This is a genomic window from Chromohalobacter beijerinckii (assembly GCF_023061185.1).
GTDB lineage: Bacteria > Pseudomonadota > Gammaproteobacteria > Pseudomonadales > Halomonadaceae > Chromohalobacter > Chromohalobacter beijerinckii.
This window is the reverse complement of record NZ_JAKGAK010000004.1, coordinates 1-113,295: the sequence shown is the minus strand read 5'-3', so window position 1 is coordinate 113,295 and position 113,295 is coordinate 1. Positions and strand designations below refer to the sequence as shown.

General features: G+C 60.5%; 116 protein-coding genes, 1 tRNA gene and 1 other RNA gene (1 of these 118 only partly in view). 52 read left to right on the top strand and 66 right to left on the bottom strand.

What is annotated here, in order from left to right:
* On the top strand, nucleotides 1–367 hold the end of the coding sequence (locus L1075_RS05505) for an FUSC family protein (protein ID WP_246940630.1). It extends 806 nt beyond the left edge of the window; only the last 367 of its 1,173 coding nucleotides appear in the window; its start codon lies off the left edge, out of view; it ends in the stop codon at nucleotides 365–367.
* 19 nt (nucleotides 368–386) lie between these two features.
* Here L1075_RS05505 and L1075_RS05500 read toward each other — a convergent pair whose 3' ends face one another.
* Nucleotides 387–707 carry a hypothetical protein gene (locus tag L1075_RS05500; protein WP_246940628.1) on the bottom strand — a complete coding sequence of 107 codons (321 nt, stop codon included), beginning with the start codon at nucleotides 705–707 and terminating at the stop codon, nucleotides 387–389.
* A 46-nt stretch (nucleotides 708–753) separates the two neighbouring features.
* The gene (locus L1075_RS05495; protein WP_246894197.1) at nucleotides 754–1,032 is read right to left on the bottom strand and encodes an FAD assembly factor SdhE; all 279 of its coding nucleotides are present in this window, start codon (nucleotides 1,030–1,032) and stop codon (nucleotides 754–756) included.
* A gap of 224 nt (nucleotides 1,033–1,256) precedes the next feature.
* On the opposite strand from L1075_RS05495, the gene L1075_RS05490 reads away from it, so the two are divergent.
* Genes L1075_RS05490 through lapB form a run of 3 tightly spaced genes read left to right on the top strand, consistent with a single transcriptional unit; the run spans nucleotide 1,257 to nucleotide 3,086 of the window.
* Nucleotides 1,257–1,553 carry an integration host factor subunit beta gene (locus L1075_RS05490; protein ID WP_040241697.1) on the top strand — a complete coding sequence of 99 codons (297 nt, stop codon included), beginning with the start codon at nucleotides 1,257–1,259 and terminating at the stop codon, nucleotides 1,551–1,553.
* Between the two features lie 42 nt (nucleotides 1,554–1,595).
* Nucleotides 1,596–1,901 carry a lipopolysaccharide assembly protein LapA domain-containing protein gene (locus L1075_RS05485; protein ID WP_040241700.1) on the top strand — a complete coding sequence of 102 codons (306 nt, stop codon included), beginning with the start codon at nucleotides 1,596–1,598 and terminating at the stop codon, nucleotides 1,899–1,901.
* Nucleotides 1,902–3,086 carry a lipopolysaccharide assembly protein LapB gene (gene lapB, locus L1075_RS05480; RefSeq protein WP_246940625.1) on the top strand — a complete coding sequence of 395 codons (1,185 nt, stop codon included), beginning with the start codon at nucleotides 1,902–1,904 and terminating at the stop codon, nucleotides 3,084–3,086. It abuts the gene before it with no gap.
* Nucleotides 3,087–3,089: 3 nt separating this feature from the next.
* On the opposite strand, the gene pyrF is transcribed toward lapB, so the two are convergent.
* Nucleotides 3,090–3,791 (bottom strand): orotidine-5'-phosphate decarboxylase, encoded by a 702-nt coding sequence (pyrF, locus tag L1075_RS05475; RefSeq protein WP_040241706.1) that lies wholly within the window; start codon nucleotides 3,789–3,791, stop codon nucleotides 3,090–3,092.
* A 226-nt stretch (nucleotides 3,792–4,017) separates the two neighbouring features.
* Here pyrF and L1075_RS05470 point away from each other — a divergent pair, with 226 nt between their 5' ends.
* Complete coding sequence (locus tag L1075_RS05470; protein ID WP_075369784.1) at nucleotides 4,018–4,290, top strand: ComEA family DNA-binding protein; 273 nt, start codon at nucleotides 4,018–4,020, stop codon at nucleotides 4,288–4,290.
* Between the two features lie 87 nt (nucleotides 4,291–4,377).
* Here L1075_RS05470 and L1075_RS05465 read toward each other — a convergent pair whose 3' ends face one another.
* Nucleotides 4,378–5,139 (bottom strand): SDR family oxidoreductase, encoded by a 762-nt coding sequence (locus L1075_RS05465; RefSeq protein ID WP_246940622.1) that lies wholly within the window; start codon nucleotides 5,137–5,139, stop codon nucleotides 4,378–4,380.
* 196 nt (nucleotides 5,140–5,335) lie between these two features.
* On the opposite strand from L1075_RS05465, the gene L1075_RS05460 reads away from it, so the two are divergent.
* From L1075_RS05460 to L1075_RS05445, 4 genes are all read left to right on the top strand, one after another.
* Entirely contained in the window at nucleotides 5,336–5,851 is a 516-nt protein-coding gene (locus L1075_RS05460; protein WP_040241714.1) for an FxsA family protein, read from the top strand.
* A gap of 179 nt (nucleotides 5,852–6,030) precedes the next feature.
* Entirely contained in the window at nucleotides 6,031–6,321 is a 291-nt protein-coding gene (locus L1075_RS05455) for a co-chaperone GroES (protein ID WP_040241717.1), read from the top strand.
* 76 nt (nucleotides 6,322–6,397) lie between these two features.
* Nucleotides 6,398–8,041 (top strand): chaperonin GroEL, encoded by a 1,644-nt coding sequence (gene groL, locus L1075_RS05450; protein WP_040241719.1) that lies wholly within the window; start codon nucleotides 6,398–6,400, stop codon nucleotides 8,039–8,041.
* A 183-nt stretch (nucleotides 8,042–8,224) separates the two neighbouring features.
* Entirely contained in the window at nucleotides 8,225–8,962 is a 738-nt protein-coding gene (locus L1075_RS05445) for an RNA methyltransferase (RefSeq protein WP_246894203.1), read from the top strand.
* A gap of 132 nt (nucleotides 8,963–9,094) precedes the next feature.
* Here L1075_RS05445 and rpsA read toward each other — a convergent pair whose 3' ends face one another.
* The 6 genes from rpsA to gyrA form a co-directional block, all read right to left on the bottom strand.
* Nucleotides 9,095–10,777 (bottom strand): 30S ribosomal protein S1, encoded by a 1,683-nt coding sequence (rpsA, locus tag L1075_RS05440; protein WP_075369788.1) that lies wholly within the window; start codon nucleotides 10,775–10,777, stop codon nucleotides 9,095–9,097.
* Nucleotides 10,778–10,971: 194 nt separating this feature from the next.
* Nucleotides 10,972–11,670, bottom strand: coding sequence for a (d)CMP kinase (cmk, locus tag L1075_RS05435; RefSeq protein WP_246940619.1), 699 nt, complete (start codon nucleotides 11,668–11,670; stop codon nucleotides 10,972–10,974).
* Nucleotides 11,667–13,919, bottom strand: coding sequence for a bifunctional prephenate dehydrogenase/3-phosphoshikimate 1-carboxyvinyltransferase (locus tag L1075_RS05430; protein WP_246940617.1), 2,253 nt, complete (start codon nucleotides 13,917–13,919; stop codon nucleotides 11,667–11,669). Before L1075_RS05430 ends, cmk begins: the two co-directional genes overlap by 4 nt.
* Entirely contained in the window at nucleotides 13,920–15,041 is a 1,122-nt protein-coding gene (pheA, locus tag L1075_RS05425; RefSeq protein ID WP_371399733.1) for a prephenate dehydratase, read from the bottom strand.
* Nucleotides 15,034–16,119, bottom strand: coding sequence for a 3-phosphoserine/phosphohydroxythreonine transaminase (gene serC / locus L1075_RS05420; protein ID WP_040242145.1), 1,086 nt, complete (start codon nucleotides 16,117–16,119; stop codon nucleotides 15,034–15,036). The genes pheA and serC overlap by 8 nt, the downstream gene beginning before the upstream one ends.
* 55 nt (nucleotides 16,120–16,174) lie before the next feature.
* A complete protein-coding gene (gene gyrA, locus L1075_RS05415) occupies nucleotides 16,175–18,871 on the bottom strand; it encodes a DNA gyrase subunit A (protein ID WP_246894207.1) in 2,697 nt (898 codons plus the stop codon).
* Between the two features lie 355 nt (nucleotides 18,872–19,226).
* On the opposite strand from gyrA, the gene L1075_RS05410 reads away from it, so the two are divergent.
* Entirely contained in the window at nucleotides 19,227–20,153 is a 927-nt protein-coding gene (locus tag L1075_RS05410; protein WP_178997221.1) for a recombination-associated protein RdgC, read from the top strand.
* On the top strand, nucleotides 20,150–21,328 hold the full coding sequence (locus tag L1075_RS05405; RefSeq protein ID WP_178997219.1) for a 1-acyl-sn-glycerol-3-phosphate acyltransferase: 1,179 nt from the start codon (nucleotides 20,150–20,152) through the stop codon (nucleotides 21,326–21,328). Before L1075_RS05410 ends, L1075_RS05405 begins: the two co-directional genes overlap by 4 nt.
* A gap of 4 nt (nucleotides 21,329–21,332) precedes the next feature.
* Here L1075_RS05405 and L1075_RS05400 read toward each other — a convergent pair whose 3' ends face one another.
* Nucleotides 21,333–22,814, bottom strand: a complete 1,482-nt coding sequence (locus L1075_RS05400) for a TrkH family potassium uptake protein (RefSeq protein WP_178997217.1) — start codon at nucleotides 22,812–22,814, stop codon at nucleotides 21,333–21,335.
* A gap of 269 nt (nucleotides 22,815–23,083) precedes the next feature.
* Here L1075_RS05400 and L1075_RS05395 point away from each other — a divergent pair, with 269 nt between their 5' ends.
* Complete coding sequence (locus tag L1075_RS05395; RefSeq protein WP_246940614.1) at nucleotides 23,084–23,371, top strand: hypothetical protein; 288 nt, start codon at nucleotides 23,084–23,086, stop codon at nucleotides 23,369–23,371.
* A 115-nt stretch (nucleotides 23,372–23,486) separates the two neighbouring features.
* Here L1075_RS05395 and L1075_RS05390 read toward each other — a convergent pair whose 3' ends face one another.
* Nucleotides 23,487–23,924, bottom strand: a complete 438-nt coding sequence (locus tag L1075_RS05390; protein ID WP_246940612.1) for a pilin — start codon at nucleotides 23,922–23,924, stop codon at nucleotides 23,487–23,489.
* A 344-nt stretch (nucleotides 23,925–24,268) separates the two neighbouring features.
* Here L1075_RS05390 and pilB point away from each other — a divergent pair, with 344 nt between their 5' ends.
* The 5 genes from pilB to yacG all read left to right on the top strand — a co-directional run bounded on the left by pilB (nucleotide 24,269) and on the right by yacG (nucleotide 29,073).
* Nucleotides 24,269–26,011, top strand: coding sequence for a type IV-A pilus assembly ATPase PilB (gene pilB, locus L1075_RS05385; protein ID WP_246940609.1), 1,743 nt, complete (start codon nucleotides 24,269–24,271; stop codon nucleotides 26,009–26,011).
* Nucleotides 26,012–26,043: 32 nt separating this feature from the next.
* Complete coding sequence (locus L1075_RS05380) at nucleotides 26,044–27,276, top strand: type II secretion system F family protein (protein ID WP_246940606.1); 1,233 nt, start codon at nucleotides 26,044–26,046, stop codon at nucleotides 27,274–27,276.
* Nucleotides 27,277–27,346: 70 nt separating this feature from the next.
* Nucleotides 27,347–28,189 carry a prepilin peptidase gene (locus L1075_RS05375; protein WP_378111451.1) on the top strand — a complete coding sequence of 281 codons (843 nt, stop codon included), beginning with the start codon at nucleotides 27,347–27,349 and terminating at the stop codon, nucleotides 28,187–28,189.
* A gap of 10 nt (nucleotides 28,190–28,199) precedes the next feature.
* Nucleotides 28,200–28,838: a dephospho-CoA kinase gene (coaE, locus tag L1075_RS05370; RefSeq protein WP_178997206.1), complete on the top strand. Its 639-nt coding sequence runs from the start codon at nucleotides 28,200–28,202 to the stop codon at nucleotides 28,836–28,838.
* A gap of 1 nt (nucleotide 28,839) precedes the next feature.
* Nucleotides 28,840–29,073, top strand: coding sequence for a DNA gyrase inhibitor YacG (yacG, locus tag L1075_RS05365; protein WP_178997204.1), 234 nt, complete (start codon nucleotides 28,840–28,842; stop codon nucleotides 29,071–29,073).
* Between the two features lie 72 nt (nucleotides 29,074–29,145).
* Here yacG and L1075_RS05360 read toward each other — a convergent pair whose 3' ends face one another.
* The 4 genes from L1075_RS05360 to L1075_RS05345 all read right to left on the bottom strand — a co-directional run bounded on the left by L1075_RS05360 (nucleotide 29,146) and on the right by L1075_RS05345 (nucleotide 34,625).
* On the bottom strand, nucleotides 29,146–30,090 hold the full coding sequence (locus L1075_RS05360; RefSeq protein ID WP_246940604.1) for a Nudix family hydrolase: 945 nt from the start codon (nucleotides 30,088–30,090) through the stop codon (nucleotides 29,146–29,148).
* Between the two features lie 106 nt (nucleotides 30,091–30,196).
* Nucleotides 30,197–31,405 (bottom strand): bifunctional glutamate N-acetyltransferase/amino-acid acetyltransferase ArgJ, encoded by a 1,209-nt coding sequence (argJ, locus tag L1075_RS05355; RefSeq protein ID WP_246940601.1) that lies wholly within the window; start codon nucleotides 31,403–31,405, stop codon nucleotides 30,197–30,199.
* Between the two features lie 33 nt (nucleotides 31,406–31,438).
* Entirely contained in the window at nucleotides 31,439–34,177 is a 2,739-nt protein-coding gene (gene secA / locus L1075_RS05350; RefSeq protein ID WP_246940598.1) for a preprotein translocase subunit SecA, read from the bottom strand.
* A 73-nt stretch (nucleotides 34,178–34,250) separates the two neighbouring features.
* The gene (locus tag L1075_RS05345; protein ID WP_246940595.1) at nucleotides 34,251–34,625 is read right to left on the bottom strand and encodes a hypothetical protein; all 375 of its coding nucleotides are present in this window, start codon (nucleotides 34,623–34,625) and stop codon (nucleotides 34,251–34,253) included.
* A 68-nt stretch (nucleotides 34,626–34,693) separates the two neighbouring features.
* Between L1075_RS05345 and L1075_RS05340 the strand changes: the two genes are divergently transcribed.
* Entirely contained in the window at nucleotides 34,694–35,155 is a 462-nt protein-coding gene (locus L1075_RS05340; RefSeq protein ID WP_178997194.1) for a DUF721 domain-containing protein, read from the top strand.
* Between the two features lie 98 nt (nucleotides 35,156–35,253).
* Here L1075_RS05340 and lpxC read toward each other — a convergent pair whose 3' ends face one another.
* From lpxC to rsmI, 17 genes are all read right to left on the bottom strand, one after another.
* A complete protein-coding gene (gene lpxC / locus L1075_RS05335) occupies nucleotides 35,254–36,165 on the bottom strand; it encodes a UDP-3-O-acyl-N-acetylglucosamine deacetylase (RefSeq protein WP_178997192.1) in 912 nt (303 codons plus the stop codon).
* A gap of 115 nt (nucleotides 36,166–36,280) precedes the next feature.
* Complete coding sequence (gene ftsZ / locus L1075_RS05330; protein ID WP_178997189.1) at nucleotides 36,281–37,465, bottom strand: cell division protein FtsZ; 1,185 nt, start codon at nucleotides 37,463–37,465, stop codon at nucleotides 36,281–36,283.
* 38 nt (nucleotides 37,466–37,503) lie between these two features.
* Nucleotides 37,504–38,775 (bottom strand): cell division protein FtsA, encoded by a 1,272-nt coding sequence (gene ftsA, locus L1075_RS05325; RefSeq protein WP_246940592.1) that lies wholly within the window; start codon nucleotides 38,773–38,775, stop codon nucleotides 37,504–37,506.
* A gap of 201 nt (nucleotides 38,776–38,976) precedes the next feature.
* Nucleotides 38,977–39,699: a cell division protein FtsQ/DivIB gene (locus L1075_RS05320; RefSeq protein WP_246940589.1), complete on the bottom strand. Its 723-nt coding sequence runs from the start codon at nucleotides 39,697–39,699 to the stop codon at nucleotides 38,977–38,979.
* A 7-nt stretch (nucleotides 39,700–39,706) separates the two neighbouring features.
* Nucleotides 39,707–40,651: a D-alanine--D-alanine ligase gene (locus tag L1075_RS05315; RefSeq protein WP_178997187.1), complete on the bottom strand. Its 945-nt coding sequence runs from the start codon at nucleotides 40,649–40,651 to the stop codon at nucleotides 39,707–39,709.
* The gene (gene murC, locus L1075_RS05310) at nucleotides 40,648–42,117 is read right to left on the bottom strand and encodes a UDP-N-acetylmuramate--L-alanine ligase (protein ID WP_246940586.1); all 1,470 of its coding nucleotides are present in this window, start codon (nucleotides 42,115–42,117) and stop codon (nucleotides 40,648–40,650) included. Before murC ends, L1075_RS05315 begins: the two co-directional genes overlap by 4 nt.
* The gene (murG, locus tag L1075_RS05305; protein ID WP_281504089.1) at nucleotides 42,101–43,162 is read right to left on the bottom strand and encodes an undecaprenyldiphospho-muramoylpentapeptide beta-N-acetylglucosaminyltransferase; all 1,062 of its coding nucleotides are present in this window, start codon (nucleotides 43,160–43,162) and stop codon (nucleotides 42,101–42,103) included. The genes murC and murG overlap by 17 nt, the downstream gene beginning before the upstream one ends.
* Nucleotides 43,163–43,194: 32 nt before the next feature.
* Entirely contained in the window at nucleotides 43,195–44,379 is a 1,185-nt protein-coding gene (gene ftsW / locus L1075_RS05300) for a putative lipid II flippase FtsW (protein WP_246940580.1), read from the bottom strand.
* Complete coding sequence (gene murD / locus L1075_RS05295) at nucleotides 44,373–45,740, bottom strand: UDP-N-acetylmuramoyl-L-alanine--D-glutamate ligase (protein ID WP_246940577.1); 1,368 nt, start codon at nucleotides 45,738–45,740, stop codon at nucleotides 44,373–44,375. Before murD ends, ftsW begins: the two co-directional genes overlap by 7 nt.
* Nucleotide 45,741: 1 nt before the next feature.
* Nucleotides 45,742–46,824, bottom strand: a complete 1,083-nt coding sequence (gene mraY / locus L1075_RS05290) for a phospho-N-acetylmuramoyl-pentapeptide-transferase (protein ID WP_246940574.1) — start codon at nucleotides 46,822–46,824, stop codon at nucleotides 45,742–45,744.
* 9 nt (nucleotides 46,825–46,833) lie between these two features.
* A complete protein-coding gene (locus L1075_RS05285) occupies nucleotides 46,834–48,192 on the bottom strand; it encodes a UDP-N-acetylmuramoyl-tripeptide--D-alanyl-D-alanine ligase (RefSeq protein ID WP_246894221.1) in 1,359 nt (452 codons plus the stop codon).
* Nucleotides 48,189–49,718 carry a UDP-N-acetylmuramoyl-L-alanyl-D-glutamate--2,6-diaminopimelate ligase gene (locus L1075_RS05280; protein ID WP_040241776.1) on the bottom strand — a complete coding sequence of 510 codons (1,530 nt, stop codon included), beginning with the start codon at nucleotides 49,716–49,718 and terminating at the stop codon, nucleotides 48,189–48,191. The genes L1075_RS05285 and L1075_RS05280 overlap by 4 nt, the downstream gene beginning before the upstream one ends.
* Complete coding sequence (locus L1075_RS05275; protein WP_040241777.1) at nucleotides 49,718–51,430, bottom strand: peptidoglycan D,D-transpeptidase FtsI family protein; 1,713 nt, start codon at nucleotides 51,428–51,430, stop codon at nucleotides 49,718–49,720. The genes L1075_RS05280 and L1075_RS05275 overlap by 1 nt, the downstream gene beginning before the upstream one ends.
* Nucleotides 51,427–51,753: a cell division protein FtsL gene (gene ftsL, locus L1075_RS05270; protein WP_040241780.1), complete on the bottom strand. Its 327-nt coding sequence runs from the start codon at nucleotides 51,751–51,753 to the stop codon at nucleotides 51,427–51,429. Before ftsL ends, L1075_RS05275 begins: the two co-directional genes overlap by 4 nt.
* A gap of 8 nt (nucleotides 51,754–51,761) precedes the next feature.
* The gene (gene rsmH / locus L1075_RS05265) at nucleotides 51,762–52,757 is read right to left on the bottom strand and encodes a 16S rRNA (cytosine(1402)-N(4))-methyltransferase RsmH (RefSeq protein WP_040241782.1); all 996 of its coding nucleotides are present in this window, start codon (nucleotides 52,755–52,757) and stop codon (nucleotides 51,762–51,764) included.
* Between the two features lie 97 nt (nucleotides 52,758–52,854).
* An RNA gene (gene rnpB, locus L1075_RS05260) (RNase P RNA component class A) lies at nucleotides 52,855–53,208 on the bottom strand.
* Nucleotides 53,209–53,274: 66 nt separating this feature from the next.
* A complete protein-coding gene (gene rsmI / locus L1075_RS05255; protein WP_040241784.1) occupies nucleotides 53,275–54,135 on the bottom strand; it encodes a 16S rRNA (cytidine(1402)-2'-O)-methyltransferase in 861 nt (286 codons plus the stop codon).
* Nucleotides 54,136–54,300: 165 nt separating this feature from the next.
* Here rsmI and L1075_RS05250 point away from each other — a divergent pair, with 165 nt between their 5' ends.
* From L1075_RS05250 to L1075_RS05235, 4 genes are read left to right on the top strand one after another with little or no spacing between them, the layout of a single operon-like run.
* Nucleotides 54,301–56,106 carry a penicillin-binding protein activator gene (locus tag L1075_RS05250; RefSeq protein WP_246894224.1) on the top strand — a complete coding sequence of 602 codons (1,806 nt, stop codon included), beginning with the start codon at nucleotides 54,301–54,303 and terminating at the stop codon, nucleotides 56,104–56,106.
* The gene (locus tag L1075_RS05245) at nucleotides 56,087–56,458 is read left to right on the top strand and encodes a YraN family protein (protein WP_040241786.1); all 372 of its coding nucleotides are present in this window, start codon (nucleotides 56,087–56,089) and stop codon (nucleotides 56,456–56,458) included. The genes L1075_RS05250 and L1075_RS05245 overlap by 20 nt, the downstream gene beginning before the upstream one ends.
* Nucleotides 56,459–56,478: 20 nt before the next feature.
* Nucleotides 56,479–57,072: a phosphoheptose isomerase gene (locus L1075_RS05240; RefSeq protein WP_040241789.1), complete on the top strand. Its 594-nt coding sequence runs from the start codon at nucleotides 56,479–56,481 to the stop codon at nucleotides 57,070–57,072.
* 10 nt (nucleotides 57,073–57,082) lie between these two features.
* On the top strand, nucleotides 57,083–57,649 hold the full coding sequence (locus tag L1075_RS05235) for a BON domain-containing protein (protein WP_246940570.1): 567 nt from the start codon (nucleotides 57,083–57,085) through the stop codon (nucleotides 57,647–57,649).
* Between the two features lie 28 nt (nucleotides 57,650–57,677).
* On the opposite strand, the gene L1075_RS05230 is transcribed toward L1075_RS05235, so the two are convergent.
* From L1075_RS05230 to zapE, 5 genes are all read right to left on the bottom strand, one after another.
* Nucleotides 57,678–58,163 carry a ClpXP protease specificity-enhancing factor gene (locus L1075_RS05230; RefSeq protein WP_246940567.1) on the bottom strand — a complete coding sequence of 162 codons (486 nt, stop codon included), beginning with the start codon at nucleotides 58,161–58,163 and terminating at the stop codon, nucleotides 57,678–57,680.
* Nucleotides 58,164–58,228: 65 nt separating this feature from the next.
* Nucleotides 58,229–58,855 carry a stringent starvation protein SspA gene (gene sspA / locus L1075_RS05225; protein WP_246940565.1) on the bottom strand — a complete coding sequence of 209 codons (627 nt, stop codon included), beginning with the start codon at nucleotides 58,853–58,855 and terminating at the stop codon, nucleotides 58,229–58,231.
* Nucleotides 58,856–59,069: 214 nt separating this feature from the next.
* On the bottom strand, nucleotides 59,070–59,459 hold the full coding sequence (gene rpsI, locus L1075_RS05220; RefSeq protein ID WP_040241799.1) for a 30S ribosomal protein S9: 390 nt from the start codon (nucleotides 59,457–59,459) through the stop codon (nucleotides 59,070–59,072).
* 13 nt (nucleotides 59,460–59,472) lie between these two features.
* The gene (rplM, locus tag L1075_RS05215) at nucleotides 59,473–59,901 is read right to left on the bottom strand and encodes a 50S ribosomal protein L13 (protein WP_011507504.1); all 429 of its coding nucleotides are present in this window, start codon (nucleotides 59,899–59,901) and stop codon (nucleotides 59,473–59,475) included.
* A 171-nt stretch (nucleotides 59,902–60,072) separates the two neighbouring features.
* Nucleotides 60,073–61,248, bottom strand: a complete 1,176-nt coding sequence (zapE, locus tag L1075_RS05210; RefSeq protein WP_246894226.1) for a cell division protein ZapE — start codon at nucleotides 61,246–61,248, stop codon at nucleotides 60,073–60,075.
* Between the two features lie 193 nt (nucleotides 61,249–61,441).
* On the opposite strand from zapE, the gene L1075_RS05205 reads away from it, so the two are divergent.
* A complete protein-coding gene (locus L1075_RS05205) occupies nucleotides 61,442–61,900 on the top strand; it encodes a Z-ring associated ZapG family protein (RefSeq protein WP_246894227.1) in 459 nt (152 codons plus the stop codon).
* 102 nt (nucleotides 61,901–62,002) lie between these two features.
* Here the strand turns inward: L1075_RS05205 and L1075_RS05200 are convergent, their stop codons facing one another.
* Nucleotides 62,003–62,761 carry a Nif3-like dinuclear metal center hexameric protein gene (locus tag L1075_RS05200; RefSeq protein ID WP_246894228.1) on the bottom strand — a complete coding sequence of 253 codons (759 nt, stop codon included), beginning with the start codon at nucleotides 62,759–62,761 and terminating at the stop codon, nucleotides 62,003–62,005.
* A 102-nt stretch (nucleotides 62,762–62,863) separates the two neighbouring features.
* Between L1075_RS05200 and L1075_RS05195 the strand changes: the two genes are divergently transcribed.
* Nucleotides 62,864–64,081, top strand: coding sequence for a Do family serine endopeptidase (locus L1075_RS05195; RefSeq protein ID WP_246940562.1), 1,218 nt, complete (start codon nucleotides 62,864–62,866; stop codon nucleotides 64,079–64,081).
* Nucleotides 64,082–64,154: 73 nt separating this feature from the next.
* Here the strand turns inward: L1075_RS05195 and hisD are convergent, their stop codons facing one another.
* From hisD to L1075_RS05150, 9 genes are all read right to left on the bottom strand, one after another.
* A complete protein-coding gene (hisD, locus tag L1075_RS05190; protein WP_246940559.1) occupies nucleotides 64,155–65,471 on the bottom strand; it encodes a histidinol dehydrogenase in 1,317 nt (438 codons plus the stop codon).
* A 17-nt stretch (nucleotides 65,472–65,488) separates the two neighbouring features.
* Nucleotides 65,489–66,142, bottom strand: coding sequence for an ATP phosphoribosyltransferase (gene hisG / locus L1075_RS05185; RefSeq protein WP_246894231.1), 654 nt, complete (start codon nucleotides 66,140–66,142; stop codon nucleotides 65,489–65,491).
* 67 nt (nucleotides 66,143–66,209) lie between these two features.
* On the bottom strand, nucleotides 66,210–67,472 hold the full coding sequence (gene murA / locus L1075_RS05180) for a UDP-N-acetylglucosamine 1-carboxyvinyltransferase (protein ID WP_246894232.1): 1,263 nt from the start codon (nucleotides 67,470–67,472) through the stop codon (nucleotides 66,210–66,212).
* 12 nt (nucleotides 67,473–67,484) lie between these two features.
* Nucleotides 67,485–67,739 (bottom strand): BolA family protein, encoded by a 255-nt coding sequence (locus L1075_RS05175; RefSeq protein WP_040241820.1) that lies wholly within the window; start codon nucleotides 67,737–67,739, stop codon nucleotides 67,485–67,487.
* 152 nt (nucleotides 67,740–67,891) lie between these two features.
* A complete protein-coding gene (locus tag L1075_RS05170) occupies nucleotides 67,892–68,245 on the bottom strand; it encodes an STAS domain-containing protein (RefSeq protein ID WP_246940555.1) in 354 nt (117 codons plus the stop codon).
* Nucleotides 68,242–68,907 carry an MlaC/ttg2D family ABC transporter substrate-binding protein gene (locus tag L1075_RS05165; RefSeq protein ID WP_040241824.1) on the bottom strand — a complete coding sequence of 222 codons (666 nt, stop codon included), beginning with the start codon at nucleotides 68,905–68,907 and terminating at the stop codon, nucleotides 68,242–68,244. Before L1075_RS05165 ends, L1075_RS05170 begins: the two co-directional genes overlap by 4 nt.
* Nucleotides 68,908–68,922: 15 nt before the next feature.
* Nucleotides 68,923–69,387 carry an outer membrane lipid asymmetry maintenance protein MlaD gene (gene mlaD / locus L1075_RS05160; RefSeq protein ID WP_246940553.1) on the bottom strand — a complete coding sequence of 155 codons (465 nt, stop codon included), beginning with the start codon at nucleotides 69,385–69,387 and terminating at the stop codon, nucleotides 68,923–68,925.
* Nucleotides 69,384–70,166, bottom strand: coding sequence for a lipid asymmetry maintenance ABC transporter permease subunit MlaE (gene mlaE, locus L1075_RS05155; RefSeq protein ID WP_246940550.1), 783 nt, complete (start codon nucleotides 70,164–70,166; stop codon nucleotides 69,384–69,386). The genes mlaD and mlaE overlap by 4 nt, the downstream gene beginning before the upstream one ends.
* Nucleotides 70,163–71,014 carry an ATP-binding cassette domain-containing protein gene (locus L1075_RS05150; RefSeq protein WP_281504087.1) on the bottom strand — a complete coding sequence of 284 codons (852 nt, stop codon included), beginning with the start codon at nucleotides 71,012–71,014 and terminating at the stop codon, nucleotides 70,163–70,165. Before L1075_RS05150 ends, mlaE begins: the two co-directional genes overlap by 4 nt.
* Nucleotides 71,015–71,158: 144 nt before the next feature.
* Between L1075_RS05150 and L1075_RS05145 the strand changes: the two genes are divergently transcribed.
* The 11 genes from L1075_RS05145 to mgtE all read left to right on the top strand — a co-directional run bounded on the left by L1075_RS05145 (nucleotide 71,159) and on the right by mgtE (nucleotide 79,696).
* The gene (locus tag L1075_RS05145; RefSeq protein ID WP_246940544.1) at nucleotides 71,159–72,139 is read left to right on the top strand and encodes a KpsF/GutQ family sugar-phosphate isomerase; all 981 of its coding nucleotides are present in this window, start codon (nucleotides 71,159–71,161) and stop codon (nucleotides 72,137–72,139) included.
* A gap of 7 nt (nucleotides 72,140–72,146) precedes the next feature.
* On the top strand, nucleotides 72,147–72,689 hold the full coding sequence (locus L1075_RS05140) for a KdsC family phosphatase (protein ID WP_040241832.1): 543 nt from the start codon (nucleotides 72,147–72,149) through the stop codon (nucleotides 72,687–72,689).
* Nucleotides 72,690–72,697: 8 nt separating this feature from the next.
* Nucleotides 72,698–73,285 (top strand): LPS export ABC transporter periplasmic protein LptC, encoded by a 588-nt coding sequence (gene lptC / locus L1075_RS05135; RefSeq protein WP_246940542.1) that lies wholly within the window; start codon nucleotides 72,698–72,700, stop codon nucleotides 73,283–73,285.
* Nucleotides 73,282–73,806, top strand: a complete 525-nt coding sequence (lptA, locus tag L1075_RS05130; RefSeq protein WP_040241835.1) for a lipopolysaccharide transport periplasmic protein LptA — start codon at nucleotides 73,282–73,284, stop codon at nucleotides 73,804–73,806. Before lptC ends, lptA begins: the two co-directional genes overlap by 4 nt.
* 49 nt (nucleotides 73,807–73,855) lie before the next feature.
* Entirely contained in the window at nucleotides 73,856–74,581 is a 726-nt protein-coding gene (gene lptB, locus L1075_RS05125) for an LPS export ABC transporter ATP-binding protein (protein ID WP_040241837.1), read from the top strand.
* A gap of 124 nt (nucleotides 74,582–74,705) precedes the next feature.
* A complete protein-coding gene (locus L1075_RS05120; RefSeq protein ID WP_246940539.1) occupies nucleotides 74,706–76,139 on the top strand; it encodes an RNA polymerase factor sigma-54 in 1,434 nt (477 codons plus the stop codon).
* A 136-nt stretch (nucleotides 76,140–76,275) separates the two neighbouring features.
* Complete coding sequence (gene hpf / locus L1075_RS05115; protein ID WP_040241842.1) at nucleotides 76,276–76,584, top strand: ribosome hibernation-promoting factor, HPF/YfiA family; 309 nt, start codon at nucleotides 76,276–76,278, stop codon at nucleotides 76,582–76,584.
* 6 nt (nucleotides 76,585–76,590) lie between these two features.
* Nucleotides 76,591–77,067 (top strand): PTS IIA-like nitrogen regulatory protein PtsN, encoded by a 477-nt coding sequence (ptsN, locus tag L1075_RS05110; RefSeq protein ID WP_246940536.1) that lies wholly within the window; start codon nucleotides 76,591–76,593, stop codon nucleotides 77,065–77,067.
* Between the two features lie 41 nt (nucleotides 77,068–77,108).
* Nucleotides 77,109–78,005, top strand: a complete 897-nt coding sequence (gene rapZ / locus L1075_RS05105) for an RNase adapter RapZ (protein ID WP_246940532.1) — start codon at nucleotides 77,109–77,111, stop codon at nucleotides 78,003–78,005.
* Nucleotides 77,992–78,261, top strand: coding sequence for an HPr family phosphocarrier protein (locus L1075_RS05100; RefSeq protein ID WP_246940531.1), 270 nt, complete (start codon nucleotides 77,992–77,994; stop codon nucleotides 78,259–78,261). Before rapZ ends, L1075_RS05100 begins: the two co-directional genes overlap by 14 nt.
* 82 nt (nucleotides 78,262–78,343) lie before the next feature.
* On the top strand, nucleotides 78,344–79,696 hold the full coding sequence (gene mgtE, locus L1075_RS05095) for a magnesium transporter (protein WP_040241856.1): 1,353 nt from the start codon (nucleotides 78,344–78,346) through the stop codon (nucleotides 79,694–79,696).
* A gap of 75 nt (nucleotides 79,697–79,771) precedes the next feature.
* Here the strand turns inward: mgtE and pmbA are convergent, their stop codons facing one another.
* Complete coding sequence (pmbA, locus tag L1075_RS05090) at nucleotides 79,772–81,112, bottom strand: metalloprotease PmbA (RefSeq protein WP_246940526.1); 1,341 nt, start codon at nucleotides 81,110–81,112, stop codon at nucleotides 79,772–79,774.
* A 109-nt stretch (nucleotides 81,113–81,221) separates the two neighbouring features.
* Between pmbA and yjgA the strand changes: the two genes are divergently transcribed.
* On the top strand, nucleotides 81,222–81,740 hold the full coding sequence (gene yjgA / locus L1075_RS05085; protein ID WP_246940524.1) for a ribosome biogenesis factor YjgA: 519 nt from the start codon (nucleotides 81,222–81,224) through the stop codon (nucleotides 81,738–81,740).
* Between the two features lie 115 nt (nucleotides 81,741–81,855).
* Here yjgA and tldD read toward each other — a convergent pair whose 3' ends face one another.
* From tldD to L1075_RS05050, 7 genes are all read right to left on the bottom strand, one after another.
* Nucleotides 81,856–83,310, bottom strand: coding sequence for a metalloprotease TldD (tldD, locus tag L1075_RS05080; protein ID WP_246940521.1), 1,455 nt, complete (start codon nucleotides 83,308–83,310; stop codon nucleotides 81,856–81,858).
* The gene (locus L1075_RS05075; RefSeq protein ID WP_246940518.1) at nucleotides 83,307–87,197 is read right to left on the bottom strand and encodes a YhdP family phospholipid transporter; all 3,891 of its coding nucleotides are present in this window, start codon (nucleotides 87,195–87,197) and stop codon (nucleotides 83,307–83,309) included. Before L1075_RS05075 ends, tldD begins: the two co-directional genes overlap by 4 nt.
* A gap of 4 nt (nucleotides 87,198–87,201) precedes the next feature.
* A complete protein-coding gene (gene rng, locus L1075_RS05070) occupies nucleotides 87,202–88,665 on the bottom strand; it encodes a ribonuclease G (protein ID WP_040241870.1) in 1,464 nt (487 codons plus the stop codon).
* Between the two features lie 31 nt (nucleotides 88,666–88,696).
* Complete coding sequence (locus L1075_RS05065; RefSeq protein WP_040241871.1) at nucleotides 88,697–89,299, bottom strand: Maf family protein; 603 nt, start codon at nucleotides 89,297–89,299, stop codon at nucleotides 88,697–88,699.
* Nucleotides 89,300–89,353: 54 nt separating this feature from the next.
* Nucleotides 89,354–89,812 (bottom strand): rod shape-determining protein MreD, encoded by a 459-nt coding sequence (gene mreD, locus L1075_RS05060; RefSeq protein ID WP_378111471.1) that lies wholly within the window; start codon nucleotides 89,810–89,812, stop codon nucleotides 89,354–89,356.
* A 20-nt stretch (nucleotides 89,813–89,832) separates the two neighbouring features.
* Nucleotides 89,833–90,756: a rod shape-determining protein MreC gene (gene mreC / locus L1075_RS05055; RefSeq protein ID WP_040242158.1), complete on the bottom strand. Its 924-nt coding sequence runs from the start codon at nucleotides 90,754–90,756 to the stop codon at nucleotides 89,833–89,835.
* 123 nt (nucleotides 90,757–90,879) lie between these two features.
* On the bottom strand, nucleotides 90,880–91,917 hold the full coding sequence (locus L1075_RS05050; RefSeq protein WP_040241875.1) for a rod shape-determining protein: 1,038 nt from the start codon (nucleotides 91,915–91,917) through the stop codon (nucleotides 90,880–90,882).
* A gap of 190 nt (nucleotides 91,918–92,107) precedes the next feature.
* Between L1075_RS05050 and gatC the strand changes: the two genes are divergently transcribed.
* From gatC to gatB, 3 genes are read left to right on the top strand one after another with little or no spacing between them, the layout of a single operon-like run.
* A complete protein-coding gene (gene gatC, locus L1075_RS05045; protein WP_246894246.1) occupies nucleotides 92,108–92,395 on the top strand; it encodes an Asp-tRNA(Asn)/Glu-tRNA(Gln) amidotransferase subunit GatC in 288 nt (95 codons plus the stop codon).
* Nucleotides 92,396–92,436: 41 nt separating this feature from the next.
* Nucleotides 92,437–93,897 carry an Asp-tRNA(Asn)/Glu-tRNA(Gln) amidotransferase subunit GatA gene (gatA, locus tag L1075_RS05040; protein WP_246894247.1) on the top strand — a complete coding sequence of 487 codons (1,461 nt, stop codon included), beginning with the start codon at nucleotides 92,437–92,439 and terminating at the stop codon, nucleotides 93,895–93,897.
* Nucleotides 93,897–95,348 carry an Asp-tRNA(Asn)/Glu-tRNA(Gln) amidotransferase subunit GatB gene (gatB, locus tag L1075_RS05035; RefSeq protein ID WP_246940707.1) on the top strand — a complete coding sequence of 484 codons (1,452 nt, stop codon included), beginning with the start codon at nucleotides 93,897–93,899 and terminating at the stop codon, nucleotides 95,346–95,348. Before gatA ends, gatB begins: the two co-directional genes overlap by 1 nt.
* Before the next feature lie 30 nt (nucleotides 95,349–95,378).
* Here gatB and L1075_RS05030 read toward each other — a convergent pair whose 3' ends face one another.
* Complete coding sequence (locus L1075_RS05030) at nucleotides 95,379–97,025, bottom strand: bifunctional protein-serine/threonine kinase/phosphatase (RefSeq protein ID WP_378111488.1); 1,647 nt, start codon at nucleotides 97,023–97,025, stop codon at nucleotides 95,379–95,381.
* Between the two features lie 262 nt (nucleotides 97,026–97,287).
* Between L1075_RS05030 and ppa the strand changes: the two genes are divergently transcribed.
* Nucleotides 97,288–97,818, top strand: coding sequence for an inorganic diphosphatase (gene ppa / locus L1075_RS05025; RefSeq protein ID WP_040241885.1), 531 nt, complete (start codon nucleotides 97,288–97,290; stop codon nucleotides 97,816–97,818).
* 65 nt (nucleotides 97,819–97,883) lie between these two features.
* Here the strand turns inward: ppa and L1075_RS05020 are convergent, their stop codons facing one another.
* A complete protein-coding gene (locus L1075_RS05020; RefSeq protein ID WP_040241886.1) occupies nucleotides 97,884–98,894 on the bottom strand; it encodes a DUF2333 family protein in 1,011 nt (336 codons plus the stop codon).
* Nucleotides 98,895–99,109: 215 nt separating this feature from the next.
* On the opposite strand from L1075_RS05020, the gene aroQ reads away from it, so the two are divergent.
* The 7 genes from aroQ to purH all read left to right on the top strand — a co-directional run bounded on the left by aroQ (nucleotide 99,110) and on the right by purH (nucleotide 105,565).
* Nucleotides 99,110–99,547 (top strand): type II 3-dehydroquinate dehydratase, encoded by a 438-nt coding sequence (aroQ, locus tag L1075_RS05015; RefSeq protein WP_075369857.1) that lies wholly within the window; start codon nucleotides 99,110–99,112, stop codon nucleotides 99,545–99,547.
* Between the two features lie 62 nt (nucleotides 99,548–99,609).
* Nucleotides 99,610–100,068: an acetyl-CoA carboxylase biotin carboxyl carrier protein gene (gene accB / locus L1075_RS05010; protein ID WP_075369858.1), complete on the top strand. Its 459-nt coding sequence runs from the start codon at nucleotides 99,610–99,612 to the stop codon at nucleotides 100,066–100,068.
* Between the two features lie 70 nt (nucleotides 100,069–100,138).
* Nucleotides 100,139–101,485 (top strand): acetyl-CoA carboxylase biotin carboxylase subunit, encoded by a 1,347-nt coding sequence (gene accC, locus L1075_RS05005; protein WP_040241890.1) that lies wholly within the window; start codon nucleotides 100,139–100,141, stop codon nucleotides 101,483–101,485.
* Between the two features lie 68 nt (nucleotides 101,486–101,553).
* A complete protein-coding gene (gene prmA / locus L1075_RS05000; RefSeq protein WP_040241891.1) occupies nucleotides 101,554–102,453 on the top strand; it encodes a 50S ribosomal protein L11 methyltransferase in 900 nt (299 codons plus the stop codon).
* Nucleotides 102,454–102,547: 94 nt separating this feature from the next.
* The gene (gene dusB / locus L1075_RS04995; RefSeq protein WP_179861075.1) at nucleotides 102,548–103,579 is read left to right on the top strand and encodes a tRNA dihydrouridine synthase DusB; all 1,032 of its coding nucleotides are present in this window, start codon (nucleotides 102,548–102,550) and stop codon (nucleotides 103,577–103,579) included.
* A complete protein-coding gene (gene fis, locus L1075_RS04990) occupies nucleotides 103,576–103,875 on the top strand; it encodes a DNA-binding transcriptional regulator Fis (protein WP_040241893.1) in 300 nt (99 codons plus the stop codon). The genes dusB and fis overlap by 4 nt, the downstream gene beginning before the upstream one ends.
* A 100-nt stretch (nucleotides 103,876–103,975) precedes the next feature.
* Complete coding sequence (gene purH, locus L1075_RS04985) at nucleotides 103,976–105,565, top strand: bifunctional phosphoribosylaminoimidazolecarboxamide formyltransferase/IMP cyclohydrolase (protein ID WP_040241895.1); 1,590 nt, start codon at nucleotides 103,976–103,978, stop codon at nucleotides 105,563–105,565.
* A 135-nt stretch (nucleotides 105,566–105,700) separates the two neighbouring features.
* On the opposite strand, the gene L1075_RS04980 is transcribed toward purH, so the two are convergent.
* From L1075_RS04980 to L1075_RS04955, 6 genes are all read right to left on the bottom strand, one after another.
* Entirely contained in the window at nucleotides 105,701–107,158 is a 1,458-nt protein-coding gene (locus L1075_RS04980; protein WP_246894252.1) for an NAD-dependent succinate-semialdehyde dehydrogenase, read from the bottom strand.
* Nucleotides 107,159–107,268: 110 nt separating this feature from the next.
* The gene (locus tag L1075_RS04975) at nucleotides 107,269–107,715 is read right to left on the bottom strand and encodes a hypothetical protein (RefSeq protein ID WP_040241899.1); all 447 of its coding nucleotides are present in this window, start codon (nucleotides 107,713–107,715) and stop codon (nucleotides 107,269–107,271) included.
* A gap of 43 nt (nucleotides 107,716–107,758) precedes the next feature.
* Entirely contained in the window at nucleotides 107,759–108,157 is a 399-nt protein-coding gene (gene folX, locus L1075_RS04970; RefSeq protein WP_040241902.1) for a dihydroneopterin triphosphate 2'-epimerase, read from the bottom strand.
* A 59-nt stretch (nucleotides 108,158–108,216) separates the two neighbouring features.
* Nucleotides 108,217–108,771: a GTP cyclohydrolase I FolE gene (folE, locus tag L1075_RS04965; protein ID WP_246894253.1), complete on the bottom strand. Its 555-nt coding sequence runs from the start codon at nucleotides 108,769–108,771 to the stop codon at nucleotides 108,217–108,219.
* Nucleotides 108,772–108,940: 169 nt separating this feature from the next.
* Nucleotides 108,941–109,924: a serine/threonine protein kinase gene (locus L1075_RS04960; protein WP_040241907.1), complete on the bottom strand. Its 984-nt coding sequence runs from the start codon at nucleotides 109,922–109,924 to the stop codon at nucleotides 108,941–108,943.
* 33 nt (nucleotides 109,925–109,957) lie between these two features.
* Nucleotides 109,958–110,680, bottom strand: a complete 723-nt coding sequence (locus L1075_RS04955; RefSeq protein WP_052444978.1) for a ComFC family protein — start codon at nucleotides 110,678–110,680, stop codon at nucleotides 109,958–109,960.
* A gap of 214 nt (nucleotides 110,681–110,894) precedes the next feature.
* Between L1075_RS04955 and L1075_RS04950 the strand changes: the two genes are divergently transcribed.
* A tRNA-Leu gene (locus L1075_RS04950) sits at nucleotides 110,895–110,979 on the top strand.
* Between the two features lie 92 nt (nucleotides 110,980–111,071).
* Here L1075_RS04950 and L1075_RS04945 read toward each other — a convergent pair.
* Nucleotides 111,072–111,308, bottom strand: a complete 237-nt coding sequence (locus tag L1075_RS04945; protein WP_040241912.1) for a hypothetical protein — start codon at nucleotides 111,306–111,308, stop codon at nucleotides 111,072–111,074.
* Nucleotides 111,309–111,541: 233 nt separating this feature from the next.
* Here L1075_RS04945 and L1075_RS15860 point away from each other — a divergent pair, with 233 nt between their 5' ends.
* On the top strand, nucleotides 111,542–111,613 hold the full coding sequence (locus L1075_RS15860) for a DUF4113 domain-containing protein (protein ID WP_082021294.1): 72 nt from the start codon (nucleotides 111,542–111,544) through the stop codon (nucleotides 111,611–111,613).
* A gap of 95 nt (nucleotides 111,614–111,708) precedes the next feature.
* Nucleotides 111,709–112,053, top strand: coding sequence for a hypothetical protein (locus L1075_RS04940; protein WP_246940508.1), 345 nt, complete (start codon nucleotides 111,709–111,711; stop codon nucleotides 112,051–112,053).
* 40 nt (nucleotides 112,054–112,093) lie between these two features.
* On the opposite strand, the gene L1075_RS04935 is transcribed toward L1075_RS04940, so the two are convergent.
* Nucleotides 112,094–112,333 (bottom strand): ComEA family DNA-binding protein, encoded by a 240-nt coding sequence (locus tag L1075_RS04935; RefSeq protein ID WP_246940505.1) that lies wholly within the window; start codon nucleotides 112,331–112,333, stop codon nucleotides 112,094–112,096.
* A 78-nt stretch (nucleotides 112,334–112,411) separates the two neighbouring features.
* On the opposite strand from L1075_RS04935, the gene L1075_RS04930 reads away from it, so the two are divergent.
* The gene (locus L1075_RS04930; RefSeq protein WP_040241914.1) at nucleotides 112,412–112,636 is read left to right on the top strand and encodes a hypothetical protein; all 225 of its coding nucleotides are present in this window, start codon (nucleotides 112,412–112,414) and stop codon (nucleotides 112,634–112,636) included.
* 405 nt (nucleotides 112,637–113,041) lie between these two features.
* Complete coding sequence (locus L1075_RS04925) at nucleotides 113,042–113,194, top strand: hypothetical protein (RefSeq protein WP_179861076.1); 153 nt, start codon at nucleotides 113,042–113,044, stop codon at nucleotides 113,192–113,194.
* The last annotated feature ends 101 nt before the right edge of the window (nucleotides 113,195–113,295 follow it).

Here is a 113,295-nt window from a genome sequence, read left to right as displayed (position 1 = left end):
TGGCTTGCGAGACGAACAACACCGCCTGGCGCGCGCGCTCGGCAGCCTGGCGTTCCAGGTGCGCACGGGGCAGACCATCGACATCACGGTGGTCGCCTTCGACTTGCAACGCCATGCACAAGCCGCCCTGGAGGCACGTGGCGAAAACGACCGCGCCTTGTTCAGCCCGAGCGGCTACCTGTGGCTCAACCGTGAGCTGGCACGTCTTACGCAAGCACTCATCGGCACCTTGCAGACGCTCGACCGACTGCCCAGCGCCCGCTTGCGTCGCCGCGCATCACGCCACACCCTGATTCGCGACCGCCTGGCGATGCCACTGGATACATCCCGGGGCGACCCGGAACGCACCGAGGATGACACACGCTGACGCTCAGTCACGATGAGCGTCAGCGCCGTCCCAACGGCATTGCCTCTAACAGCCGTATACGCAACAGGCGACGCGAAGTGGGCGCCGCGCTATCGGGCCACAGCCAAATAACGCGGCGCCCGATGCGCAACCCGATCAACCACGCGCCGATACGCAGGGGTCTCGGCGCAGCGTTCTGCCACTGTCCCGAGGCCTCACGCCATTGCCATGTGGTGTGCTCCCCATCGAGGCGTTCCCGCAATTCCCAGCGCCGTTGGTCACGCCACCTGTAGCCCACCAGTGCCGCACCGCTAAGCGATACTGCAGACGTCAGCCATCCTGCACTCAGCATGAGCGCCAAGCCACTCACTCCCCCCCAGACGAGGACATGAAGCGCCAAGTCGAGCCTAGAGGGTACGATACTGATTGTTGGAAGTGGTTTCGGCATAATCGACGATCATTTGGACGATTCGCCGCAATTCGGCGTCGGCGGGCCACTCTCGGCGCATCAGCCAGATGAAGAGATCCTGGTCTTCCCGATCGATCAGCGTCTGATAGCGGGCCTTGTCCGCCTCCTCGAGCTGCGGATAGCAATGTTCGAGAAACGGGATCAGGAGTAGATCCAGCTCCCACATGCCACGCCGCGAGTGCCAGTAAAGCCGTTTAATGGTTACATCGTCCTGCATGGAGACTCCCAAGCGATGTCATGACATGAATAGACGACGAGTATACCCGAGGACTTGGCGAGACACATCGTTTCCACTCCTTGCGCAAAACCGGCTAATATTGACTTGCAATGTGCTAGTGCGTTGTTTTATCAAGGTTTGAGCAGTATGCTGAATTCACAACAATACCGTGGTCGCTTTATTGCCATATGCAGCGGAGCGGCAAAGTCGCTTGGAGACATTCGATGACCAAGTCCGAGTTGATTGAACAGATTGCCATTCGGCAGCCCGAGCTGTCGGCCAAAGAGGTCGAGGCAGCAGTCAAGATCATCCTCGAAGACATTACCCACTCGCTTTCCAGCGGTGGACGTGTCGAAATTCGCGGGTTCGGTAGCTTCTCCCTACACTTTCGGGAGCCCCGGACCGGACGCAATCCCAAAACCGGCGACCCCGTCGATCTGCAGGGCAAGTTCGTGCCGCATTTCAAGCCCGGCAAGGAATTGCGCGAACAGGTCAACGCCAGCCGTGCACTCGGCTACTGAAGCCCACAGGGCGCCATATCTCCATGCAAAAGGAACCTGCCCATGCGTTGGTTTAAAGGTGTCGTGCTGGCCATCATCTTGCTGGTCGTCCTGTTGCTCGGCATCCTGTTTGCCGTCAATAACCAACAAGCCATGCCGCTCGACTTGATATGGGTCGAACTGCCTCCCGCCTCGCTGTCTCTCTGGTTGCTGATATCGCTGGCCTGCGGTGTGATTCTCGGCATGCTGGCCATGACCGGTATCTATTTGCGGCTGCGCACGCTTCTGACGCGTGCCCAACGCCACAATCAACAGCAGCGCAAGGAACTGGATCGGCTACGCACCCAGGAGTTCAAGGAAGCGCCCTGAATGCTTGATCCACTGCTGCTTGGCCTATTGGTCGCGGCGATTGCCATCGGCTGGTGGCTCGGACGTCGCGAGCGCCGGCGCGCTCGCGAACGCCTCTCCCCTGAAGTATCGTTGCCCAGAGACTACTTCATTGGCCTCAATCATCTGCTCAACGAGAAGCCGGATCAGGCCATCGAGACGTTTGTGCAAGCACTCGAGGTCAACAGCGACACCATCGAGACGCACATTGCGCTGGGTAACCTGTTCCGTTCACGCGGTGAAGCCGACCGCGCCGTCAAGATCCATCAAAATCTATTGGCGCGTCCGACGCTTACCCCCTATCAAGGCGGTCTCGTGCAACTGGAATTGTCGCGGGATTTCCTGAACCTGGGATTACTCGACCGCGCCGAACGCCTGCTGCAAACACTGGTGAAGGACACCCCCGACGAGGGGCTGCGCGACGCTGCCAAACGCCTGCTGGTCGATTTGCTCCAGCGCGAGAAGGAGTGGCAACAAGCGTTGGATGTCGCCACGCCGCAGCTCATCCGCCAAGATGCCGATATCAAGCGTGCCGCGGCTCACTGGCTTTGCGAGCTCGCCCAGCAGGATCGGCACAATGCGAGCCCCAGCATGGCTCGCAAACGTCTGCGCCAGGCCCTCTCGATCGATGAGCGTTGTGTCCGAGCCACATGGCTACTCGCCGAACTCGAACGAGACACAGGACATTACAAGGCGGTCATTCGTCATCTCACTCGGATCCCCGAGCAGGACCCCGGATTCCTTCCCGTCATACTCGACCCCTTGCACGAGGCGTATCGACGTCTTCAGGACGAAGCGGGCTGGTGTGCCTTCCTGGAAGCGAAACTGCAAGAGACGCACTACACCAGTGTGGTGATCATGCTAGCGGCATCCCGCCTGCGCACGGATAGCCAGGAAGCGGCCATCGAGCTCATCAGTGAGCAGTTGCAAGCGCACCCTAGCTTGCGTGGCGTCGACTATCTCATGGACCTATATCTAATAGGCGAGGAGCATGGCGACCGCGAGCGCTTGCTGCTGCTCAAACAGCATACCCAGAAACTACTCGCGGCACGCCCCCGGCACCGCTGCCATCGCTGCGGTTTCGGCAGCGCTCAATTGCACTGGCAATGCCCGCGCTGCCAAAGCTGGGGTACCACCAAGCCCATCACCGGGCTAGAAGGCGAATAGTCGCTAACGCCCGATCTCATGCTCGATATCGGCCAATGCCGCCATCGGATCCAAGGCTTGCGTCACCGGCCGGCCGATCACCAAGTGCGTGCTCCCCGCCGCCAACGCTCGTGCCGGCGTCAGCGTTCGACGTTGATCGTCGCCATTCGAAGCGCTAGGGCGTATGCCCGGCGTGACCTTCAAGAAAGTATCGCCACATAGAGCGCGCAACGCCGTCGCTTCCTGCGCTGAACACACCACTCCATCCATTCCGCTGCGTTGCGAGAGTGCCGCCAAGCGCTCGACCTGAGACAATGGATCGTCATCGACGCCAACCTCGGCGAGATCCTCACGCGACATACTGGTGAGTACCGTCACCGCTATCAGATGCGTAGTAAGCCGGCGCTTATCGAGTCGTTCTCTGGCCGCTTCCATCATGCGACGCCCGCCACCCGCGTGGACGTTAATCATCCATACGCCATGGTCCGCCGCCGCCTCGACGGCGCCCGCCACCGTGTTGGGAATGTCGTGAAACTTGAGATCCAGAAATACCTCGAAGCCACGAGCATGCAGTGCCTCGAGTATCTGCGGGCCACTGCGCGTGAATAGCTCCTTACCAACCTTGACCCGGCAGCGCGCGGGGTCTAATCGATCGGCCATGACAAGCGCCTGGTCGAGATCAGGGTAGTCGAGAGCAATGATCAACGGCGTGTCGGGACGCGGCATGATGTCTCCTGCAAATAGTAGGGTGGCAGCAACGGCAACATTATACCGCCGCCCAACTTCGCCACATAGCACCTCGCGAGTATTCCACCCAACCGTCTCTTATTAAGAACAATCTCATTTTGTAGTCATTAGCTTACAAATCACGTCATTAAAAGATGACATTTCAATCATGGAAATCTGGGTATGGTGAAGCCGCTCAATAAGATTTTTCTAAAGGAGAGGTTGTATGAAGAAACTGCTGAGCTGTGCCCTACTGACGCTGGCGTTAAGCGTCTCTACCCTCGCGGTCGCCCAGGAAGATGCCTCGGCGCCTATCGACATCAATCAAGCCTCTGCTGAAGCATTGACCCAACTACCAGGTATCGGCGAGGTCAAGGCACAGGCGATCATTGAAGATCGCAATGCGAATGGACCTTTCGCCTCGCTCGACGCCCTGACCCGCGTCAAGGGCATCGGCAAAGGAACGGTGGCGGATCTAGACGACCGTGTCACGTTCTGAAACCACCCTATCGACGCTCGTACGGGAGGCACCCGGCGAGCGTCTTTTCGGCCGGCATCAATAGCCGCCTGAAACGTTGACGAGCCCTTAGATCCTCAAACCACCATCGCATTCCAGCACTCGTCCCGTGAAATAGTCGTTTTCCACGATATAACGCACGCTCGAGGCGATATCAACCGGCTGCCCCAGATGTCCCAAGGGGATGCCCTTGCTGATTTTCTCGAGTACTTCGGCGCGCATGGACGCCGTCATCTCGGTTTCGATGAACCCGGGTGCCACCGCCGCCACTCGGATCCCTTGGCGTGCCAGCTCCTTCGCCCAAGTAACCGTCAGCGCCGCCACCCCCGCCTTAGAGGCACTGTAATTTCCCTGACCCATGTTGCCAGACCGCGAGATACTCGAGACATTGATGATGACACCGCCCTGGCCCGTCTCCACCATCTGCGTCGCGCCTTCACGCCCGCATAGGAAGACCCCCGTAAGATTGACGTCGATGACCTGTCGCCACTGATCTAACGTCATGCGTTTCTCGATATGCCCCGCGCTGCCCTTCACCAACAGCCCATCGTGAGTGACGCCCGCATTATTGACCAACACAGCAAGCGGACCCAGCGACTCACGTTGCCGCGCGAATGCCCGGGTCACGGCCTCTTCATCGGTTACGTCGACCAGGAAGGCGTATGCGGAGATGTGACGCTCCGCCAATGAAGCAACCGCAGCGCTCAACACCTCTTCTTGCCGGTCGAACAATGCAAGACGCGCGCCCAATGCCCCGAGTTCAGCCGCCATCGCCAATCCCAGACCTTGGGCACCTCCCGTTATACCTACCACCGCCCCATCAAGCTGCATGGCGACACCTCCCGCTTTCAAGTAATGAGCCCGGACCTCGTGGCTCTTTTTGTGCACCGCAACATGAAGAGCTTAGCATGCGATGCATAGCGTCTCCACGAAGCAATCACAGCGTGCTTGCATCACCGCGCCGTTTCCCTTGCAATTCACACGCATGCCACCATCTACTGGAAAGTTGAGATCACACGGAGCCGCCATGCCACTGTTACTTTTCATTACGCTTTTCGGGCTACTCGATTTCGTAGTGCTGTTCGCAATCGGAGGGCAGATCGGTCTGCTTCCGACGCTGGCATTGGTACTGCTGTCCGGGGCCCTGGGTCTCCACCTGATTCGCCGCGAAGGGGTGCAGACGCTACAACGCGCCCAGAGCCGTTTTGCTCAGGGAGAACTTCCTTCGGACGAGCTGATTACCGGGGCCGCTCTGATCTTCGGCGGCGCATTACTGGTCGCTCCCGGCTTCCTGTCAGACGGCTTGGGGCTGCTTTGCCTCATCCCGAGTAGCCGTCGTTTGCTGGGCCGAGGGCTTCAACGCGGTGGATGGCGCGGCCGAATTTTTACGATGGGCTCCGGTGGCGCGACTCAGGAGAAAACCACGGGCAATGATTGGCACGAGCACACGCGGCGCTCGGATAAAGCCTCGCAAAACAGCCAAACGAATGACGAGCAACCGATCGAAGGCGACTACATAGGGAAGGACGATTCCCGGCATTGAAAAAATTCATGAAGGGCCCTTGAAAGTGGATACGTCGACCCAATCAAGCCTCTAACAGATGATTCGGCCGTAACGCCTTGATGCGTCGGCCTTATAAACAGAAGGCACTGCCTTCACCCTTGGGCTTGGCTCAACGGGATTATCCTATGATCCATAGAACCATCAGGAGAACGTGAGCAATGAAAATCCGTCCTTTGCACGATCGCGTCGTCGTCCGTCGCATGGAAGAAGAGCAAAAGACCGCTGGCGGCATCGTGCTTCCGGGTAACGCTCAAGAGAAACCGACCCGCGGTGAAGTTCTTGCTGTCGGCAACGGTCGTATTCTCGAAAATGGCGAAGTGCGCCCGCTGGACGTCAAGGTGGGTGACACGGTGATTTTCAAGGATGGCTTTGGCGTCGAGAAAGAAAAAATCGACGGTGAAGAAGTCCTGATCATGAGCGAAAGCGATATTCTGGCCGTTGCCGAGTAATTCACAACGCTCACCAGTCACATTTTCGTTTCACGTTTGCGCGACTTGATCGCGCCATTAATGGGAAGAGCTAGAAATGGCAGCTAAACAGATCAAATTCTCCGATGATGCCCGCAAGCGCATGGCGCGCGGCGTTAATATCCTGGCCGACGCCGTCAAGGTCACCCTCGGGCCCAAAGGCCGTAACGTCGTACTGGAAAAATCCTTCGGCTCACCGACCGTGACCAAAGACGGGGTTTCCGTCGCCAAGGAAATCGAGCTCAAGGACAAGTTCGAGAACATGGGCGCGCAGATGGTCAAGGAAGTTGCTTCCAAGACCTCTGATGTGGCCGGTGATGGCACCACTACCGCAACCGTTCTCGCCCAGTCGATCGTCACTGAAGGCATGAAAGGCGTGACAGCGGGCATGAACCCGATGGATCTCAAGCGTGGTATCGACCAGGCCGTCGATGCTGCCGTCAAGGAAATCCAGTCGCTTTCCGTCCCGTGCACCGACGCCAAGGCCATCGCCCAGGTGGGTACCATTTCTGCGAATGGCGACAAGCGTATCGGTGAGATCATCGCCGACGCTATGCAGAAAGTCGGCAAGGAAGGCGTCATCACCGTCGACGAAGGCCGTGGCTTCGAAGATGAGCTTGAAGTCGTCGAGGGTATGCAGTTCGATCGTGGTTACCTGTCGCCTTACTTCGTGACCAACCAGGACACCATGATGGTGGAACTGGAAGATCCGTACCTGCTGATGGTCGACAAGAAGATTTCCAACATCCGCGAATTGCTGCCGGTGTTGGAAGCGGTTGCCAAGTCCGGCAAGCCGTTGGGCATCATCGCCGAGGACATCGAAGGCGAAGCGCTGGCAACATTGGTGGTCAACACCATGCGCGGCATCGTCAAGGTTGCGGCGACCAAGGCGCCCGGTTTCGGCGACCGTCGCAAGGCCATGCTGCAGGACATCGCCATTCTTACTGGCGGCACCGTGATTTCCGAGGAAGTCGGCCTGACGCTCGAGCAAGCCAACCTGGATCATCTGGGTAGCGCCAAGCGCGTCACCATGTCCAAGGAAAACACCACCATCATCGATGGTTCCGGTGTCGAGTCCGACATCGAAGCGCGTGTCAGCCAGATCCGCGCTCAGATCGAAGACACCAGCTCCGACTACGACCGTGAAAAACTTCAGGAACGTGTCGCCAAGCTGGCCGGCGGTGTTGCCGTCATCCGTGTGGGCGCCGCGACCGAGTTCGAGATGAAGGAGAAGAAGGCCCGCGTCGAAGATGCGCTGCACTCCACACGTGCTGCCGTCGAAGAAGGCGTGGTGCCTGGCGGTGGTACCGCACTGGTACGCATCCTTGGCAATCTCGCCAACCTCAAGGGTGAGAACGAAGACCAGACCCACGGCATTGCCATTGCCCTGCGTGCCATGGAATCGCCGCTGCGTCAGATCGTGACCAACGCGGGTCAGGAAGCGTCCATCATCGTCAATCAGGTCAAGGCCGGTGAAGGTAACTACGGTTACAACGCACAAACCGGTGAGTATGGCGACCTGTTCGAAATGGGCGTTCTCGATCCTGCCAAGGTCACGCGTAGCGCGATGCAGTCTGCAGGCTCCGTGGCTGGCTTGATGATCACCACCGAAGCCATGATCGCCGACGATCCGGACGAGAAGGAAGCCGGCGGTGGCGCACCGGACATGGGCGGCATGGGAGGCATGGGCGGCATGATGTAATCGCCGCCTACCGACTCCCGGGCGCTGTCCCGTGACTCGAACCCCTGCCGGGCAACCGGCGGGGGTTTTTCATGTCAGGACATAGCTCAGCCGTAGCCCGTAGCCCGTAGCCCGTAGCCCGTAGCCCGTAGCCCGTAGCCCAAGTACACTATCGCCCTGCCCTAGACTGCCTCGCGATTTTCTATGCTCTCCAATATACGTATCGTACTCGTTCAGACATTCCATCCCGGCAACATTGGCCAAGCCGCTCGCGCGATGAAAACCATGGGTCTGAGTGACCTAGTGTTGGTCAATCCCCGTTGCTTTCCCGACGAAGAGGCCACTCGGCTGGCCGCTGGCGCCACCGATGTGCTCGACAACGCGCGTGTCGTCGAGCACATTTCACAAGCCGTCGAAGATTGCGTTCAAGTCGTCGGCGCCAGCGCCCGTCTGCGCAGCCTCCCTCTACCCCATTTCGACGATCCCGAGCCCATGGCCGTGCAAATGGTCGAGCATGCGCATGAAGCCCCCGTGGCACTCGTGTTCGGCCGCGAGCGCTTCGGCCTGACTAACGATGAAATTCGGCATTGCACGCATCAGGTCAGCATTCCCGCCAACCCCGATTACGGTGTACTCAATCTGGCACAAGCCGTGCAGATACTCGCCTACGAAGTACGCCGTGCATGGCGCCATCAAACACCGAGCGCCGCTCAGCCCAAGTCCAAGCAGCCCGCCTTGCCGACACGCGAACAAATGGCTCACTTCGAGACGCACCTGCACCAAGCCCTGTCGTCCTCGGGGTTCCTGACTCAGCCTCATGCGCGCACTGAAGACCATCTACGCGCACTTTTCTCCCGTGCTCAACCTACTCGAAAGGAGCTCTCCATCCTGCGCGGCGTCTTGACGACATTGGAGAAAGCCGGCACAAAACGCGATGACTGAGGCAAAAACCAGCCAACCCTTGGTATGAGCCGTTTGGCAGGCACAAAAAACCGCACCTCCAGGAGGTGCGGTTTTTTGTACGGCTCAAATAAAGCGCTCGCCGCCGCGTCGAAGACGCGACGGCGACGTGGCTTATTCGCCGCCCATCTGCTGCTTGATCAAATCACCGATGGTGGTCGGGCCTGTTGACTCCGGCTCAGCTTCCTGATCGCGCAGTTTGCCCATCGCACGGCGTGTATCGACCTGATCCTTCGCCTTCACGGACAGGTTGATCGCACGATTCTTGCGATCGACACCGACGATCTTGGCTTCGACGCTATCGCCTTCGTTGAGCACGTTGCGTGCATCTTCGACGCGATCGGGACTGATCTCGGAAGCCTTGAGTACCGCTACGACATCAGTGGCCAACTCGACGTGCGCTTCCTTCGCATCGACTTCGACAACGCGACCGGTGACGATGGCACCCTTATCGTTGACGGCCAAGTACTCGGAGACCGGATCGGTTTCGAGTTGCTTGATGCCGAGCGAGATACGCTCACGTTCCGGATCGATCGACAGGATGACCGCTTCGGCTTCGTCGCCCTTCTTGAACTTGCGCACGGCTTCTTCGCCGGTTTCGCTCCAAGAAATATCGGACAAGTGGACCAGACCGTCGATGCCACCTTCCAAGCCGATGAAGATACCGAAATCGGTGATCGACTTGATGGTACCCGAAACGCGATCGCCCTTGTTATAGCGCGCGCTGAAGTCTTCCCACGGGTTAGTGGTGCACTGCTTGATGCCCAAGGAGATACGACGACGTTCTTCGTCGATATCCAGCACCATGACTTCCACGTCATCGCCGACCTGGACGACTTTCGAGGGATGGATGTTCTTGTTGGTCCAGTCCATTTCCGAGACGTGGACCAAGCCTTCGACACCTTCCTCGAGCTCGGCAAAGCAGCCGTAGTCGGTCAGGTTGGTGACGCGGGCATTGACGCGGGTGTTTTCCGGATAACGATCCTTGATGTTGACCCACGGATCTTCGCCCAGCTGCTTCAAGCCGAGAGACACACGGTTGCGCTCGCGATCGAACTTGAGCACCTTGACGTTGACCTCATCACCAACAGCCACGATCTCGCTGGGATGCTTGATGCGCTTCCACGCCATGTCGGTGATGTGCAGCAGGCCATCGACGCCGCCCAGGTCGACGAACGCACCGTAGTCGGTGAGGTTCTTGACGATACCGTCGATCTGCTGACCTTCCTGAAGCGTAGACAGAAGCGCTTCACGCTCGGCACTGTTCTCGGCTTCGAGAACGGCACGGCGCGAGACCACGACGTTATTACGCTTGGGATCGAGCTTGATGACCTTGAAGTCCAGCTCTTTGTGCTCGAGGTGAGCAGTATCGCGAACCGGACGGACGTCGACGAGAGAACCGGGCAGGAAAGCGCGGATGGAGGAAACGTCGACCGTGAAGCCGCCCTTGACCTTGCCGTTGATCACGCCCTTGACGATTTCGTCCTTCTCGAAGGCCGCTTCCAGCTCTTTCCAGGCCTCGGCACGCTTGGCCTTTTCGCGAGACAAGCGCGTCTCGCCGAAGCCGTCTTCGACGGCTTCAAGGGCAACCTTGACTTCATCGCCTACGGAGATGGTCAATTCGCCGTTGTCATCACGGAACTGCGCCACGGGGATTTGCCCCTCGGACTTCAGACCCGCGTTGACGGTAATCCAGTCACCTTCGATGTCGACCACGGTTGCCATGACAATGGCACCGGGTTCCATGTTGATGTCCTGGAGAGACTGTTCGAACAGTTCAGCAAAGCTTTCGCTCATGTTGTTCCTACGTGATCAACGTTAATAGCGGCCAGGCCGCTCATTCTCCGCACCACCAGCAAGCGCGGGCCTTTCCTACATACCCCTGGGAACGTTGGCGCTGGTTCGACCTGCGAAGGCTCTCGGTTATCGCCCGCGCACGTCATGACGTCTGACCAGGGTCTCCGGATGGGTGCCCGTTTCACCCCAGCTACTCAGTTCGGGAGGCCGAGCCTACGTGCACTGAGCAGCCTTTCGATACACTCCACCACGTCCGGTATCGCAAGGCTCGTACTATCCAACAAAACGGCATCGTCTGCCGGCTTGAGTGGCGCCACTGCACGTTGCATGTCGCGCTCGTCACGAGCCTTAATTTCCTCTAGAAGACTCGTTAGATTAGCATCCCGACCGGCATTCAGCAACTGTTCATAGCGTCGCCGCGCCCGCTCTTCCGCCGAGGCCGTCAGGTAGACTTTCAGGGGCGCATGGGGGAATACCACCGTGCCCATATCCCGTCCATCCGCCACTAGCCCTGGCAGGTCGCGAAAGTCGCGCTGGCGTGTCAGCAGCGCATCGCGCACTCGAGGTAACGATGCCACCTGTGAGGCAACGTCGCCGACCTTCTCGGTACGAATGTCGCCACTCACGTCACGACCTTCCAGCTCGATACGCGTTTCGCCATCGCACGCCACGAAGCGGACATCCAAGGTTTCGGCACACGTCGCCAGCGCGGCTTCGTCGTCCAGCGCCAAGCCATGCTTGAGTGCCGCCAGCGCCGTGAGACGATACAGTGCGCCGGAGTCCAGCAAGTGCCAGCCCAGGCGCTCGGCGATCAGGCGACTCACGGTCCCCTTGCCTGCGCCGCCGGGTCCGTCGACGGTCAGTACGGGCACGTCGCTGTGCGACAAGCTCATGACGCCTCCTGCTCTTCGAGTGACAGCCCCACGCGACGCGCCAGATCAACGAATCCCGGGAACGACGTGGCGACATTAGCGCAGTCATCGATCACGATCTCGCCCTCAGCACGCAGGGCAGCGATGGCGAAGGCCATGGCGATGCGATGATCGCCCAGGCTATCGACATGCCCGCCGCTATAATGCTCCACATGCGTATCGCTGGCGTCGGCGCGACCGACGATGTCGATGCCATCGGAATGGACGGTATTCTCAACGCCAAGAATCGCCAAACCATCGGCCATCGCCTGAATACGGTCGGATTCCTTGACGCGCAACTCCTCTGCGCCCCGCAAACGGGTCACGCCTTCGGCATTGGCCGCAGCGATGAACAGCACGGGAAACTCATCGATGGCCAGCGGCACCTGATCCACGGGGATATCGATGCCCTTGAGCGGCGCATGGCGAACACGAATGTCGGCCACCGGCTCGCCCCCGACTTCCCGGGGATTGAGAAGTTCGAGGTCGGCACCCATGGCCTTGAGGATATTGATGACCCCGATACGTGTCGGGTTGGTCCCCACATGCTCCAGGAGCAGATCCGAACCCGGCGTAATGGCCGCCGCCACCAGATAGAACGCCGCCGACGAGATATCCGACGGCACGTCGATAGGCGACGCCGTCAAGCGGCCGCCGCCCTGTAGCCAAGCTTCGTCAGCGTCGCGTTGCACCGCATAACCGAAACCGTTGAGCATACGCTCGGTATGATCGCGGGTCGGTGCCGGCTCGCGCACCCGCGTCTCACCCTCGGCATAGAGCCCCGCCAGCAAGAGACAGGATTTCACCTGGGCGCTGGCCATCGGCATGTCATAACGAATGCCGCGGAGTGCCTGGCCACCACGAATCGTCAGCGGCGGCCGGCCGCCTTCAGCCGTTTCGATCACCGCCCCCATCTCGCGCAGCGGATCGGCCACCCGGCCCATCGGCCGCTTGTTGAGCGACACATCGCCGGTCAACTCGGTATCGAAGGCCTGCCCGGCCAGCAAGCCCGCGAACAGGCGCATGGCGGTGCCCGAATTACCCACGTAAAGAGGGCCGGCAGGCGCCTTCAGGCCATGCAGGCCAACGCCATGGATGGTCACGCGCCCTTGGTGCGGGCCCTCAATGGCTACGCCCATTTCACGAAACGCCTGCAGCGTCGCCAGGCTATCCTCGCCCTCGAGGAAGCCATGCACTTCGGTCACGCCCTCGGCAAGCGCGCCGAGCATGATCGAGCGGTGAGAGATCGATTTGTCCCCCGGCACACGGATCCGACCGCGCACATTGCCACCGGGAGTCACGCGGTAACGGATATTGCGTTGTTCCATCGCTTGATAACTCGTCTGGTTCAAAAGCGTATCGAAATACTGCCGCGCATGACTGGCACGATCGAAGATCGCCAGCATGGCATCGCCATCATTGTCGGTCACGGCACGGCGCAAACGGGCGACGCCCGCTTCGAACTCATCCAGTGCGCCAAGCACCGCCTCGCGGTTGGCACTGAAGATATCGCGCCACATGACCGGATCACTACCGGCGATGCGCGTAAAGTCGCGAAAGCCCCCCGCCGCATAGCGAAAGATCTCTAGGCGCTCGTCCTGACGCGCCAGGGTGTCGACTAACGAAAACGCCAACAAATGCGGGAGATGGCTAGTGCGCGCCAAGACTTGGTCGTGGCGCGCCACGTCCATTTCCAGTAGCTCCGCCCCACACGCGGCCCATAGCACTCGTACGCGGGCCAGAGCGTCGGGATCGGTGTCAGCGCGCGGGGTCAGTATCACCTTGTGGCGACGATAAAGCGCGGGATTGGACGCCGCCACGCCGCTTTTTTCGGACCCGGCGATCGGGTGCCCCAGCACGAAGCGCGGCGGAATATCACCGAAGACCCGCTCGACCGACGCCTCGATAGCACCTTTGGTACTGCCGACATCGGTGATCACCTGATCGCCAAGATGCGGCGCTAATTCACGCAGCACGGCCTCTATCGCCAACACCGGCACCGCCAGCACAATCAAGCTGCTTTCGGCTACCCAGGGTGCCAGCTCGGTGCTGCCAGCGTCGACCAGCCCCATATCGATGCCGCTCGTCACTTCATCGGCGTCACGATCACAGGCCAGGATACGCCCTGCAAAACCCGCTTCCTTCAAGGCCGCCGCCAGCGAACCACCAATCAGCCCCAACCCAATGATGAGGATACCGCGCTCAGCCGGCGCACAGGACTGCTCCGACATCTACAAGACACCCACAGGGTAGGACCCCAACACCTTGAGCTCAGCAGCACGCAACGTAATCTCTTCCAGCACCGCCGCGACCTGCGGATCGTCGCGATGCCCCTTGAAGTCGATGAAGAACACGTAGTTCCAGACCCCAGTGCGTGACGGCCGCGTCTCGACGCGCGTCAGGTCGATCTTGTGACGGTGGAACGGCTCGAGCAGGTCGTGCAGCGCCCCGGGCTGATTGCGCATGGCGACGACGATGGACGTCTTGTCATCATCGGAAATCGGCGTGTCCTGATGCCCGATGATCAAAAAGCGTGTCGAATTATCGGGACGATCCTCGATCTTCTCGGCGACCTTATCGAGCTCATAACGCTTCGCGGCCATGTCGCCAGCAATCGCGGCACTGTGCCATTCGCTCTTGATCAGGCGCGCCGCCTCGGCATTGGACGACACCGGCACCCGCTCGGCATTGGGATAATGAGCGTCCAGCCACTTGCGGCACTGCGCCAGGGACTGGGGATGCGAATAAATGCGCGAGATCTTGTCGCGGCGCGTATTGCTGGATACCAGTAGATGGTGGTGAATGCGCAGTACCACCTCGCCACAGATACGCAGACTGGCATCCATGAAGGTATCCAAGGTGCTATTGACGATGCCCTCGGTGGAGTTTTCCACCGGCACCACGCCAAAATGCGCGGCCCCCGCTTCCACCTCGCGAAAGACCTCATCGATGGCCGCCATCGGCAGACTCACCGCGCTGTCGCCGAAATGCTTGAGCGCCGCCTGCTGGGTGAACGTACCCTCGGGGCCGAGATAGGCCACCTTGACCGGCCGCTCCAGCGCCAGGCACGCCGACATGATCTCGCGGAACAAACGGGCCATTTCCTCGTCGTCGAGGGGGCCCTTGTTGAGCGCCATGATGCGACGCAGCACCTGAGCCTCGCGCTCGGGGCGGTAGAACGTCGCCTGCGGATCACTGTCGGTTTTCACCTGCGCTACCTGCTGTGCGCAATGCGCGCGTTCGCTGATCAGCTTGAGGATCTCGCTATCCAGCGTATCGATTCGCTCGCGCAGTGCCGGCAGGTCGGCCGACGTAATAGGGGCATTGTTATCGGACATGTCGTGATCAGCCATGGCGTCGTTCGAACTCCCGCATGAAATCGACCAGCGCGTCCACTGCCGCTTCCGGCACGGCGTTGTACAGGCTGGCACGCATGCCGCCCACGCTGCGGTGGCCCTTGAGATTCAAAAGCCCCGCCGCCTCGGCATCATTCAAGAACGCATCATTGAGCGTCTCATCGGCCAGCACGAACGGCACGTTCATGCGTGAACGATTGGGCATGGCAATGGGGCTGGAATAGAAGTCGCTGGCATCGATGGCCGCATATAACTTTTCGGATTTGCGCGCGTTGAGTCGGTCCATCGCCTCGAGCCCACCCATATCATGGCGCAACCAGTCGAAGACCAGCCCCGCCAGATACCAGGCATATGTCGGCGGCGTATTGAACATCGAGCCATTTTCAGCCATGACCCGATAGTTGAACATGGTCGGCGTGTTCGGCAGGGCGCGCTCGAGCAGGTCGTCACGCACGATGACCAAGGTCAGCCCCGCCGGGCCAATATTCTTCTGCGCCCCGGCATAGATGACGCCGAAACGGGACACATCCAACGGGCCCGAGAGAATCGACGAGGACATATCGCACACCAGCGGCACGTCGCCAATCTCGGGAATATAATCGAATTCCAGGCCACCGATCGTTTCATTGGCCGTGTAATGTAGATAGGCAGCATCCGACGACAAGACGATGTCCTCGGGTCGCGGCACCGCCGTCAACCCATTGGCTTCGCTGGAAGCCGCCACGTGCGCGCCCGCAAGATGACGCGCCTCGGCAATCGCCTTCTTGCCCCAGATACCGGTGTACAGATAGTTCGGCGTACCGCCCGTACCCAGCAGGTTATAAGGCACCATCGCGAACTGACTGGAGGCACCGCCCTGCATGAAGAGGACGCGATAATTGTCGGGCACGGCCAGCAGCGCGCGCAGGTCGCGCTCGGCACGCGCAGCGATCTCCGCAAAGGCATCGCTGCGGTGACTCATTTCCATGACCGACAAACCATGGCCCTGATAGTCGAGCAACTCGTCGCGGGCGCGCTCGAGCACGGGGTCGGGAAGTGCCGCTGGGCCGGCACAGAAGTTGAACTTGCGTGTCATCAGCGTGTTTCCAAACGTAAAGCGACCACTCCCGAAGGAGCGGCCGCATTGAGACTCAATCGCCTTGTGGCGCCTCGTCGTCATCCGGCGCGGGCGTCACCTCGTCGACCACCACCTCTTCTTCATTGGAGGCTGGCTCCTCGACCGGCTCATCGACCCGCACCGTGGCGACCAAATGCTCGCCTTCGCCGGTGCGAATCAGGGTGACTCCTTGGGTATTGCGCGAACTTACCGAGATTTCCTCGACCCGCGTGCGCACCAACGTGCCCTTGTCAGTAATCAGCATCATCTCATCGCTGTCGCGGACCTGAATCGCTGCCACCAAGGCACCGTTGCGCCGCGAGGTCTGCATGGCGATAACCCCTTGGCCACCACGTCCACGCAGCGGAAACTCATCGAGACGTGTGCGCTTGCCATAGCCATTCTCAGAGGCGGTTAGGATATAGACCTGATCTTCACTGATCGTCTGAACCGACGCTTCTTCAGCGACGTTATCGGTGTCGTCAGCCTCGGCATCGATGGTCAACGACTGCGGAATGATCAAGCTGATCACCTCGGCGTCGCCTTGCAGGCGCATGCCACGAACACCACGGGCGGTGCGTCCCATGGCGCGTGCCTTGCCTTCCTCGAAGCGAATGGCTTTGCCGTTGGACGAGAACAGCATCGCATGGTCGTTGCCGGAAGTGATCGCGGCACCGACCAGACGATCGTCCTCTTCGAGGTCGATGGCGATCAGGCCCACGCTGCGCGGCCGCGAGAATTGCTCCAGCGAGGTCCGCTTGACGGTTCCCTTGGCGGTAGCAAAGAAGATGTAGCAGTCGTCGCGGTATTCGCGTACCGGCAGGATGGCGTTGATCGACTCACCATCATCCAGTGGCAACATGTTGACCAGCGGCTTGCCACGCGAACCACGGCTGGCGTTGGGCATCTCGTAGACTTTGAGCCAGTAGACCTTACCGCGGTTGGAGAACAGCAGCATGGTGTCATGCGTCGAGGCCACCAACAGGTGCTCGATGATGTCCTCGTCTTTCATGGTGGTCGCCGACTTGCCACGTCCGCCACGCCGCTGGGCCTGGTAGTCGGAAAGCGGCTGCGTCTTGGCATAGCCGCTGCGCGAAATGGTGACCACCATGTCTTCTTCGTTGATCAGATCCTCGATGGTCAGGTCCAGATGGCTGGCCTGAATCTCGGTCTTACGGTCATCGCCGTACTGATCACGAATCGCCCCAAGCTCCTCGCGAATGACCTCTAGCAGGCGTTCCGGCGAGGCGAGAATCTCGTTGAGCTCGGCGATACGCTTGAGGATCGATAGATACTCGTCGAGCAGCTTCTCGGTTTCGAGCCCGGTCAGGCGATGCAGGCGCAATTCCAGAATGGCCTGCGCCTGGGCCGGCGACAATCGATATTCACGCTCGTTGTCGGCGAGCCCATAGCTTTCGTCGAGATCTTCCGGCTTGCAGGATGTTGCCCCGGCGCGCTCGAGCATGCCGGTCACCTGCCCCGGTTGCCAGGCACGCGCGACCAGTTTTTCCTTGGCCTCGGTCGCCGAAGGCGACGCCTTGATGAGCTCGATCACATCGTCGATGTTGGAGATCGCCACGGCCAAGCCTTCGAGGATATGACCACGGTCGCGCGCCTTCTTAAGCTCGAACAGTGTGCGCCGCGTCACCACCTCGCGACGGTGCCGAATGAATGCTTCGAGAATCTCTTTGAGGTTGAGGATCTTCGGCTGGCCGTTATCCAGCGCCACCATGTTGATGCCGAATACGGTCTGCAACTGGGTATGCGCGAACAGGTTGTTGACGACCACTTCGCCGGACTCGCCGCGCTTGACCTCGATCACCACGCGCAGGCCTTCCTTGTCGGACTCGTCGCGCAGCTCGGCGATGCCGTCGATACGCTTGTCCTTGACCAGCTCGGCGATCTTCTCGATCAAACGCGCCTTGTTCACCTGATACGGCAGTTCGGTGACGATGATGTGATCGCGCCCGGTCTTGTCGTTGTGCTCGATGGTATGACAAGCCCGCACATAGATACGCCCACGCCCAGTACGGTAGGCATCGAGAATCCCCGCGCGCCCGTTGATGATCCCGCCGGTGGGGAAATCGGGAGCTGGAATATACGCCATGAGATCGTCGATGCTGAGCGTGTAATCGTCGATCAGCGCCAGGCAACCATCGATCACCTCGCGCATATTGTGTGGCGGGATGTTGGTCGCCATGCCCACGGCGATGCCCGAGGCCCCGTTGACCAGCAGGTTAGGAACCTTGGTCGGCAGCACCTCGGGAATGCGTTCGGTGCCATCATAGTTATCGACCCAGTCGACGGTATCTTTTTCCAGGTCGGCGAGGAGCTCATGGGCAAGGCGTGCCATGCGCACCTCGGTGTAACGCATGGCCGCCGCGCTGTCGCCGTCGATGGAACCGAAGTTACCCTGGCCATCGACCAGCACATAGCGCATCGAGAATGTCTGCGCCATACGCACGATGGTGTCGTAGACCGCGCTATCCCCGTGCGGGTGATATTTACCGATCACGTCACCCACGACACGGGCCGATTTCTTGTAGGCTTTGTTCCAGTCATTGCTGAGTTCATGCATGGCGAACAATACGCGCCGATGCACGGGCTTAAGGCCATCCCGTACATCCGGCAACGCACGGCCGATGATCACACTCATGGCGTAATCGAGATACGACTGTTTAAGCTCGTCCTCGATATTGACTGGCAGAATTTCTCTGGCGATCTCACCCATGGGTCGTTCAATCCTTTGCACCGCGCCATACCATCGGTCATGGCACTGAATGAAACGAACAGCGACCTCACGAAGCACGAAGCCCCGCAAGCCACTCTTCAGCGCTCGACGCCAATGGCCGTCACAGCAATCATTGAGCTTCGATGGCGGGCCCAGCCTCAACAGGGCCCGAATCACGCCATCATACCATTTCACATGGCGATGCGGCAGGCTTGGTCAATGCAATCGCGTGCGCCGCACCAGCGCAAGAAGAACACGCTTCCTTAGATGCCGCAGAACAAGTGCATCCGCTTGGGGGAGTGGCACCCGCCCTGGCGTTTCGCCATAATGAGCCCCTTTGTGACGGAATAGGCTCATGTGGTTCAAGCACTTGCATCTCTATCGCCTGCACGACACGACACCCATCGCGCTCGAGGCACTCGAATCGGCTCTGGAGGCCTTCGCCTTTCGTCCGGTGTCGCCCAGTGAAGGCAAGCGCCTCGGCTGGCAACGCCCCGCGGGGCGACATGGTCAACAGCTCGCCCATGAGATCCAGGGCCATCGCCTGCTGTCATTGCTGCGCCAGGAGCGCCTACTGCCAGCGTCGGTGGTACGCGAGGAAGTAGAAGAACGCGCCGCCGAGCGCGAGGCTGCCGAAGGCCACCCATTACCACGCCGCGAGCGCCAGGCACTCAAGGAACAGGTCGTAGAGGAATTTCTGCCACGCGCCTTCACGCGTAGCCAGCGCATTGATATATGGTGGGACACACGGCGCGGCCTCATCGCTGTCAATTGCGCCAGCCGTGCCCGGGCCGAGGATGCTCTCGATCTGCTGCGTCAGTCGCTGGGCTCGTTGAAAGTCACGCCGCTGGCCGTGCGCCAGCTACCATCGCGCAGCATGACTGCCTGGCTCGAAGATATCGCCTCGCGCCCCGAGGGGCTGCAACTGGGCGATCAGGTCGAGCTCAAGGATGCCAATGACGATGGTGTATGGCGCGCACGTGGCATCGACCTCGACGGCGAGGAGGTGCAGAGTGTGCTCGCCAGTGGGCGTCAGGCCAGCCGCCTGGGTCTGGATGTCGAGGATCAGCTATCGCTGGTCCTGCACGATGACCTGACGCTCAAATCGCTGCGCTTCGCCGACGCCTTGCTCGACGAAGCCGCTCAACAAGAAGACGATGACGACCCCACGCTACGCCTGGAAACGGACTTCGCCCTCATGGCCCAAGTGCTCTCTGGATTCATCGAACAACTCATCGACTGGCTGGGCGGCGAAGCCGACCCGGCAGCGCCGACATCATGACGCACGCATCGACTCCCCAATCCGCTTCCCACGATTTCGACGCCATTCGTCCTTATCATGACGACGAGGTGGCGACGGTACTCGACCGCCTGGCTCACTGCGACGAATTGCTCGACGCGATCACGCACTTCCGTCTCCCCCGGCTGGCGCGCTACGCGCCGCCCGTGGCGCGTTTCATCGCGCGCCTGGGGCTGCAACACGAAATGCGCAACATCGAGAGCGTCGCCGCCTTTCAGCAACGCATCGCCCGCTACATGGCGCGAATGATCGCCACCACCACGGATGCCTTTGAGATCGAAGGGCTCGAACATCTCGACGCCGACAAGGCCTATCTGTTCATCGGCAATCATCGCGATATCGCCATGGACCCGGCGTTCGTCAATTACGCGCTCTATCAGAAAGGCCGCAATACCGTACGCATCGCGATTGGCGACAACCTGCTGCAAAAGCCGTTCGTCAATGATCTGATGCGCCTCAACAAGAGTTTCATCGTGCCGCGCTCGGCCAAGGGCAAGCGGGCGATGCTGCAGGCCTATCAAACGTTATCGCGTTATATCCGCCATTCGATCACCGCCGATAACCACTCGATCTGGATCGCTGAGCGCGAAGGGCGTGCCAAGGACGGCATCGACCGCGCCGATACCGCCATCGTCAAGATGTTAGGCATGGCCCAGCGCATGGACGGCGACGAGGCCGATATCGGCGCTGCGGTATCCGAACTACGCCTCGTGCCGGTGTCCATCAGCTACGAATACGACCCCTGCGATCTCCAGAAGGCACGCGAGCTATACGCCCGCCACACGGAAGGCCGTTACGACAAGGTCGAATTCGAGGACATTCAGTCCATCGTCGCCGGCATCACGGGCCACAAAGGCCGCATCCGTCTGACCTTCGGTACGCCCTTGGGGAGCGAGTTCGCGACCCCGGAAGCCGTCACCGAGGAAATCGATCGTCAGGTACTGGCGCACTACCATATGTTCCCCAGCCACCAACTCGCGCTTGAGGCAACGGGACTAGCGCCGGCGCTGGTCGATCTAAGCGAAGTCACCGACGCCGACCGGGCACGCTTCGAGGCACGCCTGGCCACGGTGCCGGACCATCTGCGCCATTGGTGGCTGCGCCAGTACGCCAACCCCATTCTCAACCGTGCCGGATATATCGAGGAAGACGCCTGACGCGTCACTTCCGCCAGAACGTGGGCGTCAACAGCACCAGCACGGTGAGGATTTCCAGACGCCCCATCAACATGCCCAGGCTCAGAAGCCACTTGGCGGCATCGGGCAATGACGAGAAATTCCCCGCAGGTCCGATGACCGGCCCCAGCCCGGGGCCGACGTTGGAGACAGCGGTGGCCGCCCCCGATAGCGCAGTCACCAAGTCCAGTCCCAACAGCGCTAGTCCCAACGCCAGACCCGCGATCGTCAGAAAGAAGAAGAAAGAAAAGGCGATGACCCCGCGCACGACCTCGTCGCTCAGCGGATTGTCATTGTAGCGTTGCGCGAAGACCCCTTGAGCATGTACGAGATGGCGCAGCTGGGTGAACAGCATGATGGCACCGATCTGAAAGCGGAATATTTTCATGCCGCCACTCGTGGACCCGCTACAACCGCCGACGAAGGTCAGATAAAAGAATGCGGCGACGACCAACGGCCCCCACTGGGTGTAGTCGTCGGATGCATAGCCGGTGGTGGTCACCACCGAGATGACATTGAAGGCCACCTGGGTCAACGCCTCGAAGAAAGAAGCGCCCCCGGCGACGCGATACACGGTCAACCCTAGGATCACGACGCCCAACAGCCACAGCAATCCACGCACTTGCTGGTCGCGCCACAGGACATGCGGCGTATCGCGCAGCGCGCGAATGAACAGCACGAACGGCAGCGCACCGCACAGCATGAAGAACGAGGCCAACCAAAGAATCATCGGGCGGTCATGATAAGCCCCGAAGGACGCATCCGAGTTGGCAAAGCCCCCAGTGGCCATGGAACTCATGGCATGCACGACGGCGTCCAGCGGTGTCATGCCCGCCAGGTAGTACGTCAGCATCGCCAGCAATGTCCCGCCCAGGTAGATCGCGCCACTCGCCTTGGCAATACCGCCGGCGCGCGGCAGCACCTTGTCGGACCAGTCCGATGACTCGGTCTGGAACAGGCGCATGCCGCCAACCTTGAGAAACGGCAAAATAGCGATCGCCATGACGATGATGCCGATGCCGCCCAGCCACTGCATGAGACCTCGCCATAGCTTCAAGCCATCGGAGAGGCCATCAATGCCCACCAGCACCGTCGAACCGGTGGTGGTGATCGCCGAGATGGACTCGAAGACGGCATCGGTGAAGGAAAGCTGCGGCGCCCCCAGTATCAGCGGCAAACTGGCACAGGCACTCACCAGCACCCAGCTCAGGGTGGTCAGAATGAACATCTGACGGGGCCGCAGCAGGATCTCCACGCCCCGCGTGATCAGCAACATGGTCAAAGCGGCCCCGGCGACGATGGCGATCGACAGCAGGAACGCCATGCGATCGGGATCCCCTTCCAGAGTCAGCACGATCAACGGCACCACCATGAGCATGGCCAGCACAAACAGCAGAACCGCCAGAATCCTGACCACCGGCGCACTCACCGCCAGACTGCGCATGATACGCGGATGAATCGCCGCCATCCCGTTACTCCTCGGCCTCTCGTCGCGTGTTACACGCTCCATGCCTCGCGCCCGTGCGAGACGACAAACGGAGCGACACTATAAGGGGCGGCGGGCACTTTCTCCACCCACGCGCATCATCCTCCCCGCACGCTTTTCAGCCGACGGCACGGCCGGTGCCGTCTTCCGCCACGATGTGCTATCGTCCGCGACATCGTCCTGCGAGTCGATTCGCGCCGTCGTGAACGTACGACACGCGATCCCGCATGAGCCACACGGAGAGAGCCCCCATGAGTTCCGCGTCCGAAATGCAGAAAGTCCGGATCATCAACGAGCTGCGTGAATTCATCAAGAAATTGCTGCAAGATCCGGCGATTCTCGAGCAATCGCTCACCATCGCCCGCGCCCATTACACCGACGACGGCGATAACCGGCAGATGTGGGCCACCATCGCCAACGAAATCTCGGACAATACCAGCGTGCACATCCCCGAAGACCCCAGCGAGCACTCGGAAGCCGACCGGCTGTTTCTGGAAGTGTTGAAGGAAGTCGTCGACGAGGGGAAGGCGTTGTACTGAAGCTCGAAGCTTCAAGAAGGAAGAGGGAAGGAAAAAGAGCGAAGAACGTAGGAGAGAATCTAAAAAGGCCGGCGACTGCCGGCCTTTCTCTTGTCAGGAAGCTCTTGATTATATCTCAGGGAGTGTTGGCTACACAGCTCTCGGGCACGACATCGTCGTCAATACCTTTCGATGCAGCACATTCCCATCCTCCATCATCTTGACGCTCAAGCGTCAAAGTTTCGCTGGAGAAATTACCCTCACTATCAAACGTAAAGGTCAGTGTCGGCTGGGTGGTATCATTGCTGTCATTGAATTGAGAAGCTGCGATTTTCCCGTTCTGAACTGCACTATCCGAAAGCCCAAGATCGGACACATCGCTGACAGTTTCACCCTGCTGTACCGCGAGTTCCGCCGGCGTCTGCAGTGATTTGAGGGTCGCGAGTGCAGAGCTGACTTCCGAGCGGGCGACGTAGTTCTGGTACTGCGGTATGGCGATGGCGGCGAGGATGCCGATGATCGCGACGACGATCATCAGTTCGATTAGCGTGAAACCGCGTTGCTGACGTTCCATTAAACTCTCCTGTGATCCCTTGTTGAATACCCTGCTATTCGCTTTTTGGCGAGCCCGGCGCGGGCGGATGATAACCCGTTGCGGGCGCTCCAGCGAGGCGCCGACACCATGCCGGTTTTCTGTGAGGCAGCCACCTAGGATGTTACGTTAAATTACACTTCTCATGCTGGCAAGATGATCGAGGTTAAAGTTTACCTGATTTCGGCCGATCATATACAAATACGCTAATTGACGAGTTATCTCATGCCAAGGGTCACCATGACGGTCATGCATGGGGTAGGATGCGAGAAGTCACGGGGTAGAGGCCGCCCCACCTGGTCACTCCTTTTGGTGTCGAAACGCTTATGCATTCGTCTTCATCGTCGTCTCCTACCACTCCCGGCGCGCCGCTTTTGAAAGGGCTCGCCGCACGTTTGGTCGCGGAAGGCCTTATCGAGGAATCCAAGGCGCAGCACGCCATGGAGGCCGTGCATGATACGCATCAGTCGGTGCTCGAATACGTCATCGAGCAGCGCTGGGTTTCCGCACGAGAGGCCACCCAGAGTGCCGCATGGGAATATGGCCTACCGTTCGTCGACCTGGAAGCCATCAGTACCGAGCGCCTGCCCATCGGCGAAGGACTGTCCGACACCTTGATCCGCCGTCTCGGGGTACTGCCGCTAGCGCGTGGTGAGCGCCATATCAGTGTGGCGATCCCCTCCCCCTCGACGCTGGCAAAACTCGATGAATTGCAGTTCACTACCGGACTGAGCGCCGAGGGCGTGCTGGTTGCCGCCGACCAGTTGCAGCCGGCCATCGAACGTTATCTCGTCCAGCGCGAGACGCATGGCATGCTCGAAGCCCTCGACGATGCCAGCGAGGCACTCGAGACGCTCGATCTCGATGATGTCACGCCTCTCAACGAAGAGCTCGACACCGATGATGACGACGCACCGGTGGTCCGCTTCGTGCACAAGATGATGCTCGATGCCGCCCGGCGTGGCGCGTCGGATATCCACTTCGAGCCTTATGAGTCGGCCTTCCGCATTCGGTTCCGCATCGATGGCATCCTGGTCGAGGTCGCCCGACCGCCCTTCAATCTGCGCGCCCGTCTTTCGGCACGCCTCAAGGTCATGTCGCGTCTGGATATCTCCGAGCGTCGTTTGCCGCAGGATGGCGCCATCAAGTTGCGTGTCTCAGCCTCGCGCACCATCGACTTCCGCGTCAGCACGCTGCCCACGGTACACGGCGAGAAAATCGTGCTGCGCTTGCTGGACGCCGGTGCCACGCGCCTGGGCATCGATGCACTGGGCTTCAGCGAATCGCAAAAAGCGCTATTCGAACATGCGCTCGCACAGCCGCAGGGGATGATACTCACCACCGGCCCTACCGGCAGCGGCAAAACCGTGACCCTGTATACCGGGCTCAACATCCTCAATACCGACGCGCGCAACATCGCCACCGCCGAGGACCCCGTCGAGCTCAAGCTCGACGGCATCAACCAGGTCAATGTGCTACCCAAAATCGGGCTGGATTTCGCCAGCGCACTGCGTGCTTTCCTGCGTCAGGACCCCGATGTGGTGATGGTCGGTGAGGTCCGCGACCTGGAAACAGCCGAGATCTCCGTCAAGGCCGCGCAGACCGGCCACTTGGTGCTGTCGACGCTGCATACCAACTCGGCGGCTGAAACCCTGACACGTCTGCGTAACATGGGCGTGGCGGCCTACAACATTGCAAGCTCGGTGACATTGATCGTCGCCCAGCGGCTAGTACGCCAACTTTGCCCACACTGCAAAACACCCGTCGAACTGCCTCGGGAGCTCTTCCTCGACGCAGGCTTCACGACACAAGAAATCGAGACCTCGACCTGCTATCGCGCCACGGGCTGTACGCAATGCACCCACGGCTACAAAGGGCGTGTCGGTCTCTATGAGGTACTCCCCGTCAGTGAGTCCATGAGCAAACTGATCATGGCTGACGGCAATTCATTGGAACTCGGCGAACTGGCCCGTCAAGAAGGCCATCCCGATCTGCGACGCAGCGGTCTGAGCAAAGTACTCGCGGGCATTACCAGCCTCGAGGAAATCAATCGCGTGGTGCTGGAATGAGTGACTAGGGCAAGTGACATGAGGGCAACGACATGGCGGTAGCGACACGCAGCAAGGCGCCTCGGCGCGTCGTCCTGCACCGCTGGCGGTGGAAGGGCAAGAACTCCCGCGGTGAAACCATCCAAGGCGAACTGGTCGCCGCGGATGAAATGGGCGTGCGCCAGGAACTCGGACGTCAGAATATCCTCGTCAAGCGGATTCAGCGCGTGCGCAGCCCTTTCGGGCTGGGTCGCATACGTCCGCAGGACATTACCCTGTTCGCACGCCAGATGGCGACCATGATTCGTGCCGGCATTCCCTTGCTGCAGGCGTTCAGTGTCGTGTCGGAAAGCCTCAAGCGCCCCGCCATGCATCATCTCATCGAGACGTTGATGAACGAGGTCTCGGCCGGCGCCAGCTTTTCCGAAGCACTCTCACAGCATCCGCGACATTTCGATCGCATGTTCGTCAACATGGTCGAAGCCGGCGAACAATCCGGCTCGCTGGATCGAATGCTAGAGCGTGTCGCCAGCTATAAAGAAAAGATCGACTCGCTGCGCTCCCGCGTGCGCAAAGCGCTTTATTATCCCGCCGCTGTCGTGCTCGTGGGCATGGGGGTGACCGCCCTGCTGCTGATCAAGGTCGTACCGCAATTCGAGAGCCTGTTTCGCGGCTTCGGCGCCGACCTGCCCACCTTCACGCAATTGACCATCCATCTCTCGGAGTGGGTCCAAGCCTATTGGCCGCACCTGCTTGGCGCCCTCATCGCTGCCGGCGTGCTGATACGTCTCGGTATACGGCGTTCGCCGCGCTTCGCCTATCGCGTCGATGGGCTGATGCTGCGCCTGCCGGTGATCGGCGATATCCTCGATAAGTCGTCGGTGGCACGCTTCTCGCGAACCCTGGCGACGACCTTCAGCGCCGGGGTGCCCTTGGTCGAATCATTGCATACTGCGGCAGGCTCGACCGGTAACCGCGTCTACCAGCGTGCCATCGACGAGGTGCGTGAACACGTTGCCAGTGGCCAGCAACTCAACTTCGCCATGCGCGCCACCGGGCGCTTTCCCAATCTGGCTGTGCAGATGATCGGAGTCGGCGAAGAGTCCGGCGCGCTGGACGCGATGCTCAACAAGGTCGCGGATTTCTACGAGGACGACGTCGACACCAAGGTCGACGCCCTGACATCGTTGCTCGAACCCTTCATCATCGTGGTGCTGGGCGTTCTGGTCGGTGGCCTCGTGGTATCGATGTACCTGCCGATCTTCGAGATGGGATCGGCCATCTAGGACGCTACCGCGTTTCCCAATTCATCCGCCCCGGCATTTCGCCGGGTGCGTTCGTTTCAGGAGTGGCACGTTGCTCGCCGATATCCCTTTACCGTGGCTGGCCGCAATGGCGTTCGTCCTCGGGACCTTGCTGGGCAGTTTTCTCAATGTCGTCATCGTACGCTTGCCGGTGATGCTGATGCAGCACTGGCGCCAAGAAGCACGCGATGCGCTGGCGCTTCCCGAGGAAGAGGTCGCACGCTACAACCTGTGCACGCCACGCTCGCAATGTCCGAGCTGCCGCCAGACAATCGCCTGGCACGACAACCTGCCCCTCATCGGCTGGTTCAAACGCCGGGGCCGCTGCGCGAATTGCCGGGCACGCATCAGCGTGCAATATCCGCTGATCGAATTGATGGCGGGTCTATTGATGGCGAGCGTCATCATCGTGCATGGCGCCACCTGGGCGGCTTTGGCCTGGAGCGGACTTTGCCTGGCGCTGCTGGTGCTGGCTGTCATCGATCTGCGCACCCAGTTGCTCCCCGATATCATCACGCTACCATTGCTCTGGGCTGGTCTGCTTTATCAGCTCTTCTTTCAGCCCTATATGCTCGAGAATGCCGTCGTCGGCGCAATGGCCGGTTATGTGCTTCTGTGGAGCTTTTACTGGCTTTTCAAGTGGCTGACCAAAAAGGAAGGCATGGGCTACGGTGACTTCAAGCTGTTAGCGGCGCTGGGCGCCTGGCTCGGCTGGACGATGCTGCCGATGCTACTGATGCTCTCCGCCGGGTTGGGTGCGATCATCGGGGTGCTGTTGCAGCTCTCGCTGCCACGCATGCGCGGCATGCCGCTACCATTCGGTCCCTTTCTCGCTCTCGCCGGGTGGGTCGCGGTACTCTTCGGCGCACCACTACGCGCCTGGACCGGCTTATAAGGAATTTGCCATGACATCCACCGCCCCCATCATCGGCGTGACCGGTGGCATAGCCTCGGGCAAATCCACCGTCGCCGACATGTTCGCCGAACTGGGGATTCCCTGGGTCGATGCCGACATCGTGGCACGCGATATCGTCGCGCCCGGCGAACCCGCGCTGGACGAAATCGTGGCGCGTTACGGAAACTCACTGCTCGACGTGCACGGCGAGTTGCAACGCCGCGCCTTGCGCGACATTGTGTTCGCCGATGACGGCGAGCGCCAGTGGCTGGAAAGCGTCACGCATCCGCGCATCCGCCAGCGATTGCGTGAGCGTCTCGAGGCGATACGCCAGGGCGCCGCCCCCTATGGGCTACTCGTGTCGCCGCTGCTGTTCGAGACGGATCAAGTCTCGCTGGTCGACCGCCGTCTGGTCATCGATGTTCCCGAAGCGCTTCAGGTGTCGCGCACTCAGGCACGCGATGAAGTGAGTGAAGCTCAGGCGCATGCTATCCTCGCGGCACAGATGCCCCGCCAAGAGCGGTTGGCGCTTGCCGACGACGTAATCGAGAATAATGGTGACATGACGACGCTGAAAGCGCAGGTCGCCAAGCTCGACGCACGTTATCGGCAACTATTCGATGCCACCCATCAGGAGCACTCGCTTTAGCATGACGGAGACATCCCAAGACCGCCCCCTTGAAGTCGCCTGTCCTCAGTGTCGCACCAAGGTCGCCTGGACAACCGACAACCCGTATCGCCCTTTCTGCTCGAAGCGCTGTCGCTTGCTCGACCTTGGCGCCTGGGCCGATGAATCCCACCGTATTGCGGGCGAGCCCGCTATGGACGAAACCGATCTCGACCGTTTGATCGACGATCTGGAGCGCGGCGAACCGCGCCAATAAGGCATAAACGCCAACGGCCCGCCAAAATGGCGAGCCGTTGGTATGCGATACAGCGTTGTCGCGACGAGAGCGTTATTTCCAGAGGTCGCGAATCGTCGCAATCCCTTGGGCGCCCACCGCACGCGCTTGATCGATATCGTCTCGCGTGACCCCGCCTAGCGCATAGACCGGCATACCCGCGGTTTCCACCAGCTGCTGGAAATCATGCCACCCGACCGGCGCAGCCTCTGGGTGGCTCGGGGTCACGCGCAGCGGCGAAAAGGTCACGAAATCGCAACCAATCTCGGCGGCCTGCTCGAGTTGACGGGGATCGTGCGTGGACGCTCCCAACCACTTGTCATTGGCGACTGGGCGATGCTGGAGCGCCATCAAAGTACGACTGGGCAAATGAATGCCATCGGCATCGATGCTGTCGAGCAGTGCGGGGTCGCCGTTAAGAATCAGGCGTGCCTCGTAGCGACGACAGAGCGCCAGTGCTTGCTCGGCACGCTTTAGATATGCGCTGTCATCCAACGTCTTGGCCCGCAGTTGCACCAGGCGTACGTCGTCATCACGCAAGGCGCGTTCGAGCTTGTCGAGAAATACCGTATCGTCGGCTTCCTCGTCACTGATCAGATACTCGTGCGGCAGACACACCGCGCGCAAGATCGGGTGATTGGCTTCCGGGAACGGATAATTGTTCAGCTCGTTCTGCGGCACCCAGCGCACCGCCTGGCCTTCGCGCCCAAAGGGCTCGCCCTCGAACTCATGTACCTGCCAGACATCGAGCAAAATGCGTTTGTCGGCATATTCATGGTGAACGCGAATGAGTGGTTGAGCGCGCAGGATCTCAATGCCTAGCTCTTCACGGAGTTCACGCCTGAGCGCTTCGAAACCAGTTTCGTAGGGTGCCAGCTTGCCCCCGGGGAATTCCCATAGCCCACCCTGATCGACGATCGAGGGACGGCGTGCCAGCAACACATGGCCATCCTCGCGAATGATGGCAGCCGCCGCTACGTGTACCCTTCTCTTCACCATGTTGGTCATTTCACCTTGACTGACTATTCATGATCCGCAGACCGAAGACGGCCCGCTTATCGCTGCTGCCATCCGCACTCGGCTAGCCGTTCTGTACGACTCGCACTCAGCTACGGTAGTCGGCATTGATGGAGACATAATCGTGTGACAAGTCCGACGTCCAGACCGTCGCCGCGGTATCTCCGCGTCCAAGATGGATGCGAATCGTAATCTCGGACTCGGCCATGACTGCGCTGCCCGCCTCCTCGGTATACGAAGCCGCGCGACCGCCTCGCTCGACGAGTGCCACCTCACCGAGGTCGATAGCGATACGCGACACATCCAAGTCGGGTACCGGAGCACGCCCGACCGCCGCCAAAATACGCCCCCAATTGGCGTCACTGGCATAAAGCGCCGTTTTCACCAAGGGCGAATGCGCCACGGTAAAGGCAACGTCCAACGCTTCCTGCCGATGCGTTGCCCCTTCGACCTCAAGGGTAACGAACTTGGTCGCACCCTCGGCATCACGGATGATGGCCTGCGCCAATTCTACCAGCACCTCGGTCAGCGCCGCAGCAAAGCGCGACTCGTGCTCATCGGTATCGATGCGAGCACCGCGTCCGGTGGCAGCCAATGTACAGGCATCGTTGGTAGAAGTGTCCGAGTCCACGGTGATGCAATTGAAGGAGTCATCGACGGCCCGCCGCAGCAATACCTGCAGGCGCGCGTCGTCGATGGCGGCATCGGTGAAGACGAAGCTAAGCATCGTGGCCATATCGGGCTTGATCATGCCTGAACCCTTGGCAATGCCGTTGATCGTCACCGGCTGGCCATCAATCTCGATACACGTCGTGGCGCCTTTGGCTCGCGTATCTGTCGTCAGAATGCCTTCGGCCGCGGTCTGCCAACCATCCGCCGACAACACGGCAAGCGCTTCCGGCAACGCATCGCATAGCCGCTTTACCGGCAGGGGCTCGCCGATCACGCCGGTCGAAAACGGCAAGACGGACTGCGCGGCGACACCCGCCAGCTCGCCCAGCGTCTGGCAACTCTGCTCAGCATCGAGCATGCCCTGCTCACCCGTACCGGCATTGGCGTTACCGGTATTGATCAACAGATAACGCGGCTTTGCCGCCTCGAGATGACGTCGCGCCACATGAACCGGCGCCGCGCAAAAAGCGTTGCGCGTAAACGCCGCCGCCAGCGTCGTTGACTCGGGCAACTCGATCACTACCAGATCACGGCGCCCCGCTGCCTTGATGCCTGCCATCGACGCGCCCAGGCGAATACCTTCGATGGCCGGCATCGCCGGAAAACTCGCTTCCCCCACCGCCATGTCGTCTCTCCTCATGCCACGCTTGCCTTGAGCTCAGCTCAACTTGCCATGGCAATGCTTGTATTTCTTGCCAGAACCGCAAGGACACGGATCGTTACGACCCACTTTAGGGCCTTCACGGCGTACCGGCTGTGCATCTTCCTCGTCGCCAGCACGCTCCTCGCCTTCGGCGGTCACCGCCTCAGCCGAGGCCACGGCGTCTTCATGCACCGGTTGGCTGACCGCACGTTCGCGCTCCAGCGTGGCACGCCGTTCACGCTCCAGCTCATCGACTTCTTCCTGACGCCGCACTTGCACATGACTCAGGATGCGAATGACATCGTGCTTGATGTTGGCCAGCAGCGTTTGGAAGAGTTCGAAGGCTTCACGCTTGTATTCCTGCTTGGGATTCTTCTGTGCATACCCACGCAAATGGATCCCGCGACGCAGATGGTCCATGTGCTGCAGGTGTTCTTTCCAGCGCGTATCGAGCACTTGCAACATGACCTGCTTTTCGAAACGACGCATCAGCTCCGGGCCGACTGCCTCGGCCTTGCTGGCAAAGAGACCGCGATGCTGATCGTGCAGACGTTCACGCAACAGGTCTTCATGGAAGTGTTCGTCTTCTTCTGCCCATTGCACCAAGGGCACATCGAGGTTGAACTCCTGCTTGAGATAGTCCTGCAACCCAGCAAGGTCCCACTGCTCGGGCAAGCTCTGCGCCGGCACATAACTGGTAATGGCCTCGGACAATACTTGCTCACGAATCTCGGCGATATTGGACGAGAGGTCATCGGTGACAAGCACTTCATTGCGCTGCTGATAGACAACACGTCGTTGATCGTTGGAAACGTCGTCGTATTCCAGCAGCTGCTTGCGGATATCGAAGTTGCGGCCCTCGACCTTTTTCTGAGCACGCTCGACGGCATTGGACACCATCTTGTGTTCGATCGCCTCGCCACGTTCCAGTCCCAGGGCCCCCATCAACCGCTGCACGCGCTCCGAGCCGAACAACCGCATGAGGTTGTCTTCCAATGAGAGGAAGAAGCGTGTCGACCCGGGATCGCCCTGACGACCTGAGCGCCCACGCAGCTGATTGTCGATGCGTCGGGATTCGTGGCGTTCGGAACCAATCACATGGAGACCGCCCGCAGCAAGTACAGCATCGTGGCGTTCCTGCCATGCGGCCTTGAGTGCTGCGACCTGCTCGTCGGAAGGGTTATCGAGAGCCGCCGCTTCGGCTTCCCAGTTACCGCCCAGCACGATGTCGGTACCTCGCCCGGCCATGTTGGTGGCGATGGTCACGGCACCGGGCTGCCCCGCCTGGGCGATGATTTCCGCTTCACTCTGGTGTTGCTTGGCGTTAAGCACATTGTGCGGTATCTGATACTTCTGCATCAGATGGGCGAGATATTCGGAGGTTTCGATCGATGCCGTGCCCACCAGAACCGGGCGACCTGCCTCGCGTTGCGTCTTGACGTCGTCGATGATGGCTTCGAATTTTTCCTCTCCACTCATGTAGACCAAGTCATTATGGTCCACACGCACCAACGGGCGGTTGGTGGGAATCACCATGACATCCAGGCCATAGATCTGACGGAACTCGAAGGCCTCGGTGTCGGCGGTCCCTGTCATCCCCGCCAGCTTCTCGTAAAGACGGAAGTAGTTCTGGAAGGTGGTAGAGGCCAATGTCTGGCTCTCTTTCTGGATCGTGACCCCTTCCTTGGCCTCGACCGCTTGGTGCAGCCCCTCGGACCAGCGGCGGCCCGGCATGCTGCGCCCGGTGTGCTCATCGACGATGACGACTTCATCGTTATTGACGATGTAATCGACGTCGCGATGATAGAGATGACGCGCACGTAACGCCGAATGCACATGTTGTAGAAGCCCCAGATTCTGGGCCGAGTACAACGAGTCGTCCGCGCCCAGAAGCTCCGTCTCTCTCAGTATCCCTTCCAGCTTCTGGTGACCGGTTTCCGTCAGCTCCACCTGCTTTTGTTTCTCATCGAGGATGAAGTCCCCGCTGGTCGGGTCCTCTTCGTCGCTGCACTCTTCAAGCCCCAGGGAAAGCTGATTGATACGCCGGTAAAGCTCGACGTTTTCTTCTACCGGGCCGGAAATGATCAGCGGCGTGCGCGCCTCGTCGATGAGAATCGAGTCGACTTCATCGATGATCGCGTAGTGCAGCGCACGCTGGACCTTGTCATCCAGCGAAAACGCCATATTGTCACGCAGATAGTCGAACCCAAATTCGTTGTTGGTGCCGTACGTGATGTCGCAGGCGTAAGCTTCACGCTTCTGGGGCGAGGCCTGGCCGGAGTAGATCGTGCCCACGCTGAGATCGAGAAATTCATAGAGAGGGCGCATCCACTCGGCATCGCGGCTGGCCAGATAATCGTTGACCGTCACCACGTGCACGCCCTTGCCCGGCAATGCATTGAGATAGACCGCCAAGGTACCAACCAAGGTCTTGCCCTCGCCAGTTTTCATCTCGGCGATGCGGCCTTCGTGCAGCGTCATCCCGCCGACCATCTGCACATCGAAGTGACGCATTCCCATCACGCGCTTACTCGCCTCGCGCACCACGGCGAAAGCTTCGGGCAGTATCTTATCGATGGACTCGCCTGACTCCAGGCGCGTGCGGAATTCGCTGGTCTTTGCCGTCAGCGCGGCATCCTCGAGAGACTCGAACGTGGGTTCCAACACGTTGATGGCCTCGGAGGCCTTTCGCATGCGTTTGACTTCGCGCTCGTTCTTCGAGCCAACCAGCTTACGAACGATAGTATTGAGCATGTGAGATCCTGAAATCCAAAAGTGCCTAAAACGTCATATCGGCCACCGCATCGACGCGGCGCCAGCATCAATATCAGGCGATTAATCGCCCGATACCTCGAAACAAGACACTGCGTGGTGGACCTCGGCGCGAGAGGACATCCAGTCCCACGCTCAACACATGATAGAAACGCTGCGGCAAGCGCCACAGGCGAGGAGACGGTGGGCGACGTCGTCTAGTGCCCAACAAGCGCTTGCGTCGCTCCACACGACGCGATTGGGCACGAATGGCTTCCGGCGCCATCAGACAGACCTGCGTCAACCGCCCGGCGATACGTAGTGCGTCGGAGTGCATCAACCCCGCCGGTAACAAGCACCCGACCAACAGACCGGCGAGCCACCATTGCGCACGGTGACGCGCGCGAACGCGACGCGGCGACGTTGAGCTATGGTGCGTAGCGCTGGTCATGCTATCGACGAGCTCCGGCTCATGGTAGATTGCGCAGACATTCTGCTTTCCTTCGCGCGGGCAAGCCCATGAGTATAAAGGCTAAGCGTTTCCGAGCCCAGTCCATCCACCATCTCATCGACGGATCCGGCGAATTGGGGTCGGTGGTACGTATGGCGAAACTACTACAGCGGGCCCAACAGCACCTGCGTGCCGGGCTTCCCGCCGAAATCGCCGAACATGTCTATGTCGGTGGCTACCGGGAAGGCGCTCTGACGCTCATTACCGATGGCGCCGTATGGTTGACGTGGCTACGTTACGAACGCCAACGCCTTCTCACACTGCTGCGCCAACTCCCCGAATTCGAAGCCGTACTCGCGCTCAACTTCAAGGTCCGTCCTGTACACCCTCTCAAGACGCCCACCTTTCAGGCACGCGCACTTTCAACCGAAGCCGCCCATCATCTCAAGGCATGCGCCGATGACACCGCGGACCCCAAGCTAAAAAAAGCGCTGACGCGCCTGGCGTCTCATGCCCCGAACGACGGCTAGACGGTCGCGTCCGCGTCATCCCCATAAAAAACGCCGACCTATCGGTCGGCGTCAATAAAAGCTTGGTCTTACGCTTAATCTTACAAACGGTGCGGCTATCAAGCCAACGCTGGCGCCGCGTACGAGATAGGCGCTGCTTGCGTCTCGTCTTCAAAGGTCACGATTTCCCAGGCATCCTGCTGCGCCATCAAGGCGCGACACAGCTTGTTATTCAAGCCATGGCCGGATTTGACGCCGCGAAATTCACCGATGAGGCTATGTCCCAACTGGTACAAATCGCCAATGGCGTCGAGCACCTTATGCTTGACGAACTCATCTTCGTAGCGCAAACCCCCTTCGTTCACGATACGATAATCATCAACGACGATGGCATTATCCAAGCTGCCACCGAGCGCCAGATTCTGGGCACGCAGGAACTCCAGATCACGCATGAATCCGAAAGTACGCGCGCGGGAGACTTCTTTCACGAACGACGTCGTCGAGAAGTCGACGCTCGCCGTCTGCTTCTGGTGCGCGAAAACCGGATGGTCGAAGTCGATGGCGAACGCGACTTTAAAACCGTTATGCGGTAAGAAGCGCGCTTCCTTGTCGTCCTCTTCAACCACGATCTCACGTTTGATGCGGATAAACTTCTTGGCCGCCCCTTGTTCAGCGATGCCCGCGGACTGAATCAAGAAGACGAACGGTCCAGCGCTACCATCCATGACGGGCACTTCCGGGGCGCTGAGCTCGACGAAGACATTGTCGATCCCCAAGCCGGCAAATGCCGACATCAGGTGTTCCACCGTCGCCACTTTGACGTCGTCACGCGAAAGCGCGGTACAAAGCGTCGTGTCGGTGACGTATTCGGCGTTGGCGGCTATCTGCACCACTGGATCGAGATCGGTACGTACGAAGACGACGCCAGTATTGACCGGCGCGGGGCGCAGCGTCAGGTAAACCTTTTCACCTGAGTGCAAACCCACACCAGTGGCACGGATGGTATTCTTTAATGTACGTTGTCTAATCATGGGCGTAAGCCAAGCTTGGAAATCGTTATGAAACGCTGTTCACTATAACACCGAACGAACGTTTCAACAAAAAAATGTCGCCTGGCCACGCCTATGCGCCCAGCATGTCGTCCGATCAATCGGCCTGACGGCGCAAGAACGCCGGGATATCCAGGTAGTCGTCGAGCTCTTGCGACTTACGGCGCGACTCCTGCCGAGACTTAGCCGACTCATCCTGCTCCTTCGCAGCCTGCTGGCGCATGACCGTTGGCTGCTGCAGCTTGCGATAATCGGGCGATTCGGCACTGCGTGCCGCCGCAACGGTCTCACGCTGCGGTGTAGCGACTGTCGCCTTTTCCTTGAGGCCCTCGAGGCCCGCTGCCACCACGGTGACGCGCAACTCGTCGGACAACTCCATGTCGATGGACGTCCCCACCACGATCGTCGCGTCCTGGGAAGCGAACTCTTGTACGGTAGCCCCCACATCGTTGAACTCGCCGATGGAAAGGTCCGGCCCCGCCGTGATGTTGACCAGGATGCCGCGCGCGCCATGCAGGTCGATGTCTTCCAGCAAGGGGCTGCGGATGGCCTTTTCGGCGGCTTCACGCGCACGGTTCTCGCCAGTGGCCGCGCCGGTCCCCATCATCGCCATGCCCATCTCGGACATCACCGTGCGCACGTCGGCAAAGTCGACGTTGATGATGCCAGGACTGGTGATTAGCTCGGCGATCCCCTGAACCGCGCCCAACAGTACGTCGTTGGCGGCACTGAACGCCGACAGCAGGCTGGCGTTCTTGCCGAGCACTGCGAGCAGCTTCTCATTGGGAATGGTAATCAGCGAGTCGACATACTCGGACAGCGCTTCCATGCCCTCTTCGGCAGCCCGCATGCGCTTGGGCCCCTCAAAGGGGAATGGACGCGTCACTACCGCCACGGTCAGAATACCCAGCTCTTTGGCGACCTGTGCCACGATAGGCGCGCCGCCGGTCCCGGTACCGCCTCCCATGCCGGCCGTGATGAACACCATGTCGGCGCCTTGCAGCAGCTCGGCGATCCGCTCACGGTCTTCCGTGGCCGCTTGACGACCAACCTCGGGGCTGGCGCCAGCCCCTAGCCCCTTAGTGATTTCGCTGCCGAGCTGAAGAACGGTCTTGGCAGCGACGCGCTTGAGCGCCTGAGCGTCGGTATTGGCACAGATGAACTCAACGCCTTCGATGTTGCTTTCGACCATGTGGTTGACGGCATTGCCACCGCCACCACCGACGCCAATCACCTTAATAACCGCGCTGCTAGAAGGTGCGTTATCTACCAGTTCGAACATAAGCCCCGTCTCCTGTGACCGCTACTTGTGCGGCCCTCTCAGAAATTTCCTTTGAACCAACCTTTGATCCTTTCCAACCCCGAGCGTTCTTGCCTTTGTCCACGTCGGGTATGAGCCTCTTCTCTACGGGGCTGAGCCGACACGACAGCATTACGTTTGGCATCATTCATACCGTAGAGTAGCAAACCCACTCCCGTCGAATAAATCGGGTTACGAACGACATCGGCGAGGCCGCGAACGTTTTGGGGATAAGCAATGCGCACGGGCATGTGAAAGATTTCTTCGGCTAGCTCGACGACACCCTCCATGCGCGACGTACCGCCGGTTAGAACCACTCCGGCCGCCACGAGATCTTCGTAGCCACTACGCCGCAATTCTTCGCGTACCAATGTAAACAATTCTTCATAGCGCGGTTCGACTACTTCGGCCAACGCCTGACGAGAAAGATCGCGCGCCGGTCTGTCTCCCACGCTGGGAACCTTGATCATTTCGTCGCTACTCGCGAGCTGGGTCAGCGCGCAAGCGTATTTGACCTTGATATCCTCCGCATACTGCGTCGGCGTGCGCAGCGCCATGGCGATGTCATTGGTGACTTGGTCACCCGCGATGGGAATCACCGCCGTATGGCGTATGGCCCCCTCGGTAAACACGGCGATATCGGTAGTGCCGCCGCCAATATCCACCATGCACACACCCAGCTCGCGCTCGTCCTCGGTCAATACCGCATAACTCGAGGCCAACTGCTCCAGAATGATGTCATCGACTTCCAGGCCACAGCGACGCACGCATTTTTCGATGTTCTGCACGGCATTCAATGCTGCCGTGACCAGGTGAACCCGCGCCTCGAGACGTACACCGGACATCCCCATCGGCTCACGGATACCTTCCTGATTGTCTATGGCGAATTCTTGAGGCAACACATGAAGAATACGCTGTCCTTCAGAAATAGCACGTGCGCGAGCCGAATCGATGACACGCTCGATATCCGAGGGTGTTACTTCCCGCTCCTTGATGGCTACGACACCGTCGGAATTCATCGAGCTGATATGACTGCCCGCCACGCCAACATACACCGAGTGAATATCGCAACCCGCCATCAACTCAGCTTCCTCGACGGCACGCTGAATCGACTGCACGGTCGACTCGATATTGATGACGACCCCTTTTTTCATGCCTCGAGAGGGGTGCGAGCCAATACCTGCGATCTCGATGCTTCCATCATCGGAAGGCTGGCCGACGATAGCCACCACCTTGGACGTTCCGATATCCAGCCCGACCACCATGTTGGAAGCATTGGATTGTCCTGCCATAGGTCGGGGTCACTCCTCGAACTGCACTGGGTTTGAAATTCATTGATCTATAAAAACGCGCTGGGCCAATTATAGGAACATGTTACTTTACATCACTACCCAACAAATGAAACCGGCCTCAGAATACGGTGATTTTTTCGAAAAGGGAAACCCCCGTCGCCCGGATTTCGTGGCCTGGCGCCGAAAAAGGCAACTGCGCCGTTACTCTGTCGCATCTATTTCTGTCTGTCCATGCCAAGCGACGGAAACACCATTGGGATAGCGTAAATCAATGTAGCGAATTTGCGACGCCTGCGTTCCCAACTGTCGTTGCCAGGCCGCCGTAAAACGTGCCAGACGAGATTCGAGATCGGTACGCCCCAGGATAACCCATACACTGTCATTCACCTGAAAACGCCAAGCGCCACGATCTTCCAAACGTAATTGAGTCACACGCAAGTCCAAGGTCTCCAGACGGCGTAGCAACGAGTCGAGATACGCCAATACTTCAGGCCCAGTGCCCTCGGGGCCCGCTAGATCGGGCAAAGGTTTATCGAAATCATCGACCGGCCCCGGTGAAAAAGGCTCACCATGCGTATTGAGCAGCTTGTCGTCGTTCCAGTGTGCGACCGGTGCTTGTTCGAAAAGCTCAAAGCGTAAGGCATTCGGCCATTCACGCGAGACTTTCACCTCCGACAGCCAGTCTATATTGCGCGCCTTGTCACGCGCCTGGTCGAGATCGATGGATAGCCAGGTTTCACCGCTGACCAAGGGCGCGAGATTGCGCTGCAAATAAGTCGCCGAAACGTAGTGCAGATCGCCGCCGATGGAGACCCGCTCGATGGGCCGGTCGAGCCAAAGCCACAACGTGCGCCCGCCCGCACCGAGCAAAACGGCCAACAAGATCAAGCCTAATAAGGCACCGCGCAAACCGGCCTCCTTCATTCTCGCGTCACTCGCCGGTCGTGGTGTCGAGAATCCGCAACACCAGCGCATCGAAGTCGAGACCGGCATGTGCCGCCGCTTGCGGCACCAGGCTATGATCGGTCATGCCCGGCACCGTATTGACTTCGAGTAGCCAGAAGCGTCCCTGCGCATCGCGCATCACATCGACACGCCCCCAGCCACTGCCGCCGATCACCTCGAACGCGCGGCGGCACAGTTCGCCCAGCGCCCGTTCATCGTCGGCCTCGAGACCGCACGGCAATAGATAACGCGTGGTATCGGAATGATACTTGGCCTCGTAATCGTAGAAGCCACTGGGCACTTCGACGCGAATCGCCGGCAATACCTCGTCGCCAAGTAGCGACACGGTATATTCCTCGCCCTGCACGAAACGCTCGGCCATGATGGCGTTATCGAAGCGTGCCGCCTCGGCATGCGCCGCGATCAACTCTTCCCGTGTACCGACGATGCTGATCCCGATAGTCGAGCCTTCATGCACGGGTTTAACGATCAAAGGCAACCCGAGGGTCTCGATGACCGCATCCCAATCGACCGTACCCTCCAGCATGACGCTTTCCGGCGTGGGCAGGCCATGCGCGCGCCAGAACTGTTTGGTGCGTTCCTTATCCATCCCCAGCGCAGAGGCCAGCACACCGCTACCCGTATAGGGGATGTCCAACAACTCCAGAGCACCCTGCAAAGAGCCATCCTCACCGTCCCGACCATGCATGGCGATGAAGACACATTCCGGCGCAAGCGCTTCTAACCCACTCAACCCACCACCGGCGAAATCGAATCCGTGGGCGTCGACACCGCTACGCTTGAGCGATGTCAGGATCGCGCGGCCACTAAGCAGCGACACTTCACGTTCAGCAGAACGGCCACCGTATACCACGACGATGCGCCCCGGATGTAGACGCTTCGGCCCCTCGTTCGTCACGCTGTCATTCATAATTCCATTCCATCCAGATGTAACCGACAACCGGCTAGACGCAACGAAATCCCACCGATGTCACCGGCGCCCTGGGTGATCAGGATATCGTCGGGGCGCAGCACGCGTGACAACAGCGCCGGCAGCTCCTGCTTGCTTTCGACGAACAAGGGATCGACTTGACCACGTTGACGAATCGACCCGGCCAATGTCCGGCCCTCCGCCCCCGGAATGGAAGCTTCCCCAGCGCTGTAGACATCCAGCAGCAACAGCGTATCCACGCCCGAGAGCACACGCACGAAATCCTCGTATAGATCTCGCGTACGCGAATAGCGATGCGGCTGGTACAGCATGACCAGGCGACGATCGGGCCAGCCCGCACGCACCGCGTCGATGACCATTTCCACCTCACGCGGATGATGGCCGTAATCGTCGACCAACATGACCTCGCCTTCGGCAGCCGGTGCCGGAAACTGCCCATGCACCTGGAAACGCCGCCCCACACCGGCAAAGTGTGCCAGACCGCGCTGAATGGCCGCATCGTCGACACCCGCGTCGCTAGCCACGGCGATTGCCGCCAACGCATTGAGGGCATTGTGGCGCCCTGGCATGCCCAACTTAATCTCGAGCGGCGCCATACCAGGCGGGCGCTCGGCGGTAAAATGCACCACGCCACCGCGCTGGACGAAATCACACAACCGGTAATCGGCATCCTCGGCGAAACCGTAGGTGACGAACTGACGCTGGAGACGCGGAATCAAGCCACGCACGTTGTCATCGTCGAGGCACAGCACCGCCAGCCCGTAGAAAGGCAGGTTATGCAAGAACTCCAGGAAGGTATCCTTTAGGCGCGTGAAGTCGCCCCCGTAGGTCGCCATATGATCGGCATCGATATTGGTGACGATCGAGACCATCGGCTGCAAGTGCAAAAACGAGGCATCCGACTCGTCGGCCTCGGCCACCAGATAATCGCCCTCGCCCAGGCGCGCGTTGGCGCCGGCACTGGTCAGCTTGCCGCCAATCACGAAGGTCGGGTCGAGCCCACCCTCGCCGAGCAGCGTCGAGGTCAGGCTGGTCGTAGTGGTCTTGCCATGCGTACCCGCCACGGCGATGCCATGGCGAAAACGCATCAATTCGGCAAGCATTTCCGCACGCCTGACGACGGGAATGCGATGCTCGCGCGCCCAGCGAATTTCCGGGTTCTCGGTGTCAACGGCCGTGGAGACGACCAGGACATCGGCCCCCTGGGCGTGCTCATCGACGTGCCCGATGCACACGCGAATGCCGCAGTCGCGAAGATGCCGCGTGACCGGCGACTCACGCAGGTCGCTGCCGCTGACCGTATAGCCCTGATTGGCCAGCACTTCTGCGATTCCGCACATACCGGCGCCGCCGATGCCCACGAAATGGATATTATGAATGCGGCGCATGCCCAATCCGGTGCGGTTCGGGCGGGTTGGGCCGGAAACGTTATTCGCTGTCAACATTTGCCTCCATGCACCCTGCCACCAGGCGCTCGATCGCTTCCAAACGCGCTTCGGAGCGAGCCGCGACCGCCATGGTGGCCAAGGTCTCAGGTTCGAGAAGGGCCGCCAACGTCTCGGCGAGACTCGCCGCCGATAGTTGTTCCTGCGGCATCAAACGCGCGGCCCCGGCATCGACTAATTGCCGCGCATTGAGTGTCTGATGATCGTCGACGGCATGCGGAAACGGCACCAACACCGAGGGCTTGGCCGCCGCCGCCAGCTCGGCGATTGTCAAGGCTCCCGCGCGGCATACGATCAAGTCCGCCCAGTCATAAGCAGCCGCCATGTCATCGATGAACACGTTCACGTCGGCCTCCACATCCGCCTCGGCATATGCCGATTGCGTCGTGGTTTCCTTGTCGCGACCGGCCTGATGGCGAACATCGGGACGTTGCGCCGCCGGCAATCGAGCAAGCGCCTGGGGCACGTGGCTGTTCAATGCCTGGGCCCCCAGCGACCCACCCAGCACGAGCAGGCGCAAGGGGCGCGCGCGAAGCGTCTCGACATCGTGCGGTGTCTCGCCCAGCGTCGCGATGTCATCGCGGACGGGATTTCCCACCACATCCGCGTGGCGTTCGCCGAACGCACCAGGAAATGCGGCATAGACGCGATCCGCCAGACGCGATAGATAGCGATTGGTCATCCCAGCCACGGCATTCTGCTCATGAATGATCAAGCGTCGCCGCATCAACCAGGCAGCCAGCCCGCCAGGCCCACTGGCGAAGCCGCCCAGCCCGACGACCAGTTGCGGGTCGAATGTGGCAATCACCTGGCGTGCCTGCCAGATGGCTTTGGCCAAACGCCATGGGGCCCACAGCCACCCAGCGATCCCATTGCCACGCAGCCCGGATACTTGTACGCGATGCAAGGTAATATCCGCCGCCGGCACCAATTGGTTTTCGATCCCCCGAGGGCTGCCCAACCATTCCACCACGACACCGCGCTCGCGCAGCGCCTTGGCCAGCGATAGCGCGGGCACCACATGACCACCAGTACCACCGGCCATGATCAGAACACGGGACACTTGCTGATGAGGCACTAGCGCTCTCCTCGTTCTTGCTTTTTCGCTTGGCGTGCCGCTTGAGTGGCGCGCATCTTGGCTCGCATTTCGGCATCGACGCGCAGTAACAAGGCAACCATGACACAGCTAACTGCCAAGCTAGAGCCCCCATAGCTCAATAGCGGCAACGTCAGCCCTTTGGTAGGCAACATGCCCGTGCTGACGGCAATATTGATGAATGCTTGCGCCCCAAACACCAGCGAGATGCCATAGCACAGGTATGCGGAAAAAGCCCAGCCACGCAATTCGGCCTTGCGCCCGATGCGAAGCCCACGAAAGACAAGCAGCGCGAAAAGGCAGACGACGCCCACGGCCCCGACCAATCCCAACTCCTCGGCCAACACCGCGAAAACGAAATCGGTATGTGCTTCGGGTAGATAAAACAACTTCTGGACACTATTTCCTAGCCCGAGGCCCAACCAGTGCCCACGCCCAAAGGCGATCAATGCTTGTGTCAACTGATAGCCACTGGAGTACTGATCGGCCCAGGGATTAGCAAAACTGGTAATGCGCTCCAGGCGATAGGGCTCGGCCACGGCCAGCCAGCCACCGGCGACCACAACTACTATCATGATGAAACCGAAGCGTCCCAATGGCGCTCCCGACATCAATAGCATGCCCATCATGCAACTGCCGATCACCACGACAGCTCCGTAATCCGGCTCGAATATCAACAGCGCCACGTACACCCCAAGCACTACGAACGGGCGCAAGAAGGCGCCCCAATCACGACGCACTTCGGGTAGATAACGTTGCAAATAATCGGCGAAGTAAACGATCAGGCAAAACTTGGCCACTTCCGAGGCCTGGATATTGGCAAAGCCCAAAGGGATCCAACGCTTGCTGCCATTGACTTCGTCACCGATGATCAGCACCGCGATGAGAAGCACGATACCCAACAACAGCAAGCCCGGCCCCCAGGAACGCCAGCGCTCGAGCGGTATACACAGCGCCACGAGCCCGAGCACGACCGAAAAAAGCACGAACACGCCATGGCGAATACTGAAGTAATAAGGGTTACCGGTGAGGCTGGTCGCGATCTCAGACGACGCCGAGGTCACCATTATCCAGCCCACCAACAACAATGAGAATGTCGCCAGCAGCAACCACCCATCGGTCGCCTGCCCTTGGGTAGAAAGCCGTTTTTCCCAACGCGCTAACATGTCGTCGCTCCACCCTGCGTCAGGAACTGTCGAAAGGCCTCACCGCGCGCCATGTAATGAGGAAATTGGTCGAGGCTTGCGCACGCGGGCGACAGCATGACGGCATCACCGGCGCACGCGATGGCCTGAGCCCGCTGCATAGCCGTGTCGAGATCGGCGACACGGGTAACCGGAACGCGCCCGGACATGACATGCTCTAGACGCTGAGCATCGCGCCCGAAGACCACCGCCTCGCGCGCATAGCGCATCAGCGGCTCAACCAGTGGCGTGAAGTCGGCACCCTTGCCGTCGCCACCCGCCAGTAGAATCAGGCGACCCTCGAGCACCGGCCCGACCCCATCAATCGCCGCCAACGTCGCGCCCACATTGGTGCCCTTGGAGTCATTGATCCAGCGCACGCCATCGCGTTCGAGAATTAGCTCGCCCCGGTGCGGCAAGCCGGGGAAATGTTCGAGAACACGAGACATCGCCGTCAGCGGCAGCCCCAATTGTGTCCCCATCGCCAGCGCCGCCAGGGCATTGGCATGATTGTGCCGTCCGGGCATGCGCACACGACGCGTCGACATCAGCGGCGTGTCGCCATGTACGAGCCAGGGCTCCCCAGCATGTTCGGCGATGCCCCAATCGCTGCCAGAAGGGGCTAGAGTGGTGAATCGCGCCACTTCCTGCACGTCAGTGTCAGGCCATGTGGCAGCATCGTCAGCATTGACGACGGCATGTCGCGCGCCGCGAAAGACACGCTGCTTCGTCGCCCGGTAGCCGTGCATATCGCCGTGACGGTCGAGATGATCCTCGCAAAGATTGAGAAACGCCGCCGTTTCGGCGCTCAGCCCAGCAGTGGTTTCCAGCTGGAAACTCGAGAGTTCGAGCACGAACAGCTCGGCGTCCGGAGCCTCGGCCAGCAAATCCAGCGCGGGGGGCCCCAAATTGCCGCCGACGGCCGTCTTCAAGCCGGTCTCGCGAGCCATCTCGCCGAGCAGCGTGGTGACCGTCGACTTAGCATTGGAGCCGGTAATCGCGGCTATCGGCGCGCGACACGCGCGCACGAAAAGCGCGATCTCGCCGAGCACGCGCGGGCCTTCGCCCTCCGCATTCGCGTACTCGACGAGTCCAGGCGTGCGCAAATCGACCCCCGGGCTGACCACGATTTCATGCGCCTCGCGCATATCCAGCGCTTGTAGCGGGCCGCACACAACTTCGACGCTCGGATAGGCCGCGCGAAAAGTCTCCAGGCCTGCGGGGCTCTCGCGCGTATCGGCGACCATGAACGGCACTCCCTGACGGGTCAGATGCCGCGCGATCGCCTGACCCGAGACTCCCAGGCCGATAATCAGCGTATATTCAGGGGGCACCTTGGCCATGTCAGCGAATCTTCAACGTGGCCAGCCCCAGCAAGACCAGCACGACCGTGATAATCCAGAAACGCACGATCACGCGCGGCTCGGGCCAGCCCTTGAGCTCGAAATGGTGATGCAACGGAGCCATGCGAAAGATGCGTCGTCCCGTCAGCTTGTAGGAGCCGACCTGCAGGATCACCGAGACCGTTTCCATCACGAAAACGCCGCCCATGATGAACAGCACGATTTCCTGACGCACGATGACGGCGACCACACCCAGCGCGGCGCCAAGGGCCAACGCCCCGACATCGCCCATGAACACCTGCGCCGGGTAGGTGTTGAACCACAGGAAGCCCAGACCCGCTCCGGCGATGGTACCGCAGAACACGGCGAGCTCGCCGGCCCCCGGCACCAGAGGAATATGCAAGTATTGCGCGAAGACAGTATTACCGCTTGCGTAAGCGAAGATCGCCAGCCCCATGGCAACGAGCACGGTCGGCATGATCGCAAGGCCATCGAGCCCATCGGTCAAGTTGACCGCGTTGGAGCTGCCGACGATGACGAAATACGTCAAAACGATGTAGAAAAGCCCCAGAGGCACCACGACGTCTTTGAACAAGGGCACGATCAGGCTGACCTCAACGGGACTGGCCGCCGTGAGATACAGGATGACCGCCGCGCCGAGGCCGATTGCCGATTGCCAGAAGTACTTCCAGCGTGCTGGCAAGCCGCGTGGATTTTTCTCCACGACCTTGCGGTAATCGTCGACCCAGCCAATGGCACCGAAGCCGAGCGTCACGGCCAGTACCAGCCAGACGTAGTGGTTGGTCAGATCTCCCCACAGCAGAGTGCTGATGGCGATGGCGATGAGGATCATCGCTCCCCCCATGGTCGGCGTACCGGCCTTGGATAGGTGCGATTGCGGGCCATCGTCGCGCACTGCCTGGCCGATCTGACGTTCGACCAGACGCTTGATGACCTGAGGCCCCAACCACAGGCACAGCATGAGTGCGGTCAGCGTTCCTAGGATCACGCGCAGTGTCAGGTAATTGAAAACATTGAAGGCGCTTTGAAAATTCGCCAATAAGTCAGCCAGGAAAAGCAGCATGAGTCGCGTTCACCTTGATGCATCCGTACGCAGCTCGGCAATCAAGCGTTCCATGCCGGCACTGCGCGACCCCTTGACCAGCACACTGGCCCCAGAGGGGAGATGGTCGCGGGCATAACGCAAAAGCGTCGCCCAGTCCTCGAAATGACACGCCGAATCGCCGAATGCCGCCACCGCAGGGCGGGCATCGGCACCGAACGTGCCGAGAAAGTCGATCTTCAGTTCCCGCGCGGCGTAGCCCAAGTCGGCATGCAAGCGCTCGCTATCGCGGCCCAGCTCCCCCATAGCGCCCAAGAAGCACCAGCGAGGCGCAGGCATATCGGCCAATACCGCCAGAGCGGCGTGAACCGCACCGGGGTTGGCATTGTAAGTATCATCCAGCAGGCGCGAGCCGCGCAGCCCCGGCACATTTGCCATACGGCCCGCCATCGCCTCGCAAGCCTCGAGCCCGGCGACGATATCCTCGCGCGAGACGCCGAGCGCCCACGCCGCCGCCGCACTGGCCAGCGCGTTGAGCACATTATGGCGCCCCAATAAAGCCAACTGGATGCGACCCAGTGGCTCACCATCCACGAATAGCGTGAAAGCATAACGCCCGGCGTCGTCACAGGCCAGCGCCTGAGCATGCACTCGTGCCGTAGCATCGAGTCCGAAATCGAACACTTCAGCCTCGCCGGCCAGTTCCCGCCACAGCGGATAAAACCGATCATCACGATTGAGCACGGCGGCGCCAGAGGACGGCAATCCCTGGAGGATTTCTGCCTTGGCCTGGGCAATCTGGCCAAGACCACCGAATTCCCCGATGTGCGCGCCCGTGACATTGGTAATCACCGCCACATCGGGGCGCGCCAGCGCCGTCGTCCAGGCGATTTCCCCCAAGTGATTGGCCCCCACCTCAATGACCGCACGGCAATGCGCTGGCGACAGCCCTAGCAGCGTCTGGGGCACACCGATATCGTTATTGAGGTTGCCCTGCGTGGCGAGGGTAGGCTGCGAGCGGGATAGGATGGACGCCAGCATTTCCTTGACCGTGGTCTTGCCGCTGTTACCGGTGACCGCCACCAGTTCGCCCGACCAGGCACGCCGACGAACGCGCCCGAGCATACCTAGTGCCAAGCGCGTATCGGCGACTTCGATCTGGGGCAAGGGAGTCGCCATGGGGCGTGATACGATCGCCCCCGCCGCTCCCTTGGCGCGAGCTTCTTCCAAGAAATCATGGCCATCGAAACGCTCGCCGACCAAGGCCAAGAAGACGTCGCCCGGCGCGATTCGACGCGTATCGCTCACCACCTGCGCCGCCTCGACGTCTACCTCGGGGGGAGGCACCCCCAACCAGCCCGCGATATCGTATAGCGTCATCGCGCTCATGCCTCATGCTCCCGACGTCGCTCTAGGGCGGCCTGCACTACCTCGACATCACTAAACGGATAACGCCGACCGTCGATGTCTTGATAGGTTTCATGCCCCTTGCCAGCGATCAGCACGATGTCGTCCGCGCCGGCTTCCTGCAAGACACACTCGATCGCCTCGCCACGCCCCGCCACGCATTGCGTGCGAGCCTGGCCCGTATTCGAGAGCCCCGCCACGATCTCGCCACGAATCGACGCCGCCGGCTCGCCACGTGGGTTGTCGTCGGTAATCACCAGGCGGTCGGCCAGCGCCTCAGCGGCTTGCGCCATCAGTGGGCGCTTGCCACGATCGCGATCGCCGCCGCAGCCAAAAACGCACCATAGCTTGGCCCCCTCTTGGGCGGGCACGTGCGCGCGTAACGCATCGAGTGCGTTGCGCAGTGCCTCCGGCGTATGCGCGTAGTCGACTACCACCGTCGGCGCGCCGTCTGCGGCCAAGCGCTGCATACGTCCCGGCACAGGCGCGAGCTGCGCGGCGGCGCCGAATAACGCGGCCAAGTCGCTTCCCAGACCATAGAGCGTCGCCATCGCCAAGAGCACGTTGTCGAGATTGAAACGCCCTAGCAGCGACAGCTCCAATTCACGCTCACCCTCCGGCGTCGCAATCAAGGCACGTTGCCCGAGCGCATGCGGAAACCAGTCGATGACACGCAAGGTAGTGGCTTCATCGCACCCCGTGGCGAGTACACGCACGCTCTTGGGAAGACCGGCCAACATCAAGGGCGCCAAGCGATCATCGCCATTGACCACTGCCAGCGACAACTCACGATGCTTGAACAGGCGTGCCTTGGCCGCCGCGTAGGCGGCCATGCTGCCATGATAATCGAGATGATCGCGGCTGATATTGGTGAACACTGCGGCATGGAACCGGCACCCGACCACACGCCCTTGCTCGAGCGCATGCGACGAGACCTCCATGGCGACGCGCTCGATACCCTGCGCACTCAGATTCCCCAATGATTCTTGAAGCGCCAGCGGCCCCGGCGTCGTCAACGCGGCGGGTTCGAGCTGCCCCGGACGTCCAATGCCCAAGGTACCGATCACCGCCGTCGCCGTGCCCAGCGATTCCGACAGCGCGGCCATATAATGAGTGACTGAACTCTTTCCGTTGGTGCCGGTCACGCCAATCAGTTCCAGTGTTTTGGGGACACCGAACAGGTAACGCCCCAGCTCACCGAGACGCCCGCGCAGGCCTGGCACGCCAAGCACACGCGCATCTTGCACGGGAATATCTTCCGGCATGGCGTCCGTATCGTAGAGGACCGCGTCCGCACCGGACGCCAGCGCCTGCTCGATAAAGGCACGCCCATCGACATGCCCCCCTGCCACGGCCACGAACAGCACACCAGGACCCGCTTCACGACTGTCGAGCGTCACCACGCAGGTGGATAGCGCAGGACACCAGTCATCGAGCAGCTCAGGCGTGGCATGCGATGGCCAAAGCAACGCCAAGGCGTCCGCCAACCGTTGCGTATCGGTTTCCATCACTCGGAAGTCTCCTGTTTATCCGGGGGCACATCGAGAAGACGCAGCGCCTTGCCCACTACACGACCAAAAACCGGCGCCGCCACCAGACCACCGTAATAGTCGTCTCCCTTGGGATTGTCGATCATCACCACCGTCACGATGCGCGGATCGGAAACTGGCGCAATACCCGCAAACAGGCCGCGATAGGCTTTTTGCTGATATCCTCCCGCGGTCACCTTGCGAACCGTACCGGTCTTGCCCGCAATGCGGTACCCCTCCACCATCGCGCGCGAGCCACCGGCATCAGGCTGTACGATCTTCTCCATCATGCCCAGTAACTCATGCGCGATCTTCGGTGACATGACCTGGTCACCGATAGGCGCCGAGGTGCGCTTCAACAACGAGGGGTGCAGACGCCGACCGTCATTGGCGATTGCCGTATAAGCGCTAGCAAGCTGCAATGGCGTCAGTGAGAGGCCATAGCCATAGGCCATGGAAGCCTGGGCGCTGCGCGACAAGCCGGTTAAGGACGGTAGACTGCCACTGCCTTCGCCCGGAAAGCCAGTCCCCGGGGGCTGGCCTAGCCCCAGCTTCTGGTATTGCTCCCAGATGGTGCCTTTTGAGAGCTGCAAGGCGATATGGGACATCCCGATATTGGACGAATGCAGCAAGATCCCCCCGGGGGTGAGCTTGCCATAATTGCGAAAGTCACTGATCGTATACCCATCGATGACCATCCACCCCGGCGAGGTATCGATGATCGTATCGGGATCGATCTTGTCCGTCGCCAGTGCCGCTGACATCGCCAAGGGCTTCATGACCGACCCCGGTTCGATAGCGTCGGTCACCGCCTGGTTACGCAGACCGTTAACGTCGATTGAAGTACGGTTATTAGGGTTATAGGACGGGAGGTTGGCCATCGCCAGGACTTCACCGCTGCGCGCATCCATCATGACTAGGGAGCCACCGTCGGCATCATGGTCGTCGACGGATTTCTGCAATTCGCGGTACGCCATATACTGCAAGCGCAAGTCGATCGATAGCGTCAGATCGCCTCCCGGCTTGGCATCCTTGAGCAAGTGCAGATCGCGCACCAGGCGGCCTTTGCGATCCTTGAGCACACGACGCTTGCCAGGCTGGCCACTGAGATAGTCATCGTAGGCCAACTCCACGCCTTCCTGGCCATGGTCGTCGACATTGGTGACGCCCACCAGTTGCGCGGCAACATCTCCCGAGGGGTAATAACGCTTGTACTCGTCTTTGGCGTAAACGCCCGGTATATCGAGATCACGGGCGGGTTTCGCCGCTTCCGGGGTCAGACGCCGCCGCAGATACATGAACTCATGCTCGGAATAGCGCTCGACACGCGCTTCGAGCTTGTCGGGGTCCATCTTCAAGGCGCGCGCGAGCGTCGCCAGTTGGCTCGGGTCGGAGGGCAGTTCCTGGGGATTGGCCCATAGCGTCACCACCGGGGTGGAGATCGCCAGTGGATCGCCATTGCGATCGGAAACCATTCCTCGGTGCGCATTGATGGGCTCGACGCGCAGCGTGCGCGCATCGCCCTGGTTCTGCAGAAAGTCTCGGTCGATGACATTGAGATAGGCAATGCGACCGATCAGAGCACTCAGACCGATGATGACGATGCCCAGCAAAAAAAAGTAACGCCCACGGCCCATCGGTCCATTATTCGGCGAACGACGCCCCGTGGTGGCTCGACGCTCGCGACTCATGGACGAATCACCTCGACATCATCGACATCGGGCACGCGCATCTCCAGGCGCTCGACGGCCATGTCCTCGACCCGTGCCGGCGCCGACCAGGTGCTCTCCTCAAGAAGCAGCCGTCCCCAGACGGTCTGCAAGCTATCACGCTCGCTTTCCAGTTCTTGAAAACGCGCATACTGGACACGCGTCAGGTGGGTGCTGGCAATGGACGCCAACGAGCTGATCAGCATCACGCCAATCAGTACCAGCAGGATGACATGGCGCCAACGCAAGCGGCTGGCGAAAGGCCAGCCTGCCTTGAGCGCGGTGTTTCGTCCTTGAGCCGCCATCACGAACCTCAGTCGAGTTTCCGAGCCACGCGCATCACGGCACTACGCGCGCGAGGATTGAGGGCCACCTCGTGCTCCCCGGGACGACTCGCCTTGCCGACCATGGCCACGCGTCGATTCAACTGCGTATCGCGAACCGGGAAGTCCCGTGGCAGGTGCGTATCGCCACGTGCTTGGTCACGAATGAAGCGTTTGACCAGCCGATCCTCCAAGGAATGAAAACTGATCACCACTAAACGCCCACCCGGCGCCAGCGCCTCGAGTGCCGCGGCGAGCGCGGCCTCGAGCTGCTCGAGCTCGCCGTTGATATGAATGCGAATCGCCTGAAACACTCGCGTCGCGGGATGTTTTCCTTTTTCCCAGGCCGGATGCGCGGCCTTGACGAGTTCCGCCAAGTCTTCGGTATGCGTAATCGGTCGCTCGGCGCGACGCGCGATGATCGCTTTGGCAATGCGGCGCGCAAAGCGCTCCTCACCATAACGTTTGAAAACATCGCTCATTTCACGCTCGGGGACGCGGGCCAGCCAATCGGCAGCACTTTCACCCTGAGTGGGATCCATACGCATGTCGAGCGGACCATCGCGCAAGAAACTGAAACCACGCGAAGGATCGTCAAGCTGTGGCGATGAAACGCCAACATCCAATAACACACCACCTAAGCGACCGTGCACCCCATGGTCGCGGGCGATGATATCAAGCTCGGCGAAGCGGCCGTATTGAAGAGAGAAACGCGGATCATCCAGCGTAGCGCCTTCGGCAAGCGCCGCCGGGTCACGATCGATGGCCAACAGGCGTCCTTGTGGAGATAGTCGCTCGAGGATCGCGCGGGAATGCCCACCGCGACCGAAGGTGCCATCCAAATAGCAGCCATCGGGGTCGGTGATCAGTGCGTCTACCGCACCATCGAGTAACACACTCGCGTGTCGGTAATCAGCCGCCCGATCATCAACAGCACTCGGCGTATCGGAAAGCGGGTCCTTCTCAGGGTTGTCACGATGCTGCATGAATCACTCGGGCGTTGGGGCCTGCCGCCGCTGTATCGGGCCGCCCGAAGGCAGACGTCGCGGCATGACGCGCACAGACCCGGAGATCTGAAATTCGAATGGGAGCCAGCCTATAAGCCGGGTTCTGTCGAGGACAGCCATTCCTCTAGGGGCCGCGTCACCACGACCCTCAAGCAACCTACCCGAACCCAGCGCGGGCCACGCCTTTGGGTTCCTATTTGGTCTTGCTCCGGGTGGGGTTTACCTTGCCACGCACTGTTACCAGGCGCGCGGTGCGCTCTTACCGCACCCTTTCACCCTTACCGGCGGGCCAAAGCCCGCTTAGGCGGTCTACTCTCTGCTGCACTTTCCGTCGACTCACGCCGCCCAGGAGTTACCTGGCACCCTGCCCTATGGAGCCCGGACTTTCCTCCCCCACGCAATACGCGGCGGCGACTGTCCGGCCGGCTCCCAAGCGCGAAAGAATAACAGCCCCTCGCAGGCCCCTCAAGCGCCCAAACTCCGCGAGGGCACTTTGTTATGCATCGCTGTCCTTGAGGGCCTGCGCGCATTGGTACCAATATTTTTTACGCCCTCCAAGGCGGCTGGCGACGACCGTCGCTGCGGCCTTGACGCCGACGCCTTCGGCGAGCATCGCTGCAAGCCATGCCTCGCCTTCGACCAAGGCTTGCGTCTCGTCATCCCGAGGCTCGGCGCCCGCCACCATGATCACGAATTCGCCGCGCGCCTGATTGGGATCTTCGCGCATACGTGCCAACAATGTCTCGGCATCGGCATCGAGAAAAGTTTCGAATGTCTTGGTCAACTCACGCGCCAAGACCACGCGACGCGTACCGAATAGCGCCGCGATATCCTGAAGTGTCGCCTGAATGCGATGCGGCGACTCGTAATAGACCAGGGTTTCCTCGCGCTCCAGCGCGGCCGTCAGGCGCTGGCGTCGCGCCCCTCCCTTGGCGGGCAGAAACCCCTCGAAGAGAAAGCGATCGGTTGCCAAACCGGCCGCCGACAACGCCGCGATCAGCGCACAAGCACCGGGCACCGGGATGACCCGATGGCCGCTGGCACGCAGCTCTCGCACCACCACGAAACCAGGATCAGAGATCAGCGGCGTCCCTGCATCGCTGATCAACGCCACATTCTGGCCAGAGGTCAGTGCATCGCGTAGCGCCGTCACTCGCGAGGCCTCATTGTGCTCATGCAACGAAACCAAGGGCTTGTCGATGCCCAGGTGGTGCAACAGGCGTGCACTGTGGCGCGTATCCTCCGCAGCCACCCAGGACACCTCACCGAGCAGACGGGCCGCGCGAGGACTCAAATCCTCGAGATTCCCAATCGGCGTGGCGACCACGTACAATGCCCCTTCACATCCTTCGCTCATTCGTTAATATCCCGGTTGCGACGCTCTATTGGATAACTTGCGTCGTGTCATGTCGCCAGCGCCAAGCGCCAGTGGATCATGCGGTCGGCGCCAGGTTCAGCATGCGTCAGACATAATCCGGAACAGGGAACCGTCCGAGTCACACCGCCATAAAGGAATGACACCATGCCCAAATCGTTGCGCAGCCTGTTCGGGCTTGCCTTGATCGCCCTACTCCTCGCCGGGTGCGCCAGCGGCCCGGGGCCCAGCGACACGCAACCCGCTACGCAGGGCCTCAGCGCTAGCGAACTGCTCGATAAGGCCCAAGGCCAATCTGCTACGAAGGCAGCACAGAGCAGGCTCCAAGCGGCCCACATCCTATCACGGCAAGGCGACGACGAGCAGGCGCTGGACATCGCCCGAGACCTCGATGCGTCGCAACTAACACGCGAGGACCGCATCGATCGTGCTCTTCTCATCTCCGATCTCAGCCTGCGCAAGGAAGATGGCCGGAGCGCTCTGGCGGCCACGCAGATACTCAGCGATATCGACGACATACCACGCGACGCGCAGCAGACATTACGCCATCGTCGCGGCCTGGCCCTAACGCTGGTGGGCGAATCGCGTGCAGCAGCGGAATCCCTGATCGACTTGCAACGTGACGATCCCTCTTTCGAACTCAACGACGACATCTGGACGCCACTGTCACGGTTGAGCGAGGCTGCACTCGACCGTATGGAGAATCAAGACGGCTCTCTCACTCAGGGTTGGGTCGAGCTAGCACGGCTGTACCGCCAAAGCGGTGGTGACATGTCCCGCCTCACCGACGCACTGGACGATTGGCGCTCGACTTACGCCAACCATCCTGCTGCTCGCCGCCTGCCTAGCGACCTCTCCGCCCTGAAGGACCTGCGCGGCAACGATGTCAAGCACATTGCCATCTTCCTCCCTGAGTCTGGCCCGCTGGCCAATGTGGCCAAAGCGATCAAGAAAGGCATCGAGGCACGCCACATGGACGCCCTCAACCAGGGCGAGCAAACACCACAACTGACGTACTACGACAGCAGCGCGGGAAACCTCGAGCCCCTTTACGCACAAGCCACCATGGACGGTGCACAGGTCGTGCTCGGACCGCTCGACAAGGATCTGGTATCGCAACTCGAGCAGCGCGACGACGTCGCTTTGCCAACGCTGGCCCTCAACTACGGCGAACACGACCGCAATCAAGCGGACGAGCTGTTCCAATATGGACTATCGGCCGAAGACGAGGCACGTCAGGCCGCCAAGCGTGCACGTATGGATGGCCACCGTGAGGCAGCCGCGCTCGTCCCCGACAACGCCTGGGGCGAACGCGTCTTCAAGGCCTTCCGCACGAATTGGGAAGACCGGGAAGGCGAGCTCGATGCCGTCGTGCATTATGATCCCAAAGGCTCCGTCAGCGAGGCGACGAAGCGTCTGCTGAATGCCGACGGCAAGCGCAGTGGAAACGAGGATATCGACATGCTCTTCCTCGTGGCATTGCCTAGCTATGCGCGCCAAGTGCCACCCACGCTGGACTATTACTACGCAAGCGATCTCCCCGTCTACGCGACGTCCCAGGTCTATGGCGGCCAACCCCAACCACGCGCCGACCATGACCTCAACGACGTGATGTTCATGGATATCCCCTGGCTGATACCGGATGCTGCGGCCGGCGGCGCAGAAGCGTTGCCGTTTTACTCCACCTATCAGGAGCTCGACGCCCGAGATGATCCTAGCTTGCTCAAGCTCAATGCCATGGGCGTCGACGCCTACGAACTAGCACGGCGCCTACCTCTGATGCAGGCACTGCACTCGTTGGAAGTCTTCGGCGCAACTGGAACGCTTCAGGCACGCGACGACGGACGGATCCAGCGCACATTGCCCTGGGCCCAGTTCCAGTCTGGCGTACCCGCGCCACTATTGACCGGTGGGTCCGACCTGGACATCGGCGATGTCACGCTCGACCCATGACCCACGGCGGCGCGGCCTCGATATGGAGCGCCGCGCCGCCGATTGGCTGACCATGCACGGCTTGCAATTAGTGGATACCAATCAGCACGCTAGGCGCGGCGAGATCGATCTCGTCATGCGCGATGGCGAGACCCTGGTATTCATCGAAGTGAGGCACCGCACCCATACCAGCCATGGTCACCCCCTTGAGACCGTGACCGCCGCCAAGCAGCGTCGCTTGGTCAGCGCGGCACGTTTTTATCTCCATCGCAACGGGCTATCATGTATGTGTCGTTTCGACGTCGTAGGCGTCACCGGCACGCCACCCAACGTGTCGTTCGAGTGGATTCGTTCGGCATTCGACGCCTTTTGACCCAAGCAAGGCCTCTATCCATGGATTTCCAATCACGTATACTCGGCCACTTCAACGCCAGCATCGATGCCAAGACCTATGCCAGCGAGGTCCTGCCAGCCTTCATCGAAGTTGCTAGCCAGATGATGGTTCAATGCCTCGTCAGCGAAGGCAAGATTCTTGCCTGCGGCAATGGCGGTAGCGCCGGCGACAGTCAGCACTTCTCTTCCGAGCTGCTCAATCGCTTCGAGCGCGAGCGTCCCAGCCTGCCGGCACTGGCTTTGACGACCGACACCTCGACACTTACCTCGATCGCCAATGACTACAGCTATAACGAGATTTTCTCCAAGCAGATACGCGCCCTGGGTCAACCCGGCGACGTGTTGCTGGCAATCTCTACAAGCGGTAATTCAGCCAACGTGGTACAAGCCATTCAAGCCGCACATGATCGTGACATGCACATCGTGGCATTGACGGGGCGCGATGGTGGCGACATGGCATCACTGCTTGGCCAGGACGACTGCGAAATTCGCGTCCCCTCGACCTCTACGGCACGTATTCAGGAAGTGCATTTGCTCGCGATACATTGCCTATGCGATCTCATCGATCAACAACTGTTTGGCAGCACCGAATAAGGAATTCGTCATGACACGACAAGTTATTCTCCCGCTCCTCCTTGGCATCACGCTAGCGCTGGCCGGCTGCGCCTCACCTCCCACCGACAACCAAGGCGGTGAAAACTATGGCAAGCGCACCCCCGGCATGAAGGTGGAAGACGAAAGCATTCAGGACAAGGTTTCCGACAATCTTGCCAGCACAGACGCGCGCTTTCGCGACGCGCATCTCAACATCGACAGTTACAACGGCATGGTACTTCTCACCGGCCAGGTGGCGAGCGACGAGCTCAAGCAAAAGGCAGGCAACGTAGCCGAGCAAGCCCGGCAGGTGCGGCGCGTTCACAACGAACTGGAAGTCGCCGCCAACTCTCCCATCGGCCAGCGAATGACGGATACCTGGATCACCGGACGGATCAAGGCAAGCCTCGCGACCGACGATCGCATCGACGGCAGCCGAATTCGGGTAATCACCGAAAACAGCACGGTCTATCTGATGGGCATGGTGACCCACCAGGAAGCAGATATCGTGACCAACATCGCTTCACAAGTGGGTGGCATTCAGAGGATCGTCAAAGTCTTCGAATATCTCGATTGAGTACCGAGCAGGGTCGAAGACCCTGCTTTTACTTCACGACACGCAGTGACGGGCGCCCCTTGCTACGCGGGGCGTCGTCACTTTCGCTCTCGGCTTCACTGGCTTCTTCATCGTCACGCGCCTCGACGCTTTCCAGCGCAGGACGGTCGCCATCGTCTTCGGACGGAGTGTCGCCACCCTCGCTCGCTTCGGCTTCCGGCATGACCGGCTCGTGGCCGAAGACCATGCCGACCCCATTCTCACGCGCGTAAAGCGCGATCAATGCTTCCATGGGCACGATGACATCCATCGGCTGGCCTGCAAAGCGCGCGCCGAAGGTCACAGCGGCATTCTCGATATACAAATCACGTACTGCGGAAGGCGCAATATTGAGGACGATCTGCCCGTTTTGCACAGACTGACGGGGTACGTTTACACCTTCACGCTCGGCATCGACAACGATATACGGTGTATGTCCGTTGTCCAGCAACCACTCATAGAGTGCGCGGGCCAAGTAAGGGCGACTGGAAAGCATAGACAACTTCCTCTTTCGGTTCGCGGCGACGGTTCATCAGCGCTGCACACGCATGCATGGCAACGCTAAGTGCGCATTTCCTTCTCTGCCTCCAGCAGGGAAGCCTTGAAGGCATCACGACTGAAGAGGCGCTCCATGTAGTTCACCAGCGGCTGGACTTGCTTTTCCGGCAGCTCGACGCCCAGCGACGGCAGCCGCCAGAGAATCGGTGCGATGCAGCAATCTGCCAACGAAAACTCGTCGCTCATGAAAAACGGCATGTCTTCGAAGATCGGTGAAATACCCGTGATGCTTTCGCGCAACTCCTTGCGCGCCTTCTCGGCATCTTTCTTGCTGCCCTGCTGGATCGTTTCGACCAGCGGGCACCACTCGCGTTCGATCCGATGCATCCACAAACGGCTCTGCGCACGCGCCACGGGATAGACCGGCAACAGCGGTGGATGCGGAAAGCGCTCGTCCAGGTATTCCATCATGACCTTGGACTCGTAAAGCACCAGATCACGATCCAACAGGGTAGGCACGCTGTTGTACGGGTTGAGATCGGCAAGCTCTTCAGGGCGATTGTCATCGTTGACTTCGATGACATCGACGGCCACCCCCTTTTCCGCCAACACGATACGCACGCGATGGCTATAATGATCATCGCTGCCAGAATAGAAGGTCATCGACGACCGCTTGGCCACTACACCCATGAAACATTCCTCGCTTCAGTTCGAAACCAGATGATAACACGTTAATAGGGGGCACGAATGCCACCCACCGCCACTCATTAAGCGTGTCGGGAGGGTAGATAAGGTCCACCCCTCATACAAGCGATCCCCCTATCGAGCGCGTCACGCAAAAAGGCCCGGACGACAGGTCCGGGCCTTTGCGTAGCGCGCACCGATGGGTGCGAAGCGCTGCGTCTTAACGCTTGGAGAACTGCGGACGACGACGCGCCTTGCGCAGACCGATCTTCTTACGTTCGACCTGGCGGGCGTCACGCGTCACGTAGCCTGCATCACGCAGCGGACGACGGAAGTCTTCGTTGTAGGCGAGCAAGGCACGCGTAATGCCGTGGCGGATCGCACCCGCCTGCGCAGAGCCACCGCCACCGCTTACGGTGACATAGACGTCGAACTGGCCAGTAGTTTCAGTCAACTCGAACGGCTGACGAACGACCATCTCACCGGTGACACGACCGAAATAGTCGTGCAAGTCACGGTTATTGACGGCGATTTTGCCGGTGCCCGGCTTCAAAAACACCCGAGCTGTGGAAGTCTTGCGGCGCCCGGTACCGTAATACTGCTGTGTCATGGCGAAGAATCCCTTAAAGGTTCAGTTCAAGCGGCTGCTGCGCGGCATGCGGATGCTCGGCACCAGCATACACCTTGAGCTTGGAGTACATGGCGCGGCCCAATGGCCCCTTCGGCAGCATGCCCTTGACCGCAGATTCGATAACGCGCTCAGGCGCATGGTCGATCAATTTCTCGAAAGACATGGAGCGCAGACCGCCCGGATACCCGGTATGACGGTAATAATTCTTGGCTTGCGCCTTGTTGCCAGTGACACGCACTTTTTCGGCATTGACGACGACGATGTAATCGCCAGTGTCGACGTGCGGCGTGTATTCCGGCTTGTGCTTGCCGCGCAAGCGGCGAGCGATTTCGGTGGCCAGGCGGCCGAGCGTCTTGTCAGTCGCATCGACGACATACCAGTCGCGTGTGACGGACTGTGGCTTAGCACTGAACGTCTTCATGGGTGAATCACCAATTGCTTGTGTGGACGTCACGCGTGTAAGGGCGTGATCAGCCAATCCCTATTTTTCTTGGTTGCCGCGTCCCGCAAGACGGACAACGTTAGAGCGAGCGCGCATTGTACATGACGTTTCTCCGGCCACAAAGCCCGATTTTACGCTTTGCAGCAGCCATCACGGCTTGTGCGGCAATGCCAGATATTCTTTGGACTGCATTTCCTGCAAGCGAGACAGTGTCCGCTCGAACTCGAACTCCAGCTGACCATGCGTGTAAAGCGACTCAATGGCAACCTCAGCGGACAGCAGCAGCTTGACCCCACGATCGTAGAACTCGTCGACCAGGTTGATGAATCGCCGCGCCAGATCTTCCGTGGCGCCGCTCATCTGGGGCACATTGGAGACGAGGACCGTATGAAACTCGCGGGACAACTCTATGTAGTCGTTCTGGCTCCGCGGACCATCGCATAGCGTCTCGAACTCGAACCATACGACATCTTCATGCAGACGACGCGGCTGCAGGACACGATGATTAACGTCGATCTCAGAATCCCTCTCGCCTTCGGCGCCCGCAATGGCATGGAAACTTTCTCCCAGTGCGTTGTCGGCTGCCTCGCCCCATGGATGATAGAAGATCTTAACTTGTTCTAGCGCCCGCAAACGATAATCGATTCCCGAGTCGACATTGACCACTTCGCAGTGACGCTTGAGCAAGTCGATAGCAGGGATGAAACGCGCACGCTGAAGACCATTCTTGTAGAGGTCGTCGGGCACGATATTGGAAGTCGTGACCAACACCACTCCCTGCGCAAACAACGCCTCAAGCAGATTGGCAAGAATCATCGCATCGGTAATGTCTTTGACGAAGAACTCGTCGAGGCAGATCACCCTGGCTTCTGCGGCAAACTTGGCCGCAATCAGCGTCAGCGGATTTCTCTCACCCTTGTAATGCGTCAGCTCATTGTGCACACGTTGCATGAAGCGGTGAAAATGCGTGCGCATTTTGTCGGCGAACGGCAAGGTCTCGTAGAACGTATCCACCAAGTACGTCTTACCTCGCCCCACGCCACCCCAGAAATACAGCCCCAAAACCGCCGGTGGCGCCTCGAAGGGAGAAGGGGCAGACTTCTTGCCGAAGAGCTTGGCGACCTTGGATTTGAGGCCATCGTCACTTGCCGATGGTGCGCTCGACGATTGGCGTGGTGCATTTACCAACTCGTCATAGAGGCGCTGCAAGTGTTTAACGGCATCTTCCTGATCGGGGTCGTACTGGAAGTCGTCGCGCTGCAAGTCTTGGCGATATTTTTCCAGGGGCGTACGTGCGTTCACGGACGGCGGCATGGTGGCACTCATGGGGGCGAAACACACCTCGGCTAAATGATGAAAGCTGCCATTATACGCGTCATCTCGACGCTTGCATGGACACGCACGGCATGGTGACGCACTTTCGGGTTTGACCCGCCGCGCCAAGACACCGATATAATAGCCATGCTTGGTATGCCATCGCATCACAACCGCATGCCCCGTGACGATCAAGGAGAGCATTGTGAACGAGAGCAACATCGACTGGATCCTGGCCATCGCGTGCTTTCTGGCAGGCATCGGCATCGGTGCCCTCGGCTACCACCTGCTGAACGCCAACGTGGCCCGTAATCAGAAGGTTCGCCAACGACTGGCAGAGGCGGAGCTAGAACTCAGTCAAGTAAAGGATGCACTGAACGATCATTTCGCCAAGGCTTCTGAGCTGGTCACCAGCATTCAGCGTCAAAGCCATGAGCTTGAGCAACAGCTATCTCAAGGTGCCGACCGCCTCGTCGACGATCTGCAGCTCAAACGCCGCCTGCATCCGCGCCAGGAGGGTGAGACGCAAGAAGAAGATGCCGACTCTCCCCAGATGCCACGCGACTACGCTGAGGGGACTCAAGGCACGCTCTCGGAAAACTATGGCCTCCAGCCACGTAAGCAGCGCGTCACTGAAGAAGAGACAACGCCGCCGCGTTACTGAGATTAGAACTGCCAGACAACTTTCTTGGACACCCCTCACGCTTGCTACAACATCTAGGCGCCGACCGTTTCAAACGCTCGGCGCTTTCTTTTTCAGAATCGCTCAGGCGGGATTATCGATATCCACGAAACGATGCGTAATGTCGAAACGTGACGCCAGCCAATCTCCCAGAGCACTGACGCCATCACGCTCGGTAGCGTGGTGGCCGGCCGCCACATAGGTCACACCCATTTCACGTGCCATATGCGTGGTGCGCTCGGAAATTTCTCCCGAAATAAAGGCATCGACCCCCGCCTCGGCCGCCAGCGGCAGCATATCCTGAGCTCCGCCAGTGCACCACGCGACACGCTCGATCGACCGAGCGTGTCCCGCTATGACCAGGGGCTCACGCCCCAATCGTCCTTCTACATGTGCAGCGAATGCGGCATGATCCATCGGCGACGACATATTCCCATGCCATAAGAGGCCCCGCCCGAGCGCACCATCGAGACAGCCTGACGGCGTGAGGTCGAGCCGCTTGGCGAGCTGCACATTATTGCCCAACGTCGCGTGCGCATCCAACGGCAGGTGATAGGCCAACAGATTGATATCATGCGCCATCAACGTGGCCAGGCGACGGCGCTTCATCCCCGTGACCGCTACCGGTTCGTTCTTCCAAAAGTAGCCATGATGGACGAGCACCAGATCCGCCTTCCACGCCACGGCTTCATCGAGCAACGCCTTGCTGGCAGTGACGCCACTCATCACGCGCGCCACCGTGTCACGCCCTTCCACTTGCAGGCCATTGAGGGTGTAGTCCTTGAAGTCATCGCACTGCAACTCGGACTCAATCGCGGCGATCAATTCTTGTCGAGCACTCATGGGCGGCTCCAGACAGCTTAGGGATGCAATGTTACACTCGGCGCCATTGTAACGGCTGCCCCACGGGGCAGCGACTACCCGCTCGCCGACAAGGAACCGTACATGCGTCGCTCACTGATGTCGCTCGTCTGGCCCATCATCAGTGGCATCCTGCTCGCCATCGTGCTGCTCAATGCTTTCCCCCAGCTGATGGGCGAGCGCAGCGCCGACGATGCCACCACGCCAGTGCCCGATACCAGCGCCGTGCGCGCCATCGCCGAACGCACGGATACAGCCGAGCGCGCACCGGAGGTCGTCGAGGCCGCCCCACTGAACAGGTCGCAAGGCCCTGCGAGCTATGCCAGTGCCGTGAACAAAGCGGCCCCCGCCGTCGTCAATATTTATTCGTCGCGTATGGTCGAGCGTAGCGAGCATCCGCTGATGTCCGACCCCTTTTTTCAGCAATTCTTCGGCAAGGACATGCCGCAACGTCAACGCATGCTCTCTAGCCTGGGCTCGGGCGTCATCGTCAGCGCCGAAGGGTACGTACTGACTAACAATCATGTCATAAGCGATGCCGATGAGATTCAGGTCGCCCTGCGCGACGGCCGCGAGACGCTTGCCAAGGTCGTGGGCACCGACCCCGAAAGCGACCTGGCAGTGCTCAAGATTCCCAGCGAAGATCTTCCCGTCATCCAGCTCAGTGACTCCGAGCAAGTCGCCATCGGCGATGTCGGCCTCGCCATCGGCAACCCCTTTGGAGTCGGACAAACCGTCACCATGGGCATCATCAGTGCCACGGGGCGTAACCATCTCGGTTTGAACGCTTACGAAGATTTCATCCAAACAGATGCCGCCATTAACCCCGGCAACTCCGGCGGGGCGCTGGTCAATGCAGAAGGCGCCCTGGTCGGCATCAACACCGCGATATTTTCACGCTCGGGGGGCTCACAAGGCATCGGCTTCGCCATCCCCGCCAACCTGGCTCACCAAGTCCTCGACCAGATCGTCGCCCACGGCCGCGTCATCCGTGGCTGGTTGGGCATCGATGTTCAAGCGATGACCCCCGATCTAGCCTCATCCTTCGGCCTCAAGACCCTGACCGGCGTGGTCATCGCCAGCGTCGTACCCGACGGCCCAGGCGACAAGGCCGACTTGCAACCGGGTGACGTGCTCATGTCCATCAACGGCGAACCTATCGTCGATGCCCGCGAGGCCATGGCCGATATCGCCGAGATTTCCCCCGGCACACAGCTTCCCGTTACCATCGTCCGTGATGGAGAGAAACACGAGATTCAACTGACGGCAGGCGAACGCCCCGAAGCGTCAGAGGTGCAGTAACCCAAAGCAGCATGCCCCCACCGGGCGCACCGATGGGGGCATGAGAAGACGACCCAGAAGGCGCCAACCGTCGTCAGGTATCGCCGAGACGATTCTCCGCCGAACGCGCATGCGCCGTCAGTGACTCCCCTCGCGCCAATACCGAGGCGGTACGCCCCAGAGTGGCCGCGCCTTCCGGCGAACAATGAATCAGCGACGAGCGTTTCTGAAAATCGTAAACGCCCAAAGGCGAGGAGAAACGCGCAGTACCTGATGTCGGCAAAACATGATTGGGACCGGCGCAGTAATCGCCCAGCGCTTCCGCCGTGTAACGTCCCATGAAGATAGCGCCGGCGTGACGCACGCCTTCTGCCATCGCCTCAGGGTCACCAACCGATAGTTCGAGGTGTTCGGGCGCAATGCGGTTGATGATCGTCAGCGCCTCATCACGATCACGGCATTGGATCAAGGCACCGCGTGACGCCAACGACTCACGGATGATCGCCTCGCGTTCCATGGTCGGCAGCAAACGCTCGATGGCGGCGTGAACCGCATCGAGATGGGCTGCGTCCCAGCCCACGAGAATTGCCTGAGCATCCTCGTCGTGCTCGGCCTGCGAGAACAGGTCCATCGCCAGCCACTCGGGGTCCGTCCCGCCATCGGTCACGACCAGAATCTCGGAAGGCCCTGCGATCATGTCGATCCCTACCTGTCCGAACACCGCACGCTTGGCCGTGGCCACGTAGATATTGCCCGGCCCGACCACCTTGTCCACGCGAGGGATGCTCTGAGTACCATACGCTAGAGCCGCGACGGCCTGAGCGCCGCCCACGGTGAAGACATAATCGACGCCTGCCAGATGCGCAGCCGCCAACACGAGGTCATTGAGCACCCCGTCAGGAGTCGGCACCACCATGACGATTTCACGCACACCGGCAACATGCGCAGGAATGACATTCATCAGTACCGAGGACGGATACGCAGCCTTACCGCCCGGCACATAGATACCCGCGCGGTCTAGCGGCGTGACCTTCTGGCCCAGCACACTGCCATCGGCCTCGGTATACTGCCAGGATTCAGGCTTCTGACGCTGGTGGTAAAGACGAATTCGCTCGGCGGCATGTGCCAGTGCCTCACGCTGTGCATCCGGCAAGCCCTCGTAGGCCTCGCGCAACCGTGCTGCATCCAGCGTCAACTCACTCATGTCACGCGCCTGCATGCGATCCAGGCGATTGGTGTATTCGATCACTGCGGCATCGCCTCGCGAGCGCACAGCATCGATGATCTCCTCGACGCGTTCGACCACCTGCTTGTCGGAGACACCTTCCCACGCCAGCAACGCTGTCATACGTGTATCGAAATCGTCTTGTGTGGTGCTCAGACGCGCCACATTCACGGCATTGTCAGTCATCTCGCCCTCTCGTGTTCTTACGCCTGCGTCTCACCGCGCCGCGACTCGACCGCGCGACCCAGGCGCTCGATCAGCGGCTTGAGCCGCTCATGCTTCATGGTCATCGAGGCCTTGTTGACCACCAGTCGCGAACTCACCTCGTCGATCAATTCGCGCGGCTCCATGCCATTGGCGCGCAAGGTGTTACCGGTATCGACGATATCGACGATCTCATCGGCCAGATTCATCAAAGGCGCCAACTCCATGGCCCCGTAGAGCTTGATCACCTCGGCCTGAATCCCCTGTCGGGCATAGTAACGACGCGCCACATTGACGAACTTGGTGGCCACCCGCCGCCGCGCATGGGTCGGCTGCGCCCCGACCACACCAGCCGTCATCAACTTGCAGCGCGATATTTCCAGATCCAGAGGCTCATACAACCCTTCGGCCCCGTGCTCGAGCAAAGTATCCTTGCCCGCCACGCCGACATCGGCGGCACCGAGTTGCACGTACGTCGGCACATCGACGGCGCGAATCACGACCAATTTGACATCGGGAAGATTGGTATCGAACAGCAACTTGCGGCTCTTGCCGAAGTCTTCCGCCGGCTCTACGCCCGCATCAGCCAACAGCGGGAGCGTTTCTTCCAATATACGCCCTTTGGACAGGGCCAGAATCAGTTGCTTTGACATGATGTTGGCACGTCTATTGAACTTGGCGTTCCGCCATCATGGCGGAACGGGAGAATGAAACCGCCGATCAACCCGGCACGCGGCGAATCTTGGCACCGAGCAATTGCAGTTTCTCCTCGATGCATTCGTAGCCGCGGTCGATATGATAGATGCGATCCACCTGCGTTTCGCCTTCCGCCATCATGGCCGCAATGACCAGGCTCGCCGACGCCCGCAAGTCGGTGGCCATCACCGGCGCACCAGAGAGATGTTCGACGCCCGTGATCACCGCAGCGTTACCTTCCAAAGCGATCCGCGCGCCCATGCGGTTGAGCTCCTGCACATGCATGAAGCGGTTTTCGAAGATCGTCTCGACGACGGTCCCCGAGCCTTCAGCGACACAGTTGAGCGCAACGAATTGGGCCTGCATGTCAGTGGGAAACGCAGGGTAAGGCGCAGTCCGCACATTGACCGCCCGTGGACGCCGCCCCCGCATATCGAGCTCCAGCCAGCCATCGCCCACCTCAACGCGGGCTCCGGCTTCATCCAGCTTGGCGAGCACGGCCTCCAGCGTATCGGCACGTGTGTTACGTACCCGGACACGGCCACTGGTTGCTGCGGCTGCCACCAGGAAGGTCCCCGTTTCGATGCGATCCGGCATGACATCGTAATGACATCCATGTAGGCGCGGCACGCCCTCTACCACGATCGTATCCGTGCCGTGGCCATGAATCCGAGCGCCCATGGCGATCAGGCACTCGGCGAGGTCCACCACTTCCGGCTCGCGAGCCGCGTTCTCGAGTACCGTAGTGCCGTCGGCCAGCGTCGCGGCCATCAGCAGGTTCTCGGTGCCGGTCACGGTCACGGTATCGAAGAAGATCGTCGCCCCTTTCAGGCGACCGGCGCAGCGCGCCTGAACGTAACCGCCGTCGACATGGATCTCCGCCCCCATGGCCTCGAGTCCGCGCAGGTGCAGGTCGACGGGACGCGAGCCGATAGCGCAGCCCCCCGGCAACGACACATCGGCGGTGCCGAAATGCGCCAGCAGCGGGCCGAGCACGAGGATCGAGGCGCGCATCTTCTTGACCAGCTCGTATGGCGCGTGACAGTGCGTCACCTGAGAGCCGTCGAGCTGAATGCTCATCTTGTCGCCCATCACCGGCTCGACGCCCATGCGCCCCAACAGCTCCAGCGTGGTGGTGATATCCTGCAAATGTGGCAGGTTGCCGATAGTCACCGGCTCGTCGGCCAACAGGGTCGCCGCCAGGATCGGCAGGGCGGAATTCTTGGCGCCACTCGCCCACACTTCCCCGTCGAGCGGCCCGTTACCGGTAATGATCAATTTGTCCATGAAATTCCGTGCTTAGACGCCCGCGTTTTCAGGGGATTGTTCCCACTGGGACGGGGTGTAGGTCTTGATACTGATGGCATGTAGGGCGCCACTGGCGATTTCATCTGACAACGCCGAATAAATCAGCTGCTGGCGCTTGACCGGCGAGAGCCCCTCAAAAACGTCACCGACAGCGACCACCTGGAAATTGCAGCCTTCACCTTGAATATGAAACTGGCAATCGTCGATACGCGATTCGAGTAGGGCCTTGACGTCGCTGGGTTGCATAAGGCGTTGGCTCCTGTGCTACGGCACGACGCGCGTGACACGCACGAGTGCGGTAATTGAGTCGGGATTTCAAACAGGCATGATAAAGAAAACGGGCGCCGTTGGCGACGCCCGCTTGCACGCAGAACTCCTGGAGACGACGCCCCGCGCTGTCATGACGTTGCCGAAGAGGCCCGCGTCTCGTCACTGGGAAGCAAGGGATCCAATCCCGCCATGGCCGTCAACCGCGCCAAGGGAGACGACAGCGCTACATGAACGATATGCACGCCGTGTGACTGCGCGCAACGCAGCCACTCGAGCAGGACACTGAGCACGGCACTGCTGGCACAGCTCACACCGGTCAGATCGAACTCGACCTCGGCATCGCGCGGCAAGCTTTGCAACCACTCTCGCCCCTTGGCCGCCAACGAGGCGGCACTATCGAAATCCGCCTCGCCGTCGACTTTCAGAATACGCTCGTCGCGCACTTCGAGCCGGGCATCGTCTCGCTCGAGCAGGACATTCATTGGTCGTCGTCGCCGCCTGCTTCGAGCTCATCGGTAGCGACATCCGGCGCCCACCCATCGATAACCGCATCGATATCGCGATTGTTGTCGCGCATGGCCTGATCGAACTGATTGCGGAACGTCAGCCCCAGATTGATGCCATTGACGATAACATTGATCACACGCCACTCGCCGTCGCGCTTATGCAGCGTGTACACCACGGGATAAACATCGCCATTGCTTGAGACCACTTCCATATCGACGCTGGCCTGGTCCTCATAGCGCTGCTCGCTATCATTATCGAGCACCCGAATATCGCGGTAATCGAACGTAACCAACCCTTTGGCATAAGTCTCGATCAGCGTCTTGCGGAACGTGTCGACGAAACGCGAACGTTGCTCCGGCGAGGCATTACTGAAATATCGACCCATGACGCTGGCGCCGATATAACGAAAATCGGCCACATCGTCGAGGCTGTCGTCGACCAGCGATTCAAGCTCGCTTTCATGCTCAGCGTAATAATCCTTGCGCCCATCCAACTTTTGCATCAACGCTGCCACGTTGTCTTCGATCAGTTGCTGGGGCGCTTGCTGTGCCTGTGCCGTGAAGGCCACGCACCACAAGACCGACAGCAATAGTGCACAGAGGCTGGAGCGCCGGGGTGTGAATTGCCTTGATGTCATGGGAACCTCCTTGGCTCAATCGCTTGTCATGTTCGACACGAACTGCTGAATCAATTGCTCCAGCACCAGCGCTTGCTGGGTATCGCGGATAGTGTCGCCTTCCTTGAGCATCTCGGGATCGCCTCCCACGCTCAGGCCGACATATTGCTCACCCAACAACCCCGAGGTGAGAATCGACGCCGTGCTGTCCCGCGAGATCTTGCCCTCAAGATCCTCTTCTAGCTCCATGGTCACGCGGGCATCGAGCCATTCAGGGTCGAGCTCAACGTCGCTGACGCGCCCGATGGTCACACCTGCCATGGCAACTCTAGAGCCCGACTTGAGTCCGCCGATGTTGGCGAAATTGGCCTGCAGCGTGAATGTGTCCTGCGGTACGCCAAGACTGATGCCACTGACTCGCAAGCCAAGAAACACCATGCCTAAAATTCCGGCCAGGACGAACAACCCCACGCCGAACTCCATCATCTTGCTGCGCTTCATCCAAGTTCTCCAAACATCAGCGCGGTCAGCACGAAATCCAATCCGAGCACCGCCAGGGACGAATAGACTACCGTGCGGGTCGTCGCCCGCGAGATGCCTTCCGACGTCGGGATCAGGTCATATCCCTGAAACACCGCAATCCATGTAACGACGAGACCGAACACCACACTCTTGAGCATGCCGTTGAGAATATCGTCGACGAACGCGACACTGCTCTGCATGTTGCTCCAGTAGGAACCGTCGAACACACCCAACCACTGGACGCCGACCAGGTAACCACCCCAGATACCGACCACACTGAATCCCACGGTCAGCAACGGCATCGAGATAAATCCCGCCCAGAGGCGCGGCGCCACGATACGCCGCAGCGGATCGATTCCGATCATTTCCATGCTGGTCAACTGCTCGGTCGCTTTCATGAGCCCGATCTCGGCGGTCAGCGCCGAACCGGCGCGCCCCGCGAACAGCAACGCCGCCACCACCGGCGCGAGTTCACGCAGTAGCGACAACGCCACCATCTGCCCCAGCGCATCCTCCGCGCCGAAACCGACCAGAATGGTGTAGCCCTGCAGGCCTAGCACCATGCCGATGAATAGCCCCGACACCAGCACGATCGCCAACGACATGACACCGATGAAGTGCATCTGACGCAGCCACAAGTGCCACCCTTCGCGAGAAGGAATGCCCACCGCCGACTGGGCCAGGAACATCGCTGCCCGACCCAAGGCACTCAGCCCTTCGAGCGTACCCCGTCCAAGCGACGCGATAGGACGAATCATGGACGTTCCCCCTTGGTGGCCAGGATGTCGCGATAAAAATCGGGCGCCGGGTAATGAAATGGCACTGGACCATCGGGCTCGCCATGCACGAATTGCTTGACGCGCGCGTCGCGATTGACGTCCAGCGTTTGCGGCGTGCCATGGGCCATGACCTGGCCGTCGGCGATGATATACACGTAATCGGCGATGGAAAGCGTCTCCTTGATATCGTGCGAGACGATGACCGCAGTCAATCCCAGGGCTTGGTTGACCGTCTTGATCAGTTGCACCAGCACACCCATTGAAATCGGATCCTGGCCGACGAAAGGCTCGTCGTAGAGCACCAGTTCAGGATCGAGCGCCACCGCACGCGCTAGCGCCACGCGCCTGGCCATGCCGCCGGACAGTTCCGCCGGCGACAAGTTACGCGCACCACGCAAGCCCACCGCCTGAAGCTTCATCAGCACGATATCGCGCACCATGGCTTCCGGCAGGTCGGTATGCACGCGCAGTGGAAAGGCCACGTTCTCGAAAACGCTCAGGTCCGAAAACAGCGCCCCACTCTGGAACAGCATGCCCATGCGACGGCGCATCCGAAACAACGCACGTCGAGACAGACCGTGCACATCTTCTCCGTCGATGCACACGCGTCCGGAATCCGGCACTAGCTGACCACCGATCAACTTGAGCAGCGTCGTCTTACCCGTCCCGCTAGGGCCCATGACCGCGGTAATCTTGCCTTTAGGAATACGCAGATCGACGCCACGGAAGATGTCATTCTCGCCCCGCGAGAAATGCAACCCCTCGACGTCGACCAGGGTCGTGTCAGTCACGTAACGCTCATCCACGTCTCGATAATTATCGAACATCGTATCCTAACTCTAGCGATCACCGCCAGCCTCACCTTGCAACACTCTCGGCGAGTGCGTTTAATGAGCGCCCCAATTCGCTCGCCACTCCCCAGGAGTCAGCGATGCTTGAGCCCAAGGCCGCTAAGGGCAACAATCACTACCATGAACACTGTTACCGATTACGATTATCGAGCTAGCGCGCGACGCACGCTGACACTTGAATCGCAAGCCATCGCCGCTTTGGTCGAACGCCTCGATGAGGCCTTCGACCACGCCTGTCGATTGCTCCTAGCCTGCGAAGGACGTGTCGTTGTCACCGGCATGGGTAAATCCGGGCACGTCGCCCGCAAGATCGCGGCGACGCTGGCCAGTACCGGCACGCCGGCCTTCTTCGTCCACCCTGGCGAGGCCAGCCACGGCGACATGGGTATGATCACGTCCCGTGACGTCGTCCTGGCACTCTCCAACTCGGGCGAGACGGCCGAGGTCACAGCACTATTGCCGCTTCTCAAGCGCATGGGCGCCCCTCTGGTCAGCATGACCGGGCGCGCCGGCTCGACGCTATCACGTCACGCCGAAGCACATTTGGATACCGCCGTGGCCCGCGAGGCCTGCCCCCTCGATCTCGCGCCGACCACCTCGACAACCGCCGCGCTGGCCATGGGCGATGCCCTGGCAGTGGCCCTGCTCGAGGCGCGCGGTTTCACCGCCGAGGACTTCGCCCTATCACACCCCGGCGGCAGCCTAGGGCGACGCCTGCTGCTCAGGGTCGAAGATCTCATGCATCATGGCGAGCGCCTGCCATGTGTCACACTGGGCAGCCCGCTACGCGACGCCCTGCTGGAGATCACCCGTCAGGGCTTGGGCTTTACTTGCGTGATCGATGACGCCGGTTACCTAGTTGGCATTTATACTGATGGCGACCTGCGGCGCACTCTCGACCGACACGACGACCTGCGCCGTCTGCGCGTCGATGACGTCATGACCCATGGCGGCAAGACGATCCGACCGGAACTACTCGCCGCCGAGGCCGTCAAGATCATGGAAGATAACCGCATCACGGCGCTCGCCGTGGTCAACGACGAAGGCCGACCGGTCGGCGCGCTGCACATGCACGACCTATTGGTTAGCGGCGTCATTTGAGGAGCCCATGACATATTCCGACGATTGGCGCGACAAGGCTCGCCGTATCCGACTCCTGGCCTTGGACGTGGACGGCGTACTCACTGACGGCACGCTGCACTTTCAAAGCGATGGCCAGGAAACCAAGAGCTTCAACATCCTCGACGGCCTCGGCATCAAACTGCTGCAACAAAATGGCGTCGCCGTGGCATTGATCACCGGGCGTGAGTCGCCCATGGTTAGCCGGCGCGCCGAGGCGCTTGGCATCGCCCACGTCGCACAAGGTCGCGAGGACAAACTAGTGGCGCTGACCGCCTTGTGCGCACAGCTCGGCCTACCGCTGAACGCCGTCGCCTACTGTGGCGACGACTTGCCTGACCTGGCCGCGATTCGCGCCGCCGGGCTCGGCCTGAGTGTGAACAACGCCCCGGATTACGTCCGTGCACACGCCGACTGGGTTCCCTCGCGCTCGGGCGGCCAAGGCGCGGTGCGCGAAATCTGCGACGCCTTGCTGAGCTGCCAGGGACGGTGGGATGCTTGTCTCGCGCCCTATCTCGATGGCCAAGGATGAATCGCGTCATGCCGACTTTTCTGTCTTCTCGCAAATGGGCACGACTGGGACTATTGCTAGTACTGATAGTCCTGGGTATCGGCCTAGCCATCGTCGAGCAACGCGACTCTTCTTCCCCGGGCCCCGTCCCTAGCGATGACGCGGGCGAGCCCGATTACTACCTCGAAGGCGTCACCATGACGCGCTTCAACGCGCAAGGCATTCCCCATCAAACGCTTAAATCGCCGCGCCTCGTGCATACCCCTGTCGACGACGTCATTCGCGCTGACTCACCAAAGGCCAAGGTACGTGACGAGGCGGGACGCAAGTGGGACATCGCCGGCGACAAGGGAAGCCTGGGGCCGCAACGCGATTTACTCACCCTGACCGGAAACGCCCAGCTCGTACAACCCGAGCAGGGCTGGCGCCTCGACACCGACGTGCTGTACTACCAATCCAGCGAAGGCCACGCCTGGAGTGACACCGAGGCCGTGTTGCGGCAGCATGAGCAGCGCGTGCGCGGCAATCGCTTCGATGCCTGGATCGACACCGATCAAGCGCGTCTGAGCGGTGATGTGCGAGGCCACCATCCACAGCTTGCCGAGGACGAATCATGAGGACACGACCATTGACGACGGCGCTGGCATGCGCCGCGCTAGGGCTCGCCAGTCACACGGCGCTAGCACTGGAAAGCGATGCCAGCCAGCCTATCGAGATCGCCGCCGATCAGCTCGATCTCGACGATAACGCCGGCACCGCGGTCTACACCGGCGACGTCGATATGCAACAAGGCAGCATGCAACTGACGGCCGCGCGCGTGGAAATCGAACGCAACGCGCAGGGTGAAGTCTCCACGGTCACCGCTCATGGCGGCGGTGGCGAGCGTGCCTATCTCGAACAAAAACCTGCACCGGACGAACCCGTGGCCAAGGGCTGGGGCGATACGGTGATCTATCATGCCGCCGAGCGTCGTGTGGAACTCATCGACAATGCCGAGTTGCACCAAGCCCGAGATACCTTCAATGGCGCCTATGTCGAATACTTCCTCGATCGCCGCCAGGTACAGGCTCGCTCCGACGATGACGGCGAGAGTGACCAGCGCGTTCGCATGACCCTGACGCCTCGCGACAGCGAGTAGTCACCGTGTCTCGTATTCACTCATCCCAGTTAGGTAGGACCCGACGCCCATGAAGACCCTGAGTGCCGCCAACCTCGCCAAGAGCTACAAGGGCCGCCGCGTGGTGCATGACATCAGCCTGACCATACGTCAGGGCAGCATTGTCGGCCTGCTCGGCCCTAATGGCGCCGGCAAGACTACCTCGTTCTACATGATTGTCGGGCTGGTAGGCGCCGATGCCGGCAGCGTACACATCGACGAGCGCAACCTGTCGCAAGCGGCCATGCACGAACGCGCTCGCGCCGGTATCGGCTATCTTCCCCAGGAAGCATCGATCTTTCGCAAGCTCTCGGTTGCCGACAACATCATGGCAATTCTCGAGACGCGCCGCGATCTCGACAAGGCCGCGCGCAAGGCGCAACTCGAACGCCTCCTAGAAGAGTTTCACGTCACCCACATCCGCGACAATCCCGGCATGAGCCTGTCCGGGGGCGAACGTCGTCGCGTAGAGATCGCCCGCGCTCTGGCCACCGAGCCCGCTTTCATCCTACTCGACGAACCCTTCGCCGGGGTCGACCCAATCTCCGTTGGAGAGATAAAGAGCATCATCCGCCAATTGCGCGATCGCGATATCGGCGTCTTGATTACCGACCACAACGTACGCGAAACCCTGGATATCTGTGACAACGCCTATATCGTCGGCAACGGCCAGATCATCGCCGAAGGCCATGCCGAGGCTATACTCGCCAATCAGAAAGTACGCGACGTCTACCTCGGCCATGAGTTCCGGCTTTAAACGCAAGCTACTGGAACCGCCGTGCGCTTATATAAATGGCATGATTGTTGCTTCCATTCTTGCAAGTAGCATCGTCGCGAGATAACGTACGGACACCGTTTCAGGAAGCGACGATCAATTCTCCATGTCCATGAAACCTACCTTGCAGCTTCGCGTCGGCACACAGCTGACGATGACGCCCCAGTTACAGCAAGCCATTCAGCTCTTGCAGCTTTCAACGCTGGATTTGCGACAGGAGATCCAGCAAGCACTGGACTCCAACCCCATGCTAGAGCTTGAGGAGGACTTCGAAGAGCGCGAGGTTAGCGAAACGCAGCAGGAAGATGATTGGACGAGCGACATCCCCGAGAATCTGTCACTGGATAGCGAATGGAGTGATACCTACCAGGATGCAGGCCCCTCATCACTGACGGGCGGCGGCAGCAGCGAGGAAGGTCCCGATATAGATCGCAATACCGCGCATACCAGTCTTCACGACCATTTGGCCTGGCAACTCGCCATGGCCGATATGACACCGCGCGAACATGATATTGCCGAAAGTCTGATCGATGCCATGGGTGCCGACGGCTATCTCACCCTGCCCCTCGACGAGCTTGTCGACGGTTTGCGCAGCCAAGGCCTGTCGGGCCTCAAGGTCGGCGATATCGAACACGTCATGATGCGCGTACAGCAGTTCGATCCCACCGGGGTCGGCGCCCGCGATCTACGTGAGTGCCTGTTATTGCAGCTCGGCGCCCTCCCCGAAGACATGCCGCTGCTGACTCAAGCCAAGCGACTGGTACGCCAGTTCCTCGACGCTCTCGCGGGAAACGACCGCAAGTTGCTCAAACGCCGGCTGCGCCTCGACGAAGAGGAGCTCGATCACGTCATTGCCCTCATTCGGTCGCTCGACCCACGCCCTGGGCTCGCCTTCGAGGACAGCAGCAACGATTATGTCATCCCCGACCTCGTCGCACGGCGCATCCGACAGGATTGGCGCATTGAGCTCAATCCCGAGGCCTTGCCTCGCGTGCGCATACAGCCGGATTACGCCGCACTCATCAAGCGCGCCGACAAGAGCGACGACAACACCTTCCTCAAACAGCACCTGCAAGAAGCCAAATGGCTACTCAAGAGCCTATCGAGCCGTAACGATACCTTGCTGCGCGTGGGTCAGGAGATCATGGCGCGCCAGCTCGATTTCCTCGAACGTGGCGAGGAAGCCATGAAGCCGTTGATCCTGGCGGATATAGCCGGCGCAGTGGACATGCACGAGTCGACCATCTCCCGCGTCACCACGCAGAAATTCATTCATACCCCACGCGGCGTATTTGAGCTCAAGTATTTCTTTTCCAGCCACGTCGGGGGACAAGGCGAAACCGACGCCCATTCCAGCACGGCGATTCGTGCACGCTTGAAGAAATTGATCGGCGACGAGCCACCACGCAAACCTCTATCCGATAGCAAACTCGTCGACCTACTGGCTCAGGACGGCATTCCGGTCGCACGACGCACTGTGGCCAAGTACCGCGAAGCGATGGGCATCCCCTCCTCCAGCGAGCGCAAGCGACTCGCCTGAAAGCGGGCGGATTGCACGTATCGGCCACGCTGCGTAGACTCGCCGCGGCCTTCGTTATCCAGCGCTTGTCTAGGGCTATGCAGCGCTCTAAAAAGGGTTACAATCGAAGTGCCAACCGATGGAATAGGAGCGTGCAATGCAAGCCAATATCACCGGTCATCACATCGAATTGACCGATGCTCTACGCGACTACGTCAATGAAAAGCTCGCGCGTCTGGAACGCCACTATGACAACATCACCACCGTCCAGGTCACGTTATCCATCGAGAAGGAACGTCACCTGGCTGCATGCACGCTTCATGCCGCAGGCGCGGACCTGCATGCCGATACGCAAAGCGACGACATGTACGCCGCTATCGACGCCCTAACCGACAAGCTCGACCGTCAGCTCGTCAAACACAAGGAAAAGGTGCAGGCACGCGCTCAGGGCGCCGGTGCCCGTTAATTCGCCATGATATTGGAAAGCATTCTACCCCCCGAGCGCGCACTCTTCGGCGTTGCCGGGGGGAGCAAGAAGCGCGTGCTGGAATTTTTCAGCACCTTCATCGCACAGAACACACCTAGCCTCGATAGCCAGGAAGTTTTCGGACGTCTCATCGGCCGCGAACGATTGGGCAGTACCGGTATCGGCAATGGCGTCGCTATCCCGCATGCGCGTAATCCGCATTGCAAGGAGCCGATTGCCGGCTTTCTACGCCTGCAGGAGCCCATCGACTTCGATGCCACCGATGGCGACCCCGTCGACCTGATCTTCGTCCTGCTAGTGCCAGAAGAAGCCGATGATGCGCATTTGTCGTTGCTTGCCCAGGTTGCCGCCATCATGAACGATAGCGCCATCCGTACCAAGCTACGCCAGGCACAGACCCAGCGGCAGCTCTACGACACTCTGATCGAGGCCATCCGCCAGCACGATACCAGCGAAAACTGACACTCGCGTACACGGATACTCGCGCAACACAAGGGGCGCCCATGCAGCTCGTGATCATCAGCGGCCGTTCCGGCTCCGGCAAATCGATTGCCCTGCAAGCACTCGAGGATCTCGGCTACTACGCGATCGACAACCTGCCGGCCAGTCTCATGGCACCCCTGATCGATGAGCTGCGTGAAGGCCCGCCGTCACGCACGCATATCGCGGTCAGTATCGACGCACGCAATCTTCCCGACGCCCTGAGACGCTTTCCAGTGCTGCTTGAAGAGATCCGCGCCCGAGGTATTCAGTGCCAGGTCGTTTATCTGACCGCCGACTCGCGCATACTGCTGGAACGCTACTCAGCGACACGCCGTCGTCATCCGCTGACGCGAACCAGCGAAATGACGCTCGCCGAAGCCATCGAACAAGAACAGACCTACCTTTCGTCGATTCGCGATATCGCCGATTTGGTCATCGACACCTCCAACCAGTCGGTGCATGAACTGCGTGGCCGCATCGCCGAGCAGGTTGCACGCCATAGCGGTCGACACCTGACCTTGACGTTCGAGTCGTTCGGCTACAAACGCGGTGTCCCGCTGGACGCCGACATGGTGTTCGATGCTCGCTGTCTGCCCAATCCTTACTGGGATCCTCAACTACGCGGCTTCGACGGTCGTGATTCACAAATCGTCACGTTTCTCGAAGCTTACCCCGACGTTCACGCCATGGCCGACGATATACGTCAGTGGCTGGAACGCTGGCTCCCTGCCTATGTTGCCAGCAATCGCAGCTATTTGACCGTGGCGATCGGCTGCACCGGTGGCCAGCACCGTTCGGTATACCTGATCGAAGGGCTAGCTCGATATTTTGCGACGCAAATGAGTGGGGTGCGCCTACGTCATCGTGAACTGGGCGTGCAAGCAGCATTGCCGGAGAATGGCGATGCCGCGTCGTAAACTGCAACTCATCAACAAGCGCGGCCTCCACGCACGCGCCGCGACCAAGCTCGTGCAATGCTGCCAATCTTACGCGGCACGCGTCTGCGTCTTCCATGGCCAGCGTGAAGCGGATGCCACCAATATCATGTCACTGCTCATGCTAGCGGCTCCCTGCGGGACCGAACTCGACATTCAAGCCGAGGGCGACGATGCCGAGGAGGTACTCAAGGCCCTCACTGCCTTGTTCGAGGCACGCTTCGAGGAGGATGTTTGATTAGCGAACAGTGTTCGCGCCTTCCCAAAGCAATGTTAGAATGAAGCCTCGCCCTAGAATCGACAAAGGATGCCGATTCCCCATGAGCCCCAATCACAAGCAATTACAGCCCCGGCTGGACCGCCTCAGCGAGGCCTTGGAAAGCGGTGCGTTGGACCAAGCGCGCCGCATGCTCAATCGTGGTCTGGCACCGGTCGACGTCGCTCACCTGCTCGAGTCGACGCCGCCGCGTGAGCGCAATGTGCTTTGGGAGCTAGTCGAACCCGACTTGCAAGGCGATGTCCTGCAATACTTGGGCGACGATATCCAGAGCGAGTTCCTGAGCCGCATGGACGCCGAACAGCTCGTCTCGGCGACCGAAGGGCTCGACGTCGACGACCTCGCCGACCTGCTGCAACGCTTGCCCAACACGGTCATTCACGAAGTCTTGCAAGCCATGGAGGCGCAAGAACGCCAGCGGATCGAGACCGTGCTGTCCTATCCCGAGGACACCGCCGGCGGCTTGATGAATACCGATACCATCACCATTCGCCCGGATATCACCCTGGACGTGGTGCTGCGTTATCTACGTCGACACGAGAAACTGCCCGACTCCACCGATACGCTGCTCGTCGTCACCCGACGCGACGAACTGATCGGCACCCTACCGCTCAATTTGCTGTTGGTGTCCGACCCTTCGATCTTGGTCCGCGAGGTCATGAACACCGATTTTGCCTCGGTGCAGGCCACGGCCGCGGACACCGAGGTCGCCAGCCTGTTCGAGAAATTCGATCTTATTTCGGCGCCGGTGGTGAGCACCGACGGCGCCCTGCTGGGCCGTATTACCATCGACGACGTGGTCGACGTCATTCGCGAGGATGCCGAGCATCAGGTCATGAGCATGGCCGGCCTCGACGAGGACGAGGACACCTTCGCGCCGGCGTGGCGCACCGGGCGCCGACGTGCCGTGTGGCTGGGCATCAACCTGATCGCGGCGACCATCGTATCGTTCGCTATCGGCATCTTCGAATCGACCATTCAGCAAATCACCGCGCTGGCCGTCTTGATGCCCATCGTCTCCAGCATGGGTGGTATCGCCGGATCACAGACGCTGACGGTGCTGATTCGTGGGATTGCCCTGGGGCACGTCGGCGGCGCCAACGTGCAGTGGCTGCTAGTCCGCGAAATGCTCTCGGGGATGATGAACGGGGTGCTATGGGCCGTGATCGTAGCCTTGGTCGCTATCGTGCGCTTCGACGACTACAAACTAGGCGGCATCATCGCCTTGGCGATGGTCATCAACCTGACCGTCGCCGCGCTGGCCGGCACCGTTATTCCCGTGCTGCTCAAACGCCTTAAGATCGATCCAGCGCTCTCGGGAGGCGTGCTCTTGACGACGATCACCGATGTCGTCGGCTTCGTCGCGTTCCTGGGGCTGGCCGCCGCGTTTTATTGAGGCGCGACGAACGCCGCGCCATCACAACATAAGGCAATGACGACGCGGCACCGAGGTTCCGCGTCGCCGAGCGCTTTACTCGCCCGCTACCGTCATGTCATCGATCAGCCAACTTCCGGTGTGTACACTGCCCCGCGTATCGATATCGCTACCCACACCTTGAAGATTGGCGAACATATCGCGCAAGTTGCCGGCAATGGTGAACTCCTCGACGGGATGCTGAATCTTGCCATCCTCGACCCAGAATCCCGATGCACCGCGTGAATAATCACCTGTCACGCCATTGACGCCCTGCCCCATCAACTCGGTAACGAGTACGCCGCGCCCCATCTGCGCGAGCAATTCATCCCGCGAGACGAGAGGCGCGTCGATACGCAGGTTGCGTGCACCGCCGGCATTGCCGGTCGTGGTCATTCCCAGTCGCCGTGCGCTATACGTCGAGAGCATGTAACTCGCCAAGCGCCCCTGGTCGAGGAATACGTTATCGCGCGTGGCCACGCCATCGTTATCGAAGGCCGTGCTCGCCATGGCGCCATATTCGCGAGGCCGTTCACGCAGAGTGAACCATTCAGGAAAGATCGTCTCACCCAACTGACCGCACAGGAAAGATGCCTCGCGATACAAGGCGCCCCCGGCGATGGCGCCCATGAAACTTCCCACCAGGCCGCTGGCCAGCTCGGGAGCAAAGAGCACCGGCATTCGTCCTGTCGCCGGTGAGGCCGCCCCCAACCGGGCTAACGTCTTCTCGGCGGCACGCCGCCCCACGACTTCGGGTGATTCCAAGTCCGCCGGATTGCGTACCGAGGTATAATCGTAATCGCGCTGCATGTCCGCCCCCTGACCGGCGATCAACATGCACGACAGCGAGTGGCGGCTTCCGCGCTGACTGCCCAGAAATCCATGGCTATTGCCGTAAACGCGCACACCTTCACCACTGGAGAGGCTCGCACCCTCGGAATTGGCGATACCCTCGACCCCGCGACCGGCGGACTCGCAAGCCAGTGCCAGCTCGATGGCATCGTCGGTGCTCAGCGACCAGGGGTAATGGACGCCGAGATCCGGCAATTCCGTCGCCATCAGCGCCGCATCGGCCAAGCCCGAGGCCGGATCCTCCGCCGTATAGCGCGCGATATCCAACGCTTTCTCTACCACCGCACGCAAGGATTCATCGCTCGCGTCGGATGTCGATACGCTGCCCTTGCGCTGCCCCACGTAAACGGTCACTGCGATCCCCTGATCGCGGGATAGCTCGACGTTTTCCACGTCACCCAGGCGTACACCGACCTCGATCCCTTGGTCCACGCTGGCGCCCACTTCGCACGCATCGGCGCCCAATCGCTTGGCCAATTCCAAGGCCTGCGCGACGCGTGCCTCCAAGCGTGCTTGCTGCTCTACAGCATCGAAGGCCTGGCTCATGGTCTACTCCTGTACTCATAAGGCCCGAGACACTGCTCAAGGGCTCGGTAGGATTGTCGAGGAAGCCTGATATACTGCACGGTCATCCCCGAAGCATGATGGTAATGCAATGTCGATCGATCTCCCCGACCCGCACGATGAAGAGGCGGGATATCCCAGCAAGACCCAACGCAAGAACGAGATGAAAGCCCTGCAAGCACTGGGCGAGCGCATCATCGCCATGAGTGATGCCGAACGCGCACGCCTACCGCTTTCCGACGACATGCGCTTCGCGGTCGAGGAAACCTCGCGTATCCGCTCCCGCGAAGGGCGGCGTCGCCACATGCAATACGTGGGCAAGGTCATGCGCCGTGAAGACCTTGCGGCCATTCAGGCCACGTTCGACGCCATCGAGCAAGAAAGCTTACAACGCGATAACGCCTTTCATCGTCTCGAGCACTGGCGCGACCGGCTCATCGAGGACGACAGCGCGGACGCGCTGGAGACCTTCATCGCTGAATATCCCGAGGTCGACCGCCAGACGCTGCGGCAACTCATCCGCAACGCCAGAAGCGAGCGCCAGCGCGAGAAACCGCCGACGAATGCTCGCAAACTGTTCAAACTGATCCGCGAAACCGCCGGCCTCTAAGCTAGAAGACCCGGGGCTCCGCCGCTCGAAGCTCGCAGCTCGCAGCTCGCAGCTCGAAGTCAGAAATTGTCTTCAAGCTTCCAGCCGCTTAGCGGTGCTCTTTCCGCTTCGAGCTTTATGACTGCGTTCCGCCCACGGTGAGCTCGTCAATTTTGAGTGTCGGCTGGCCCACGCCGACCGGCACTCCCTGACCTTCCTTGCCACAGACGCCAATACCGGTGTCCAGCTCGAGATCGTGACCGATCATCGATACCTGCTGCATCACCTCCGGCCCGTTGCCGATCAAGGTCGCGCCCTTGACCGGCGCGGTGATCTTACCGTCCTCGATCAAATAAGCCTCAGAGGCGGAGAACACGAAACGTCCCGACGTGATATCGACCTGGCCGCCACCAAAGCTCACCGCATAGATGCCCCGCTTGACGCTCTTGACGATATCCTCGGGATCATCCTGGCCGGCCATCATGCAGGTATTGGTCATGCGCGGCATGGTGACGTGTGCGTAGGACTCGCGACGCGCATTGCCGGTGGGCGCCATACCCATCAAACGCGCGTTGAGCTTGTCCTGCATGTACCCCTTGAGGATACCGTCTTCGATCAGCGTGTTGCGCTGTGTCGGGGTACCTTCATCGTCGACACTCAGCGATCCGCGCCGATCAGATAGCGTCCCGTCATCGACGACCGTGACACCCGGCGCGGCCACGCGCTCGCCGATACGCCCCGCGAAGGCCGAGCTGCCTTTACGATTAAAGTCACCTTCGAGGCCGTGCCCCACCGCCTCGTGAAGCAGAATGCCGGGCCAGCCGTTGCCTAACACCACCGGCATTTGGCCGGCCGGCGCATCGACCGCATCCAGGTTGACCATTGCCTGACGCACCGCTTCCTTAGCGAAGCGTTCCGCCACATTCTCGTCGCGCAAGCGCGCCATCGAATAGCGACCGCCACCGCCGGCGCTACCGCGCTCACGGCGCCCGTCACGCACGGCGATAACGCTGACGTTGAACCGTACCAAGGGGCGAATATCGGCGGCGAGCGTGCCATCACTGGCGCGCACCATTACTACTTCATAGACGCCCGACAAAGAGGCACTGACCTGCGTAATGCAAGGATCAGCGGCGCGGGCCACGCGATCCGCCGTCTTGAGCATGGCGATTTTATCCTCGGCGGACAGCCCCGCCAGAGGATCGACATCGGCGTAGCGCCGCGTGGGCATGGCGGCCTGAACCGCCTGGGGTGGCAAGCGTTGGCCGCTTCGCGCAATACCTGCTGCAATACGCCCAGTATCGGCCAGCGCATCGGCACTGATCTGATTGGAGTAGGCGAAGCCGGTCTTTTCCCCGGTCAGGGTGCGTACGCCAACGCCACCGTCGATGCTGTAGCCGGCCTCCTTGACGTCGCCGTCCTCGAGTATCCAGCTTTCTTGCCAGGTACGTTGAAAATATAAGTCGGCATAATCGATGCCCGGCCCCATGGCATGGTCCAAGCCGGTATCTAGCGCCGCCAGGTCGAGACCGCCCGGCGCGAGGAGCAATGAGGTCGCCTGATTCAAGGCGCTGTCGTTGAGTGCGTTCATCGGGCGCTTTCCAGTGTTAGTTGCGGCGACGACCATGAGCCGTGCACGCGGTAATGTATCTGCGTTGCCTTATCGAGCCAGCCGCCGAAGAGCTTGTGGGCAAGGTACAAGCCCACGCCTACCTGCGGCGCGCCAACAAGCACGGCCGCCAGCGGCAAATTCTGGCTCACCGGCACGGTGATACCCAGTCGCTGATTCAGTGTACGCTGCACGAGATCGGCTTCGCCTTGCAAGGTAAAGTGGGTGGCCGAACCGTCGATTTCAACCGGGCCTCGGGTCACGAGCTTGCCATCGAACAGCGTTGCCTCGCCGTTCACGCTATTGAACGCCGTCCCCTCCTGGGTAATATCGGAGAAGTCCAACGTCAGCCGACGGAAGATGTTATCCAGATTAAGCAGTCCCACCAGCTTGGCTGGGCCCGAATCGACCTGCCGAAAACGCCCATTGGTCAATGACAGCGACGCGCTACCCTGCGAGCGTTCCACTGCAAATTGCCATGGCGCGCCAGGCCATGCCAAGCGCGCATTCAGATCGACGCTTTCGCTATTGACCACTTCAGGCTGCCCCAGGCGAACCAAGGCGTCGCCGAGGTTGCTACCTTTCAGGGCCAACCGTGTGCGCGTCAGGCTACCTTCTCGCCCCGCGGTTTCCCAAGCCAGTTCGCCGCTCGCCGTCACGCCGTTGACCACCAGCGACAACGGCTTGATATCCAGACGCTGCGATGAGGTCTGCCAGTCGGCATCGAGCGGACCGAAGGTTTGTCCATCATGACGCAGCTCGCCGACATGCAAGCGCCCATCGGGCCAGCCTTCCACGCCATCCGGAAGCGCTACCGGATCCGGCGGTGTGGCGATTTCATCGATGAGCCTCACCTGGCCGTCGTCTTGGGTGCCCCCCTCGGCAGGCCACAAGGTATCGAGGTCGAGACGTGCGAGGTCAATATCCAACGGACGCGACGTCTCTGGCCGCCACTGCGCTTCTCCCGCTGCAACCGGGCCCGCCAGTGTCAGTTGCCATCCCTCCTCGAGTGGGGTGACATCGGCTTGTAACGCCCCCCGGCACTGTTCATCGAGCACGACACAGGGCGTCGAGACGGCGATACGCCGCAGACCGCTCGATACACCCTCGCCCGTGCCACTCGATATATCGTCCGGCATGCCTTTGGGTTGCGCGGTGACTTGCCGATTGAGATCCCGCTCGCGCAGCAGCGAGATCCATTGTTGAGGATCCAAGCGCGGCGGCTGCCAGTTCACGGTCCAACCGTCCTGCTGTGGCCACTGAGGCGCTTCCGGCCAATTCTCCAACCATGCCTGACCCTGTAAGCGTTCGCCTCGCGTACGCCAGCGTAACCGCCCCCAGTCCGACACTCGGATCCGGCCGCTGCCTGACGCCACATCCGCGCTGACTTCCAGCGGCGCCGTGTCGTCGACGGCCTTGCCAAAGGGGGCCGGCAGGCGCAGGGCCAGACCCTTGAGATCACTGGTGACGCGTACGCTCGCGTTGTCCTTTTCATCGAAGGTGACCCGTGCGCGATACGGTAGCGTGCCCTCGGCAAGCGCGGGCTGCGGCGCCAGGCGCGCCCAGCTCAATAGCCCCTCGGCGCTGGCACGACCCGTGAAGGTAAAGCCATCTCCCCCCATGTCCAACGTGCCCTTCATATCCCCCCCCAACGCCCGCGCGCTCACAGTACCGGTCAGCAGGTCCTGATCCTTGAGGCGGCGATAACGCAGATCACTCTGAACATCCTCGAGCGGAAGGCGCAACATGCCGAGGTACAGCCGCGAGGCCTCGACACGCCCTTGGATATCGGCCTTCATTGCTTCAGGGATCGCCAGCGGAATCGTCATGTCGAGATCGGCCTCGACGTGGCCTTCACTCTGCCAATCGGCGAAAGTTTCGCTGAGATCTTCCAGCGGCGCCTCGGCGAGATAATCCAGCAATGCCTGACTGGACCCCGTGACCGGCCCGCGCACACCCAGCGTGTTGCCGACCATCAAGACACGGGCGTCACGCGTTTCCAGGCCCATGCTGGAGGCGTGGTCCACCTGCGCGACCAGGGTCTGGTTATCGATATCCAAATGGCCGGCAACGTTTTCCAGCGCTGGCCATTCGGGGTCATAGGGCAAACGGCCCTGCTCGACATCCAATTCCAGCTGCAGGCGATCATCGGGATTGACGAATAACTTCCCTTCGGGCGCCTCGCGTTCGGTCAGCGTCTGCGACAATGACAGACTGCCCTGAGAAACGCGCCCACTGACCTGCGACAGCCAATCGAGCAGTTCGTCATCCATGGTTTGGGTGGGCAACCAGTCGAGCAGCGGGGTATCGATCGCATCGGCATCGGAAAACGCCAGATCAAGATCAAGTCGTCCGGGCTTGTCCTCGGCCATCGGTAGGTGCGTCACGAACGTACCGGTCACCTCGGCCCCGCGCCAGTTGGCTCGTAACGCCTTGCCTTCAATATAGAAGGCATTGCCGTCACGCTGCCAGTCGATACGCCCGGCCGCAGCATCCAGTGCGATTGGTTGGACATAGACGTCGGGGAATGCGAGCGCCATGCCCGACTCATCCCGAAAACGCACGCTTCCCGAAGCGTTGTCGGTGGTCACCCAGGCACTGAATGGCCCGCCACCGGGAATGCCGTCCCAAGCCGACACGCGTGCCCCCGTCAGTGCCGTTCGTGAAAACCAACGGCCGTCATGATGCCCGACTTCGAGGCCGACAACTTGCCCCTGTGGAGCCATCTGGTCAAGCATTCGTTTGTGTTCATCCGACAACGGCAGCATGCCGCCCCAAGCGGCCAATGCACCCAGCGAAAAATCACTGCTGCGCAGCCACCAGTCGGCGCCTTCAACGCGCGCCTGTAATCGCTCGGGCAAGGGTGATCCTTCACGGTCGTCGCCATTGCGTTTGGCGACTAGGCCATTGGCCCAGATATCCCAGCCGCCATTGTCATCTCGCAACGCCTGGGCACGCACGCCGATATCCTCGAATGCCAGCGGCGAGCCATCACGTCGTATGATATCCAGTCTGGGTAGCGACAACCGCAGGCGAGCATCCTCAAGGCGGGCATCATGCCAGCGGGCCCATAGCCGGGCGTCGCCTTCTACCGTTTTCAGAGTGTAGCGTTGCTGAGCGGTCAACACCTGCCCTAGGGCACGCAGTCCTTGGGCGTTGACGTCGACTTGCAAGGCAGCATTGAAGGCGCCCAGTCCACGACGCCCGGGTAGTACCTCGAGCACCGCGCTCAACGCGGCGTCCGGTTGGCCTTCGACATGCAACTGACCTTCGAGATGGGCCTGTGAATCGCCACCCGCCATCAGCACGCGCGGTGCCACGAGCGTGACCTCATCCTGTCGCCCATGCAGCACCACGCGCACGTCATGAATGGCGACACGCTGACGCAGAAGAGCGCCGACCCAACGGTCGATATCGGCGAGACGGAAGCGGCCCGGTGCCTGAACCTCATCAGGCACTTCCGCCGAGGGCCAGCCCCACCCCCCTTCGGCACGCTGATAGAGATGAAGCGTCGCTTGTTCGACCTCGGCCCTTTCGAAAACGGGATACCCCGCGCGTAGCGACGCCAGGGTATCGAGACGCGCATGCGCGCTTTCAAGGCTCAGCAAAGGCGGCGCCTGAGGCACCTTGGCACGCAAGGTCATGCCCGAAAGCGTCGCAGACGGGTCCCAACCATGCCAATCGGCGCCGAGATTCTCAAGCTCGGCATCGGCGCTGAAACGCTCGGAGAGCTGGGCTTCGATATCGTCGCGAAACGCATCGACCTGTGTCGCCAGACCGCGCGCTGCCAGCAACACCAGCACGATGATGCTCAGTACCACCGCCACGACTGTGAGCGCCCAGCGCCACGCTCCTCGCAACGCATTCATGGGCTCACATCAGCACGATGTCGTACTGCTCCTGGGAATAGTGGGCTTCGACCTGAAAGCGAATCGTCTTGCCAATGAAAGCTTCCAGGTCCGCCACCGCTGTCGATTCTTCGTCGAGCAGGCGATCGACCACTCCCTGAGAAGCCAGCACCATGTAGGTTTCCGGGCTGTAAGCACGCTCTTCGCGCAGGATTTCCCGAAATATCTCGTAGCACACGGTCTCCGGTGTCTTGAGTGTTCCGCGTCCCTGGCAGGTCAAGCAAGGCTCGCACAAGGTCTGCTCGAGGCTTTCGCGAGTGCGCTTGCGCGTCACCTGCACCAAGCCGAGTTCGGTCACGCCGGTCAGCTTATTCTTGGCGTGGTCGCGTTCCAGTGCCTTCTCGAGAACACGCAGAACCTGGCGCTGGTGCTCGAGCTCTTCCATGTCGATGAAATCGATGATGATGATGCCACCCAGGTTGCGTAGCCGCAGCTGACGCGCGATCGCCGTGGCTGCCTCGAGGTTGGTTTTGAAGATGGTCTCCTCGAGGTTACGATGCCCCACATAACCGCCGGTATTGACATCGATGGTGGTCATCGCCTCAGTCTGGTCGATAACTAAGTAACCGCCCGATTTGAGCTGTACCTTGCGGCCCAGAGCCTTCTGGATCTCGTCCTCGACGCTGTAAAGATCGAACAGCGGACGCTCGCCTGGATAGTACTCGATGCACGACTCGACATCGGGCATGAATTCCTTGGCGAACTCTTTGAGCTTGGCGTAGTTTTCGCGCGAATCGATTCGTACGCGCTCAATGTCAGCACGTAACACGTCGCGTAACGTACGGATAAATAACGGCAGGTCGTCATAAAGAAGAGCCGGCGGGGTGGCGTTAAGCCGACGCTCATCGACCTTGCGCCAGAGCCGCAACAAAAAATGCATGTCGGTCGCCAGCTCTTCTTGTCCCACACCCTCGGCAGCAGTGCGGATGATCACGCCCCCGGGCACTTCATCGTGCATTGCTGCCTGAGAGGTTTCGATCAACGTCTTGAGTCGTTCGCGTTCGCCCTCATCCTCGATACGCTGGGAGACACCCGTATGTGGCGAGTCGGGCATATACACCAGATAGCGCGACGGCACCGACAGATGCGTGGTCAAACGCGCCCCTTTCGATGCGATGGGATCCTTGGTGACCTGCACGACCAATGGCTGCCCTTCCTGGAGCAAGTGCGAGATCGTGGTGTGTTCATCGATGTTCGCGTTGGGCGCAACGACTTCGTTGACATGAATGAAGGCCGCCCGCTCGAGCCCAATATCCACGAAGGCAGCCTGCATGCCCGGCAGTACACGTACAACCTTGCCCTTGTAGATATTACCCACAATGCCACGCCGACGGCTGCGTTCGATGAAGGCTTCTTGCAAGACACCGTTCTCGACCACGGCGACGCGTGTCTCCATGGGCGTCAAATTGATCAGTACCTCGCCGCTCATGCGTTGCCCCTAACCAGATAATCTGTCGGCATTATGGCACAGCCAAGCGCTCGCCCCACAGCGAGACACCTTGGCGCGTCAATAACTTGGCGGTCTCGAAAAGCGGTAGCCCGACTACTGCGGAGTGACTACCTTCGATGCGCTCGACAAAGATCGCCGCTAGCCCTTGTATGGCATAGGCGCCGGCCTTGTCGACGGGCTCACCACTATGCCAGTACGCATCGATCTCGTGCGCTGCGAGCGGACGCAGTGTCACCCGGGTCGTCACGTAGGTCGACAACATTCCACACGGCCCTGTCACCGCGACGCCAGTCATCACTTCATGAGTGCTGCCCGACAGCGCCGTAAGCATGGCAACGGCATCTTCGCGATCACGCGGTTTCCCCAAGATGCGCTGCCCCAACACCACCGCTGTGTCGGACCCCAATGTGGGCAGCGACGTTCCCGCCGCACCGGCCTGCGCCTTGTCTCTCGCAAGGCGCTCCACATAAGCGGCAGGCAATTCCTCCGACCGCGGAGTCTCATCGATATCCGCCGGCGCTACTTCGACCTCGATGCCGATCGAAGCCAACAGCTCACGGCGACGCGGCGAAGCCGATGCCAGGCGCAACGACGCCCCCTGGGGTGTGGACATATGCTTTTCCTCACGGCTTGGGTGGCAGAGGGTACGCAGATAAAGGCAGCAAGGTCAGACGATTTTCAAGCGGCGCCGTAGTACTTGCATCATGGTGAACAACCATGGCCACAGGGCAGCGCCTATGAGCGCGGGCAGCAAGAAGGCTAGATGAATAGACACCGGGCCGAAAATCGTGCGCAGCCATTGCTCGATCAGTTGGATCAAGCCCAGCAACACGAACAGTAGGACGGCCTGTTGCCAGATGGAATAGGCACGCAGGCGTTGATAGAGCAAGAGACACAAGTAGGTGAGCAGCGACAACGCCAAAGCGTTCTGGCCCAAGGGCGTTCCCTCGATCAGATCCAGCAGTAAGCCGAGCACGAAACCATGGAAGACACCGACGCGCTGGGGGGCAGCAATACACCAATAAGCCAATGCCAGACCAAGCCAATTGGGACGCCACATCAGCCATGCATCGGGCAGTGGCATGACTTGCAAGCACAAGCTCACCAGCAGGGTGAACCAGATCATGAGTAGTCCTGGCAAGCGCATCATGGGCGCGCCTTCTCAAGCTCGTTGGGCATTTTTCCCGCCCCACCATCCATCAAGTGCAATGCGGCCTCGATATTGACGTCGCTGGTGACGGCCGCCGCCGCAGGCGAGGGAAACAGCAGCAAGAAATGCCGTGAGCGCTCGGGTTGCGCAAGCGGACGCGCCTCGACGCTCGCGAAAGAATGCTGGCCATCCCTGTTTACCCGTGTAATCTCCGCGACAGGATAGCCCTCGGGAAAACGTCCGCCCAAGCCCGACGTCGTGAGCAGGTCACCCTGCTGGAGGTCGGCGGTCGCCGGCACATTGAGCACATTCAAAGTATCGAGGTCACCAGAGCCCTGGACGATGAAACGCTGTCCACTGCGATTGACCTGCACCGGCACGGCATTATTAGCATCGCTGACCATAAGTACGCGACTCGTATACGCGGATACGGCAATGACCTGACCGATCAAGCCAGAGGCATCCATGACAGGTTGCCCGACATAGACACCATCACGACGCCCACGCCCAATTACCATCTGCTGGGTGAAAGGGTCGGAATCCAACGACAACAACTCAGCCGTGATATAAGGCACCTCATCGCGCGGCGCAGCATTCAGCAACTCTCGCAGACGCACGTTTTCCGCCGTCAAGTTCGCCATACGCTGAACGCGATGCGATAACGTCAGCAACTGCTGACGCAAGCGCTGATTCTCATCCACCAGGGCACGCTGATCCGAAAAGACCAGCGCCGCCCAGGACAACCCCTCGCTAGGCAGACTCACTGCCCATTGCACGGGTGCCACCACGGTGGTCAATTGCGAGCGCACATCGTCCATGAAGGGTAGGCGATGCTCCGCGAACATCAATGAGAAGGCGGCCACCGCACATAGCAACATGCGGTAGCTGGGCACCGGGCCATGCGAAAATAGGGGTTTAATAAGCCTTCCTCCGCAGACAGGACGCAAGACTCATCACGACCGGACACACGCTGGCAGCCACTCGTATCGCGCGTGGCTGCCAGGCAAGCGTATCGGCGCTAACATGGCAAGCGCCCGGGTGCGTCAATCGCTGGACAGCAACTCGAAGGTCCGCTGGTCGATCATTTCCAGCGCCTTGCCGCCGCCACGGGCCACACATGTCAACGAGTCCTCGGCAACGATCACAGGCAAGCCCGTCTCTTCGGCGATCAACTTGTCGATGTCACGCAACAACGCGCCACCACCAGTCAATACCACACCGCGTTCGGCGATGTCCGACGCCAGTTCGGGAGGGGACTGCTCCAAGGCGCTCTTGACCGCCGCAACGATGGACGAGAGCGGATCCTGCAAGGCATCAAGAATCTCGTGAGAATTGAGCGTAAAGCTGCGCGGAATGCCTTCCGCCAGATTGCGGCCGCGCACATCGATTTCACGCAACTCGCCGCCGGGGTAGGCACAGCCGATTTCTTCCTTGATGCGCTCAGCGGTTGCCTCGCCGATAAGGCTGCCATAATGACGACGTACATACGCCGTAATCGCCTCATCGAAGCGGTCACCCCCGACACGGATCGATTCGGAATACACCACGCCGTTGAGCGAGATGATCGCGATCTCGGAAGTCCCGCCGCCGATATCGACGACCATCGACCCCGTGGCCTCCTCGACCGGCAGGCCGGCACCGATGGCCGCCGCCATAGGCTCCTCGATGAGGAAGACCTCACGTGCGCCGGCGCCTTCCGCCGATTCTTTGATGGCGCGCCGCTCGACCTGAGTCGACATGCACGGCACACATACCAAGACACGTGGGCTCGGCGTCAAGAACGTGCTTTGGTGCACCTTGCGAATGAAGTGCTGAAGCATCTGCTCAGTGACGGTAAAATCAGCGATGACACCGTCCTTCATGGGACGGATCGCGGTAATGTTGCCAGGGGTACGACCTAGCATGCGCTTGGCGTCGATCCCCACGGACGCGACGGTGCGCATATTGCCAGACTGGCGGATCGCCACGACCGACGGCTCGTCGAGCACGATACCGCGACCGCGCACGTAAATCAGTGTGTTGGCGGTTCCCAAGTCGATCGACAGATCGCTCGAGAAAAGCCCCCGTAAACGTTTAAACATGGAAGTCTTTCACCTAGTCCAGACCGGAACCCTGTGCGGATGCAAACGGTACCATCGCGGGGGTGGCGCGGCAAGCAAAGGCCTGTCAGCGCTCGCCAGATATGGTAAATTCTAGGGTTATTCCCGGCGTCAGAGCTTCATTGGCGCGGCGATGACACGCGCCGCGCAGTATCCATAAAAGGCAAACGATATGGCGATCGAACATGCAGACGTGCTCCGTGCCGCCCATTTGGCCCGCGTCGGCTTGAGTGAGGACGAAGCAACCGGTTATGTCGACGACTTGAGCCGCATCCTGAAGATGGTCGATCAACTTCAGGCCGTCGACACTCAAGACATCATCCCATTGGCGCATCCGCTGGATGCCACCCAGCGCTTACGGCCCGACGAGGTGACCGAACATAGCCAGCGAGAACGCTTCCAGGCCTGTGCACCGGCCGTTACCGATGGTCTTTATCTCGTTCCGCGAGTCGTCGAGTGAAGCAGCCTCGTCAGGATTCGAACCAGGAGTCATATTCTTCCATGCATGACAAGACCCTCACGGAGCTTGCCGCCGGCCTTCAAGCAGGCGAGTTCTCCAGCCGTGAGCTGTGCCAGTCGGCGCTCGATCGCATACAGCGCCTCGACGGCGACCTCAACAGCTTCATCAGCGTGACCACCGAGCAGGCCCTGGCCGACGCCGACGCCGCCGACCAGGCACGCGCAGCCGGCGATGCCGCCGCCCTTGCCGGCCTGCCCCTGGCGCTCAAGGACATCTTCTGCACCCAGGGCGTACGCACCAGTTGCGGCTCGAAGATGCTCGACAGCTTCGTCGCGCCCTATGACGCCACGGTCGTCGAGAAGATCCGCCAGGCGGGTGGCGTCAGCCTCGGCAAGACCAACATGGACGAGTTCGCCATGGGCTCGTCGAACGAAAACAGCTTCTATGGCCCGGTCAAGAACCCCTGGGACTTGAGCGCCGTACCCGGCGGCTCCTCGGGCGGTAGCGCCGCGGCCGTGGCGGCGGGCCTGGTACCGGCAGCGCTCGGCACCGATACCGGCGGCTCGATTCGTCAGCCGGCCGCCTTTTGCGGCATTACCGGCCTGAAACCCACCTACGGGCGCGTGTCGCGCTACGGCATGGTGGCCTACGCATCGAGCCTCGACCAGGGCGGTCCCATGGCACGCACCGCCGCCGACTGTGCCCTGCTGCTCGAAACCATCGCTGGCCACGACGTTCGCGATTCCACCAGCGTGGCACGCGTGGTGCCCGACTACTCCGCCGAGCTCGACACCTCGCTGGCCGGCCTCAAGATCGGGCTGCCCAAGGAATATTTCGGCGACGGGCTCGACCCCGAGGTCGAAACCGCCGTGCGTGAAGCGATCAAGGTCTACGAGTCGCTCGGCGCCAAGGTCTGCGAAGTCAGCCTGCCGCACACGCACCTGGCGATTCCTGCCTACTACGTCATCGCACCGGCGGAGGCATCGTCCAACCTGTCGCGTTATGACGGCGTGCGCTTCGGCCACCGCTGCGAGGATCCGACCGACCTTGAGGACCTCTACAAGCGCACGCGGGCCGAAGGCTTCGGCGAAGAGGTCAAGCGGCGCATCCTGATCGGCACGCACACGCTGTCCGAAGGGTTCTTCGACGCCTACTACCTCAAGGCACAGCAAGTGCGCCGCCTGATCCGCCAGGACTTTCTCGACGCCTTCGACGAAGTCGACGTGCTCATGGGGCCGACCGCCCCCACGCCGGCCTTCGACCTCGGCGCGCAGAAAGATCCGGTCTCGATGTACCTGCAGGATATCTACACCATCGCCGTCAACCTGGCCGGCATTCCGGGCATCAGCGTTCCGGCCGGCTTTGCCGGTAACCGCCCCGTAGGCCTCCAGGTGCTGGCTCCGCACTTCGCCGAGGCCCAGCTGCTCGGCGTGGCGCATCAATTCCAGCAGGCCACCGACTGGCACCTCAAGCGTCCGGCATTCGGCAAGGAGATGGCATGATGCAGTGGGAAACCGTGATCGGGCTCGAGGTCCACGTTCAGCTCGCCACCCAGTCCAAGATCTTCTCCGGCGCGTCCACCGCCTTCGGTGCCGAGCCCAACACCCAGGCGTGCGCCGTCGACCTCGGCATGCCCGGTGTACTGCCAGTGCTCAATGAAAACGCCGTGGCGATGGCGGTGAAATTCGGTCTCGCCGTCGACGCCGAGATCCCCGAGACCTCGTTGTTCGAGCGCAAAAACTACTTCTATCCGGATTTGCCCAAGGGATATCAGACGAGCCAGATGGCGCAGCCCATCGTCGGCCCCGGCAAGGTCGAGATCACCCTCGACGACGGTTCGACGCGCAGCGTCCGCATTCATCACGCTCACCTCGAGGAGGATGCCGGCAAGTCGCTGCACGAGGACTATCACGGCATGACCGGCATCGATCTCAACCGTGCCGGCACGCCGCTGCTGGAGATCGTCTCCGAGCCCGACATGCGCTCGGCCAAGGAAGCGGTCGCCTATATCAAGGCGCTGCACGCCATCGTTACCTATCTCGGTATCTCCGACGGCAACATGGCCGAAGGCTCGATGCGCTGCGACGTCAACGTCTCGGTACGTCCCAAGGGGCAGGCCGCTTTCGGCACCCGCGCCGAGATCAAGAACGTCAACTCGTTTCGCTTCGTCGAGAAGGCCATCGCTTTCGAGGTCGAGCGCCAGATCGAACTCATCGAAGATGGCGGTCAGGTCGTGCAGGAAACGCGACTGTTCGACCCGGAACGCGACGAGACGCGCGGTATGCGCACCAAGGAGGAAGCCAACGACTACCGTTACTTCCCCTGCCCCGACCTGCTTCCGGTGACGCTCGACGGTGCCTATGTCGATCACCAGCGCGCGCTCATGCCCGAGCTGCCCAGCGAAAAGCGCCGCCGCTTCGAAAACCAGCTGGGCTTGTCCGCCTATGACGCCGGCGTGCTGGCCTCGAGCCGTGCCATGGCCGAGTACTTCGAAGCCGTCAAGGATGTCTGCGGCGACGCCAAGCAAGCCGCCAACTGGGTGCAAGGCGAACTCTCGGCCAACCTCAACCGCGAAAACCTGGAAATCGGCGACAGCCCGGTCACGGCCGAGCAGCTCGGTGGCCTCATTCAGCGCGTCATGGACGACACCATCAGCGGCAAGGCCGCCAAGCAGGTCTTCCAGGCGCTATGGGACGGCGAGGAAGACAGTGCCGACGCCATCATCGAGGCACGCGGGCTCAAGCAGGTCACCGATACCGGCGCCATCGAAGGCATGATCGACCAGGTCATCGCCGACAGCCCAGTTCAGGTCGCCCAGTACCGCGAAGCCGACGAGTCCAAGCGCGGCAAGATGATCGGTTACTTCGTGGGCCAGGTCATGAAAGCCTCGCGCGGTACCGCCAACCCGCAACAGGTCAACAGCCTTCTCAAGCAGAAGCTAGATCAGGCTTGAGCCGACGCTGACTCAACAACTCTTATGGCCTCACCCCAACCACCACGACAGCAATAACAACAGCAACAGCACACCGGCCACGGCTTTCCACAGCGTGGCCGGCGTCTGCCAAGACTGACGTGCTACGCCGTCTTCGCTCCGCCTGGACGTGCGCAGGTAGTAGGCGAACTCACCCAGGCGGCGAAACCGCAGCGCACGCTGAGGGTCGAGCGCGCGCCTCAGAGCACCATCGAGTGCGGCGTCAATGGCGGGGTTGTAGCGACGCGCATTGGTATAGCTCATGCGCTCGAGGTCGGTATGGCTGCGCAATTCGTTAGGCGCTAGCGCATAGGGCTGATGTCCGGTCAGCAACCAGTAGATGGTCGAGGCCAGCTCGTATTGATCGCTGCGCCGCCCTACTTCGGTATCCAGTGCGTATTCCGGTGCGCTGTGCTCATTTAACCCCACCTGACGGGCCAGTTCCCGCGCAGCTTGCTGGCTGTCGCTTTCACGCAAATGGCAAGCGCCGAAATCCGTCAGCACCAGTTGCCCATGTAAATCGACCATCAGGTTATCGGGGTGAATGTTTTGATGTAACACATCGCGGCGATGCAAGGCCTGCACCGCCTTCACCAACTGCCGCGCCAAATCCAGGCGTGCCTCGAGACTCGCCTGAGGGTGGCGCAGCGCCCAATCGCTGAGCGATTCGCCCTTGATGTAATCGAGCAGATAATACTGATAGCGACGCGGGCGGACGGGGTCCACAACCTTGGCTACGAACGGGGAGTTGACCCGCTGCACGATCCACTGCTGAAGCGCGAAATGCTCTTGGTAGGCATTGCGCAGCGATAGCTCCGGGCTCGGGGCCTTCATCACCATCTCGCGCTCGTTGCGCGCATCATGCACGCGATAGACACGCGACTTGGCCGTCCGCGATAACACCTCCTGCACCTCAAACCCATCGAGACGCTCTCCAGGCGTCAATTCAGGGGGCACCGGCAAGTCACCATACAATGGCACGGGATGCTCGGGCTCGACTTCCTCGGGCAGTCGGTCGATGCGCACCAGTTGGAAGCAGAACTGATCGCCGCCGTAACCGCGTTCCTGCGCGCGGGACAGCGCTGCCTCGGCCAAGCGCTCGCAGGTCGCATCGAGATCGCTGACATCGGCACGGATCAATTGTACGAAGTCCGAGGGCAACAGGGTGCCGCGTACGGCCTGGGTGGTGAAAAGAAAAAGGTCGCCCTGCTTGAGCGAATCCGTCACGTAATCGATGTCGAGACTACCATCCATGCCCAACGCACGTGACGGATAGCGATAGCCGCCCAGGTCGGTGACGTGGTCGCGTGACAATTGCTCGAATTCGGCGCCTCGCAGACGGAACACCAAGGTGTCGCCCATGTGGAACAGGTGCATCTCACGACGGCGGAACACCATGGCCGATAGTGAACAGATATAACTGCCGCCTTCGATATAGGCGCTTTGGCTATAGCTCCAGCCATTCAGGGCACGCAACACGCGATGGGCCGATGTCTTGACGTCCCAATGCTCCGGCGTCGAGTAGTAATCGGCGAGAAAGCCTCGTACGCTCAGGTCTCCGGCTTGCTTGGCGATGGCATTGCGCCAGGTTGAATCACTGATCAGGGCGCAGGCGCCCTTGGCGGACAACTGCGAGCCACCGGGTATCTGTACCGACATCGAACTGCGATGGCGACGCCGATCCGGTGCCACGAATGCCTGGCCGAAGCTGATAGAAAGGCTGCTTTCCGTCAACGATCGTCTCCTTGTCGATGATGATGAGACGGATAATTCCCGCAAGCGATGAGCATGACAACGCAAGACGACGATTGCATGATGCCATGTACGCCTCACGCCGGTTGGTAAACGCTGGACGCTACTCGTATAATTTCCCGGATTTTCCCCCGCTGGTGTTCAACCTGCAAACCGCAAGGACTCGACGATGAGTTTCAAAAACATTCCCGCAGGCAAGGATCTCCCCAACGACGTCTATGTGGCGATCGAGATCCCCGCCAATCACGCACCGATCAAGTACGAGATCGACAAGGACATGGATGCGCTGGTCGTCGACCGCTTCATGGCCACGCCGATGTTCTATCCGGCCAACTACGGTTTCATCAACAACACACTGGCCGACGACGGCGATCCTCTTGATGCGCTGGTGGTCACGCCGTATCCGGTTCAAGCAGGCAGCGTGATTCGTGCGCGTCCGGTCGGCGTACTCAACATGTCCGACGAAGCCGGTGAAGACGCCAAACTGGTCTGCGTTCCGCACTCCAAGCTGAGCGCACTGTATGACGACGTGCAGGAAGTCACCGACTTGCCCGAACTACTGCGCCAACAGATCGCGCACTTCTTCGAGAACTACAAGGATCTCGAGAAAGGCAAATGGGTGAAGATCGATTCTTGGGACGGCGCCGAAGCCGCTCGCAAGGCGATCGAGAAGGCCGCCGACGCTTATACCAAAGCCTGAAGCATTCGCTCTCGCCCGCACCACCCCGCGCCGGACATACCGCCGCGGGGTGTTTTGTTGGGGGCTTATTGCGACCCGAGATCGCTACGTATCCCTTGGATCAGTTGCGATGCCCGCAATGTGTAGTTGGCCATCATCAGCGAGTGATTGGCGAAGATGCCAAAGCCGCTACCATTGAGCACCACCGGGCTCCACACGCGTGCCTGCGAAGCTTCGAGCTCGTCGATCAGCCGGTCATATGCCTTGCCGACACCGGCCTCCTCGATGGCCGGTGCAAAGTCACGCTTGGCCGCCTTGAGCAGGTGCACCAAGGCCCAGGTGTTGCCGCGCGCTTCGAAGAAAACATTATCGACACGCCACCACGGTGTGCTCTCGCCATCCTCGCCGGTCTCGATATCGGCACTGCGACGCTCTGAGCTTCCCACACTCGCTGCCAGACGCTGTGTCTGCTGGTCAAGTCGAGTCTGCACGCGCCCAAGCCAGGCCGCCAACGCTGGCGCGTCCTGCGAGAAATCCGCCTGCTGCCCACTCAGGCGCCCCAAGTAATCGCGCAGCGCCTCGCGCGCCTCTTGATAACGCCCTTCGGCTGACGGAAAGCGCCAGGCGTCACTACGCGTTGACAGGGCATCGACGGCTTGTTGCACGTCGTCATCGTCACTGGCGATGGGATCATTGAGGGTCGCGCTCATGGCCCGTACTTGCCCAAGCACGCCGTGCTCCCAGCTCGGCATGTTATCCAGCCACAGACCCGGCGGCGCGATGTCGTTGCGCAAATAGCCACCAGGTTTGTCGAGTAAGCTGCCGAGCAGCGTCAAGGTAGTGGCGGTGACAGTCTCGCCTGGGCGAGGAGCGTCCGACGCGGCCTCGGCACCGGACGACTGCGCCGCGCCGCGCTGCACGCCCACTGCGTCATCGACATTGAAATCGTCGGGCCGCTGGCTCCACCAGACGCCCAGCGCCACGCAGACTACGAGGTAGATAACCAGCAAGGCGACCAGGGGTTTCCAAATCCAGCCATACTGGGGCGATTCCAATACATTGCGCTGGTGACGCTCACGCTTGCGAAAAAGAGCCATAAGACGTCCTTGTGATGAAGTTGAGAGCGATGACTTCCATCCTATCATGCAGTGGCGTTTTTGCTTGTGCCAACACAAACTAGACAGCTCGTCCGTTTTTGGGCAAACTCCGCCCACACTAACGATATATGGCACCAGCGGCGGCATCTTGCATGATCGTGCCGTGATCTAAGCCAATCCTGAACAGGTTAACAGCGTCAATCAGGACCCATGACATGGCGAAGCTTCTCGTACTCAACGGCCCTAACCTCAACCTGCTCGGCACCCGCGAGCCAGGGGTTTACGGCACCACCACCCTCGAGGACATTCGTCTGCACCTGACCCAGCGCGCCTTTGATGCCGGCCATCAACTCGAGTGGCTACAGTCCAACGCCGAGCACCAACTCGTCGAGCGCGTGCACGCTGCGCGCGACGATGGCACCGACTTCATTCTGATCAACCCGGCCGCCTTTACGCATACCAGCGTTGCCTTGCGCGACGCGCTCACAGGTGTCGCCATCCCTTTCATCGAGCTGCATCTTTCCAACGTGCATGCGCGCGAACCGTTTCGCGCGCATTCGTACTTTTCCGATGTCGCTCGCGGCGTCATCGCCGGATTCGGCGCCGACAGTTACGAGCTTGCCCTGGAGGCCGCGCTACGTCAGCTCGGCTGACGGCGCCCATGCTCCGATGGCAAACCACGCCACCTCACATTCACATTGATCGAGACAGGCTTATGGATATTCGCAAGGTCAAGAAACTCATCGAACTCCTGGAAGAGTCCAATATCAGTGAGATCGAAATCCAGGAGGGCGAAGAGTCCGTGCGTATCAGCCGCCATACCGGTGGCTTCAGCGCACCGCCCGCGGCCCAGGCCCCCGCTCCGGCCGTAGCGCCCGCGCCCGCCGCGCCCAGCGTAGCGGCCGCTCCGGAGGCCGAGGCAGCCCCCGCCGAGCCCAGCGGCCACCCGGTAACCTCCCCCATGGTAGGTACCTTTTATCGCTCGCCGGCGCCGGGCGCCAAGCCGTTCGTGGAAGTTGGCCAAAGCGTCAAGAAAGGCGAGACCGTGTGCATCGTCGAAGCCATGAAGATGATGAACCAGATCGAGGCCGATCAGGATGGCGTGATCGAAGCCATCATGGTCGAGGACGGCGAACCGGTCGAATTCGATCAGCCGATGGTCATCATCTCTTGAAGCCGCTTGCGATCACCATTAGCGGTCGATCGCAAACCGCTTCCGAGCTTACATAGAGACGGACGACACTATGTTGGACAAGGTACTCATCGCCAATCGTGGCGAGATCGCCCTTCGCGTACTGCGCGCCTGCAAGGAGCTGGGCATCAAGACCGTAGCGGTTCACTCCAAGGCGGACCGCGAACTCATGCACGTACGTCTGGCTGACGAAGCCGTGTGCATCGGGCCGGCCTCCTCCGCGCAGTCGTATCTGAATATCCCTGCGCTGATCAGCGCCGCCGAGGTCACCGATTCCAGCGCCATCCATCCCGGCTATGGCTTTCTCTCCGAGAACGCCAACTTCGCCGAGCAGGTCGAGCGTTCGGGCTTCGTATTCGTCGGTCCGCGTGCCGAAACCATCCGCATGATGGGCGACAAGGTCAGCGCCATTTCGGCGATGAAAGCAGCCGGCGTACCCACCGTGCCCGGCTCCGATGGCCCGCTCCCCGAAGATAACGACGAAGCCATACTGGCTACCGCGCAACGCATTGGCTATCCAGTCATCATCAAAGCAGCCGCCGGCGGTGGCGGGCGCGGAATGCGCGTGGTGCACAGCGAGGATAGCCTGCTTTCCTCAGTCAGCGTGACACGCAACGAGGCTAATACGTCGTTCGGCGACGGCACGCTGTACATGGAGAAGTTCCTCGAGAACCCGCGTCACGTCGAGGTCCAGGTGCTTGCCGACGGCCAAGGCAACGCCATTCATCTCTACGATCGCGATTGCTCCCTGCAGCGCCGTCACCAGAAGGTACTGGAAGAGGCGCCGGCACCTCATCTCGAGCCCCAGGCCCGCGAGAACGTTTTCAAGGCCTGCATCGATGCCTGCATCGAGATCAACTACCGCGGCGCCGGCACCTTCGAGTTTCTGTATGAAAACGGACAGTTCTTCTTCATCGAGATGAACACCCGCGTTCAGGTCGAACACCCGGTCTCCGAAATGGTCACCGGCGTAGACATCGTCAAGGAACAGCTGCGCATCGCTTCCGGCTTGCCATTGTCGATCACCCAGGAGGATGTCCAGCTCAACGGGCACGCCTTCGAGTGCCGCATCAACGCCGAGGATTCACGCACCTTCATGCCCTCGCCCGGCAAGATCGACCTCTACCACGCGCCGGGCGGCCTGGGTGTACGCATGGATTCGCATATCTACACCGGCTATAGCGTGCCGCCACACTACGACTCATTGATCGGCAAGTTGATCACTTGGGGCGCCAGTCGCGAGACAGCATTGACGCGCATGCGCAATGCCCTCGACGAGCTACTGGTCGAAGGCATCAAGACCAATATCGATCTACAAAAGGATCTGGTCCGCGATAGCGCGTTCCAGCAAGGCGGGGTAAATATTCACTACCTCGAGAAGAAGCTTGGCCTGACCTGATCAGCCCACGCGACTCGATACGGGGCGGCCTTAGCCGTCCCGTTTGCGTTGATGCTCAAGGAGACTTCATGCCCTGGCTGCAACTCAAGGCACACATCGCCCCGCAGCATGCCGAAACGTTGGAAGAACTGCTGCTGGCCGAGGGTGCTCAGGCCATCACCCTGCAGGACGCTTACGACGATCCCGTCTTCGAGCCCGAAAGCGGTACCACGCCGCTGTGGGATGAAACCGTCCTGACCGGCCTCTACGACGACCTGGAAGACATCGAGCCAATGCTCGACCGCGTCCGCCAGCAGTGGGCAGCCGAGATGGCCGATGAACCGTGCCCTGAGATCGACTACGAGCTGCTCGCCGATCGCGATTGGGAGCGCGAGTGGATGGACGATTTCACCCCGCTCAAGATGGGCGAACGGCTGTGGGTAGTACCCAGTTGGCATGCCGCCCCCGAGCCCGATGCCGTCAACCTTCTGCTCGATCCCGGCCTGGCCTTCGGTACTGGCACCCATCCGACCACGGCACTGTGCCTGGGCTGGCTCGACGGCCTCGACCTCGACGCCGCCCGAGTGCTCGACTTCGGCTGCGGCTCCGGCATCCTGGCCATCGCCGCGCTCAAGCTGGGAGCTGACCACGCCACGGGCACCGATATCGATCCACAGGCCCTGCAAGCGAGCCGTGAAAACGCCCAGCGTAACGCCATCGCCGATGAGCGTTTGTCGCTTTGCTATCCGGAGCGGCTTGCGGCCGAGCGTTATGATGTCGTGGTCGCCAACATTCTCTCCGGCCCTTTGGTCGAGCTCGCGCCCACGCTCTGCGCGCATCTGGCCCCAGGAGGACGCCTGGCCTTGTCGGGCATTCTCGCCGGCCAGGCCGATGAGGTCATGGACGCGTATCGCGAGCAAGGCATGCTGCTCGATGCGCCCGACGAGCGCGAAGGTTGGGTGCGCATCACCGGCGTGGCGCCGGCATGAGCGCGCTTGACGCGAGGAGCGGCGAACTGCCCCTTCAAGAACATCGTTCTGGCGGCTATCATAAGCCCCTTTCACCACCTAGACACGTCTCGTGATGTCGACCCACGTCTCATCTCCGGTGACGCCGTTGCCGCGCATCGGCCCTTATACATTGCCTAACCGGGCGATTCTCGCGCCCATGGCGGGCGTTACCGATCGCCCGTTCCGGCAATTGTGTCGAGAGCTCGGCGCGGGTCTGGTCGTTTCGGAAATGGTCACTGCCGACGCGCGCCTATGGCATACCCGTAAGTCGCGGCAAAGGCTCGATCATGCCGGCGAGCCCGGCCCGCGCGATGTACAGATCGCCGGCGGCGACCCGGAAATGCTGGCCGAAGCCGCGCGCCTCAATGTCGCGCAAGGCGCCGAGATCGTCGACATCAACATGGGGTGCCCCGCCAAGAAGGTCTGCAACAAGGCTGCCGGCTCCGCGCTATTGCGTGATGAGCGCCTGGTCGCAGCAATTCTCGAGAGCGTCGTGGCGGCCGTGGATGTCCCGGTGACATTGAAGATCCGTACCGGGTGGTGCTCGGAGTCGCGCAACGGCATACGCGTGGCACAACTGGCCGAGGCCGCTGGCATTCAAGCACTCGCGGTGCATGGCCGTACTCGCGAGCAGCGTTATCGCGGCGATGCCGAATACGACACCATCGCCGCCATCAAACAGGCAGTATCGCTGCCGGTGTTTGCCAATGGCGATATCGACAGCGCCGAGAAAGCCGCCCGCGTCCTCGACTACACTAAGGCCGATGCGGTCATGATCGGACGCGGCGCCCAAGGCAATCCGTGGATCTTTCGCGAGATCGAGCACTACTTACGTACCGGTGACACCCTAGCGCGTCCGACGCCCGCAGAAATCGCCGCTGTGATGCACCGTCATCTCGAGGCACTGCATACCTTTTACGGTGAGCACATGGGGGTGCGCATCGCACGCAAGCATGTGGGCTGGTATCTCGCCACTCGCCCACAAGCAGCGGCATTGCGCGCACGCTTCAACGTTCTGGAACAGCCCTCGGCCCAACACCGCTTCGTGGATGCGCTCGCCTACGATGCACCGGCGTTGGCCTCAAATGGAAGCAATGCAGCATGACCAGCAGGCAAGCATTTCCAATCGATCAGAATACGCTCGATGCCAGCGCCACGGCATCTCCAGCGCATCAGCAAACCCTGCGTGAGTCGGTCGAGCTCGCCATGCAGCGCTACTTCGGCCACCTGGATGGCGAAACGGTCAGTGACCTTTATGGCATGGTGCTGACTGAGGTCGAAGTGCCCTTGCTAGAGGCTGTGATGCGCTATGCCGACGGCAATCAGACACGCGCCGCCGACATGCTGGGCCTCAATCGCGGCACCCTGCGCAAGAAACTCAAGCAGTACGACCTGATCTGAGTCCAAACCGATCTAACAGGGGCGCCCTCGCCGGGCGCGCTTCACGTTTCACGCTATCGTCTGGCGTCAATCGTCCCTCACCTTTCAAGAGTGGAGCCTCATGGCCGATCACACCGCATCCTCGTCTCCCCAGCCCGTGCGTCGCGCATTGATCAGCGTGTCCGACAAGACCGGCATCGTCGATTTTGCTCGCGAACTCAGCACGCACGGCGTCGCCCTGCTCTCCACCGGCGGCACCTTTCGCCTGCTCAGCGAGAACGGCATCCCGGTGACGGAAGTCTCGCAACATACGGGGTTTCCGGAAATCATGGATGGCCGCGTCAAGACGCTGCACCCCAAGATTCACGGCGGCATCCTCGGGCGCCGTGGGCAGGATGACGAGGTGATGGCCGAGCATGGCATCGACGCCATCGACATGGTTGTGGTCAACCTCTACCCCTTCGCCGACACCGTGGCGCGCGAGGATTGCACGCTGGAAGAGGCCATCGAGAACATCGACATCGGTGGACCCACCATGGTCCGCGCCTGTGCCAAGAACCACGCGCATACCAGCATCGTGGTCAATGCGTCCGACTATGGCCGCGTGCTTGACGACATACGCACACATGGCGGCGTTGGCGCAACGTTGCGCTTCGATCTGGCGGTCAAGGCCTTCGAGCATACCGCAGGCTACGACGGCGCCATCGCCAACTATCTGGGTACTCTGGTGGAAGGCGGCGAAAGCGACTTCCCGCGGACCTATAACGTGCAGTTCCAGAAAAAACAGGCGATGCGCTACGGTGAGAACCCACATCAGCAAGCGGCCTTCTATGCCGAGGCAGATGCCGTCGAAGCCAGCGTGACCACGGCAGAACAGCTTCAAGGCAAAGCATTGTCGTTCAATAACGTCGCCGATACCGATGCTGCCTTCGAGTGCGTCAAGGTCTTCAACGAGACAGCCTGCGTCATCGTCAAACATGCCAACCCTTGCGGCGTCGCCGTCGCCGACACGCCGCTTGCTGCCTATCAGAGCGCGTTCGCTACCGACCCCACCAGCGCTTTCGGCGGTATCATCGCCTTCAACCGCCCGCTGGATGCCGATACGGCACGTGCCATCGTCGACCGCCAGTTCGTGGAAGTCATCATCGCACCAGGCATCGACGCCGCCGCCGCCGAGATCGTCGCTGGGAAGAAAAACGTGCGCCTGCTCGATGTCAGCAAGCACTGGCCCAGCCAGCCGCGTCCCGCTCATGACTTCAAGCGCGTCACCGGTGGGCTCTTGGTCCAAGACCGTGACCAGGGCATGGTCGAATCCGAACACCTGCGCACCGTCACCGAGCGCGCCCCCAGCGACCAGGAGCTAAGCGATCTCAGCTTTGCCTGGAAGGTCGCCAAGTTCGTCAAGTCCAATGCCATCGTCTATGCCAAGCACGGTCAGACCATTGGCGTGGGCGCCGGGCAGATGAGCCGCGTCTACTCGGCCAAGATCGCCGGCATCAAGGCCGCCGACGAAGGCCTGGAAGTACCCGGCTCGGTGATGGCCTCAGACGCCTTCTTCCCCTTCCGCGATGGCATTGACGCCGCCGCCGCTGCCGGCATCACTGCCGTCATCCAGCCTGGCGGTTCAATGCGTGACCAGGAAGTGATCGACGCCGCCAACGAAGCCGGCATCGCCATGGTCTTCACCGATATGCGTCACTTCAGGCACTGACGCTCGAAGCTCGAAGCTCGAAGCTCGAAGACAGCCTAAGTACCGCCGATAGCAAAACACCCTGCCGGTGCATCCGGCAGGGTGTTTTTCTTCACACGTCCAGGCGTGTCGCGCCGCGCTTCGAGCTTTCGGCGTTTAGCCTAGATCCATGCACAGATACTTGGTTTCCATGTACTCGTCGATACCGTACTTGGAGCCTTCACGCCCCAGCCCCGAGGCCTTGACACCTCCGAACGGCGCACTGGCGTTGGAGATCAGCCCTGTGTTGATGCCGACCATGCCGTACTCCAGCGCTTCGGCCACACGCCATACACGGCTCAGGTCGTTGGCGTAGAAGTACGATGCCAGCCCAAAGCGCGTATCGTTGGCCATCTGCACGGCGTCTTCCTCGTCATCGAACGGCAGCACCGCCGCCAAAGGCCCGAAGGTTTCTTCGTGCGCGACCTTCATATCGGCATTCGCGTGGCTCACCAATGTTGGTGTGAAAAAGCGCCCACCCAGTGGATGCGTATGGCCGCCCAACAGCAGTTCGGCGCCTTTGTCGACGGCATCCTGAATATGCTCGGAGACTTTGGCGACGGCATCGTCGTCGATCAACGGCCCGATATTCACGCCTTCTTCGGTCCCGGGGCCGACGTGTAATTCGCTGTTCATGGCCGCCGCCAGCTTTTCGCTGAAGGCGTTAATCACGCTGGACTGCACCAGGAAGCGATTGGTGCATACGCAGGTCTGACCGGCATTGCGGAACTTGCTGGCCATTGCCCCCTCGACGGCGGCATCGAGATCGGCGTCCTCGAAGACCAAAAATGGTGCGTTCCCTCCCAGCTCCAGAGAAATCTTCTGGATATGCTCGGCGGCGCCGGCCATCAATTGGCTGCCCACATCAGTCGAGCCGGTGAAGGTAATCTTGCGTACCACAGGCGATTCGGTCATCGCCTTGCCGATCTCGCTGGCGCGCCCCGGCACCACATTGAACACGCCGCGCGGCACCCCAGCCTGCTCGGCCAACGCCGCCAGCGCGGTAGCGGAAAACGGCGTCTGGCTGGCCGGCTTGATGACGATCGGACACCCCGCCGCCAATGCTGCGGCCGCCTTGCGAGTGATCATGGAAGACGGGAAATTCCACGGCGTGATCGCCCCGACGACGCCGACCGGCTGCTTGAGCACCACGATGCGTTGGTTGGACTTGGCCGCGGGAATGGTGTCGCCATAGACGCGCCGCGCTTCTTCGGCGAACCAGCGCAGGAAGCTAGCCGCATAAGCGATCTCACCGGCCGCTTCCTTGATCGGTTTGCCCTGCTCGGCGGTCATGATCGCCGCCAGTTCGTCCTGATGCTCGAGCATCAGGTCGTACCATTTCATCAAGGTATCCGCGCGCTCTTGCGCCGTCAGGGCACGCCAAGCCGGCCAGGCCGAATCGGCGGCTTCGATGGCACGTTCGGTCTCGGCTCGCCCTAGCTTGGGCATGCGCCCCACGATCTCACCGGTGGCCGGATCGTCGACCTCGATCTGTTCGCCGCTGTCCGCTGCCACCCAATTGCCGTCTATATAGGCAAAGGGGCGAAACAGCGAGTTCTCCTGAAGGGACTCCATGGCGTTCTCCTTCCTGACAATGAGGGCGACGCTGGCCGTCGCCGTGACTTCATCTTATGCCGAGTCTTTCGGTGCCACCAAACGCAGCGCGCACTAAAATGATGTTCACCTCACATCCAGATAAAGAGACTCAGCACCGCAATGGCGATGGCGGCCCCGCACAGCGCCTGGCCTCTGTAACGCGACGGCGAGCGGCGTACCTGCCTGATCCCGAGCACTGCCAGTAACATCGCCAGTGCATCGACGAGCAGCATATAAGGCGCCAACAGCGGTGCCACGGCGACGAGTACCAGTGCCAGCACCGCCCAGGGAGACAATAAAGAGGATTTGACCTGCCCCTGATCGTCACGCGTTTGCCGCGCGGTACGCTGAGGAACGGGCGCGTCGAATACCTGCTCGGCACGTCCTGCATCGCCATCGAAGCGTAACCGCGTGCCTTCCCTTGGGAGGCCACGGCCACGCCACTCGGTCAATGTGAATGTATAACGATGTCCATCGTCGCCGACGATCACGCCGCGCTGGGCCGCGTCGTCGAAGGTTTCCAACTTACCGTGCACGACGCGACTCCCGGCCAAATCCCGATGGCATGGTCATATCACCTCAGTCCAGGCGCGAGTCGGATAGCGTCACCGACACGGAGTCGGAAAAACGCAGCGCGAAAGGCTTGTCGATTTCCACCTGCGCCGTGAGGACCTGCTCGTAACTCATGATGATATCCAAGACTTCGCGGGTCATGCGTTCCAGCAAGAGGAAGCGGTTATCCTCGACATAGCCGATGATATGCTTGGTGATCGTACGGTAATTGAGCGCCTGCTCGATATGATCGAACTTGACCGCACGATCGGCCCGGTAACGAATGGTGGCATTGATCACCACATCCTGGCGATTCTGGATTTCCTCATCTTTGATGCCGATATGGGTACGCAAGCGCAGATTCTTGATGTTTATCGTCGCCAGATCGTGATCGAGGTGCTGATCGTTCAGGGCATGTAAGGCCATGCGGCATTTCTCCTAAAGTACGAAACGCGCGTCACGCGCGGCGGTAATCGACGTTTCGCTCAGCCATGCACCAGCGTCAAGAACTCCTGGCGCGTGTTCAGGTTATTGCGGAAGGCGCCCAGCATCACGGAGGTCTTCATGCACGAATTCTGTTTCTCGACCCCACGCATCATCATGCACATGTGCTGCGCCTCGACGATCACCCCCACACCGCGCGCCTCGGTCACTTCCTGCACGGCCTCGGCGATCTGACGTGTCAGGTTTTCCTGGATCTGCATGCGCCGCGCATACATGTCGACGATGCGAGCGAACTTGGAAAGCCCCAGCACCGTGCCCTTGGGCAGATACGCGATATGGCACTTGCCGATGAATGGCAACAAATGATGTTCACACATCGAATAGAGCTCGATGTCCTTGATCAGCACCATTTCGTCGGTCTGCGATTCGAACACCGCGCCGTTGACCAACGACTCGAGCGTCTGTCCATAGCCCTGGTTGAGAAACTGCATGGCCTTGGCGGCTCGCATGGGCGTATCACGCAGCCCTTCCCGGTCGGGGTCCTCGCCCAAGCCGGCGATGATGTCGCGGTAATGCGTTGCGAGTTCTTCTGTCATTTAAGTGCCTTTGAGTGCCTTCGTCATGACGCCCGACCGGGCATACGTTACAAAATGAATACAACACCGGAAGTTTGCCACATGGGCAAAGCGCGACGCACGCGCGATTCACGTCGACGTCGGTGACACGACATGTCCCGACGCCGCGCCAGGGCCTTCGAGGCAGCAGTCACGCCAGCCAACGCGGATTTTCCAACGCTAGGCGCTGCTGCTCAAGAATGCGGATGTGCTGATCCCAGTATCCCTCACTGGCCACCCACGGGAAGGCCCTGGGAAACGCTGGATCTTCCCAGCGATCGACTAACCAGGCGCTATGGCGCATCAAACGCAATGTGCGCAGCGGCTCGATCCAGCGCAACTGGCGCCGATCGAACTCGACATGCTGTTCGTAGCCCTCGATTACTTCGGATAGCTGCATCTGCCATTCATCGGCTTCAGGCGCCGTCAATAACATCCACAAATCCTGAACCGCCGGCGCCATGCAGCAATCATCGAAATCGACCAGCGCAAAATCTTCGTCGCGTCCCAGGATGTTGCCCAGATGACAGTCGCCATGTACGCGTTGCAAGGTCGTCTCCGGCCACCGCTGCTCGACCAGTAGCGTCTGCAGACGCTCAGCAATGCGGGCGTACGCCTGACGTTGACGACGACTCAACCAATCGCTCGCCAGCACGCGCTCACAACTCGCTTGGCTGATCGCCATGGGCTCCTGAACAGGACGCGTCTGGAAAGAACTGCGACGCGCCACGGCATGCACCTGGCCGATCAAATCACCGAGGGCAAAGAGATGCGCGGGATTCTCGAGCTCCGGCGCCTGCCCCGAGACGTGCGGAAACAAGGCGAACGCGAATCCATAGGCATGATGGAGCGTCTCACCATTATCGTCGCGCCAAGGTGGCGCCCCTGGTACGCCTGCGGTATCGAGCTCGTCGAGAAACGTGTGCTCCTCACGAATCTGCGCCTCGCTCCAGCGTTCGGGACGATAGAATTTAGCCACCCAACGACGGCGATCGTCATCGCTCAACAGAAACACGCGATTCTCATAGCTGTTGAGCGCAAACGGCTCGCCCGGCAACCAAAAACCCAGCGACTCGACGGCATCGACCACGTGTGCGGGCGACAAACTTTCGAACGGGTGCTTCGGGGCGGTCATGGCGTGTCCTATTGGAGGTGCCCCCTTATGCTATCAGATTCCTCGCGGCGTTCGCGTCATCGCCCAGGCCTCGACATGCTGCGCGCCCGCCTCTCGGCAGGCATCGGCCAATGCAGAGAGCGTGCTGCCAGTGGTCATCACGTCGTCGACGAGCGCCACGTGGGCCGGCAAACCGGACGCAACACGAAAAGCCCTGCGTACGTTGTCGCGACGTGCACGGCGTGTAAGTCCACGCTGGGTCGGCGTGTCACGCTCGCGCCAGGCACGCAGATGTGGCACGCCCAGTTGACGCGAGAGCTCACGCGTCAGCCAAACGCTGTGATCGAAGCCACGCTCACGTCGTCGCTGCGGATGCGTCGGCACCGCGATGAGTGCCTCGGGTAACACACCTTCGCGGCTACGCGCGAAAAGAGTCGCCAGCAAGATTCCCGCACGCGGTTGCGCGCCGAATTTGAAGCGCTGAAGCAATGCCTGCGTGGCATCTTCGTAACGCAATGGCGCCCGCGCCACATCGAAGGACGGCGCATGACGCAAACAGTGACCGCACAGCTCGGCGGGACGCGCCAACGGCTCGGCACAGCGCACACAGGCCACGCGATTCCAGGGCAGCGCCTCGAAACACGCCTCGCACCACGGCGCCGCCAGCGGCGTCATACCCATGCAAAAAGCACAATGTCCCGGCAGCCCCACGCGCACCGACTGGTCAATCAATAACTTTATTTTGGTTGACAAACCCCAAGCGCTTCTTACTCTCATCATGGTTAACGGATGCTTTTTTTAAGTTAACAAGGTTACCCAGCCCTGTTCGAAAGAAGCAGCCTAGCACGCCTGCCGCCTCCCGCACGCTGCGCTCGATGCAGACCAGTCTTCCCCATGACCGAAAACCACCGAGATGCTCAATAGCACTCGATGCCCATGGCGATTGACTTCCCTCTCGGCATACGTACAATGTCGCTCGACCTGCCAGACTGCGGATGTGGTGGAATTGGTAGACACGCTAGATTTAGGTTCTAGTGCCGAAAGGCGTGGGAGTTCGAGTCTCCCCATCCGCACCATCAATATCTTTTTTTCAATCAGTTATAAACGCTCCTTTGCTTCTACTGGTCTACATATGGTCAGTTTTGGCATAGTGTGGTCAGCTTTGTGGTCAGCATTTAACCCCGACCGCCCCACCGTTTCTCAGCCGGCGTTTATGCCAGTCGAGTACGGCAGCTATCTTTCTCGCGTCGTCTGCTCTCAACGTGGCCACGCCTTGCTTTCCCCATTCTCGATGATCATCTAAACGCCTTTGAAGCTGCTCCGCGATGTTGCCAGCGGATGATGCCGGCGTGCTTTCCAGCAACTCGATCATGTTCGCGACAGTAGAGCTTGAATACATAGTCATGAATGACTCCTCAGATATGCTCAACGACAATCGCCGAGCTACGAGGAGTTGGCCGTCACGACATGGAATTAGGAAGCCGTGCATCAGCACTTGCCTTACCCACCTTCCCGTGCAGATACTATATATATAAACAGCATTCGCATGGAGCATGGTTATGGCTCGCAAACGCCCCTCACCCCCAACCTCACCCTCTTACTATGAGCTGTTAGGCCAGCGCAAGCGCGGCGCGGCAACTGCGGCGGGAGTATTTGACGGGGCGGTACACGACGAGTTGGGATGAGTTACCGGTGGCGAGGATACGATAGAGCTCACTTCCTACCACTCGACACCTCGGCCATGCCACATTCGCCTGACAACGGGGGCTGTGAAAACATAAGAGTCACCATCAGTGGAGAACACCATGCATTACACAAAATATGGCCGCATATCTTTAGCAATCATGGCTATAAGCACTGCACTTATGTCGACCATAGCTGCAGCCTCCAGTGAAAACGCCTGGAGAGATTTCCGTGCAGACGTTGAAAAAAAATGTCGCGGCGCTGTCGATGGCAGCTTAAATGTCGAGACGATTGCGGTGGACCCCTTTAGCTCCAAGCATTTCGGACTTGCCCGCATGACCGGGCATGAGCACGGCGCTAAAAATCGATTACAGCTGTTATGCGTCTACGACAAGCAATCACAGCAAGCCGAAATCGGCAGTCCCATGGATATTGAAACGGAAATGCAAACAGAAAGGCCGCAATAAAGCGGCCTAAATTACCGGCTCCAAGTGGCCCTGCTCCAGATTACAAGCTGCACACTACGCCGCTGGCCTCGATCTCCTCGGCTCGTGACGGGCCGATACCACTCACCCGAGTCAGCCCATCGACACCTTGGTACGGGCGAGCATCGATGACGGCTTCTGCCCCAGCTGGACCGATGTGCGGCAGCTCATCTAGTCGATTGGGCATCGCCTTATTGATGTTGACGCATTCGCCGCCCGCACTTTTGCTGTCCGCACTCTCGGCGACAGAAACTCCATCCAAGGCCACGAACTCGGGATCGGCATCACCGACAGTTATGTAGATGGGCGCATGATCTGAGACGATGTCCCTCGCCTGCTTGTGCGTAAGCCCCAGCAGCTCGGGGAACTGCACGATGCCACTACCGGTAACGTCGAGCGCATCAGCATCAGCCAGATGCTCTCAACTGATCTAGCCCCTATCCACTGGATCGCCGACCACGTCGGCCACAGCAGCATCCAGATGATCCAGCAGCGCTACGGCAAGTGGATCCACGCCGACGGCCCGGACATCCACAAGGCAGTCGAGAAGCTGCTCGGGCTCTAGCTGAGCCCCCACCTTGGTCCCCATGGGTACAGAATCTGCACTCACCCTATCGCATCCAATTGATATAAAAGCATTTTCATGAATAAAAGATGAGGGGTCGAGTCTCTTCATCCGCACCATCAAGTTTGACCCAGCGTCATTTGACCCACCCTCTCAGCTCCAAAAGCCCAGCAATCACGCACGGGCCTTTCTTAATCTGAAACCTGACATAATCCCGACTACACGCAATAGCACTTTGCGTGGCGTACACCTACGTGCACTCTAAAGTTCATGCGGACATGAGGCGCAAGCGTTGGGGAACGCTCATCATGAAACGATCAAAAATTGAATCGCGGCCACTGGCGCTGACCTTCGTTGGCTACTAAACCTATGAGTGCATGATCAAAATGATGGAGGAACGCACACATGGACTTGTACACGGTTGAATTCAAACTACCTGGTGAAAGTGAGCTTCGGAGCGAAGAGATCGAAGCGGAGAGTGAAGCCGAGGCACGTACGATCATCGATCGTAATCATAAACCGGCTGAGATCGTCAGCGTAAAGTCTGACAGCGCTTAATCACTTCAGATAGTGGGGCTTTAGAGCTCTTTCTTGCTATCCCAGTAAACCACACAGCCCGTGATTTGGGCATCATGAGCGGGTCGGTGATGCGTTGAAAG

Coding starts and splice junctions, on each gene's coding strand:
- L1075_RS05065 (WP_040241871.1), bottom strand. CDS start 89,299: ATGTCCACACCCCAGGGGGCGTCGTTGCGCCTGGCATCGGCTTCGCCG.
- pyrF (WP_040241706.1), bottom strand. CDS start 3,791: ATGCCGCGTCCCGACACGCCGTTGATCATTGCTCTCGACTACCCTGAT.
- tldD (WP_246940521.1), bottom strand. CDS start 83,310: ATGAACGCACTCAACGACAGCGCCTTGAATCAGGCGACCTCATTGCTC.
- hpf (WP_040241842.1), top strand. CDS start 76,276: ATGCAAGCCAATATCACCGGTCATCACATCGAATTGACCGATGCTCTA.
- L1075_RS05395 (WP_246940614.1), top strand. CDS start 23,084: ATGAGTTCCGCGTCCGAAATGCAGAAAGTCCGGATCATCAACGAGCTG.
- argJ (WP_246940601.1), bottom strand. CDS start 31,405: ATGGCGGTGGGGGAAGCGAGTTTTCCGGCGATGCCGGCCATCGAAGGT.
- L1075_RS05315 (WP_178997187.1), bottom strand. CDS start 40,651: ATGAATGACAGCGTGACGAACGAGGGGCCGAAGCGTCTACATCCGGGG.
- L1075_RS05430 (WP_246940617.1), bottom strand. CDS start 13,919: ATGTCGGAGCAGTCCTGTGCGCCGGCTGAGCGCGGTATCCTCATCATT.
- yacG (WP_178997204.1), top strand. CDS start 28,840: ATGACGGAGACATCCCAAGACCGCCCCCTTGAAGTCGCCTGTCCTCAG.
- L1075_RS05145 (WP_246940544.1), top strand. CDS start 71,159: ATGAACACTGTTACCGATTACGATTATCGAGCTAGCGCGCGACGCACG.
- ftsZ (WP_178997189.1), bottom strand. CDS start 37,465: ATGTTCGAACTGGTAGATAACGCACCTTCTAGCAGCGCGGTTATTAAG.
- L1075_RS05485 (WP_040241700.1), top strand. CDS start 1,596: ATGCGTTGGTTTAAAGGTGTCGTGCTGGCCATCATCTTGCTGGTCGTC.
- serC (WP_040242145.1), bottom strand. CDS start 16,119: ATGACACGCAAGTTCAACTTCTGTGCCGGCCCAGCGGCACTTCCCGAC.
- mraY (WP_246940574.1), bottom strand. CDS start 46,824: ATGCTGCTTTTCCTGGCTGACTTATTGGCGAATTTTCAAAGCGCCTTC.
- folX (WP_040241902.1), bottom strand. CDS start 108,157: ATGGCCTTACATGCCCTGAACGATCAGCACCTCGATCACGATCTGGCG.
- secA (WP_246940598.1), bottom strand. CDS start 34,177: ATGCTCAATACTATCGTTCGTAAGCTGGTTGGCTCGAAGAACGAGCGC.
- L1075_RS05195 (WP_246940562.1), top strand. CDS start 62,864: ATGCGTCGCTCACTGATGTCGCTCGTCTGGCCCATCATCAGTGGCATC.
- lptA (WP_040241835.1), top strand. CDS start 73,282: ATGAGGACACGACCATTGACGACGGCGCTGGCATGCGCCGCGCTAGGG.
- pmbA (WP_246940526.1), bottom strand. CDS start 81,112: ATGAGCCAGGCCTTCGATGCTGTAGAGCAGCAAGCACGCTTGGAGGCA.
- dusB (WP_179861075.1), top strand. CDS start 102,548: ATGTCGACCCACGTCTCATCTCCGGTGACGCCGTTGCCGCGCATCGGC.
- rplM (WP_011507504.1), bottom strand. CDS start 59,901: ATGAAGACGTTCAGTGCTAAGCCACAGTCCGTCACACGCGACTGGTAT.
- L1075_RS05320 (WP_246940589.1), bottom strand. CDS start 39,699: ATGAAGGAGGCCGGTTTGCGCGGTGCCTTATTAGGCTTGATCTTGTTG.
- L1075_RS05120 (WP_246940539.1), top strand. CDS start 74,706: ATGTCCATGAAACCTACCTTGCAGCTTCGCGTCGGCACACAGCTGACG.
- L1075_RS04925 (WP_179861076.1), top strand. CDS start 113,042: ATGGACTTGTACACGGTTGAATTCAAACTACCTGGTGAAAGTGAGCTT.
- murA (WP_246894232.1), bottom strand. CDS start 67,472: ATGGACAAATTGATCATTACCGGTAACGGGCCGCTCGACGGGGAAGTG.
- cmk (WP_246940619.1), bottom strand. CDS start 11,670: ATGAGCTTGTCGCACAGCGACGTGCCCGTACTGACCGTCGACGGACCC.
- L1075_RS05285 (WP_246894221.1), bottom strand. CDS start 48,192: ATGAGCGCGATGACGCTATACGATATCGCGGGCTGGTTGGGGGTGCCT.
- hisD (WP_246940559.1), bottom strand. CDS start 65,471: ATGACTGACAATGCCGTGAATGTGGCGCGTCTGAGCACCACACAAGAC.
- L1075_RS05200 (WP_246894228.1), bottom strand. CDS start 62,761: ATGAGTGCTCGACAAGAATTGATCGCCGCGATTGAGTCCGAGTTGCAG.
- yjgA (WP_246940524.1), top strand. CDS start 81,222: ATGTCGATCGATCTCCCCGACCCGCACGATGAAGAGGCGGGATATCCC.
- L1075_RS05165 (WP_040241824.1), bottom strand. CDS start 68,907: ATGACATCAAGGCAATTCACACCCCGGCGCTCCAGCCTCTGTGCACTA.
- L1075_RS05445 (WP_246894203.1), top strand. CDS start 8,225: ATGCTCTCCAATATACGTATCGTACTCGTTCAGACATTCCATCCCGGC.
- mlaE (WP_246940550.1), bottom strand. CDS start 70,166: ATGATTCGTCCTATCGCGTCGCTTGGACGGGGTACGCTCGAAGGGCTG.
- lptC (WP_246940542.1), top strand. CDS start 72,698: ATGCCGACTTTTCTGTCTTCTCGCAAATGGGCACGACTGGGACTATTG.
- L1075_RS04980 (WP_246894252.1), bottom strand. CDS start 107,158: ATGGAGTCCCTTCAGGAGAACTCGCTGTTTCGCCCCTTTGCCTATATA.
- rpsI (WP_040241799.1), bottom strand. CDS start 59,459: ATGACACAGCAGTATTACGGTACCGGGCGCCGCAAGACTTCCACAGCT.
- L1075_RS05410 (WP_178997221.1), top strand. CDS start 19,227: ATGTGGTTCAAGCACTTGCATCTCTATCGCCTGCACGACACGACACCC.
- gatC (WP_246894246.1), top strand. CDS start 92,108: ATGGCGATCGAACATGCAGACGTGCTCCGTGCCGCCCATTTGGCCCGC.
- lpxC (WP_178997192.1), bottom strand. CDS start 36,165: ATGATTAGACAACGTACATTAAAGAATACCATCCGTGCCACTGGTGTG.
- L1075_RS05100 (WP_246940531.1), top strand. CDS start 77,992: ATGCCGCGTCGTAAACTGCAACTCATCAACAAGCGCGGCCTCCACGCA.
- L1075_RS05250 (WP_246894224.1), top strand. CDS start 54,301: ATGCCCAAATCGTTGCGCAGCCTGTTCGGGCTTGCCTTGATCGCCCTA.
- L1075_RS05280 (WP_040241776.1), bottom strand. CDS start 49,718: ATGGAAACCGATACGCAACGGTTGGCGGACGCCTTGGCGTTGCTTTGG.
- purH (WP_040241895.1), top strand. CDS start 103,976: ATGGCCGATCACACCGCATCCTCGTCTCCCCAGCCCGTGCGTCGCGCA.
- gatA (WP_246894247.1), top strand. CDS start 92,437: ATGCATGACAAGACCCTCACGGAGCTTGCCGCCGGCCTTCAAGCAGGC.
- L1075_RS05175 (WP_040241820.1), bottom strand. CDS start 67,739: ATGCAACCCAGCGACGTCAAGGCCCTACTCGAATCGCGTATCGACGAT.
- L1075_RS05050 (WP_040241875.1), bottom strand. CDS start 91,917: ATGTTTAAACGTTTACGGGGGCTTTTCTCGAGCGATCTGTCGATCGAC.
- L1075_RS05340 (WP_178997194.1), top strand. CDS start 34,694: ATGAGTATAAAGGCTAAGCGTTTCCGAGCCCAGTCCATCCACCATCTC.
- pheA (WP_371399733.1), bottom strand. CDS start 15,041: ATGGCTGATCACGACATGTCCGATAACAATGCCCCTATTACGTCGGCC.
- rsmI (WP_040241784.1), bottom strand. CDS start 54,135: ATGAGCGAAGGATGTGAAGGGGCATTGTACGTGGTCGCCACGCCGATT.
- sspA (WP_246940565.1), bottom strand. CDS start 58,855: ATGGGTGTAGTGGCCAAGCGGTCGTCGATGACCTTCTATTCTGGCAGC.
- L1075_RS04940 (WP_246940508.1), top strand. CDS start 111,709: ATGCATTACACAAAATATGGCCGCATATCTTTAGCAATCATGGCTATA.
- coaE (WP_178997206.1), top strand. CDS start 28,200: ATGACATCCACCGCCCCCATCATCGGCGTGACCGGTGGCATAGCCTCG.
- fis (WP_040241893.1), top strand. CDS start 103,576: ATGACCAGCAGGCAAGCATTTCCAATCGATCAGAATACGCTCGATGCC.
- rsmH (WP_040241782.1), bottom strand. CDS start 52,757: ATGCAGCATCGTGACAACCCTGAGAAGGACCCGCTTTCCGATACGCCG.
- L1075_RS05465 (WP_246940622.1), bottom strand. CDS start 5,139: ATGCAGCTTGATGGGGCGGTGGTAGGTATAACGGGAGGTGCCCAAGGT.
- L1075_RS05150 (WP_281504087.1), bottom strand. CDS start 71,014: ATGTTCGATAATTATCGAGACGTGGATGAGCGTTACGTGACTGACACG.
- lptB (WP_040241837.1), top strand. CDS start 73,856: ATGAAGACCCTGAGTGCCGCCAACCTCGCCAAGAGCTACAAGGGCCGC.
- murC (WP_246940586.1), bottom strand. CDS start 42,117: ATGTTGACAGCGAATAACGTTTCCGGCCCAACCCGCCCGAACCGCACC.
- gatB (WP_246940707.1), top strand. CDS start 93,897: ATGCAGTGGGAAACCGTGATCGGGCTCGAGGTCCACGTTCAGCTCGCC.
- L1075_RS05460 (WP_040241714.1), top strand. CDS start 5,336: ATGCCACTGTTACTTTTCATTACGCTTTTCGGGCTACTCGATTTCGTA.
- zapE (WP_246894226.1), bottom strand. CDS start 61,248: ATGAGTGCCACCATGCCGCCGTCCGTGAACGCACGTACGCCCCTGGAA.
- rng (WP_040241870.1), bottom strand. CDS start 88,665: ATGAGCGGCGAGGTACTGATCAATTTGACGCCCATGGAGACACGCGTC.
- lapB (WP_246940625.1), top strand. CDS start 1,902: ATGCTTGATCCACTGCTGCTTGGCCTATTGGTCGCGGCGATTGCCATC.
- L1075_RS05235 (WP_246940570.1), top strand. CDS start 57,083: ATGACACGACAAGTTATTCTCCCGCTCCTCCTTGGCATCACGCTAGCG.
- ptsN (WP_246940536.1), top strand. CDS start 76,591: ATGATATTGGAAAGCATTCTACCCCCCGAGCGCGCACTCTTCGGCGTT.
- pilB (WP_246940609.1), top strand. CDS start 24,269: ATGCATTCGTCTTCATCGTCGTCTCCTACCACTCCCGGCGCGCCGCTT.
- rapZ (WP_246940532.1), top strand. CDS start 77,109: ATGCAGCTCGTGATCATCAGCGGCCGTTCCGGCTCCGGCAAATCGATT.
- aroQ (WP_075369857.1), top strand. CDS start 99,110: ATGGCGAAGCTTCTCGTACTCAACGGCCCTAACCTCAACCTGCTCGGC.
- L1075_RS05020 (WP_040241886.1), bottom strand. CDS start 98,894: ATGGCTCTTTTTCGCAAGCGTGAGCGTCACCAGCGCAATGTATTGGAA.
- L1075_RS05230 (WP_246940567.1), bottom strand. CDS start 58,163: ATGCTTTCCAGTCGCCCTTACTTGGCCCGCGCACTCTATGAGTGGTTG.
- L1075_RS05240 (WP_040241789.1), top strand. CDS start 56,479: ATGGATTTCCAATCACGTATACTCGGCCACTTCAACGCCAGCATCGAT.
- folE (WP_246894253.1), bottom strand. CDS start 108,771: ATGACAGAAGAACTCGCAACGCATTACCGCGACATCATCGCCGGCTTG.
- L1075_RS05030 (WP_378111488.1), bottom strand. CDS start 97,025: ATGTCGGTACAGATACCCGGTGGCTCGCAGTTGTCCGCCAAGGGCGCC.
- L1075_RS05400 (WP_178997217.1), bottom strand. CDS start 22,814: ATGGCGGCGATTCATCCGCGTATCATGCGCAGTCTGGCGGTGAGTGCG.
- L1075_RS05455 (WP_040241717.1), top strand. CDS start 6,031: ATGAAAATCCGTCCTTTGCACGATCGCGTCGTCGTCCGTCGCATGGAA.
- gyrA (WP_246894207.1), bottom strand. CDS start 18,871: ATGGGTGAGATCGCCAGAGAAATTCTGCCAGTCAATATCGAGGACGAG.
- L1075_RS05405 (WP_178997219.1), top strand. CDS start 20,150: ATGACGCACGCATCGACTCCCCAATCCGCTTCCCACGATTTCGACGCC.
- L1075_RS05075 (WP_246940518.1), bottom strand. CDS start 87,197: ATGAATGCGTTGCGAGGAGCGTGGCGCTGGGCGCTCACAGTCGTGGCG.
- L1075_RS04945 (WP_040241912.1), bottom strand. CDS start 111,308: ATGACTATGTATTCAAGCTCTACTGTCGCGAACATGATCGAGTTGCTG.
- L1075_RS05345 (WP_246940595.1), bottom strand. CDS start 34,625: ATGACCAGCGCTACGCACCATAGCTCAACGTCGCCGCGTCGCGTTCGC.
- accB (WP_075369858.1), top strand. CDS start 99,610: ATGGATATTCGCAAGGTCAAGAAACTCATCGAACTCCTGGAAGAGTCC.
- mgtE (WP_040241856.1), top strand. CDS start 78,344: ATGAGCCCCAATCACAAGCAATTACAGCCCCGGCTGGACCGCCTCAGC.
- L1075_RS04960 (WP_040241907.1), bottom strand. CDS start 109,924: ATGACCGCCCCGAAGCACCCGTTCGAAAGTTTGTCGCCCGCACACGTG.
- L1075_RS05380 (WP_246940606.1), top strand. CDS start 26,044: ATGGCGGTAGCGACACGCAGCAAGGCGCCTCGGCGCGTCGTCCTGCAC.
- mreD (WP_378111471.1), bottom strand. CDS start 89,812: ATGATCTGGTTCACCCTGCTGGTGAGCTTGTGCTTGCAAGTCATGCCA.
- L1075_RS05470 (WP_075369784.1), top strand. CDS start 4,018: ATGAAGAAACTGCTGAGCTGTGCCCTACTGACGCTGGCGTTAAGCGTC.
- ppa (WP_040241885.1), top strand. CDS start 97,288: ATGAGTTTCAAAAACATTCCCGCAGGCAAGGATCTCCCCAACGACGTC.
- L1075_RS05170 (WP_246940555.1), bottom strand. CDS start 68,245: ATGAATGTCCTGCTCGAGCGAGACGATGCCCGGCTCGAAGTGCGCGAC.
- mlaD (WP_246940553.1), bottom strand. CDS start 69,387: ATGAAGCGCAGCAAGATGATGGAGTTCGGCGTGGGGTTGTTCGTCCTG.
- L1075_RS05360 (WP_246940604.1), bottom strand. CDS start 30,090: ATGGTGAAGAGAAGGGTACACGTAGCGGCGGCTGCCATCATTCGCGAG.
- groL (WP_040241719.1), top strand. CDS start 6,398: ATGGCAGCTAAACAGATCAAATTCTCCGATGATGCCCGCAAGCGCATG.
- ftsA (WP_246940592.1), bottom strand. CDS start 38,775: ATGGCAGGACAATCCAATGCTTCCAACATGGTGGTCGGGCTGGATATC.
- L1075_RS05140 (WP_040241832.1), top strand. CDS start 72,147: ATGACATATTCCGACGATTGGCGCGACAAGGCTCGCCGTATCCGACTC.
- L1075_RS05495 (WP_246894197.1), bottom strand. CDS start 1,032: ATGCAGGACGATGTAACCATTAAACGGCTTTACTGGCACTCGCGGCGT.
- L1075_RS05490 (WP_040241697.1), top strand. CDS start 1,257: ATGACCAAGTCCGAGTTGATTGAACAGATTGCCATTCGGCAGCCCGAG.
- L1075_RS05245 (WP_040241786.1), top strand. CDS start 56,087: ATGTCACGCTCGACCCATGACCCACGGCGGCGCGGCCTCGATATGGAG.
- accC (WP_040241890.1), top strand. CDS start 100,139: ATGTTGGACAAGGTACTCATCGCCAATCGTGGCGAGATCGCCCTTCGC.
- ftsL (WP_040241780.1), bottom strand. CDS start 51,753: ATGGCGGCTCAAGGACGAAACACCGCGCTCAAGGCAGGCTGGCCTTTC.
- murG (WP_281504089.1), bottom strand. CDS start 43,162: ATGGCCGGTGGTACTGGTGGTCATGTGGTGCCCGCGCTATCGCTGGCC.
- prmA (WP_040241891.1), top strand. CDS start 101,554: ATGCCCTGGCTGCAACTCAAGGCACACATCGCCCCGCAGCATGCCGAA.
- L1075_RS04955 (WP_052444978.1), bottom strand. CDS start 110,680: ATGAGAGTAAGAAGCGCTTGGGGTTTGTCAACCAAAATAAAGTTATTG.
- rpsA (WP_075369788.1), bottom strand. CDS start 10,777: ATGAGCGAAAGCTTTGCTGAACTGTTCGAACAGTCTCTCCAGGACATC.
- L1075_RS05390 (WP_246940612.1), bottom strand. CDS start 23,924: ATGGAACGTCAGCAACGCGGTTTCACGCTAATCGAACTGATGATCGTC.
- L1075_RS05275 (WP_040241777.1), bottom strand. CDS start 51,430: ATGAGTCGCGAGCGTCGAGCCACCACGGGGCGTCGTTCGCCGAATAAT.
- murD (WP_246940577.1), bottom strand. CDS start 45,740: ATGGCCAAGGTGCCCCCTGAATATACGCTGATTATCGGCCTGGGAGTC.
- ftsW (WP_246940580.1), bottom strand. CDS start 44,379: ATGTTAGCGCGTTGGGAAAAACGGCTTTCTACCCAAGGGCAGGCGACC.
- hisG (WP_246894231.1), bottom strand. CDS start 66,142: ATGTCAAAGCAACTGATTCTGGCCCTGTCCAAAGGGCGTATATTGGAA.